This window comes from uncultured Bifidobacterium sp. (assembly GCF_959020155.1).
In the GTDB taxonomy this organism is placed as follows: Bacteria; Actinomycetota; Actinomycetes; order Actinomycetales; family Bifidobacteriaceae; genus Bifidobacterium.
Genome location: NZ_CAUERC010000002.1, coordinates 1 through 115,343 on the forward strand (window position 1 = coordinate 1; position 115,343 = coordinate 115,343).

A 115,343-nucleotide genomic window follows, 5' to 3' on the forward strand; every position below is an offset into this window, starting at 1 on the left:
CGCCCTTGGCCACGTACAGCTTGCCGCCGTTGTTGTCGGACGACTTGCCGTCCAGCGCGAACGCGAGACCGGTCTGCGCGCCCTTCGTGTCGGGCACGGTCACCTTCCACCAGCCGTCGCACGCCTGGACCATCTTCGCGTTGCCGGTCGAGTTCGGGCTCGTGTACACGCGCCAGTACGCCGTGACCTGCTTGACCGTCTTCGATGGCTTGTACCACACCGTCATCGGCTGCTTCGACGCGTTGCAGTCCGGAGCCTTGGACGACATCTTGCCGTCCGTCACGGCGAGTGTGCCGCCCTTGGCCACGTACAGCTTGCCGCCGTTGTTGTCGGACGACTTGCCGTCCAGCGCGAACGCGAGACCGGTCTGCGCGCCCTTCGTGTCGGGCACGGTCACCTTCCACCAGCCGTCGCACGCCTGGACCATCTTCGCGTTGCCGGTCGAGTTCGGGCTCGTGTACACGCGCCAGTACGCCGTGACCTGCTTGACCGTCTTCGATGGCTTGTACCACACCGTCATCGGCTGCTTCGGCACGTCCGTGACCGTCACCGTGACGCTCGCGCTCTTGCCGCCCGCGGTCGCCTTGATCGTGGCCCTGCCGGCCTTCGAGCCGGCGGTGACCACGCCCGTGCCCATCACGTTCGCGACGCTCGAGTCCGAGCTCGTCCATGTGACCTTGCGGTCCGTCGCGTTGTCGGGCTTGACCGTGGCGGTCAGCTGCGCGGACGCGCCGGCCTTCAGGCTCAGCTTGCCATTGGACACGCCATCACCCGAAATCGAGACGGAGGAGACCGGAACGGTCGTGTCGCAGGTGATCGCGGTCAGAGCGGTGGACGAGCCGTCCCAGCTGACGGTACCGCCAGCGTAGTCGAGGCCAGGCTGGCGGGAACCCGGGAACTGCTGGGTGCCGCCGTCGTTGAAGATCACCTTCGCGCCCTTGGCGAGGTTGTCCGGAACAACGTACTTGTAACCGGTCTGATCGCAGTTGTCGGCCACTTCCATCTTCTCGCCCGGCCATGCGGCGTTGTTCACCGCGGTCGCGCCGTCGCCGGTGTACACGTAGGCGTACATCTGGCTCCAACCCGCAGGCTTGGTGGCGTAGATGGTGTTCGCAGCAACCGGCGGCTGCTTCTTGATGCCGGTCACCGTAACGGTGATCGAAGCGGTGGCCTTACCGGACTTCGCGGTGATCGTGGCCTTGCCGGCCTTCACCGGGGTAACCACACCCTTTGAGTTGACGGTCGCGACCGCCGTGTTGGAGGAGCTCCACGAAACGGAGTTGCCTGCCGGGTCGGTGGTGGCGGTCAGCTGCTTGGTGGTGGCGCCGTCGGTGATGTCGGTGGTGTAATCACCCTGGTTGATCTTCACGGACTTGGTTTCGACCGGAGGCTCTTCGCCGCCGATGTTGGCCATCTTCACGCTGAACATGTCGTCATCGGACTTCTCGAAGGAGTTATTCACCTGAGAACCGGTGTCCGGCAGGTCGGCATTGTCGTTCATTGCCAGATCGTACGGCAGGGAATCCATGGCGGACAGACCGAAGGTGGCTGCCAGCTCGATGCCGATACCGTTCGAGGCAATGCGATCAGCGGTGGTGCCGATCTCTTCCAGCGGGATGGCGATCTCGTAGTGATCATCCATCTGAGCGGAATTGTGGCCCTTCTCGTTGAAGTTGACCCACTTGGCCTTGCTCTGGTTCTCGGCCTTCATATCGCCGATGAAACGACCGTTGTTTTCACCCCAGCCACCGTCGATGCCGATGACATCCTTGCTTAGAATGCCATTGCCATAGCCGAACTTGATGTTCGACTTCTTGGTGTTGGTGGCAGCGTTAGCAGCCGGACCATACGCAGCCTTGGAGTTCAGACCAGTCTCGTCGCCCTTGTAAATCCACGGACCGTTAGAACCGTTGGTGGAAATGGTCACCACGTTATTGAGCTTCTGCTCGCCACCCCAAGTGATGTTGGACGCCCACAGGGAACCGCCGGTCTGCAGACCGCCGTTGTTGCCGATGCGGGTGCTGTCATCCTTGGTGTCGATGGCGATGTGGAACGGTAGGTTCTGGGTCTGCCACAGGTGGCCTTGGCTCAGGGGGTAGTCGTCGCCAGTGTCGACGACATCCTGCACGTTAGTCATTTCCCACATGAGGTAGAGGTTGTCGTCATCGTAGGCGCCATACAACGCATACAGATCGATCGGAACCTCATACATGGAATTCGGGCGGTACACGCGCGGGTCGTCGTTGGCGGCGCCCTGCGCGATCAGCATGGAGCTGTCCCAGTCAGCGATGCTCGCGTCCTTTCCGGCGTTGAAGTTGATGGTCTTCTTGACGCCCATGCCCACCTTGTTGGTACTGTACTGCGCGGCAAGGTTCTGCTTCGGGACCTCCACCTTCTTCACGGTCACGGAAGCGCTCAGCGCCTGACCCTTCTTAACCTTCTTGCCATCCTTGGCGGCGGTGCCGGTCACCTTGACGGTAGCGGTCTCGCCGACGGAAAGAGTTTTACCAACGGAAATGACCTTTCCGTCAGTGAAGGAGCCGCTCTCGCCCTCGGTGGTGGTGTACTTCAGATTGTCGGCATCCTGCGCGCGCAACGTGACCTTGACATTGTCGGAGGAGAATTCCTTGGAAGCCGCTTCCACGGACACGTTCGGATCGGATTCGCCCTTCACGTAGAAGACGCTGACCGCGCCGCCCTTGGCGGTACCGGAAACGATCTTATGGTTGGAGACCACAAGCTGGCCGCCATTGACCTCATCCGGGTAGGTGCCATCGTCAAGTGTGGTTTCCATGCCGGAAAGGCTCTTGTCGCCACCCATGTTGGCAATGACCACACCATCGTTCTGAATGCCATCAGACGTGGAGCGCTCAATCATCAGGCAGGACTTGTCGCCGCAGTTCTGCAGGTTCTCGCCCTTGCCATCCATGGCGTTACGGAAGTGGTTGACTGCCGCGACGGACTTGTTCTTCCACATGTCGTCACCGGCGTCACCCAGCTGGGACTGCTCGGCGAACTGCGGGTTGGTGCCGCCAGAGCCCTTCGGACGGTTGAAGTACAGCGGAGCGCCGGCCCTACGGGAACCAACGACCGCCCAGCCCATCATGATCTGATAGTCGGTGAGGCCGGTGGATTCCTTGTCGCCGTTGGCGTAGTTATCGTGGGACTCAACCCAGGTGACCAGCTGGTCTTCGCTTGCGCCGCCGGTATCGATGTTCTTCACCATCTTGACGTCAAGGTTGTTCGAGCCGACAGCGGCGCGAATGGTCTTGCCGTAGTTGGAAGCGGTGTTGCCGCCGCCATCGGAGGAATTGTCGCGGAACATGTTGGCGTATGCCTTGTAGTCAAGGCCGGAATCGCCCTGCAGCACCTCGCCGTACTGGAACTGGGAGCCGTTCTTCAGAATGGTGTTCCAGTAGTTCGACTGCTTATTGTCGAAGACTTCGGTCGGCAGCTCGACGTGCTTTGCCGCATCGTAGCGGAAGCCGTCAACGCCGTCCGCCACAGCGGTCTTCAGGAACTTCTGCATACGATCGGCAACAGCCTGGTTCTGCGTATTCAGATCCCACAGGCCAAGCAGGTGGCACTGCGTCACCTTGTAACGGTTGGAATAATCGTTGATTTCACCGTTGGGGCCGTCGCAGCCGGTACGCTTGTGGAAGTACTCCTTGTTCTGCCAATCGGGGTCGATGGCGTTCCAATCGGAGGTGAAGTGGTTGGCGACCACATCCACGATCACACGCACACCATACTTATGGGCGGTGGCGGTCATTTCCTTCAGGTCAGCCTCGGTGCCGACCACGAAGTTGCCGATGGAGGTGTTCGCCGGCTGGTACACGTAGTACCAGTTCTCGGTGAACTTCTTGCCGTTGGCGGCGACTTCCTTGATCTTGCTCATAGGCTCGGTCTGCACGGAAGTGTAGCCCGCCGCGGCGATCTCAGGCATGTGCTGCGTGATGGTCTTGAACGACCACATCCATGCGTGCAGGATGGCGCCGTTCTTCATGTGCTTGGTCAGACCGTACTGGTTACGGACCGCTTCGAAAGAAGAATTTCCGATGGTGTCCTGGTAGCTGTCACGATCGGCGGCAAGTGCGGTGGATGCCACACCCATACCGCCGAACAGCGTGGCGACCGCCACCGTTCCCGCCGCTACTTTCTTCCAGGTTTTGGCCGCACGAGCCTTGCGGGCCGCGCGCCTACGCTCTGCACGGGTCATCAACTCCGGTTGATCGTCGTGCGGAGGCTCTTTTCTGGTGAGTGCGTTCGCCATACCCGCGAACGTATGAGTGCTGAGTCGCACCTTACCCTCCCTGCTTCCTTGCATCTAACTTTGACAACGTTTGCCACTAGCAGACGTTGCGTCAAAAATACCACATTTTTCCTTTGAAAAATGAGTGATTTTTATTGAAAAATGGCGGTTAAAACGCAATTGTTTTCTGCTCTGTTGCAAACGCTGTCAGCAACAGATACACTCATACCAGCACCCCGTAGCACCCACTATCGTTGCAAATTCACATATGCAAACGTTTCAGAAAATTTTCCAACCAATACCACCTTGCGACGCAAAGCACCCTCGCCCCATCCCACGCCACCGACAGCCCACCCCCAACAATCCTGAAATTAATCTTTCAAGAGATGCTCAAAAAGGGCTTCTTTACCTCTTATGGCATGCAACATGCCAATCAAATCAAAATATCAATAATAAAAAATGGGTGAATATCACAAACACGCTCGGACTCAAAAAAATAGAGTAGGGCCAAGCTATGGTGAATCAATCCATGGACCTAAAAGAATTATCAGGCAACGATTTGGGAGCGGATGGGGGCGGGGGTTACCGTACGGTGCTTGCGCATGCTTTTCAGGATTTTACGGATCGCACCGTTCGTCTGTTCGGCGGCGACGCAGAACATGCTGAATTCGCGGCCATGCGGGTCGGCGATGTCCTTCGGCTGGGGAATCATCGGACGAATCATCGAGGACTTCTTGATTACCGACTGAAGACGTTCCTGGATGGTCAGTCCGGCAATCATATTGTTGCGAGCGCAGTAATCGCACATATTCGCGAAATCGTCAAGCAGGAACGTGTATCGTACGGCGGCTGGCGCCAACGTGACGATTTCCTTGCGCTGCTGCTTTTCGAAGCAGAGGATCAGGTCGGCTTCGTCGGCCATCTGTCGGGTCAGTCGTCGGGAACGGAAGCCGCTCGACTCAATGCCGACGCTTTGCATAAGGCGGCCGCTCGACGGATCGATCGGATGCATCGGCAAACCACGCGTGCCGGCGCTTGACACCTGCACGGTGGTGCCGTTCAGATAGTGGGTCATCAGAAGCTCGCCCATAGGGGAACGGCAAATGTTGCCCGTGCAGACGAACATGATGTGCATGCCTAAACCCCTTAACCGTTCTTCCAACGTTTCGTGTTGCGGTTTTGCGAAATCCACCATGGCTTCCGCAACCCGCCAAACGGAAATTTTAGCGCGAGGCGTTCCCCGCATGCGGCAAATCGTCCAATACGCGCAGAATCATTGCAGAAATTCGGCGCGGGCGGTGGCGGTCAGCGAATAGCGGATCGGGCGGGAGCCGTGGAACTCGAGCAGGTTCCTGTTCACCAGTTCCGCGAGCGCGGTGTTGGTCTTCCGCTCCCCCACGCCAAGCCATTCGCGCATTAGGCGGCGCGATATGGGTTTCGGAGCATCGTCGAAAAGCTCCTCCTGCAGCAGGAAGTACAGCATGTTCCGCTGCAGTTCCGTAATGCCCTGCGTTCGCGCATAATGTTCAAGCCTCTTCCGCGCGGTGTCAAGCAGGGTTTTCTTCTCGCCGAGCACAGAGATGATGTTCTTCTGGGCGGTGGCGATAAAACGGATCATCCGATATGAGAACAGCGAGACGTCAGAACAGTTCAGCGGATGCTGCGCATCATCAAACGCCTTGTAATACCGGCCTTTTGCGTCAGCGATAACCGGACTCAGGCTGATCGCCGTCGGTATGGACAGGTGCTTGCTCAGCTGCAGAGCAAGCAGGAACCGGCCCGTCCTGCCATTGCCGTCATAGAACGGGTGAATGCATTCGAAGACGTAATGGCACATCACAGCCCGCAGCAGCGGAGGAATCGCCTCATCCGAAAGCAACGCCAGCCATTTGGTCAATTGCACTTGGATTTCCGATTCCGGCCATGCGCCTTGATGAATCTCCCGGTCAAAGCCGTCACACACAGAGACTTGCTTGGCTCTGAATACCATTCCGTCAGGCTTGTCTTCCTCCCGTAGTTCCCCAGCCATCACCTGATCGTAAATATTACGTATGTCATGCAACGTTTTCGGTAGTTCCAACGTTGCGGAATTTTCGCCGGAGAGTCCGAGAAAGAGTTTGGCAAGCTCACTCAACCGCTTGTGCGGCCCGTCCGCGACCGCCGCATCCAACGCGTCTGAGATTTCCTTGCGCGTGGTGTGCACGGCTTCTATGGAGTTCGTGCTCTGCATTTCCGCGCCGATGAGTTCCATCAGATACGCCCTGCGGGCAATCGGCGGCAATGCGGCCCACAGCGATTCGACCTGCACTTCCATGCCACGGACCGAATCCATGACGTTCAACAGTTCCCTGAACGCCACGGCGAACATCTCATGACCTTCGAATTCAATACCTGACCGGTATGTTGAATAGCCGTTGAGTCTTTTTTGGTATTCCTCCTCAGCCGCATCCTTCGGCTTGGCCGTGGATGATGACATTGCCAATGCCTGCCGTATGCTTTTGTACTCCATAACCATCATCCTTATAACCGTCATTTGTGCAGAATATGCAGGTTCGGGGTGAATATAGACTATTCCTATACCTACATAATGTCAAAAATGTCGATATAGCAGCAGGCGTGTTTGCGGCTATTGGTACGTTGAGGGGCATATGTGGGGATACGTGCGGATATGTTTGCTATGCGCAGATATGTTCAAGCGCAGATTAGGTGCGGGTCAGGCGACTTCGAGCGTGGCGAGGAGAGCGCGGTGGTCGGAGCCGGCGATGTACTTGGTTTCCAGATCGCCCACGTTCACGCCCTTGTCGTGCACGATATGGTCGATTTCGGCGATCGGCATCATGGCCGGGTACGTCATGTGCAGGCCTTCGCCCGCCTGCTGGCCGGAATCCAGGAAGCGGCTGCCGAGCAGGTATCGGAAGCTGGCGTGGTCCCATGTGGAGTTGAAATCGCCCATCAGCACGTACAGATTGTCGTAATGCTGCAGTTGGGCGAGCGAGTCGAGACTACGGTTCCACAGACCTTGGTTGCGGGGGCGCGGCGAGAACGGGTGGACGGAGCCGAAGCGCACCTTGCTGCCGCCGAAATCGATCGTCGCGGCGGAAACGCTGCTTGATTCCACGGGAATGAGGTTCTGTTTGGCGTTTTCCATCGGCGCGGCGCTGTACAGCACGTTCACACCGCCGTTGTCATGCCACGTTTGCTGCGCGGCCACGGAATACGGCAGATAATTGGCGATTCCGGCGCCGTTGAGCCGGTTGAGCAGGTCCCATGACACTTCCTGCAGCGCGAGCACTTCCACATGCTCGTTTTTGACGATTTCGACGATCCGATTGGCGTCGGCATGCCCTTCCCTGGTGTTGAAGGTCATGATGCGGGCGTACCGGTCGGACGTGTTGGGCAAGCCGTTGGACGAGACTTGCGTGACTGCGGTGCTGGCCGCGTCGGAAATCGTTTGCTGCGGCCTGATATAACCCCAATGCCAGCCGATTTGCACGACCACGCACACCACGCTGACGGTGGCGAGTAGGACGCGTCCGCCTATTGCACGGACGGCTATCGCGGTGATCGCAATAATCAAAGACAGTATGCCCAGCCACGGCATCAGCGCGACGATAAGCGGCACGTACCGTTTGCCGTCGAGGTTGTTGGGCAGCATGCGCAGCAGCATGGCCAGCAGGATGACGGCGGTGGCCAGCCAGAGCACCGCGGTCAGAAGGTGTGTTGCTGCGGTACGGCGGGTCATGCCATGTTGAGCACGGTCGAGGGGGCGGCTGGCGCATGCTTTGTCGAGCTGCGCGCCCAGATCCTCGATTTCGCTTTCGCTTGTGCGTTCGCGTTCGGCATCGTTATTGCCGCCGTTCTCACGCTCGCTTTCGCAGGTTTGCCGCATGGTTGCCTTTCATTACGTTCCCGTTCACCATACGTAACACGGCACGGGTGCGCCACCTCCTTCCCGCGAGGTTCACAGTGCTTTTACGTGCACCCGTACCGCATGCCACTATGCGGACATTTCTCTCTCATTTCCTGCTGCGGGGAATGGCGGCACTTGAGCAAACCACGCTCATGACATGCCTACGGAACGGCGAAAATGCGGTAAGAGCGGACAGGTCAGGCTAGGCGGCGTGGGGGTGGACGCGATTGAGGGCGCGCTGGACGGTGTCGCGGGTGGAGCCGGCGCCGTTGCCGCGGACGCCGAAGAAGACCATGACCACCATGATGAAGCAGATGGTGGCGCTCACGCGCAGCGCCCACTGGATGCCGAACACGTTCGCCACGGCATACATGTTCTTCGCGCCGCCGATCGCAGCCCAGCGCAGGGCGGTAAACGTTTCCATCAGAATCACCAGCACGGGAGCGCCGATGGCACCGGCGATCTGGCGAACCGTGTTCGTAACGGCCGAGCCGGCGCTCACCTCCTCGGGCTCCAGGCAGTTCAGCGACCACGTGGTAATCGGCATGAGCACGAATCCCATGCCGATTTGGCGCACGAACTGCCAAATCGACACCCACCAAATCCATGAGGTCATGGAAATCAGGCTCATCATGATGGTGCCGAACAGCAGGGTGATCGAGCCGATCAGCGCCACCGGACGCGCGCCGAGACGGTCGAGCGCCTTGCCGCCGAAGAACTGCGCGATGCACTGGCCGAACGCGCCGGGCAGCATCACCAGGCCGCTGATCGTGGCGGAATAGCCTCGGCAATCCTGAATGTAGAGCGGCATGATCACCATGATCGAACTGAACGCGAAGAACGACAGCGCGGCGGTGACGGTGCCGACGGTGAAGCTCTTGTTTTTCAGCACGCTCAGGTTGAGCAGCGGAGGTTGCTTGGACGGGTCGGCCGACTGCCGGCGAGCGCCGTGGATCTGCCGCAGCACGAACCAGACGATGCCGACCACACCGATAAGCATGGCGAGCCACACCATCGGATGCGTGAACGGATACGATTCGATGTTCGTGAAGCCGAACATGAGTCCGCCGAAACCGAAAATCGACAGGCCGACGGAGAAGAAGTCGGCTTTGGCGGACGCGTCGCGCGTGCCGAAATTACGCAAGCCGAAAATCGCCAAAAACAGTGAAATCACGCCGATAACCGTCAGCGTGAGGAAAATCGATCGCCAGCCGTTCAAATCGGTTTGCACACCACCCAAGGTGGGGCCAATCGCGGGCGCGACGCTCATGGCCATGCCGACGGTGCCCATCGCCATACCGCGGCGGGACAGAGGATAAATGGAGAATACCGTGATTTGCAGGACCGGCCACATCACGCCGGTGCCGACGGCTTCCAGCAGACGGCCGATCAAAACCAGTACGAACGATGAGCCGAGCCAGGCGAACACCGAGCCGAGCGTGAACACCGCCATCGACGCGATCACGATCTGGCGGGTGGAGAATCGGCGGGTCAGGTAGGCGGTGAGCGGCACCATAACGCCCATGACGAGCTGGAAAATCGACGTCAGCCATTGGCCGGTCGTCACGGAAATGCCGAAATCGGACACGATGGTGGGCAGTGCGGCGCTCAACTGCAGCTGAGTGAAGTTGCCGACGAACGTGATAAAGGTGAGAATGGCGATCGATACGAACGCGGCATGCGTCAGATGGTCGTTTTTATACGATTCCTCGCCGGTAAGTGGCTGGGACAGGCCGTGGGTGCGGCCCTGTTTCGCGTTTATTTTCTTTTCCGGCTTCACTTCCGACCTCTTCTCCGGTTTCGACGGCAAACCGACCGCCCTCCATCACTCATCCGCGCATACTCGCAGCGTATTGCGCAACTCCTGCAAAAACAGACTCAAAAAGTCTAGTACTGCGGGTGGTCGAACGCGAGATGAAACTATTCGAACACGTTCAATTCCAATTCAACCGAGAAAAATTGGCAAAACTTCGTATTTGTTCATCTCGGGGTGGTATACATATGCGTTGGCAGTAACGGCACGATACAGGGAAGGAATACGCCGCGCAGGGGGTTAGGAAGTATGACCGTAGTCACGTTATTCAACATAGCGATGGAGCTATGGGGCGTTCTCATCTGCATCGTTTGCGCAGGTGGCGTCTACGTGGGCGCGATACGTAGGACGCGGCGTACCTATACGAAAGTTTCCATGCAGCTTCTATGTGCGCTGATGCTGCTGGCCGACGTGTCCGCCTGGTATCACAACGGCGGCTGCGACAAGCTTGACTTCTACATGACGCGCATCGGCAATCTTGGTGAATACCTGATCAATTTCATCTTCATCGCACTGTTCGCCAACTATATCTGGCAAACCGTCAGCGGCGACGACATGCTTGAAAACGTCAGCCCGCACGAGTGGAGGGCCAGAATGAGCGGCGGAGCCAAGCGTAATCGTAAGAACCAACGTTCGGCCAATGCCCGATCCAAGCCGAAAAAGCCGCGTTCGAAGAAGCTTGACGTCATCTACGCAGCGTCCGCGCTCGGCATCGTACTGACGATTGCCACGCAGTTCAACCATATGGTCTACTACATCGACAGCCAGAACTACTACCGCCGCGGACCACTGTTCGCTATCCCGCAGATACTGGGTCTGGTAGAGCTCGCGCTGATTGTGATGCTGATCATCGAAAACCGCAAAAACCTCAGCCGACCGCTGTTCGTCACGTCGCTGTCGTTCTTCGTGCTGCCGATTGTGACAACCATCGTTCAGATTCTCCATTACGGACTGGCGTTGCAGGCCATCGCGATCACGATTTCAATCCAGTTCACGTTCGTGGTCGACACCATCGAAATGAACAAGAAAATCCGTTCGCAGGATGACGCCTATCAGAAGGCCAGCTACGAGGCGCAGCACGATGGTCTGACCGATTTGTGGAGCAAGAGCGCCGGCCGCGAGCAGATTGAGAATTATTTCGCGCACATGCAGGAAGGCGACCAAGCCGTTCTGATTTTCGTTGACATCGACGATTTCAAGCAGATCAACGATACGTACGGCCATAAAGTGGGCGATTTCTGGATTCGTGAAGTGGCGCAGACGTTGAAGCGGCTGTACCGGCATGATGACATCATCGTCCGTTTCGGTGGCGATGAGTATGTGGCGCTGATAAAGAACACCGCGAACGAGCGCGTGATCGAAAGCACGCTGGACCTGTTCCGCCGCCAGTTGGCGCAGGCGTCCGCGCAATACGGGCAGGACGTGCATTGCAGTATCGGCGCATGCCGCGTGCTGTCCGGCAAGAACGTCGATCTGAACCTCTGCTTGGGATTCGCCGACCATGCGTTGTATCAGTCCAAGCGTGAGGGGAAGGGCATGTACACCGTGGTCGATTATGACAGCGGGAAGGTGCAGGCGGCGTAGGCAGTCTGCGGGATTGCTCCGCGAAAGCCTGCGGAGATCGACGTAAAAATCACGGAAAATCAGGCTTTGCCGAGCATTGTCAGCACAATCAGCACCACGTTCAGAGCGACGATCAGCGCGGCGACCGCGATATTGACGATGTGCTTGACCGGACCGTCCACGTACTCCCCCATCAGCGTGCGGTCGTGCGTGTAACGCATCAGCGGAATAATCGCAAATGGAATGCCGACCGACAACACGACCTGGCCGACGATCAGCGCTTCCGTCGGATTGTTGGCGAACCATAGCACCACCAGCGCGGGTACCAGCGTCACCACTCGGCACGCCCACATCGGCGCTTTGATACGCAGCAGGCCGTGCATGATTTCGCTGCCGGCGTAAGTGCCGACCGACGTGGAGCTCAGGCTCGACGCAAGCAGACCAATCGAGAAAATCGTGCCGATCACCGGGCCGAGCACATGCTGGATGGCCCGCTGCGCGCCTTCGATGGTGTCGGTGCCGGTCATGCCGTACAGCGAGTTCGCGGCGAGGATGAGCAGCGCGAGGTTCACCGAGCCGGCAAGTATCAGCGCCCAGGCAACGTCGATTTTGCTGCCGTGAAGCAGCTTCTTCACGCTCGGCTTCGCTTCGCCGGGGGCGTAATGGTCGTTGACGAGCGTGGAATGCAGGTAGATGGCGTGCGGCATGACCGTGGCGCCCAGCATGGACGTGGCCATAAGCACGGTATCAGTGCCTTTGAAGCGTGGAATCAAGCCGGCGACGACTTCTTTCGGATTTGGCGGGGCGATGAACAGACCGGCGATGAAACCGAACGTGATCACCAGCAGCAGGCCGATGATCAGTTTTTCGAAAATGCGATGCGTGACGCCTTTTTCGAAAAACAGCAGCACCGTCGACACCGCGCCGATGATGCAGCCGCCGACGAACAGCGGCAGACCGAACAGCAGTTTCAGCGAGATCGCACCGCCGATCACTTCCGCCAGATCGGTGGCGATGGCGATTACCTCAGCCTGCATGAAAAACATGAAACGGCCCGCGTCGCCAAGCCGTTCGCCCAGGATTTCCGGCAGGCTTTTGCCCGTGACGATGCCGAGTTTCGCGGACTGGTATTGGATAAGCACGCTCATGCAGTTGGCCAGTACCAGCACCCACACCAGCAGGTAGCCGTAGCGCGCGCCCGACGTGATGTTCGCCGCCACGTTGCCCGGATCCACGTATGCGACCGCCGCCACGAACGCGGGGCCGAGGATGCCGGCGAGCGCGTGGCCGTGGTGGTGGGACGGTTGGGAGTGGTGGTGCGTGGGTTGCTGGGCTCCTGCAGGCCGTGCGTCCGTGCTCTCCGCGGGCCGCACGTCCGCGCTCTCCGTACTCATAGTGCCGTCTTCTTCGTTCTCTGTATCCGACTTCATATCCAAATCGTTCTTCATATCCGGGCAACGTTATAGCGCGTCCGCCCGCACGGAATTGTTACGTCTGTTACGGGAGGTTGAATAATCGTTGGATATGCGTCTGGTGCGGGGTAAGCGCAGGGCTCCAGTGCGGGTTGTTGGTGCAGGTTGTTGACGCAGACTGCCGATGCAGGTTGCCGATGTTGCGGACACAGGTTCAGGCGGGCTGCCACGCACAGGTTCAGGCGGGTCGCGGACACAGGCCGGACAACCTACGAGCGCAACAGCCGCTACACTGGTGCGAAGAACATTGCATTTCGACTCAAGGGGTTGTTCCATGGCTGTTTTCCACACTCCGATGATCACGCTTTCCGACGGCAATCTGATTCCGCAGATCGGCTTGGGCGTGCTGCGTATCGACGATGAGGGCGTTACCCCCGTGGTGGAGAGCGCGCTGGAAGCCGGTTATCGTCATATCGACGGTGCCGCGGGGTACAACAACGAGGCGGGCGTGGGGCGCGCGCTGAAAAACGCGGGGTTCACGCAAGGCGAAAATCGCAAAAATCTGTGGGTGACGACGAAGCTGCGCGACTCCGAGCAGGGGTACGATTCCGCGCGCAAGGCGTTCGACCGCCAGCTCGGCCTGCTGCAGCTCGATTATGTGGACATGTATATGCTGCATTGGCCGACGCCGTTCGACTGGCGTTCCGGTGAGACTTGGAAGGCGTTCGACGAATTCCGCGCGGAGGGCCGTGTGCGTACGCTTGGCGTGTGCAATTTCCTGCCGGAGCATCTTGAGCGGCTGCATAAGGAGACGGGCGAGTATCCGGCCGTCGACCAGATCGAGCTGCATCCCACGTGGCAGCAGCGCGAGGTGGTGGCGTACTGCAAGGAGCACGGCATCGCGGTCGAGGCGTATTCGCCGATGGCTCGCGGCGCCGACTTGAACGCCGGCGACGGCGTGATCGCACGCATCGCCGAAGCGCATGGCGTCACGCCCGCGCAGGTGATTCTGCGGTGGCACATCGAAAACGGCACGATCATCATCCCCAAGTCGGTGCATGCGGACAGGCAGAAGCAGAACCTCGACTTGTTCGGATTCGTGCTCAGCCCGGCCGAGCATGCGGCCATCGATGCGCTCGACGGGCCGACGCGCGCCGGGCACGATCCGATGACGTTCACGTACGCGTGAGACTGCTTAGGGTGCGATGACAAGGCACGGATCGCGTGACGGCACGCATTTTCGTAAGAAGCTGCTCAATGCCGACGGGCCGGTGGAACGCATACTGATTCTGCTGGTGATCGCCGTGGTGGCGGGCGTCACCATCGGCCTGCTCATGCCGAAAGCAAACCCGACCGTCGGCGAAATAACAGGCGAATACACCGCGTCCGGCAGCGCCGCACAGACGCTGCAGCAGCTGACGGTCGACGATAATCAGCGGCACGCCGGCTACGATCGCGACCTGTTCGGCTTCCGCCAAACCGACGACGACGGCAACGGATGCGACGTGCGCGAAGACGTACTGGCGCGCGACCTGACCGACGTGCGCTACCGGCAGCATGGATGCAAAGTGGAATCGGGCACGCTGGCCGACCCGTACACCGGCAAAACAATCCACTTCGTACGCGGCGCGCGCACCTCGTCGGCGGTGCAGATCGACCATGTGGTGGCGTTGGAGAATGCCTGGCGGTCGGGTGCGAACCAGTGGGACCGTACGAAGCGGTACCGGTTCGGCAACGACATGTACAACCTGCTGGCGGTGGACGGGCCGGCCAATCAGGAGAAGGGCTCCGCGTCGGCCGCGTACTGGCTGCCGACGAACGGCGCATACCGTTGCGATTACGTGGCCCGTCAGATCGGCGTGAAAGCCAAGTACGGGCTGACCGTCACGACGAAGGAGAAGCGGGCGATGCTGTCCGTACTGCGTGCCTGCCCGGCGCAGGCCGTGCCGGAAAAGTAAGGGACGATCGCAAGTACGGTCTGTTCGCCGACGTAACAGGGTACGCTAACGAAACATGGAGCGCAGGCGGAACGCACCTCAATCGCCCATATATAGCAACGTTTGCACGCTTACGCGTCTACGCGCACGTGGTGGCGCGGGCGATCACGCGGGTCTGCGTGGTGATCAGTTCCGGCTGAAGCACGCGGCTGCCGCTGATGCGGTCGATGATGCGACTGACCGCGGTCGGCGCTATCCAGTCGAGGCAGGAATCCATGGTGGTCAGCGGCGGCTGGAAATACGCGGATTCCTCGTTGTTGTCGAAGCCGATCACCTGCACTTGGTCGGGCACGGAAATGCCGTTGGCGGCCAGCGTCGACAGCGCGCCCATCGCAAGCTGGTCGTTCAATGCGATCACTCCGTCGAACGGCACCCCGGAATCGATGATGCGTTGCATATTGCGCGCGCCAGAGCCGATCGACCAATCGTGGCCGACGTTGGGCATCAGCTCAGTGGCAAGCGCGATATTGCGGTCACAGCACGCTTCGAACACGCCGCGCATACGAAGCTGCGCGTTGCCTTCCGTAACATCACGCAAAGTCGAAAGCTGCGCGAAATCAGTGCGCGAGCCGACCACCGCCGGCTTGCTGACGCCACGGTCAAGCAGATATTCCGTGGCAAGACGCGCGCTTTGCACGTCATCCGGTGTAACGTGGTCGGCCTTATAGTGCGTGAAACGCGCGCCCACGCATACCAGCGGATAATCCACCGACAAGTCTTCGGGGGTAAGGTCCTCCATTTCGGACAGTGACAGGATCATGCCGTCCGAAATGGTGGAATTGAAGTTGCGCAGCAGCGAAGTGACCCCATGCGACGTGCCTTCGGCGTACGTGGTGACGTACACGGAGTAGCCGTAGATGCGCGCCGCGTCGATCACCCGGTTGGCGAGCTCCGCAAGATAGGGGGCGGTCAGGCATGGCACGGCGAGTGTGATGAAGCCGGTCCGGCCACGGTTGAGGTTGCGCGCGGACACGTTGACGCGGTAGCCGAGCCGATCCACGACTTTCTGCACTTTTTCGCGTGTGGCGTCGGTCATACGGCCGGTGTGGTTGATGACGTTCGACGCGGTTTTGAGGGACACTCCGGCCTCTTCGGCCACGTCACGCAAAGTGACGCGCTTCTTTTCTGATGGCGATTTGCCGGTTTGAGACGCGAAAGGTCTCGCTTCGCTCATGGTTCCCCCGATACGCTTCGAAATACTGCCCAGTATCCCTGCTACAGGGGCGATTCTAGCGCCTCACCACGAGAACCCCGTTGCGGCGCACGGTATACGAGCCGTTTTCCTCACCCCGTTCCGTCTGGAACAGGACGACCGGCTCGCCCTCGACGCCCTGCAATTCGACTTCCTTCTTGCCGCGCGGCAGATAGAAATCGAACGCGGCGTCGGCAGACTTGCGCACGGTGTGCAGAACGTCGGTATTGGCTTGCGATTGCTGCGATTGTGCCGGTGCCGCAAGATATGTCCGAATCAGCTTCGTCAAATCGGCCACGTCCAGGTCACAACCGACGAAATACGCTTCGCCCGCGCCGTACGGATTGCGGGTGACCGCGGCCATGCCGTCGAGCTCCCATTCGTCGGCCTCCTCGCCTGCGTACATGGCGAGGACTTGCGTGCGATCGCCGGTAACGGTCACGTCGTTCTGCCACAGGCGGGTCGTGGCGCCGTTCAGCGCGGCTGCATCTTCCAGCGCAACCTCACCGCCGGCACCCAGCCGAATCGCCTCCGGCTCGCCTTCCACGCCACTGCCGAGGATGTTGAATTCCTCGCCGCGGATGCCCAGCATATCGCGCAGCAGGCCGTTGCCGGCACCCGGGTAGCCACCGAGCCACGTGTGGAAATTCTCGTCGATCAGGCCGGTCGCGTAACCGACCACCACCCTGCCGCCGGCCGCCGCGAAATCGGCCAATCGCCGCGTATCGACGGCGCTCAGCATCAGGACGGTCGGCAAAACGACGGTCTTGTAATCGCTCCAATCGTATTTCAGCGGCACAATGTCAGCACGCGAACCCGCGTTCAGGAACGCGCGATACCAGTCGCGCACGTCGTGCCAATGGTTGAGTTTCATGCTCGGCAGGGTTTGGGAACGGGTAGCCCATTCCGATTCGGCGCTGAACAGGATCGCCGTGTCAGAGCGTTCCAGCTCACTACCCTGCACACCCGCATCGGCCAATGTTCGCAACGTTTCGCCCAGCTCGCACACTTGACGGAATAGCTTCGTGTCTTCTCCCGCGTGCGGAACCATGGCGGAGTGGAAGGATTCGGCGCCAAATGCGGACGCGCGCCACTGGAAGAAGTTGATCGCGTCGGCACCCATGGCAACGTGTGCAAGGGAATCGCGCACCGTCTCCCCCTTGCGCTTGCGCATGTTGAGCGGCTTCCACTGCACGGCGGAAGTGGAGTGTTCCATGACATACCAGGGCTTGCCGAGTGCGAACGAGTCCATCAGCGCGTCGGAACATGCCAGTTCGTCAAGGTGCATCTCACCCCCTTCGTGGAAGTAGTGGTCGTTCGAGACGAAGTTCACTTCGTTGGCCCAATCAGCGTAATCCATGCAGCACTGGTCGGTGGAGACCATGAAATTCGTGGTGAACGGCTTGTCGGGGCAGATTTCGGCGATCGCGTCACGTTCGGCCTTGTAGAAATCGAGGAGCATGTCGTTGCCGAAGCGCTCGAAATCAAGCTTCTGACCGGGGTTGACCATGGAATCGGCACCCATGAACCGCGGAATGAGCACCTCGTCGAAGCTGTTCATTTCCTGACCCCAGAAAGTGGTGCCCCACGCCTGGTTGAGCGCGCCGATGGTGCCGTACTTGCGTTCGCACCACAGGCGGAAGGCGTTGAGCGCGTTGTCGGAGTAGTCATTGCGATTGTTCCACCCGTACTCGTTGCCCATGTGCCAGGCGGTCACGTACGGGTTGGCGCCGTAGCGTTCGGCGAGCTTGCGGCACAGGGTGAGCGCGTATTCCTTGAATACCGGGCTGGTCGGGCTCCACGATTGGCGCGAGCCGGCGTTGACGGGGTGGCCGAATTTGTCGCACGGCAGCACTTCGGGATGCTTTTCGTACAGCCACAGCGGCGCGGTGGCCGTGGCGGAGGCGAGGTCTGTTGCAATGCCGGCTTTGCCGAGCTTGTCGATGATGCGATCGAGCCAGCCGAAGTCCCAGCGATTTTCCTGCGGTTGGATGCGGTCCCAGCTGAAGATGGCGAGGGCAACCGTGTTGACGCCGGCTTTCTTCATGAGGCGCACGTCGTCGTCCCACGTTTCTTCAGACCATTGGTCGGGATTGTAGTCGCCGCCGAATGCGATTCCACGGCCGTTTTCCGTCAGCAGTTTCGGCCACGCAAAAGGCTGGCGATTGGGGGTTGCGGTGGGTGTAGCGGTTGCGGTGGGTACGGCGGGTTTGCTGGTATGGATCTGCACGTCATTGCCTTTCCGAACGTATTTGGTACAACCGTGTACCATTTGATATTTTTAATCTTAGATACTTTTGCGATTCTGTCAAATCCAGACATACGCACGTATTTGCGATCGACTGGCGCTCGACTGGCAGAATCGCCCTCATTCGATATCGCTTTTCGCACGCATCCGGACGAAAGTCAATTTTCCGCAAGACGTGAGCGAAAGAGGGTGGTGCAGGACGGGAGAACACCCCCATCCGCTCACGGAACGACGAAACGGGACGAAATCGCAGGACGTGAGCGAAAAGCCTCTCCTTCAAAAATCGGAATCGTTGGAAAATAAAGGAAACAGCAACGGACAAACCGAAGCGGAATGCACCCTTCCGTTCACAAACGAATGAAACAGACAAAAATCGCAAGACGTGAAAGAAAGAGGGGGCCACAACACAGAGGAACATACCCCCATCCGCTCACGGAACGACGAAACGGGACGAAATCGCAGGACGTGAGCGAAAAGCCACGAATCTCATAAAAACAGAACCAGCAATACCCTCATCAAATGCAGAGGAAACAGTACCCCGCCACACAGGACCACGAGCCAGCATAGGATGCGCTAAATCACCAATGCGGCAGCCTCGACATAATCAGCCTTTCAAGCCGCGAAGAGAGCATTTCTACCAGGAAACCGGCGTATGCAACGCAACCGGATGACCCGATTTACGCGCACGAATCATGGCGACGTTCATGGCGAGCGCGGCACGATGCGGTTCATCCGACAAATCCAGTTGGGTGACCGCGACAATCGTCCATCCCATACTTTCCAGTTGACGGCGCTTCCAAACATCGCGACGCCACTGCATCTTATCCGTACGGTGGTGGTCGCCATCATATTCAATGCCGATCTTCAATTCCGGATCAGCGAGATCGAGCGTGACCGCAGCCCCATTCTCAAACGAAATTCCCGAAACCACGTATCCAACAGCGAAACCAGACAGACCATACGACAGTAAGCACAATCGCAATTCGGTCTCTTTGGGCGAATCACTGCCCGATTCCACCAGCAACAATGCCAATTGGCACTTGCGACGGCCACGAAAGGAATTTCCCTCGAGGAAAACGGCAAGTTTTTCCTTCGTCGTCCGTCCATGACGCATCTGCGATTCAGCCAATTCGACCAGCATATCAACGCTCAACGTTTCCGCCATTGAAGCCCATGTCGGCTCTGGAGCAAGCACGTCGATGCCGTCTTGCGTATGACAGATATGTTCTTCGGACAGCCCTTTCCATACATGCGCGACCACTCCCGGAATACCTTTTCGGCGGTTTCGCGCGGTCTGTACCACGACATGAACCACGGGAACACCATCTGCCGTCCGCGCCGAATCCATCGACGGATCTGGCACACCCCACATTGCGATCGCGGAGTTCCGCGTCAGCACGCCATACAACTCGTTACGATCTTTCAACGCGCGGCATACGTTCCACACCTCCTGCTGCCGTTGCGCGATCGACTGCGCCTCCAACGGCTTATAGTGCTGCTGGCCGTTCGGACCATTCACATCGTTGATACCATTCATGGTCCGAAGGTATTGCTTCCGCCGATTCGATGTCCAGCTGCACCGGGGTTGTGGTCGGAGAACGCAGAAAATACACATGTTCGGCGTGTCTTCGGCGTGTCAGGCGGGGATAACTTGCGATTATGGTAGATGCTTTGTGCCGGCACGGCACGCTGCGGCATGGAGTGTGTATAAATCAGTGGACAAGCGGGGATAGGATTTCTGTGCGATTCCCCGCATCTCTGCTTGTGTATTTCGATTGGACGTTCCGTTTATGAACGGGCGGAATGGGCCCGGAACGCAAGACGTGAGCAAAAGAGGGCGTAAGGCCGTACGGGACGATACCCCCATTCGCTCACGAACAGACGGAACGTGCGAAAATCGCAGGACGTGCGCAAAATCACATCAAACGCAAAATCAAAATCGTTGGAAAATCAAGGAAACACAAACGAAAGGACCGGCGCGCCACACCCCTTTTCGCTCACGAACGGCTGAAACGCATGAAAATCGCAAGACATGAGCGAAAAAGGGTAGGAAACCATACGGAACGAATCCCCCTTTCGCTCACGAACGAACGAAACGGGCGAAAATCGCAAGACGTGCGCGACGAGCCGGAATCTAGAGACTCAGGAAGAGCTCGTGAATGCGGGTGTCGTCGGTGAGTTCGGGATGGAACGCCGTGGCGAGAATCTTGCCTTGGCGCAGACCGACCACATTGCCGCTCACCGAGGTCTCAACGGTCGCGGCCGACCCGACCTCGGCCACAAACGGTCCACGAATGAACACTAGCGGGAAATCCTTCAGCACGATGGAATCGGAGGAAATCTCAGTAGTCGAACCCGCGCCCGACGCGGAATCAGCGAACCCCGGCACACGTTCGCCCGGCTCAACCAAAACGGCGGAATCGCCAGTAGCAGAGCCGAAATCGGCGGTGGCGGCGAACGAACCAAGCTGACGGCCGTACGCATTGCGTCGCACGACGGCGTCAAGCGCGCCAAAGTAAATGTTCGAATCATTATCCAGCTTGCGGGCTAGCAGAATCATGCCGGCGCAAGTGCCGAATACCGGCTTTCCGGCGGCGATGTGCGCTGCGATGGGTTCGAACAGGCCGGTCGATCGCAGCAGCTTGCCCTGCGTGGTGCTTTCGCCACCTGGCAGGATCACGCGATCGATCGAATCGTCGAAATCCTCGGCGGCACGCAACAGTTTCCACGGCGCGCCAAGACGATCCAGCATGGCCGCATGCTCGGCGAACGCGCCCTGCACCGCCAGAATGCCGGTCACGCCGTGCTTCGCGGATGCCGAGCCTGCGGCGACGTCGGCCGACTCTTCCTTTGAAATGTATTCAACTGCTACAACCAACGGATGCTCCTCATTCAGGTTGTTCAACAAATCGTTCGGTGAATCGCCGAACATCACAACAAAAAGCGGCAGGCACGTGCAGCACCGAAAATCACACGCACCCACCGAGTCCTTCAAAGTCGATCACACGACCGGCTTATGCAATCCTCGCGGAATTGCAAGCAATCAAGCAATCGACGAATCAACAGATCATTCGCCGCGCGCCGCCATGATGGTTTCGATCTCGTCCTCGTTGATGCCGACCATGGCCTCACCGAGGTTCTCGGACAGGCGCGCGAGCAGATCGGCGTCCTGCCAGTTGGCGGTGGCCTGCACGATGGCGGCGGCGCGCTTGGCCGGGTCGCCCGACTTGAAGATGCCGGAGCCGACGAACACGCCTTCCGCACCAAGCTCCATCATCAGGGCCGCGTCGGCCGGGGTGGCCACACCGCCGGCGGCGAAGTTGACGACCGGCAGACGGCCGTTGTCGTGCACGTACTTGGCGAGATCGTACGGCACGGCCAGCTGCTTGGCGGCCTCGTACACCTCGTCGTCGCGCAGGGAGACGAGCTCGCGGATCTGCTTGTTCATGGTGCGCATGTGACGCACGGCCTGGATGACATCGCCCGTGCCCGGCTCGCCCTTGGTACGAATCATGGACGCACCCTCCGCAATGCGGCGCAGCGCCTCGCCCAGGTTCTTCGCGCCGCACACGAACGGCACGTCGAACTGGTTCTTGTCGATGTGGTACACGTCATCGGCGGGGCTGAGCACTTCGGATTCGTCGATGTAGTCGATTTCGATGGCCTGCAGGATGCGGGCTTCGGCAACATGGCCGATGCGCACCTTCGCCATGACCGGGATGGACACGGCCTCCTGAATGCCCTTAATCATGGCCGGGTCGCTCATGCGGGAGACGCCACCGGCCGCGCGAATATCGGCCGGAATGCGCTCGAGCGCCATCACCGCGCATGCGCCCGCGTCCTGCGCGATCCTCGCCTGCTCGGGGGTGGTGACGTCCATGATCACGCCACCCTTGAGCATCTGCGCCAGATTCTTGTTCAGTTCGTTCCTGTTGTTGGCCATCGCCAGCCTTTCGTCGAAGGATTTGCCTTTGACACAGATACTAACGATTTCCCATTTCGATTTCACGCGAACTGAATCTTATAACCTACCAAAAAGTCGGTTTTGCTAAATTTGCAACCTTATTTTCACGATTGTTTCATTGGCTTATGATTTCGATTCCGTCGACATTTCGTCGGTTTCGTCCGTTTTTCTTGCTTTACCTGCGACTATGGCTTTCGATTCGTCCGCTTCCGTACGCCGTCGCGCGCGCTATAGGAAACACGAATGACATGCGATTTTCATACGACCACATTGCGGACGTGCGGCGCGTCCGTATGCGGCCGCATGGGCATGGGCACCTCACCAGGCCCCGCATTACGCCGATTCACACGCTAGTTCGCACGCATCGGCTCGCCGCATCAGTTCGCAATCCGCACGCGCCAGCTCACATGCGCACGATGCGGTCCGCGATGCGCATGGTGGAATCGCGGTGCGAGACGAGCAGCACCGCGCTCCCCTGCTGCGCCAACGCGTCAATCGATTGCAGAATCACGGATTCGTTGTAGGCGTCGAGGCGACTCGTCGGCTCGTCGAACAACACCAGCGACGCGTTGCGCAGGAAGACGCGAGCCAGGCCGATGCGTTGCCGTTCACCCTCTGAAAGCCGCCCGCCCAACTCGCCGACGGGGGTATCAAGGCCCTGCGGGAGCGAGTCGACCAGTTCAAGCGCGGAAGCCTTGGCAAGCGCGGCGCGCAGCACGTCATCACCGACAGAAGGGGTCGACCGGGTGGAAAGCGCGGAATCAGCGGCATTCCACGAAACGGGAGGAGCGGGCGGGGTAAGGAGCGCTCTGCCGGAAGTCGCGGAATCGTCCGGATCGCCAGCATTACCAGCCCTATCCGCATCGCCCCTGTCGCAGGCCATAAGCAGGTTTTCACGGATAGTGCCGTCGAACAGGTAGGTTTCCTGCCCCATCATCGTTTGCACGCGACGGCGATGATGCGCGTCGATCTGCGGCAGTGGCACCTCGGACAGGGCGACTAAGCCGGATTGCGGGTCCCAGTAACGCATGAGCAGCTTCAGCAGGGTCGATTTGCCGCGGCCGGACGGGCCTTGGACGTCGAGGATGCCGTGTTGTGGTATGTCGAACGAGACGTGGCTGAGGATTGGCTCGGCGGACGACTCGGGGGCATCCGCATCGCTTCCGGAAGTTGGAGCCTCGCCCGAATTGCCGTAGCCGAACGTGACGTCGTGCATGGACATGCCGTGGTAGCGCGGCAGGAAATCGCCCCGCTCCTCCACTGCGGGGGTTTCGTCCATCAGCGCGAACAGGCGGCGGGCGGCGGCAAACGTTTGCGTGAGATTGGCCGGCAGCGCGCTCAACGCGAGCGTCGGACCGAACGAGCTGGCCAGCAGCACGAAAGCGGCGGTCAGGCGGGCGGCGGGCGCGGAAAGGACGGTCTGGATGGTCGCAGCGGCGGCGGAAGCGGCGGAAGCGATGGGCATCGTCGTACCGGACGTGACCATCGCCAGCAATGCCGCGATGGCAGTGAACAGTACGACCAGCACCGCGCCGAAGCCTGCGAAATCGCCATTCTTGGCACTCAGCCGGGCGCGGCGGCTCCAGAGCGAGCGCGTGCGTGACGCGATGCCGGCAAGCCGCGCATGGCCTTGGCCGAATCGGATGATTTCGTCGAGACCGCGCATATCGTCGAGCATTTCGTCATCAAGTTGGGCGGATTCGCGGCGAATATCCCCACCGAGACCGCCTACCGCCGTGGCGAAGAGTTTCGGCAGCACGATGCCGACGGTCAGGTGCGCGATGACCAGCGTGATAGCGATTGCAGGGCTCAACGTAAGCAATGCGACCGTGTAAAGCACGGTGGTCGCGATGGCGATGACAACCGGCGAAATGGTGTGCGCGAAGAAGATTTCCAGCAGTTCGACGTCGGTGGTGACCAGCGCGATCAGGTCGCCTTTGCCTTTGCCGGACAGTTTGGCGGGCGCGAGGCGACGCAGCGCGGCAAACGTTTTCGACCGGAACAGCGCGAGCAGGCGGAAGGCGACATTGTGGTTCATGTACTGTTCGGCGTAGCGCATGCCGCCGCGGATCAGTGCGCAGATAATCATGGCTGCGATTGCCGCGGGAAGGCTGAGATTCCAGACTTTTGCGCCAGCTGCGGCAAACAGCGCGGCGACGCCGAAAACCGGCAGGAACGTGGCGGCGAGGTGGCCGAGGATGCCGCACGCGCAGGCGATGGCCATGGGTTTGCGCAGTGGGCCGACTTCACGCAGCAAGCGGGCGACGACTTGGGTTGTTGGCATGTCCGATTTGGCGCCACTGGCGTTCGATTCGGCGGAACCAGACATCCGAGACACGGCAAACGCACCAGACGCATGAGTCATACGCGATACGCGCGGCGCGACGCGACCAGACAATCCCACCCGTTCCACGCTTTCCTGCGCCCGGAACAGCTTGGCATACGTGCCGTCCGCGGCCATGAGATCGTCATGCGCGCCCTGCTCGACGACGACACCCCCATCAAACACTACGACATGGTCCGCGTCGGCCGCGTTCGCCATGCGGTGCGTGACCATCAGCACGGTTGCGCCGGCGTCGGCGAGCGCGCGAATCGTTTGCAAAATCAACGTTTCGCTGTCCGCGTCGACGCTGCTGGTCGCCTCGTCGAAAATATAGACGGCCGACCTGCGCAACAGTACACGGGCGATCGCAATGCGCTGTTTCTGCCCGCCGGACAGATTCGCGCCGTCCTGCGTGATCGGCATATCGAGTCCTCGCGATTGCGCGCGCACGAAATCGTCGATATGCGCGGCTTCCAGCGTCTGCCACAGCTCGTTGTCGGTGGCGTCGGCGCGGGCCATGAGCAGGTTGTCGCGCAGGGTGCCGGCGAACAGGTGGCTGTGCGCGGAGACGATGGAGATTTCGCGGGTGAGCGATGCTGCGGTGAGGTCGCGGATTTGGTGCGATTTCAGGGTTTCACTGTCATCCGGCGCCGCACTGCTTAACATAGCGCCCAGCACTTCGTCCCGCATTCCGGATGGCATTTCGGACAGCAGCACATCGCCTTCATATCCGACAAGCGTGCCGGCAAGCAGCTGGACGGCTGTGGATTTCCCGGAACCGGATGGCCCGACGATCGCAGTGACTTCGCCGGGCAGCGCACGGAGGGCCACGTTGCGCAAGGCGTAGCGCGTTTCGCGCGCGTCACCCGCGCCGCCGCCCTCATCAACGCTGTCCGCATCCGCGTTCCGCATATCGGAATGCGATGTGGACGATATACGACGGGGACTCGCAACACCGGCACCCGCAGACCCGGCAGCGTCAGGCCCCGCACCAGCAGTACCCCCAGCATCCACATCCGCGTCCGCATACCGGTACGAAACACCACGAAACTCCACGCCGACACCACGCCCGGAAGCCCCGAATTCCGGCAGTTCCTTGCTGCCATGCTCCGGTTCGGGCGCGTCGAGCAGCGCGAAAATACGTTTCGTGGACGTCATGCCGTTCATCGCAACGTGGAAATACGAGCCGAGCTGTCGCAGCGGAATGAAGAAATCGGCGGCTAGCAGAATCGTCAGCAATACCGCGGCGATCGGCGTCAAACCAAGCGGCAGCACGCCGGACAGCGCGAAAACGCCAGACGGCGAGAGCGAGCCGGATACAAATCGCCATATCGCAACGCCGATGCCGGCGGCCGCGCCACCGTACGCCACGGCATCCATCGCCGTGAGCGAACGCAGTTGGATCTGCAGCACGTTCATGGTCATCACGCGGAACTGTTCGGCCTTCTCGTCCATGACTCGTGCGGCGCGCTCGTCCGCGTCGAAGGTTTTCAGCGTCTCAAGTCCCTGCAGATTGTCGAGGAACGCGGCGCCCATATCCGTGTATTTGCCCCAGTATTTCTTGAATACGCGGGCAGCACGCATCGCCACCATGCCGACGATGAGCACGATGAGCGGCGCGCAGGCGAGCAGCGTCGCGGCGGTGGGCAGGTCGATCGGCGCAAGCACGGCGAACAGCGTGATGGGGGCGAGCACGGCGTAGCACAGTTGCGGCAGGAACAGTTCGAAGAAGCTTTGGATTTGTTCGATGCCTTCGCCCGCGGACTGCACCACGCCGGCGGTGCGCACGCGCTGCGCGTAGGACGGGCCGAGCGCGAGCATCTTATTGAACAGTTTCTCACGCAGCGCGAGTTTGACGCGTTCGGCGGCCTCGCTACCGAAACGTGCGGCGGCGCGAATGGTGACGAATCGCACGACCGCGGCAATAAGAATAATGACGATGCAGGGCGCGGTGGCGGACGGTACGGGCGCGAACAGCGGTTGCAGCATACGCACCACAGCCACGGCGAAGGCGATGTTGGCCACGAGGCCCAGCCATTGGCAGGCGACTTTCGCCGCGATCAATCGACCGACGCCGTCAGCCAAGGAAAACAGCCGCTTGTCGAACATCATGCCCCTTTTCCAATCGTTTGCAATCCCGCCATCCGCTCCAAGCGTATCGGGCATACCGACGAAAGGCAATGACGGAACGGCAATCGCAGAAAATCGTCGGAAAAATATAGAAAACCATCAGAACTCGCAAGCAAATGCACAACAGCAAAACCACAGAAAACCAAGGGAACGGCGAAAAGTGAGGCGGCTGAATGTTCGCCGTTGAGCAAACAGCCTAGGCGCAAGGGGTAGTTGCGCCAAACTTGAGTGTACACGGAACATGTTGTGGTTCGCAACGTCACTCCGCCCAGTTTTGCCGCATTTTCCACCGTTTTCGCCCGTAAGGGCCACCCCTCTCGAACCCGTCGCGCAACCCGTTGGACACCCTGCGATCGAACGCGTCAAACCTTTTTTCGAGATGATGCATCCGTGTACCAATCCCCCGTTCCGTTGACGTTTCGTGCCACTTTGTCAGTTCAAACAAACCCGTCGCCGTATTTCTTGTTGTTTCTTACAATGCGGACTTACGTCACCGTAACTTACGATATGCGAGGCGCGACACAGGACGCGAAAAGCACGTCACCGATCACCGCAATCGCAGCGATCGCATATATCGCAAAACCCACGAAAACCGCGGAAACGCAAGAAAAGAGAACACTTCATGCTCACCGAGTACACGACCCCGGGCGCATCCGTCGAAGTACGCGACGACGAATCCATCTACTCCCTGCTTACCGAACGCATCAAGCGCACCGGCGAAGACACCGTGATCGCGGAACGCAAAACCGCTCCGGGCCAGTGGACCAAGGTGACGACCGGCGAATTCCACAAGAATGTGCTCTCCGCGGCCAAAGGCCTGATCGCGTTCGGCATCGGCAAGGGGGATGCCGTCACCCTCTTCTCCACCACCCGTTACGAGTGGGGCGTGCTTGATTTCGCACTGGCCGCAATCGGCGCGGTCAATGTGCCGATCTATGACACCGATTCCGCGGCGCAGGCCGAACGCATTCTCAACGATTCCAACGTGAAGCTCGCCATCGCCGACGATCGCGAACGCTTCGACCGTCTTGATTCCGTGATTGGCCGCTGCCCGTCTCTGAAGCATATTCTGATGCTCGACGCCAATGCCATGGGCGCGCTGGAGGGATTGGGCGTCACCGTGTCCGACGAAGAGCTGGACGAGCGTATCGCGTCGGTGCGTGCCGACGATCTGGCCACCATCGTGTACACGTCCGGTTCCACGGGGGCACCGAAGGGTGCCGAGCTGTCGCATCGCAATTTCGTGTCGATCACGCGTGCCGGCAGCCTTGCGCTGCACGAGATGATTCTTGAAGACCATCCGCGTCTGCTGCTGTTCCTGCCGCTCGCCCACTGCTTCGCGCGCTTCATCCAGTACGCGTCGATCGCTTCCGATGACGGCGTGGTCGGCTATCTGCCGGACACCAAGACGCTGCTGCCGGATGTGCGTTCGTTCGAGCCGACGTACCTGCTGGGCGTGCCGCGCGTGTTCGAGAAGGTGTACAACGCGGCTTCCCGCAAGGCCGGCATGGGTTGGAAGGGCCGCCTGTTCCTCAAGGCCGCCGAATCCGCGCGCGACTGGTCGCGCATGCAGCAGGCTGGCGAGAAACCGACCATGAAGCAGACCGCCGAACACCTGTCGTATGAGGCGTCCGTATACCACACCGTGCGTGGCGCGTTGGGCCCGCGTATCCGTTATGTGGCGTGCGGTGGCGCTCCACTGGATGTGTCGCTCGCGCATTTCTTCAATGGCATCGGCCTGCCGATGATCCAGGGTTACGGCATGACGGAAACCGCGGCGCCGTTCGCCGCGACCCGCGTCACGGACAATGTGATCGGCACCGTCGGCCAGCCTGCGCCGGGATCGTCCGTGCGTATTTCCGACGATGGCGAGCTGCAGGTCAAGGGACCGAACGTGTTCATGGGTTACCACAATCTGCCGGAGAAAACGGCCGAGGTGTTCACCGAGGACGGTTGGCTCAGGACCGGCGATCTTGCGTCGATCGACGATGAGGGTCGTATTACGATTACGGGCCGCAAGAAGGACATCATCATCACCGCCGGCGGCAAGAACGTGTCGCCGATTCCGATGGAGCAGGAGATTGCGAAGTGTCCGATTGTGGAGCATGCCGTGGTGGTGGGCGATAATCGTCCGTTCATCGGCGCGCTGGTCACGCTCGATCCGGAAGGATTGGCGGCCTGGCTGCCGTCCGTGGGCCTGTCCGCGGATACGCCGCTTGACCGCGTGGCGGCTACCGCCGCCGTTCATGACGAGATTCAGAAGTATGTGGACAAGGCGAACGCGACGGTTTCGCGCGCCGAATCCGTGCGTAAGTTCGTGGTGCTGGATGCGCAGTTCACGCAGGAGAACAAGTGCCTGACGCCGTCGCTGAAGGTGGTGCGTCCGGCAGTGAACCGCGTGTTCGCCGACGTGATCGACCAGCAGCTGTACGCCGGCAAGCGCTGAGCCGCACATAGGTAAACAAAAACAGCACGGCGGGGAACGCTGCGTACAAAAGTACGTCAACTTCCCCGCCGTGCTGTTTTTTTAAGCGCACCCCGTATCGCTGAGATAACGCGTGCTGTAACAGTGCGGCAGGAAACGCCGGCGTACGAAGGTACGTCAAGTTTCCTGCCGTGCTGTTAACGCTCCGTTATTTCAGTGACGGTTGTTGAGGCGGTGGTACATTTCGCTCAGCTCCAGCTCCTTCTCGAACTGGCGGGCGTTGGTGTTCTCGTCGATGACGGCGAGTTCGACGCCGGCGATGCGGGCGAAGTCCTCCCAAGCCTCACGACCGACGGACGTGGTCATGCAAGTGTGGTGGGAGCCACCGGCGGTGATCCAGCACTGCACGGCGGTCTTCAGGTCCGGCTTCGGCTTCCACACGGCGCGGGCGCACGGCAGGTTCTTCAGGGAGCCCTGCGGTTCGACGATGGTGACCTCGTCCATGAGCAGGCGGAAGCGTTCGCGCTCGTCGGCCATGGAGACCACGACGGCGTCGGCCGGCTTGCCGGAGAACACCAGACGGACCGGGTCGGACTTGCCGCCGATGCCCAGCGGGTAGATGGCCAGCTTCGGCTTGGCGATGGTGCCGATGGACGGGGAGACTTCCAGCATGTGGGAGCCCATGTCGAACTCGTTGCCCGGCACGAAGTTGTAGGAGTAGTCCTCCATCAGGGAGGCGCCACCCTCAAGGCCGTAGCCCATCACGGCGCCGATGCGCACCAGCACGGAGGTCTTCCAATCGCCTTCGGCGGAGAAGCCCCAGCCGTACTCGGACGGGAAGCGCTGCGGGCCGACGCCCGGCAGCTGCGGCAGGGTGCCGAGGTCTTCGAAGTTGTCGACGCCGGCGGTGCAACCGTTCTCACGCATCATGTTGACCATGGCGGCCTCTTCCTTGGCTGCGATGAACAGCTCATCGTAGCGGGAATCAAGCAGCTCGGGGGCCACGTCGTACTTGGCCTTGTAGTCTTCGATGAGGTCCTTGACCTGGCTGTCCTTGACCTTCTCGTAGGCGGCGACGAGGTCGTTGACGGCCCAGGTGTTGATCGAAGCGCCGAACACGCGTTCGGCTTCGGTCTTGTCGCCTTCGGTGACGGCCACGTTGCGCATGTTGTCGCCCCAACGCATGACCTTCATGTTCTGGGAGGCATCCCAGCCGGCGCAGGCGCGAGCCCAGGTGCCGACCTTTTCGGCGACTTCCGGATCGGTGTAGTGGCCGACGACGATCTTGCGCGGAATGCCCAGACGGGAGACGATGTAGCCGAACTCACGGTCGCCGTGGGCGGCCTGGTTCAGGTTCATGAAGTCCATGTCGATGGTCTCCCACGGGATTTCCTTGTGGTGCTGGGTGGCCAGCTGCAGCAGCGGCTTGGTGAGCACTTCGAGACCACGGATCCACATCTTGGCCGGGGAGAAGGTGTGGCACCAGGTGATCACGCCGATGACGTTCGGGTTGGCGGAGGCTTCGGTCATGAAGGCCTTGACGCCGTCGGAGGACTTCAGGGTCGGCTTGAGCACGATCTTGGCCGGGATCTTGCCGGTCGCGTTGAGGAAGTCGACCATCTCGCCGGTCTGCTGGGCCACCTGGCGCAGCGCCTCCTCGCCGTAGAGGTCCTGCGATCCGACGCCAAACCAGATTTCCTTGCCTTCAAATGGGTTTTCCATTGCCATGTTGGATTATTCCTTACTTCGTTGTTGGGTTTGTCGTTTCAGTTTCCGTCGCGTCAGTGCTGGCCGTAGACGTTGGTGTAGCGGTCGTTAAGGCTATCGATGTCTTCCTGGGAGATCGGGATGATGTCTCCGAGCTGCTTGGCGGCCCACATGGTGTGCGCCACCTCTTCGGTCATGGCGGCGGCCTTGACGGCGGCTTCCGCGTCCTTGCCGATGGTGAACGGACCATGGTTCTGCATGAGCACGGCCGGGGACTTCGGATACTTCTTCAGGGTTTCGACCACGCCTTCGCCGATGGCTTCGGAGCCGATGAGGCGGAACGGGCCGACCGGCACCGGGCCGCCGAACTCGTCGCCCATCATGGTCAGGCCGCACGGAATGTTCTGGCCGGTGGCCGCCCATGCGGTGGCGTAGGTGGAGTGGGTATGCACCACGCCGTACACGTCGGGCATGTGGCGGTAGATGTACGCGTGGGACGCGGTGTCGGAGCTCGGCGCTTCGGCGCCGTCGACCACGTTGCCGTCGAGGTCGCACACGACCATCGAGCTTGGGGTGAGGTACTCGTAGCGCAGTCCGGACGGCTTGATGACCATCAGGTCGGCGGTGTGCAGGCGCTGCGAGACGTTGCCTGCGGTCCACACCACCAGATTCCACTTGATGAGCTGCTCGTGCAGGGTGGCGACCACTTCGCGCACCTGCTTGACTTCAGCTCGTACTTCCGGGCCGTAATCAGCCAACGTTGCCATATTGTGTTCCTTTCGTCAGGCTTGCTGTTGTTGCGATGGACGGTTATTTGGTTTCCAGCGGGATGCTTTCGATGGCGGCATGCTCGATCGGCAGCCCCTTGCGGAAGCGGTCGAAGAAGGCTTCGAAGCCGGCCACGTCGTTGGCGTCCGGCGCTTCCGTGGTGGAGGCCGCGTCGGCGAAGACGCGGGTGTCGAGGTAGTCGGCGAGCGGCTGGTCGGCGTGCCACAGATAGTCGGCGAGCACGGCCATGCCCCACGCTCCGCCTTCGGCGGCGGTGGCCATGACCTTGATCGGGGTGTCGAATGCGGCGGCGAGGATCTTCTGCGCGACCTTCGGCGTGGTGAAGATGCCACCGTGGCCGACGAGCGAGTCGACGGCGACGCCTTCGTCCTTGGTCATCACATCCATGCCGATCTTGACCGGCGAGAAGGCGCTAAACAGCTGGGTTCTCATGAAGTTGCCGAGGCTCATGCGCGCCTCCGGGCTGCGGGCGAACAGCGGTCGGCCTTCCGGCAGGCCAGCCAGGAATTCGCCGGAGCGGAACGGATAGTTGAGCAGACCACCGCAGTCGGCGTCGACATCGTCCGCGATCGCGGCGCGGAACAGCGTGCCGTACAGCGTGCCGGCATCGACCGGCTGGCCGATCGCGGCGGCGAACTGTCCGAACAGGCCGACCCAGGCGTTGAGATCGGAAGTGAAGTTGTTGGCGTGGCTCATGCCGGCCAGGTCGCCGGCTGGGGTGGTGACGAGGTCGACTTCCGGATGCAGGCGCGCCAGCTTGTGCTCAAGCACGACCATGGCGAAGATCGAAGTGCCGGCGGAGACGTTGCCGGTGCGCACGCGCACGGAGTTGGTGGCGACCATGCCGGTGCCCGCGTCGCCTTCCGGCGGGGCGAGGACGACGCCCGGCTGAAGGGTGCCGGTCGGGTCGAGCAGTTTGGCGCCTTCGGCGGTGAGCGTGCCGGCCGGGGTGCCCGCCACGAGCGGACGGGGCAGCAGGTTCTCAAGCTTCCACGGCTGCGCGGCGACTTCCTCGATCGCGTCGAATCGCTTGATGAACTCGGTTTCGTAGGTATGGGTGGCCGGGTCGATGGGGAACATGCCGGAGGCGTCGCCCACGCCGAGCACCTTCTCGCCGGTGAGCTTCCAGTGCACGTAGCCGGCGAGTGTGGTGATGTAGTCCACCTTGGAGACGTGCTCCTCGTGGTTGAGCACTGCCTGGTAGAGGTGTGCCACGGACCAGCGTTCCGGAATGTTGTACTGGAACAGCTCGGAAAGCTTCTCGTGGGCTTCGTGGGTGTTGGTGTTCTGCCAGGTGCGGAACGGCACGAGCAGTTCGCCGGACTTGTCGAAGGCGAGGTAGCCGTGCATCATGGCGGAGAAGCCGATGTGCCCCACGTGGGTCAACCGTTCGCCATAGGCGGTTTCGACGTCGCCGGCCATCCGGGCGTATGCGGTCTGCAAACCCTTCCAGATTTCCTCCTGGGTGTAGCTCCACAGCCCGTCCTCGAGATGGCTGGCCCACTCATAGTCGCCCGCCGCGATGGTGTGGTAGGCGTCATCGATGAGCACCGCCTTGATGCGGGTGGAGCCGAACTCGATGCCCAGGCTCGTCTTGCCTGCGCGGATCTTCTCGGCGGTCACTGCGACCTGCTCTTGCGTCATAGTTCACGAACTCCTTGCGTCCGAGCGCCTCGCAACCACTCTGTCAACTGAATGTTAGCGCTCACTGTTAACGCTCACTATTGTAGGCACAAACCCGTGACGCACCAAATCCGACGTGTCATCGGAGCAATGAATATATAAACAAATCGAGAAGAAGCAGCGCCTTAGCGACGGCGGACAGGACCTAGGGAGCTGCGGTTGACCATCTGCGCCGACACCAGTCCGACGCCATGCTGCAATGATCCGAAGGAGTTCTCCTCCCCCGCGCCCAGCAAGTACAGCGTCTCACGCATGGCGGCGACACCCAGCTGCTCGAAGCCGGGACGGACCGTGGTCAGCGGCGGGAACATATTGTCCATGGCAGGCATGTCGTCGAAACCCACCAGGCTCACATCCTGCGGAACGCGCACGCCATGCTCATGCAGCGCGCGGGCCACACCCACGGCCTGGCTGTCGTTGGCGCAGACCATGCATGTCGGCAGATTGCCGCCGGTGCGGCCGATGTTGTCGAGGATGTGGTTCATCTTGCCGTACGCTTCGGAGGATTCCCAGGTCTCGCACTGCACCGTCACGGAATTGACCGCATTGGCCGCGCATAGCTTGTTCCATGCCAGCAGGCGCGTCGCCGCGTCGCGCCACTCCTTGGGACCGGCGAAATACAGCACCGAACGGTGCCCGTATTCCACGACGAGATGCATCACGTCGGCCATCGCGGACCATTGGTCCATGCCGACGACGGATACGCGGCGGCGGTCGGCGGACTTCATCAGCCGCAGGCCGTCCTGCACGCCGATGCCACCGTGCGTGGATGTGACGATCACACGAGGCTGCGCGATCCGCGTCCGGCATGCCGCGGAGAACATGACATCGGTGGGCGTGAGGAAGATGAACGCATCGACGTTCATCTCGTCGAAGGTGCGGCACAGGTCGTCGAATTCCTCCTGCGAGCACAGCGCCTCATGCACCATGCTCACCGTCACGAACAGGCCATGCTGGCGGGCCATCGTCTCAATCGCGGAAATCGTGGAGATCGGGCCATAGAAATGCTGGCCGCCGGCGATCAGGCCGATGGTGCGGGACCGGTGCGAGGCGAGCGCGCGGGCGGAGTTGCTGGGACGGTATCCGAGCTGGTCGATGGCCCTCTGCACCTTCTCACGGGTGGCGTCGGAAACGTCCGGCGAATGGTTGATGACGCGCGAGACCGTCTGGTGGCTCACACCAGCCAGCTTCGCCACTTCGAACATCGAAGGACGCCTATTGCCCGCATTGCGTTTGTCTGCCATGCCCCATCGCCTTTCGCACACAACTGTTGGTACGTTCGCCTATTGTACACGCAACTTCAGTTAGCGCTAACAGCCGTCATGTTCCAAGGATGCGGCACACTGCGCGCAGGCTACCGCACGGCCGCCAAAGCACGCAGACGTGCCGCGAAGTTAGGCCAATCGGTGCGCATGGCAGTCAACAGCTTGCGGTTGGGCACGTCATCGATCGGCACCCATTCGATCTCCATGCTTTCGTCGTCGTTGGCCTTGGGGTCGACGCGGTGCCCCGGCCTTTCGAAGGCGAACACCGTGGTGTACGACCATGGGCCGTGGTCCTCACAGTACGAGCCGACCACGTCGATGTCCTCCGGCGTGATGTTGGCTTCCTCGTACGATTCGCGCAGTGCGCCCTCGATCGGGCTTTCGCCATCGGCGGTGGCGCCGCCGGGAATGCCCCACGTGCCGCCTTCCGCGCTCCATACCGCGCGGTGCTGCATGACGATGTGCGTCACCTCACCGGTCGTCTCGCTGCGGCGGGCCAAGAGCACGCCGGACGCGCCGTTCGTGCCCCAATGCTTGCGGCCGCAGGCGCAATCGACCCAGCCGTCTCCCGGCTGGTGCACGTTCTCCTTGGGCGGCAGCGGCTTCGCGGCACCCGTTTTCGCATCATATTCGGCGTCCGGCGCAAGGTCGGAGCGGGTGACGTTCCACAGGTCGGTCCATTCGACGCCCAATTGCGCCGCCAGACGGCGCGCCAACGGCAGGCTCAGGCCGATGATGCCGTGCGGATCGCCTTCGATCGAGTCGATGAACGCGCCGCCGAAACCTTCCAAAGTGAACGATCCGGCCACTTCCAGCGGCTCGCCGGTGGCGATGTAGCGTTCGATATCCAGGTCGGAATATTCGCAGAAGTGCAGGGTCGCTTTGCTGGCGCCGCGCACCATGCGGCCCGACGCGAAGTCGATGAGGCAATGGCCGGTCCACAGCTCGCCGGTGGCACCGCGCATGGCACGCAGCCGTTCGCGCGCTACCTCTTCGCTATGCGGCTTGCCGTAGCATTCGCCGTCCAGCAGGAACATGGAATCGCAGCCGAGAATCAGCGGGCCGGCCTTCGAACGGGTCAGGCCTGGACGGCCATCCACGAAATCGGCGATCGGCTCGGCGACGGTGGGAATGGCGATGCCGGAGAAATCGCGGGTCTTCGTCTCGTCGGCGGACTGCGCGCTGTCCGTGCGTGCGGCTGTGCCCGCCGAGGATGCGTCGCGATCGTCTGCTGCCCGGAGCGGGAAGCCGACCACGCGCTCCCCGCGCGCGTGCGCCGCGGTATCGGCGATGTTGCGATACGCCTGGTGCACGGCCTCGGCCTTCGCCGTGGCGAGAATCATCACACGCTGTTCGACGCTCAGGTCGTTCACGGTGACGCCAAGCGCGGCCGCCTCGCGTTCAAGCGCGGCAGGCTCGTCGACGTGCGAGACACGGATGGTCGGGCAGATGCCGGCGGAGAACAGCACGTCACGGCGTGGACGGGACTGGGAGGCGAGAATCAGCGGGATGCTCATGCGCGTTCCACCTGCACACCCTTGGTGTCGACCGCGAGATGCAGCACACGCCAATGGCCGGATGCCAGCTCTTCGGCGGCGATCTGTTCAAGCTCCTCGTGGGCGTCGCCATGGTGCAGCACCAGCACGCATGGGCCGGCGCCGGACACGGTGGAGGCGAAGCCGTGGGAGCGCATCTTCTCGATCAGCGCCCAAGACGGCTCCATCAGCGAGGCGCGGTACGGCTGATGCAGGCGGTCCTGCGTGGCCGCGAACAGCAGTGCGTTGGCGTTCTGACGCGAGCCGGAGGCCAGCATCGCAGGGTTCATGGCGGCCGGCAGCAGGCTCACACGGGAGACGTTGTGCACGGCGTCCTTGAACGGAATCTCAGTCGGCAACGCCTGACGGGCCTTTTCGGTGGACAGCTCGTAGTCCGGCACGAACACGGCCGCGGTCAGATCGTCCGCCACGCGGTAATTGATGGTGTGGAAGCCGTTGCGCATCGGCTCGCCGCCTGGAATCGGCACGGATCCGACACCTTCCGCGGTCTCCATGTCCCAGGACATGGTCAGGCCGCCGTACACGGCCGGGGCCACGTTGTCCGGATGGCCTTCGATGGCAGCGGCCAGCTCGAACACGGCGTCGCGATTGAGGTCGTCATCCTGCGCGAAGGCGGCCGCGGCGGCGATGCCGGCGACGATGGCCTCGGCGGAGGAACCCATGCCTCTCGCCTGCGGGATGTTGTTGTGCGCCTGCAGAATGAATCCGACGCGTCCCAGACCGAAGGTCTGGCATGCGCGGCGGAACGTGGAGACCACCAGGTGCGTCTCGTCACGAGGCAGGGTGTCCTCGCCCTCGCCTTCGATCATCACCTGCGCCGCGGTGTTCACCGGGTCGGCGCTCAGCGTGAATTCAAGCTCGTCATGGTAGTCCAAGGCCAAACCGACCGTATCGAAGCCGGAGCCAAGATTGGCGCTGGTGGCCGGAACCTTCACACGCACCTTGCGGGTAACTGGAGTCATCTCTCGTCGTCCTTCGTCACATCTTCATTACAAATCAAGCACCGTATACCGTGGCAGTGCCAGAGTCAAATTTCAGGGGGAACCGCACCCATGTATCGTATTCGGGCCCATGATGGCGGCTTGGCATGGCTTGCATGCCAATCTCATCATGGGCCCGAATCGCATCCGATATCAGTTCAGCACGCGCAGGATCGACGGCTCTCCGCACACGCAATCCAGCTCGCACACGTCCTTGACGGTTTCGCGCAGGGTGAGCTCGTCGGTCATGTGGGTGACCAGACGCAGCTGCTGCAGTTCGCCATCGTAGCCCGGATCCTTCAGCGTCGGCTTCAAATCCTGGTTCACGCCGTTGATGGACACGCCATGGTCGGCGAACTTGGCTGCGATCGCGGCGAGCACGCCCGGATTGTCGTGAATCACGAAGCGGACAGCGAACTCGGCCTTGGAAGCCTCGATCGGAGCCTTCTTCAGATCCTTGTACAGCGGGATGGACGGGCCGGTGCAGCCCTGCGCGATATGGCGGGCTTCGGTCACGACGTCTCCGACAACCGCGGAGGCGGTCGGAGCGCCGCCTGCGCCGCGGCCGTAGAACATGAGGTCGTCCGCGGCTTCGGCCTTGACGAACACGGCGTTGAAGGAACCGTGCACGGAGGCCAGCGGATGGGTATTGGAGATCAGTGCCGGGTAGACGCGCGCGGACACGCCGGCATCGGTGTTCTCCACGACGGCGAGCAGCTTGATCACCTTGTTTTCCGCGGTGGCGGCGGCGATGTCGTCGGCGGTGATCTTGGTGATGCCTTCGACGGAGACGTCGTCGATGGTGACGGAGGTATGGAAGCCGAGGGTGGCCATGATGGCGGCCTTGTTGGCCGCGTCGTAACCCTCGATGTCGCCGGTCGGATCGGCTTCGGCGTAACCCTTGGCCTGTGCGTCCTTGAGCACGTCATCGAAATCGAGACCCTTGGTGGTCATCTCGTCGAGGATGTAGTTGGTGGTGCCGTTGACGATGCCGAGCATGCTCGTCACCTTGTCTCCGACGAGGGATTCGCGCAGCGGCTTGAGGAACGGGATGGCGCCGCCCACGGAGGCTTCGAAGTAGATGTCGACGCCCTTGGCTTCGGCGGCCGCGTAGATTTCCGGACCGTACTTGGCCAGCAGCGCCTTGTTGGCGGTGACCACGGAGGCGCCGGATTCGATGGCGGCGAGCACGAACTTGCGTGCCACGCCGGTGCCGCCGATCAGCTCGATGACGATGTCGGAATTGGTGGCCACGCTCATGGTGTCGGTGGTCACGATGGCCTTGTCGATCCACGGGAACGGATCGGTTTCCGCCGGGTCAAGGCAGGCGACGCCGGTCAGTTCGATCGGGCGGCCGATACGTGCGGCAAGCTCGTCCTTCTGCTCGACCAGCAGGCGTGCGGTCTGGGAACCAACGGTACCTGCGCCCAGCAATCCAACGCGAATCGGCGCAATATCTTCCTGTGCCAAGGCATCCTCCCTTGAATGTGAAGTATTGGTGTGACCTTGCTTATTGTACGGTCTCAATATGACGTAAGGCCGCGGAATATCAAGAAAATGGACGGTTTCCGAAGCTTTCCTCGCAAGGAAGCCCGAAAACCGTCCATACCGTGAGACGCAATCGTGGACTATTCGCTGACGTCCCAGCCCAGCAGATCGTCGATCGTCTGCCGGCGGATCATGACGTGCGCACCGGCCTCGCCGACGCCGACCACGGCGGGAATCAGCGCCTGGTTGTAGTTGCTGGCCATCGTGCGGCCGTATGCGCCGGTGACCGGCACCGCGAGGATGTCGCCACGCTTGATGTCGGCGGGCAGCCGCACCTCGTTGACGACGATATCCCCCGATTCGCAGTGCATGCCGACCACGCGGCACAGCTTGGTCTCGTCGGATCCCTTGCGATTCGCGATTCTCGCGGTGTAGTCGGAGCCGTACAGCGCCGGGCGGATGTTGTCGGACATGCCGCCGTCCACGGACACGTACACGCGTTCCGTCACCGGATTGCCGCCCTTGTCTTTGGCTTCACCGTTCAGCTGCACCGGCTTGACGGTGCCCACGCGGTACAGCGTGACGCCGGTGGGGGCCACCGTCCAGCGGCCTGGCTCGAAGGAGATGACCGGGGCCGGCATGCCGAGCGCGCGGTTCACGGTGCTGACCGCGTCGGCGAGCCTGCCGAGCTCCACGTCGATGTCCATGGAATCCTCACCGTCGGTGTAGGCCACGGAATAGCCACCGCCCAGATCAACCTCCGGCAGGGTGTACGCATCGGTGGCGTAGAAGGTCTTGCGCAGCAGCATCATGCGCTTGGCCGCCTGGATGAAAGCGTCCGCGTCATGGATGTTGGAGCCGATATGCGAGTGCACGCCGACCAGTTCGAGCACGTCCTGGCGGCGGTAGATGTCCTTGAGCACGGCGAGCGCCGGGCCGTCGGCCACCATGGTCATGGCTTCGGCGAGCCTGCGGTCGCCTTCGGAGACTTTCTCGTGGCTCAGGTCGTACGGGTATTTGACGTCGTACTGGAGCTTGCGTTCCGCGTGGCCGGCATGGGCGGCTTGATCGGCGGCATCCGCAGCGTTCTCGCCCAAGCGCGCGTTCGATCCGGCCGGCGTCACGTCGGTCAGGTCGTCGAGCACGCCGAGTTTGGCGGTATCGGCGCCGGCGGGGAGCAGGGCCACGCCGAACTTCTGGTCCTCGTGCGCGGTGGACACGAATTCGTGGCCGCCGGCGTGGATGCCGGAGGTGACGCGCAGCATGACGCGGGCGCGCTTGCCGAGCCGCTTGGCGATCGCGGCGATGCGTGCCGGCTCATCCGGCTCGTCGATCACGATTTTGTTGAAGCCCTGTTCGATGGCGAGTTCGATTTCCGCGTCGGACTTGTTGTTGCCGTGCAGCACGAGCCGGCGGCCGGGGACACCCGCGGCGAGCGCGATGCGCATCTCGCCCATGGTGCAGGTGTCGATGAGCATGCCGGATTCGGTGACGATTCGGCAGATTTCCTTGCTTAGCAGCGCTTTGCCGGCGAAGCTGACGTGGGTGACGGTGTTGTTGAACGCGTGGGACGCGGCGTGCACGAATTTCGTGGCGCGGGCGCGCACGTCGTCGGTGTCGATGACGTAGAGCGGCGAGCCGAATTCGTCGAGCAGGCTTGCGGCGGTGCGGCCGTGGAAGGTGATCTCACCTTCGGCGTTCACGGCCGATCCGGCCGGCCAGATTGGACTCACAGACATGGTTTGCGTTATCTCCTGCCGGTCACATCTTGTCGGGGGCGGTGACGCCGAGCAGGTCGAGGCCTTCGGCGATGACCGTCTGCACGGCGTCGTTGAGCTTGAGTCGGGCGGCGGCGCGCGCCGGTTCCGGAGCCTTGGCGATGCGGATGGCGTCGGCCTGTTCCCCGCGGGCCTCCGGGTCGGTGAGCTCCATCGGCACGACGCGCTCCACGTTGTACCACTTGTGGTAGGTGGCGGCGAGGTCCTCCAGGTAGTGGGCCACGCGGTGCGGGGCGCGCAGGTCGCCCGCTTCGCGCAGCAGGGCGGGCCACTGGGCGAGCGCGGCGAGCACTTCGCCGTCGGCGGTGGTGTCGAGCAGGCTCACGTCGGCGCCTTCGTAGGTGATGCCGGCGGCGGCCGCGTTGCGGTCCACGTTGCAGGAGCGGGCGTGCGCGTACTGCACGTAGTACACCGGATTCTCGTTGGAATGCGAGGACAGCAGGTTCAGGTCGATATCCACCGGGGAGTTGTAGTCGGTGCGGGCCAGCGAATAGCGGGAGGCGTCCACGCCGATGGCGTCGGTCAAATCGTCGATGGTGACGACGTTGCCGGCGCGCTTCGACATGCGCACGGCCTTGCCGTCCTTCATGACGTTGACGAGCTGGCCGATCAGGATCTGCATGTTCTCGCCCGGCTTGTCGCCGAAGGCTGCGCACATGGCCATCATGCGGCCGATGTAGCCGTGGTGGTCGGCGCCGAGCATGTAGATGGCGATGTCGGCCGGGTTCACGTCGCGGTGGCGCTTGTTGCGATAGTAAGCGATGTCGGCCGCGAAATATGCATAATTGCCGTCGGACTTGATGATCACTCGGTCCTTGTCGTCACCGTGCTTGGTGGATTCGAACCAGGTGGCACCGTCCTTCTCGTAGATGTCGCCGCGGGCGCGCAGATCGGCGATGGCCTTGTCCACTTCGCCATCGGAATACAGGCTGTTTTCGTGGAACCACACGTCGAAGTTGACGCGGAAGTTCTTCATGGACTTCTGAATCTCGTCGAACATCATCGGTACGGCGCGCTTGCGGAATTCCTCGCGCTGCTCGGAATCGCCTTCGCCGAGCGGTTCGCCGTCCTTGTCCACGCCACCGTCGACGCGCGGCAGGCTCAGGATGTCGACGCCGTCGGCCTGGGCTTCGTCGATGACGCGCTTGGCGATCTCGTCGATGTAGGCGCCCTTGTAGCCGTCGATCGGGGTTTCCTCGCCGTGGGCCGCGGCGACGAGCGACTTGGCGAAGCGGTTGATCTGCTCGCCGTGGTCGTTGAAGTAATATTCGCGCACGACTTTGGCGCCGTTGGCTTCGAGCACGCGGGCCATGGAGTCGCCGACGGCCGCCCAGCGGGTGCCGCCGATGTGGATCGGGCCGGTCGGGTTGGCGGATACGAATTCGAGGTTCAGGGTCTTGCCGGACAGGTGGTCGTTCTTGCCGTAGTCGCTGCCGGCTTCGAGCACGGTGTCCACCACTGCGGCCGCGGATGCGGAGTCGAGCGTGATGTTGATGAAGCCGGGGCCGGCCACTTCCACGGACTTGATGCCGTCGGCATTGGTCAGTTCGGCGGCGAACAGTTCGGCGAAATCACGCGGCTTCATGCCGGCCTTCTTGGCCAGCTGCATGGCCGCGTTGGACGCCCAATCGCCATGTGCGCGGTCCTTCGGGCGCATCACGGCGAACTTGGCCTGCGGCGGAATCAGATCGGCGGTCAGGGTGCCTGCCTTGCCTTCGGAGACAAGGGTGTTGGCAATGTTGAAAATCAGTTCACTAAGGGCTTCTGGACTCATTCTTCCAAGAATACCGGGCACGCTGACAGAATCAGTCTTCCTGTCCATCCTCACGATGGGGTTGCGATACGTCCTGCGGAACGCTTTGCAAGGCGTTCTGAGCATCGTCCTGCCCGCCATGCCGTTTCGCACGCCACGCCACGGACGCGTAGTAGCCCGTGTAGCACAGCGCCACGAACGGAATCATGTACAGCAGCGTGGAGCGCTGCGACGGATCGCAAATCACCAGAACCATCGCGCCGACGCACATCACGATCGCGGCGATCGGCACGAACGGGTAGCCAGGCGCGCGGTACTTGAGCTCGCCAACCGTATGTCCCTGCGCGAGCCATTGGTGGCGGAATCGCAAGTGGCAGACGGAAACCGACGCCCACACCACCAGTGTGGCCAGGCCGGAAACCGCGACCAGCGCGAGGTAGACGGTCGAAGCGGCCACCACGGAGGACAGCAGCGCCAGCAGCGAGCCGGCCATGCTGAACATCACCGCGAAAACGGGCACGCCGTGGAAGTTCGTTTTGGCGAGCTTGCGCGGAATCATACCCTCCTGCGCAAGCGACCACACCATGCGCGAGCACACGTAGAGGCCGGAATTCGCGGCGGACAGCACGGCCGTCAGCACCACGAAGTTCATGATGTCGCCGGCGAACGGCATGCCGATCGACTGGAACACGAGCACGAACGGGCTGGTGTCGACGCCCGACTTGTGCCACGGAATCAGCGCCGCCATGACGGCGATCGAGCCGATGAAGAAGATCGCCAGACGCAGCACGGTGGTGTGCACGGCCTTCGGAATCGCCTTGGACGGGTCCTTCGTCTCGCCCGCCGCGACGCCGACCACTTCGGTGCCGGAGAAGGCGAACACGACCGTCAGCAGCGTGGAGAAAATCGGCAGCACGCCGTTGGGCAGCCAGCCGTCGCTGTAGAAGTTCTCGAACATGGGCGCGTGGTCATAGCCGGCGATCGGAATCGCGCCGAACATGGCCAGCAGGCCAATGATGATGAACGTGATGATGGCGAACACCTTGATGGACGCGAACCAGAATTCCGATTCGCCGTACAGGCGCACCGACAGGATGTTGAGCAGGAACACGACCACGATGAACGCGGCCGACCAGACCCATGTGGGCGAATGCGGGAACCAGCGTTGCATCAGCAGGCCCGCGGCGGTGAATTCGGAGGCGAGCGCCACCGCCCAATTCAGCCAGTAGAGCACGGCGATGGTGAACGCGGTGCCGGGGCCGATGAAACGCTTCGCATACAGGTGGAAGCTGCCGGCGTACGGCATGGCCACAGACAGCTCGCCGAGGCTCAGCATGATGAAGTAGACGAGCAGCGAACCGATGGCGTACGCGATGATCGCGCCGAGCGGGCCCGCCTGATGGATGGTGTAGCCGGAGCTTAAAAACAGGCCTGTGCCGATCACGCCGCCGAGCGAGATCATGGTCAGGTGGCGCGTTTCCATCTTGCGTTCCAGGCCGCCCTGTTCGACGTCGGGCTTTTCTTGCGATTGCGCCATGCTTGCTTCCGGCTCCTCTTACGTTTGGTTGGGTACGGCACATAGTTTGGCTGGCCGCACAATCGCAAATACTATACGTCAGATTCACGGCAACGTGCGATGGTCGTCCATAGTTCGCGGAAGTGTGCAGAAGCCCGCGGAAGTCCGTAAAAAAGCGTCAGCCCGCATGCTGGAAAAGCGTGCGGGCCGTTTGATCGCAGGTAGCGGTAGGCAATCGCAGTAATCGCAATGCTTGCGATACCTACGAAACGTGCGAAATGCTCAGAGCGCGGCGATGGCGTCGATCTCGACGAGCGCGCCCTTCGGAATGTCGTTGCCGCCAAAGGCCACGCGGGCCGGCTTGACGGAGCCGATGAAGGTCTGCGCGTACACGTCATCGACCTCATGGAAGTCCTCGACGTTCTTCATGTAGATGGTGGCACGAACCACATGCTCGATGCCGGAGCCGGCGGTGTCGAGGATGTGCTTGATGTTCTTCAGTGCCTGTGCGGCCTGCTCGCCAGCGGTTTCGCCGGACAGTTCGCCGGTGGCCGGGTCGATGCCCAGCTGGCCGGAGACGAACACGAATCCGTTGGCCTTCACGGCCTGGCTGTAGGCGCCGAGTGCTGCCGGGGCTTCGGAGGTGGCCACTGCTTCCAGCTTTTCGCTCATACTGTTCTCCTTTGTCGTAAGGTATGTTGCCGCAAGGTATGTAAACGCGCGCCAAGTATGTGCCAATATGCCCATACATGCGCTATTTGCGTCGCACCTGAAATCATACTTTTCCGATGGGTGGAAGCGGGAAAAACCGTTCACAGAACGATATGGCCGGAGTTGGCACCACACGACGCAGCAGGCACGAAAACGGCGGAATCGCAAGGAAAACCGCGGAAAAATACAACAAACGAGCAACAAAAAAGCTCCAGCCGTTCGACTGGAGCCTTGCCCGGTGGGCTTGATGGGGATCGAACCCACGACCTTCTGTTCCGGAGACAGACGCTCTATCCGCTGAGCTACAAACCCATGCAACGCACTACTGTACACGGTCTGCGCCCGTTTGCGACACGATTCGGCGAAAAACGTGACGCAGACCTTGCAATCGTTGGGAAAGTCAGTACGCGCGCTCAATGCATCAGAGTGCTCGGCGCAACCAGCACGCGCTGCACGCTCAGTACATGAGGGTGGCGAGGCGACGACGTGCGCGCTTCAGACGCTCGTCGGTCGGCTCGGGGATCGTGAAGTATTCGAGCAGACGCTGGCGCACCGGCTCGATGTCGGCCTTGTGGCCCGCCGCCACGAAATCAAGCAGACGGTCGAACGCGTCCTGGATCTGCCCGCCGATCATGTCGATGTCGGCGACGGCAAGCTGCGCGTCCACATCGTCCGGCTTGTCGGCGGCAGCGGCACGCACCACGCGCACGTCCGCATTGGCGGAACGGGCCAGCAGCAGCGCCTTCGCACGTTCGCGGGCGGCGCGCGTATCGTTCGGATCGGCTTCCAAAACCTTCTCGTACGCGGCGGCGGCACCGGCGTAATCGCCCTGCTGTGCCAGCATGTACGCTTCCTGATGTTCCGGCGGCACCTGATCCTGCACACTGCCGGCGGATGCGGAATTGGCCGCGTCGGAGTCCGGATCGCCCGAATACGGAGCGGTGCCGGTCACGCCGGCCTGCTGTGCGGCGGCGATAAGCTTCGGCACGACCACGTCTGTGATCTGCTGCAGTTCCTCGTCGGACGGAAGGCCCTGCAGAATCGGCATCGGACGGCCGCCGATCAACGCGAACAGCGCCGGCGCGCCCTGAATCTGGAACGCCTGTGCGATGGAGGGATTGGATGCGATGTCGATGCGGGACAGCTGGATCTGGCCGTTGAGCTTGTTCACCGCGTCACCCAATGCGCGTGCCATGGCGAACAGACGGTCGTCGGTCGGCACCCACAGGAACAGCAGAATCGGGAACGTGGCGGAGGTCTGCACCATGGCCTGGAACGTGTTCTCCGTGGTGTCGATGACATATCCGCCAGCCGCCGGAGCGCCGCCCGCCTGCCCCGGCTCGGCCTTCACCTGATGCTTGAGCGCTTCCAGATCAACGGCTCCCGCCAATGAAACACCCGGATGGAACGCTTGCTGCTCTGCCATACTTGCCTCCAAAAACACGAAATCGTTGCTGGCACCAACTATAGGTGCCAACAACGATTTCCCGGTTTTCATTCCCACGGATGCGCGATAGGCGGAAAACCGCCGACGATGCGCGTCCAAGGACCCGTCGTTTTACAGCGCTTCGACCTTCACCGGCTGGCGTTCGGAACCGACCGCGGTGATTTTCTGCCCGGAATTCGCCGGCGGAACATACAGCGCGATGACGTTCACATAGCTCGTCTTCATGGTGCTGGTGGCCTTGCCATTGCCGAACAGCGCCTTTTCCGCGTCAGAGGCCGGCTGCGATTCACGGCCAGCGCCGGCGGAACGCGTCCATTCGGAGTTGATCTGCGCCACCACCAGATCGCCGCCGTCCGCGGAACGCATGACGCTGATGGCTCCATTGACCGGTTCGAAGGTCTGCTGCTGCGTGCCTTCGTTAAGCTCCATGGCCTTCTGCACCTGGGCAGTCAGATCGGCAAGCTTCGATCGCAGATCATCATCCGCGAATTTGCTGGCGTACTTGCTGTTCGCCCCGTTCTGCAGCAGGTCCGCATACGCGTCCACCGCCGCTTTCGGCGTCATGACCAGACCGGTGTCCGTAGGCGTTCCCTGCGCGCTGCCGGTTTTGGAGATTTCGAAACTCGGCATCTTCACGCCGGAGAACAGTCGCGCCACACCCCACAGCTTGTAGTTCTGGCGTGCGGAATCCTGCCTGAACACCAGCAGACGCTTGGACTGCTGGTCCTTGGTTGTGGACGTGATGGAGAACACGGACCGTGGCCAGCCGGCATCCGTGGAGATCACGGCCTGGGCCAGATCCGTGGGGATGGTGGTCTTACGGTCAAGATTGCCCGTGGCTTTCGCTACGTTCAGCTCGCTGGTGCGGATGTCCAGTTCCGGACCTTCGAGAATCGTCGGCAACGTATCAGTGTCACGGTTCTGATTGCACTGGTCGAGCGTTTTGAGAATCCTCGTGCGGACCTTTTGCTCCTGCTTGGCGCTCAAGTTCGGCGCATCCTGCCGGGTGGTGGCTTTCGGGGTCGGCAGCTGGCCTTCGCAACCGCACATGCCGACGGCCATTCCCAGCGCGAGCATGGCCGCGATAATCGCCTGACTACGCTTCCTCATCACTGGTCCTCCTCTTGGCCGTCTTCCTGCGTTTCCGTCTGAACCTCCTCTTGGGCAAGACGAGCGAAATACGCGGCAAGCTCATCCTGCGAGATCACGGAAGTCGCCTCGTCGTCAACAGACGATTCGCCTGCCGTCGATTCAAATACGGTCGATTCGGACACAGTCGGCTGGCTTTCCGCAATCGTGTTCTGCTGGTCGGCGACCAGGTTACGTGCCACAGGATCGACGATGACGGGCTGTTGCGTTTCCTCGAACGACGACGTACGACCGCCGGTGCGATGTTCCGCATGGCGACGCCTGCCGTGACGCGACCTGCTCCGTGCCCTGTTGCTGGCGGCGGTTTCGGCGTTCTTCACCCAAGCCGAAACCTCGTTCTCATCGCCTTCGTTGACGCCAACGCCTTCGACCATGGCGAAAGCGCGCTTGTTGCGGCGCTTATGCGGCGGCATGGCGAATACGGAAGCGGAAAGCACGGCGAGAATCGCCAGCAGTCCGCCGGCAAGATACAACGGCATGGCGAAATTCGGCAGGTTACGACGGTCCCAATTCAGAGTGACCGTGTCTCCCTTGCGGTTGCCGAAATCAATCAACGCCACAACATCCTCGGCGTTATTGCTGTTCGATCCTTTGACCTGCATATCAACGGCACCGTCATTGCACTTGATGGTGCGCCACATGTCGGAGTCCTTGAAAGCCACCTGGTTCTGGGAATTGTCCGCGGTTCCCTGCGCGGAGACCTTCATGGTGGAAAGCGTCGTCCAATCGGACAGACCGGAGACGCGCATGTACTTGCTTCCCGCAATCCATCCGGCAACATCGCGCGCGGAACCTATGGCGATGCACACATTGGATTTCTTGTCACGGGATTTGGCCGAAATATTGACGCGGCTGTCTACCAGCTGCAGCACGTTCGGATCGGTGACCACGTATTCCGAACCGTTCACCGGAGCGGCGGCGGTGATCTCATTGTCCGGTTTCCAGACGGTTGAATTCAACACGCCAAACACGACGCATGCGATGGCAAGCAAGCCGAAAATAGGCGTGACGATGCCACGCATGATCTTCGCATGCCGGGTAGGGCCCGTCTCGATCTGCGGCTTCTCTTGTTCTTCCTGCAATACAGTCATAGCTTTTCCATTCTACAGTGTCCGTTTGCACAAGCCTGAAAAAAACATGAAAATCATGCTTTGCCGCTATGGTTGGCCCTATGCGTAAATCACTTCTTTCCAAGGCCGTCACGGCAGTCTGCGCAACGGTCATGTGCCTGGGCGTCACTGCGTGCGGCGGTAATTCCAGCGCGAAATCCGACAAGTCGAACTCGGATTCCTCCTCATCTTCCGAAAAAATCGGCATGCACCAGATCGCCGGCGTGACCGCCAAGGGCGAGCTCGGCAAGAAGCCGACCGTCTCGTTCAAGACGCCGATGACGGTTGAGGACAACAGCTACGTGGTGCTGCAGAAGGGCGACGGAGCCCAGATCGAGGACGGCGACCGCGTCTGCTCGCAGGGCATCGCCATCAGCGTCAAGGATGGTTCCGAACTGGCCAGCACGTGGGAGAAGAACACCCCCGACTGCTCCACCGTAGTCACCTCGGATACCAGCCAGATGACCGAGAACTACTACAAGATCTTCAAGAGCCTCAAGCTCAATTCCACCGTGGCGTTCGGCGTGAACGACTCGAATTCCTCCGGCACCTCGTACCTGATGGTACTCACGCTGGTGTCCAAGTCGAAGGCCCTGAAGAAGGCCACCGGCGAGAAGGTCGCGGGCGTTCCGGCCGACCTGCCGAAAGTGACGCTCGCCAAGGATGGCAAGCCGTCGATCGACATGAATGGCTATAAGGGCTCCGATTCCCTGGTTTCCCAGGACCTCATCAAGGGCAAGGGCGCTGTGGTCAAGGATACGCAGTCCGTGGTGGCGCACTACACCGGCTGGCTGCTTGACGGCACGCAGTTCGATTCCTCGTGGGACCGCGGACAGTCCTCCGCCTTCTCGCTTGACAGCGTGATCAAGGGCTGGAAGCAGGGTCTGGCAGGTCACACGGTCGGTTCCCAGGTGCTGCTGGTGGTGCCGCCGAGCCTCGGCTACGGAAACAAGGATCAGGAGAAGATTCCGGCGAATTCCACGCTGGTCTTCGTGGTCGACATTCTCGCCGCCTACTGATCCAGCCGGTCTAACCGCAAAAAGCCTCCCACCCGGGAGGCTTTTTCATTAGAAGAGTCGTAGAGAGTCGTCTTCGGTGCCCTTCATCTCCTCATAATCGAGAATCAGGCATTTGAAACCGCGGTCCTGCGCGAGCACGCGGGCCTGAGGGGTGATGGTCTGCGCGGCGAAGATGCCGTGCACGGGGGCCAGCAGCGGGTCGCGGTTGAGCAGATCGCAGTAGCGGGTGAGCTGTTCGACGCCGTCGATGCCGCCGTTGCGCTTGATTTCGATGGCCACGTGCTCGCCGTTGCCGTCAATCGCCATGATGTCGACCGGTCCGATGGCTGTCGGGTATTCGCGGCGCACGAGCTTCGCGCCTTTGCCGATGCGTTCGATCTGTTCGGCCAGGTACTTCTGCAGATGGTCTTCGACGCCGTCCTTGATGAGGCCCGGATCCTCGCCGAGGTCGTACGATTCGTCCGAATAGATGTGCTGCAACGTCACTTCCAGCACGTCGTTCGATTTGTCGGCCGACGCGCGGATCACCTTTTGCGGCACTTCAGTATCAACGTCGTCATCGGCGTGGTCGGGGGTGATGTCCCTGATGCTGCATGGCGCGGACATCCAGTTGAGCGGCTTGTATGAGCCGAGTTCGGAGAAGATCAGCAGGCTGTTGTCCGCCTTGATGAGCAGCACGCGCTTGGCGAGCGGCAGGGAGGCGTTCAATCGTCCGGAATATTCGGCAGAGCAGTCAGCAACAATAATTCGCACGAGGCACTACCCTACCATGCGCGTCGCCGTACGTACGGCATACGTATTCGCGGCGGCGGAAAGCCACGTAAAAGACAAAAGCGGCCCGGTAATCGCAATACAAAAACATATTGCGATTACCGGGCCGCCTTACGTCAAGCGGAAACGGCTTATTCGGCGCGCTTCACGTTGGTTCCACGCTCGACCGCGACGGTGAGCTTGTTCGAATCGAAGGAGATGAAGCCGTCAGTCACCTCGAAGGAGAGGCGATTGCCTTCAGGATCCACCACAACGATGGTTCCTTCCTTGATCACGGTCAGCACAGGCTCGTGGTCGGGCAGGATGCCCATTCCGCCTTCGGAGGCAGGAATGGTAACGGACTTCGCCGTGCCGTGCCACACAGGGTGGTCAGCGGCGACGATGTTCACCTGCATAGTCGATCCGGCCATCACGCACCGTATTCCTTCTGCATGTCGTGCCACTTCTTCTCGAGGTCGTCGATGCCGCCGATACCGGAGAATGCCTGCTCCGGAACGTCGTCATACACGCCGTCGCAGATGCGGGTGAATGCTTCGATAGTCTCGTCCGCCGGAACGTAGGAGCCCGGACGGCCGGTGAACTTCTCGGCGACGTAGAAGTTCTGGCCAAGGAACTGCTCGATCTTACGAGCACGGTTCACAGTGGTCTTATCTTCTTCGCCGAGCTCATCGATACCGATCAGGGCGATGATGTCCTGCAGCTCCTTGTTACGCTGCAGAATCGCCTTGACGCGGTTTGCACAGTCGTAGTGCGCCTGACCCACGTAACGCGGATCAAGGATTCGCGAGGTGGAGCTCAGCGGGTCGACTGCCGGGTAGATACCCTTCGAAGCGATGTCACGAGACAGCTCGGTGGTTGCATCCAGGTGGGCGAAGGTCGTCGCAGGAGCCGGGTCGGTGTAATCATCGGCCGGCACGTAGATGGCCTGCAGCGAGGTGATGGAGTGTCCACGGGTCGACGTGATGCGCTCCTGCAGCGCGCCCATCTCATCGGCCAGGTTCGGCTGGTAGCCCACTGCGGACGGCATACGGCCGAGCAGGGTGGACACCTCGGAACCAGCCTGGGTGAAGCGGAAGATGTTGTCGATGAACAGCAGCACGTCCTGGTTCTGCACGTCACGGAAGTACTCTGCCATGGTCAGTGCGGTCAGCGGGACACGCAGACGGGTACCCGGCTGCTCATCCATCTGGCCGAAGACCAGTGCGGTCTTCTCAAGTACGCCAGCTTCGTCCATTTCGCCGATCAGATCGTTACCCTCACGGGTACGTTCGCCGACGCCTGCGAACACGGACACACCGCCGTGGTTCTGAGCCACACGCTGAATCATTTCCTGAATCAGCACGGTCTTGCCGACGCCTGCGCCACCGAACAGACCAATCTTGCCACCCTGCACATACGGGGTCAGCAAATCGATGACCTTGATACCGGTTTCGAACATCTGGGTCTTGGACTCCAGCTGGTCGAATGCCGGCGGGTTACGGTGGATAGGCCAACGTTCGGTAACCTTAACGGTCTCGTCGGCCTTCTTGTTGAGGATGTTGCCGGACACGTCGAATACGTGGCCCTTGGTGACATCGCCAACCGGCACGGAGATCGGGCCGCCGGTGTCATACACGGTGGCGCCACGCACGAGGCCATCGGTCGGCTTCAGAGCGACGGTACGCACGGTGGAATCGCCAAGATGCTGTTCAACCTCAAGGGTGATCTTCTTGGTGGTCTCGCCCTCTTCGTGGACACCGGTGTTGGCCAGTTCAACGGTAAGTGCATTGTAAATGTCGGGCAGGTGGCCCACCGGGAATTCGACGTCGATAACCGATCCCTGGATACGCGTAACGCGTCCAGCGGTCGGCTCTGCAGCCGTCTCGGGAGCCGCTGTGGTCTGATTGTCAGCCATATGCGTTCCTACTCTTCCTTCTTGTTCAGCGCATCAGCGCTGCCGATGATTTCGGTAAGTTCCTGGGTAATCGATGCCTGTCGCGAAGCGTTGAGCTTGCGAGTCAGTTCATCGATCAGGCTGCGAGCGTTGTCTGTAGCCGTGTGCATGGCGTTCTGTCGGCTTGCAGTCTCGGATGCCGCTGCGGTGAGCAGGCATTCATGGATACGGGACTGGATGTACTTCGGCAGAATCGCATCGAGTACTTCGTCAACGCTTGGCTCGAACGCATACAGAGGAGTCGCGGCATCGGCATCGGATTCCGGCACAGGACCGGATTCCGGCTGTTCCGGAAGCACGAGCTCAACGGGTAGCATGCGCAGCACACGCACCTTCTGAACCACCATATTCACGAACTCGGTGAACACAATGTAGAGTTCGGAGACTCCACCTTGGTCCGCCGGCTTCATATAAGCGTCCAACAGTGCCTTCGAGATGGACTCTGCGACTTCCACGCCGGGCTGGTCGGTATCGCCTTCCCAAGTGCCGGCAACCGGACGGTTGCGGTACTTGTAATACGTCACACCGCGACGACCATACACATACAGTTCCGGCTGCTTGCCCTTCTCGTCGAGTCGGGCCAACAGCGATTCCGTTTCGCGGATGATCGAGGAGGTGTACGGACCTGCCATACCACGATCCGAGGTGAGAGCGAGGACAGCCACGCGAGGGTTGTCCTCGTTCTTTTTCACGATCGGATGGTCGATATGGGTATGGGCCACCAGCGCTTGCACGGCGTCGAAAATCGCATCGGTATACGGCTTCGCGTTCAAGGCGACGTCACGTGCCTTGGCGATATGCGAAGACGCGATCATCTCCTGCGCGTTGAAGATTTTCTCCAACGACGCGGTGGAGGCGATCCTAGATTTCAATGCGAGTTGCGAGCCCATGGATCACTTCTCTCCTGCGACGATCTTTTCCTGCTCGACCGGAGTGGTGTGCTTCTCGTCAGGCTTCTTCTCGACCAGCGGCTTGCCCGCGCTGGTCACGAAGGTCTCACGGAACGCTTCCACGGCCTTGTCGAGGGCAGCCTCGGTGTCGGCGGTGAAGTCTTCGGTCTCGCGAATGGTCTTGAGGATATCGGTGTTGTGATCCAGATAATCCAGCATGCCCTTTTCGAACGGCAACACGTCGCTGATTGGCAGGTCATCCATCTTGCCATGGGTGCCGGCCCACACGGACACAACTTCCTGTTCCATCGAATACGGGGAGAACTGCGGCTGCTTCAGGAGCTCGGTCAGGTGGGCACCACGGTTCAGCTGAGCCTTCGAAGCCGCATCCAGATCGGAAGCGAACATGGCGAAGGATTCCAGCGAACGGTACTGCGCCAGCGAGATCTTCAGCGTGCCGGAGACCTTCTTCAAGGCCTTCGTCTGGGCAGCGCCACCGACTCGGGACACGGAGATGCCGACGTCCACAGCAGGACGCTGGTTCGCGTTGAACAGGTCGGACTGCAGGAAGATCTGGCCATCGGTGATGGAAATCACGTTGGTCGGAATGTAGGCGGACACATCGTTCGCCTTGGTCTCGACGATCGGCAGGCCGGTCATCGAGCCGCCGCCGAGGTCATCGGAAACCTTGGCGCAACGTTCGAGCAGACGGGAGTGCAGGTAGAACACATCGCCCGGGTAAGCCTCACGCCCCGGCGGACGACGCAGCAGCAGGGAAATCGAGCGGTAAGCCTCAGCCTGCTTCGACAGATCGTCGAAGACGATGAGCACGTGCTTGCCGTTGTACATCCAGTGCTGTCCGATGGCGGAACCGGTGTACGGTGCGATGTACTTGAAGCCTGCGGAATCGGAAGCCGGGGAGGCCACGATGGTCGTGTACTCCATGGCGCCGGCCTCTTCCAGGGACTGCTTCACCGATGCGATGGTGGAGCCCTTCTGGCCGACGGCCACGTAGATGCAGCGGACCTGCTTCTTCGGGTCTCCGGATTCCCAGTTGCGCTTCTGGTTGATGATCGTATCGATTGCGATAGCGGTCTTACCGGTCTGACGGTCGCCGATGATGAGCTGACGCTGGCCACGGCCGATCGGCGTCATCGCGTCGATGGCCTTCAGGCCGGTGGACAGAGGCTCGTCAACCGGATGACGATGCATAACGTCAGGTGCCTGGGCCTCGAGAATACGACGGCCTTCGGTCTTGATCTCGCCAAGACCGTCAATCGGGTTGCCTAGCGGGTCCACGACGCGGCCAAGGTAGCCGTCGCCGACGGGCACGGAGAGCACTTCGCCGGTACGACGCACTTCCTGGCCTTCCTCGATACCGGTGAAATCGCCGAGGATAACCACGCCGATCTCGCGGGCGTCAAGGTTGAACGCCAGGCCAAGCGTGCCGTCTTCGAAGGTCAGCAGCTCATTGGCCATGCAACCAGGCAGTCCCGTCACGTGCGCAATGCCGTCGCCAGCGGTCGCGACATAACCGACTTCCTGGGTCGGCGTGTCCGACGGCTTGTACGACTCGACGAACTCATCGAGCGCCTTGCGTATCGTGGTGGGATCAATGGTAAGTTCTGCCATGATCACTCCTTATTGTTGTTTTTAAATTCAGTCAAGTCTTGTTTCAGGCTTGTTCACCGTGTGGCGTGCCGTCAGGCGGTCGCCTTCACCGTGCGCTGAAGATGTTGCAGCTGTGCGACCACCGTGTTGTCGGTGACCTCGTCGCCCACCTGGATGCGCATACCACCCAGGACGGTCGGATCGACCACCGAGTTAATGTGCACCGGATGGCCGGTCTTCGCCGAATAGATGGCGACGAGCTTCTTGACCTGCTCCTTGCTCAGTGGCGTTGCCGTGGTGACGGTGACCATCGATTCGCCCATATGACGGGAGAACTTGTTGATCAACCACTGGATGGTCTGCAGATAGCGGCGGTTGCGCAGATTGCAGGTCGCATGCTCGGCCAGACGCTTGGTCACCTTGTCGAAATCCGCGTTGCCGATCAGGCTGTACAGCAGCTTGATACGGGCTTCGGCGGGGACGGTTGCGTCATACAGCTTGCTGCGTACGACCGGAAGGTTGAGCAGTGCGGAATGCAGCTGGGCAAGCTCGATGGAGACCTGCAGAGTAGCATTCGTGTGGTCCGCGTAGTACATCATGCCATCCACACCGAAATCCTCGGTGGCGTTGGCGATGTCGGACACGCGGCTCCAACGGCGGGCCACCAGATCGGACATGATTTCCATCGTCAACGGATGGGCCTCATCTCCAATGAGGGTCTTGACTACCGCAACCTTGTCTTCGACTGGGCGCGACGGGTCGGTGAGGGCACGTTCAAGCTGGATGTTGTGGTCGAGCACGTTGGTGATCGTGAACAGTTCGTTCCCGATACGCCATGTGTCCTCGCCGCTGTCACGCAGCTTGGGGGCCAGCGAGTCACGCGAAACGCGGTCTGCGATACGCGATGCTTCTCCTCGCATTGGTCACCTCCCTTTCTTGAAGGTTTCGATCACTTCTTGTCGCTGTCCAGATCGGCGATCATCTGGTCGATCATCGTCGACTGCACGTCGTCGCTTTCCAGCTTGCTGCCCAGGATCTTGCCGGCCAGTGCCGTTGCCAGCACGCCGACCTCACCCTTCAGGCTCACCAGAGCCTGCTGCTGCTGGGATTCGATGGAACGCTGGGCGGTGGCGGTGATCTGCGCCGCATCAGCCTCGGCACGGGTACGTGCGTCGGCGATGATGTGCGATGCTTCCGCGCGAGCGTCGTCGCGGATCTTGGAAGCCTCGACGCGTGCGTTGCTCAGCTGGGCATCGTACTTCGCCTTGGCTTCGTCGGCATCCTTCTGGGCCTGTTCGGCCTTGGCGATGCCACCTTCGATCTTGGCTGCGCGCTCATCGAACACGGCCTGGAACTTCGGCAGGAAGAACTTGTAGAAGAACACGGCGACGATGATCAGAATGACCAACGACCAGAAAATGTCGTAGCTTTTCGGAAGGAACAGTTCCATCTCGCTAGCTGCGGTCACCATAGTGTCTTCCTCCTTTCACGTTCGTTTGCGTCTTCGGTGTTTACCTTGGGGATCAAGTCTTACTTGATGAAGGCGAGCACGAAGCCGAGCAGTGCCAGCACCTCGACGAATGCCAGGCCCAGGAACATGAGGGTCTGCAGACGGCTGCCGAGCTCAGGCTGGCGAGCGGTGCCTTCGATGGTCTTGCCGATCAGGATGCCCAGACCGATGCCAGGGCCGATGGCGGCGAGGCCGTAGCCAACGACGTTCAGGTTGCCGGCAACCTCAGCGAGGGTAACGATATCCATGATTGTTTCCTTTCTGGTTATTGCTTGACAAGAAGCAACACTTAAAAAGCCGGCGGTCAGTCGATCTCCGGATAGCTCATATTGATGTACGCGGTGGTCAGGATGGCGAAGATGTAAGCCTGCAGGCAGGCGACCAGCGCCTCGAACAGGAACATGAACATGCCAGCCGCGAAGGTGATGATGCCGAACGGCATCATCAGCTTGTTCACCACATCAACGAGGAAGAACTGCGTGGCCGAGAGGCACAACGCAAGGATCAGGTGGCCCGAAACCATGTTGGCGAACAGTCGGATCGTCAACGAGAACGGGCGGATAATCAGCAGCTCAAGCAGCTGAATCGGGGACAGCAGAATATAGATCGGGGCCGGAACGCCCTTCGGGAAGATCTCGTCCCTCAGGAAGTGGCCAAGGCCCTTTTCACGGATGCCGGCAATCCAGTACTGGCAGAAGCACCACATGGCGAACACCAGAGGCAGCGTGATGGACGCGCTTGCCGCGATGTTGAAGCCCGGGATGATGCCGCACAGATTGAAGACCAGCAACGTGCAGAACACGGTGGTGATCATCGGCACATAACGCTTGCCACGCAGCTCGCCCATCACCTGATAGACGATGTTGTCGCGGACAAACTCGATCAGCCATTCGACTGCGCCCTGCCAACGGCCAGGGATGAGCTTTGCACGGCTTGCCGTAATTCCGAGAACCAGCAGCATGATGACGGTCGCAAGAATACGAACGAGGATGATGCGGTTGATGGCGAACGGCGTGCCTTGAAAAACAAACGGATCGGGAAGGAAGTCATTGATGCTCGGCATCTCTGGACCATCGGCGATGGTCATGATGCCCTCTCCCAATGCACTAATCATTCACGCCTCCTGCTCTTGTGTCAGCTGTTAGTCTAGCCCAACAGCTGAGTCGAATGTGACGTTCCGGTTACCAAACCAGAACATCCTTCGGGTTCTATGTTAACGCGCCCATAAACGCGTTCGCATACCAGCCCCGAATGGCTGCAAAGGATTATCAGCCCGCGGCTAGACAACATGCCGCACCGGGAGCTTTCCCCTACTACCGTATAGCGAAAACCGGCGTTTCGCACGTTGCGGGGACTATTAGACACAACCACGGCCGTTGTCGATTCGGCCTATTTCACCCCCATTCACACCAAAATAAACATCGTTTGCAACACTGCTTGATAAAACGTTTTACTTAACATATCGCACCATAATATATGACGGCGAAAATGAAACGATGTCGCAGCAGGCAACAAAAACCGCGCAAAAAGCCCACGACACCGCGTAAAAGCGGCAATCGTGGGACAATCGCCAATACTTGTCAGTACTCGCCGATCTTCGTGAAATCAGCCGCGAATGACACCATATCCATCGTGCGAGAATGGCGTGAATGCGTCGACACGCGGAGAACCGGGCTCGTGCCGGATCGAACGGTCGGTGCCGAGGCGCTTCTCCTCGCGCAGCTGCGGTACTTCGCTCAAATCGTATGGCGTGGTCTGATAGACCCAGTTGAGCCAGTTGCGCCACAGCAGGTTGGCGTGGGCGCGCCAGGCGAACAGCGGTTCGAGCTTCGGATCGTCGTGCGGGAAATAGTTTTCGGGGAACGGCACGTTGGTCATGCCCTTCTTCATATCCCTCTCGTATTCCTCGGCGAGCGTGTACTTGCCGTATTCCCAATGGCCGAGCGCGAACACTTCGGAGAAGTCACGCGTGGCGATGAGCCCCGGGCCGGACTTCGGACCCCACGTGAGCACCTGCAGCTCGGGATTATGGGCGATATCACCCTCGTTGACCCCCGCCAGGCGGGAATGCGGTTGCAGGCAGATCTCGTCGAAACCGTTGGTGAGGAAGCAGTATTCGTCCTGCAGATACTGGGGGAACACTCCGAAGAGCTTCTCCGGCAGCAGCTCCTTGCGCACGCCGTACCGATAGTTGAGCGCGCCCATCGCGCCCCAGCACAGGTACATGGTGGAGAAGACGTGGGTGGATGCCCAGTCGAGAATCTGCTTGAACTCGTCCCAGTAGTCGACCTGCTCGAAATCGAGGTGTTCGACGGGCGCTCCCGTCACCACAAGACCGTCGTAATAGTTGTCTTTGAACGCGTCGAGCGTCTCGTAGAACTTCACCAGATGGTCGGCGCTCACGTGCGTGGCCTCGTGGGTGGAGGTCTTCATGAAGTCGACCTCGACCTGCAGCGGGCTCTTGGAGATCAGACGCAGCAGTTGCGTTTCGGTCTCGATCTTCTTCGGCATGAGGTTCAGGATCACCAGCTTGAGCGGACGCACACGCTGGCGCTCCGCTTCGGGCTTTTCAAGCGCGAAGATGCGCTCGGAGTCGAGAATGTCTCTGGCCGGAAGGCCGCTGGGAATCTTGATAGGCATGTTTCCTATTATGGTGCGGACCCGGATATGGCGTATTCGGCGGTTTTCATCGACGGTCCGCAGCGTTATACGAAAAACGGATAACGCGTTATCGGATATGCGATTTCACTAGCAGCGCAATATGCGACACGCCGATTTGACTTATTAGCCAACATCCGTAAAGTAGTTAGAGCTGCCTCAATGAAGGCAAGCCGACGCGGGGTGGAGCAGCTCGGTAGCTCGCTGGGCTCATAACCCAGAGGTCCATGGTTCAAATCCATGCCCCGCTACCAATTGAAACCGGAAACCTTTTGGTTTCCGGTTTTTTGTTTTCCCCAGGACGTTTCGCTCCTTTTATATAAAGTCCCCATACATATCGAACGCAACCGGCACACACAACGTATGATCATGCCGCCGCAGCCTTCATAATCGAACATAATCGCAAACCATGTATTAAAACGCTTTACCAAAAGTATTTGAAGAAAGTACTTGTAGCCGCATCGCCGTAATCGTTACGAAAAAGGGAAATCACAAAAAGAACACAACTACCTCTATAATCGGCTATATGAATGAAGCAACATCATCAAGCGCGACACCGCGCACAAAGGCAACAGCAAAGACAACAGCCAAGGCAGCGGCCACAAAGACAACGAGGACAGCCGCGAAATCAACCGCAAAGACGACAACTAAAAAACCAACCACCAAGCGCACTTCCAAGCCGAAAACCGCAACGAAGCGAACCGTCGGCGAAACTCCAGCACCTATCATCAACCGCACCAGCCCGGAACAGTTCGGCCGCGTAAACGTTCTTGGCATCACTCCGTCCGCCGAAAACGGCCTGTACCCGGCTCGCGTGGAGCTTGGCGAGGCATTCAAGGTCACCGCGCAGGTGTTCATCGAAGGCCGCACCAAGGCCGGTGCCACCGTGTCCGTGCGCAACACGCGCGGCACCGAGAAGGCCCGCTTCCCCATGACCTGCACCAACCCCGGCCTGGACCGCTGGGAAGCGATGGTCAAGATCGGCGACCACAGCGACCTGAAGCCGTGGGAAGATGGCTATGCCGACGTCAAGAAGCAGCTCGGCGAATGGCACATCGTGGTCGAAGGCTGGGAAGATACGTACGCTTCCTGGCTGCACGACGCGCAAATCAAGGTCGAGGTCGGCGACGATGTGGAGAACGCGCTGGAATCCGGCGCGCAGCTGCTGGAACGTTGGGCTGGCGCACGCGATTCCAAGCTGACCGCCGATGACAAGAAGACGCTGCGCGAAGCCGCGAAGACCGTTGCCGACAAGTCGCTCGACGCGACCGCGCGTCTTGCCGCAGCGACCACCGACGCAATCGCAAGCCTGCATGAAACCAATCCGCTGCGCGACGGCCTGAGCGCGTCGAATCCGCAGCGCTTCCGCGTGGAGCGTCCGAAGTCGAGCTTCGCCGCATGGTACCAGTTCTTCCCGCGTTCCGAAGGCGCGTATTTCGACGCCGACGGCAAGATCGTGCAGGGCACGCTGAAGACGGCGCTGTCCGGCCTCGACCGCGCGAAGGCCGAAGGCTTCGACATCGTGTACCTGCCGCCGATCTTCCCGATTGGCGTGACCAACCGCAAGGGCCGCAACAACACGCTGATTGCCGGACCGCACGATCCGGGCTCCCCGTTCGGCATCGGCTCCGAGCTGGGCGGCCACGACACCGTCGACCCGCTGCTCGGCACCATGGACGATTTCAAGGCGTTCTGCGCGCACGCGCACAAGCTGGGTATCGAAGTGGCGCTCGACTTCGCGCTGCAGTGCTCGCCTGACCACCCGTGGGTCAAACAGCATCCGAACTGGTTCCGCACCAAGCCGGACGGAACGATCGCATTCGCCGAGAATCCGCCGAAGAAGTACCAGGACATCTATCCGATCGATTTCAACGCCGACATGGAAGGCATCGAAGCGGAAACCGAACGCATCATGGACCTGTGGATCAAGGCCGGCGTGACGATCTTCCGCGTGGACAACCCGCATACCAAGCCGGTGCGTTTCTGGCAGGACGTGATCGCCGCCGTGACGAAGAAGCATCCGGAGACGCTGTTCCTGGCCGAGGCGTTCACCCGTCCGGGCATGATGCGCGCGCTGAGCTATGCCGGCTTCACGCAGTCGCACTGCTACTTCCCGTGGCGCAACACCAAGGAGGAGCTTGAGGAGTATTTGGAGGAGACCAACGGCGACGGTGGTTTCTACCAGCACAACACCTTCTGGCCGTCCACGCCGGACATCATGACCGCCTACCTGCGCGACAACGGTATCGCCGGTCACGCGGTGCGCGCGGTGCTCGCCGCGATGGGCTCTCCGAGCTGGGGCATCTACAACGGCTATGAGCTCATCGAGAACAAGCAGCGTCCGGGATTCGAAGAGCAGATCGACAACGAGAAGTACGAAGTCAAGGTGCGCGATTGGGACGAGGCCGACAAGTACGGCATCTCCGAGCTGCTCACCTCGCTCAACAAAATCCGTTCCGAGCATCCGGCATGCCGCAGCTACCACAACCTGCACGTCCTGCCGAGCGACGATGCGGGCGTGGTGGCGTTCCTGCGCCAGACCCCGGCCGAGCTTACCGGTACCGGCAAGCCGGATACGGTGATCGTGGTGGTGAACCTCGACGGCCACAACACGCACCAGTCCATCGTGCACATCGAACTGCCCGACTTCGGTTTCGCCACCGACAAGCCGCTCAAGGTGCGCGACGAGCTGACCGGACGCGAGTTCGATTGGGGCTGGGACAACTACGTCTCACTGGCACCGTGGGCCGACGTGGCGCACGTGCTGACGGTGGTCGAGGACTGAGTGAGTTTGGGTGCTAGGCACTCTGCCTAGCACCCAGCCAGCACAAAACACATAGATCAAGGGCGGGTTGAAGACGTTTCTCACGTTTTCAACCCGGCTTTGTGCACTCCGTAGGTGGTTTTTTTGATTCCGTAGGTGCTCTCCGGTCAATCCACGCAAACAGAATGGCTGAAATCAAGCCTTTTTGCCGCAGGGATACCAGAGCCAACCACCTACGGAAGAGCAAAACCACCTACGGAATTGTTCTTCCAACGTTCCAAGGCAGGATAGTCAATCACAATCGGCCAAAAAGATGTTGACCAGCGAGCGCATCACGCCTTATCTCCCCAGCACTGAGCACCATTCATATAGGTATCCGGAAAATGGTGCCGACATGGCGTGAAAGCGGGTATCCTAAGTAACGAACTACTGCTGATCATATCGATCAAGGAGAAAACAATGGCAGAAACCTTCAACGTCGTGGTGGAGATCCCGCGCGGTTCCAAGAACAAGTACGAAGTGGACCACGAGACCGGTCGCGTGTTCCTGGACCGCACCCTGTTCACCTCCATGGGCTACCCGGATGACTACGGCTACATCGACGGCACCCTGGGCGAGGACGGCGATCCGCTCGACGCTCTCGTCATGATCCCGAACTCCGTGTTCCCGGGCTGCGTGGTGGAATGCCGCGCCGTCGGCCTGTACCACATGGTCGACGAGGCTGGCGGAGATGACAAGGTGCTGTGCGTGCCGGCTGATGTACGTTTCGACGACATCAAGGATGTCGAAGACGTTTCCGAGTACCACAAGGCTGAAATCAAGCACTTCTTCGAGCAGTACAAGGCTCTGGAGCCGGGCAAGGAAGTCCTGCCGGGCGATTACTGGACTGGCGCCGCCAAGGCCGAGGAGGAAATCGTCGCAGCCCGCAAGCGCCTCGCTGATAGCGAGAAGTGATCGCTTCTCCCCTTTTTATGTCAAAGCCCACTGCCCCCGACAGTGGGCTTTTTCTCTTTTCCAGCCAGTGGAGGCCAGGTGCCGTTGCGGGGAGTCCAACGGACCAAAGCGTCCGATTTCTTCGTACCGCGGTATAGTGGTCTCTTGTAATTTTCGGCATGCGAACAGTATTCGCTGAATTCAAAGCCCGCTGGACGTCACATATCACATCCGCGTGCGGCAGTTCTGTGTCGGTACTCCTAGGCGTAGGCGGAACGCAATCCGTCGAGGCCCATCCCGTGGGGAGACCGGCGGGATGAACCTTTTCACCAGCTATGCTCATTCAGATTCTGCTTATTGGCGTGTCCGTGTCCATGGACGCGTTCGCTGTCTCCATTGGCAAAGGCCTGACCGTCAAGAAGCTTCGCGGCGTCGATGCGTTCAAAACCGCCCTGTGGTTCGGCGGATTCCAGGCGCTTTTCCCTCTGTTCGGCTATTTCGCGGCCAGCACGTTCAGCAAATACGTGACCGCCGTGGACCATTGGATCATTTTCGGCCTACTCGCTCTGATCGGCGGCAATATGGTACGCGAGGCGTTCGAAGAGGACGAGGAGAACGCCAAGGAAACCCCTGAATTCGATTGGAAGCACATGCTGCCGCTCGCCGTGGCCTGCAGCATCGACGCATTCGCGGTCGGCGTGAGCTTCGCGTTCATGACGCTCAACATCTGGCTGTCGGTGGTCATCATCGGCATCACCACCGGCCTGTTCTCCGCCGCCGGCCTGTATATCGGCCGCGCGTTCGGCTCGCGGTGGCAGAAGCCCGCGCAGATCGCCGGCGGCATCGTGCTGATTCTTATCGGCGTGAAGGTGCTGTTCGAGCATCTCGGATTCCTCGGTTGACTGCCAATCCAACATAATAAAAGCCCGTAATCATTGCGATTACGGGCTTTGTCATTAGAACAGCCGTTTACAGCACGACGATGGCGAGCGCCGCCAGACCGACTGCGAGACCGGTCAGCATGACCGGCAGCAGTGCGAGGCCGATCCACGGCGAACGCGCATCCGGCTCGGGGGCGGCGTCGCGGTGCCAGAAGTACGAGCACACGGTGAGCGCCACGGCCACCAATACCGTCACGATCGCGGCGACGACCCATGTCGTGGTCACGTTGCTGAACATGTCCACCGTGGCTCCGGAGGCAGCGGACATGGCGGCGGCCCTGGAATGCGTTGTCGGCAGGAGCACCGGCAGGAAGCACCAACCCGCGCTGGCGATCATGGCGACGCCTTCGACCACGCTGTGCGACAGCGAGCGGATCAGGTGCGTGCGGTTTTCGCGGGCCATCTGCCGGCCGAAGGATACGATGATCAGCACGATCAGCAGTCCGCCCACGCCGGCGATCCACGCTTCCTCCATGGAGAAGCTTTTGCCGCCATCCAGGCCGGCGGGGAAGATCACATTGCCCAGCATCACGGTCGTGGCGCAGATCGCCGACAGCAGGCCTGCGATCGCGGCGATCACATGGCCGGCGACGCCGTCGCGGAACGGACTGAACACCACCAGCAGCACGACCATCGCCAGCGAGGCGATGATCGTGAACGGAACCGCGGCCGGTTTGGCGGCGTCGCCGTACATCATGCCGGGAACCAATGCGAGCGCCACCAGCACCACGTATGCGATGATCTGAATCGCCAGGACCTTGGCAAAAGCGACTTTCCGCGTGGCTTCCTGGGCGGTGGCCTTCTCAGCGGTCATCTCGGACCCCCTTTTCATATTGTGGTCATTCCGTATGCAATATGAATAAATGTAGCCGTAAGTGTCCACATACTTCGGTTACAATCGAGGAAACGCCGATAACACATACCGAGTGTACAATCGCGGCATCAGTTATAGGGAACATGAGGGAGCTGACGTGACGGATCTTACGCTTATGACGTTCGCTAGCGACCCGGCCACCGTTCTTCCCTCGCTGGCGTTGCTGTCCCACCGCGTGCGCGTTCTGCCGATGGATGCGGCGAGCTTGGTGAAGATGCCGGAGAACACCATTCTTTTCCTTGATGCGCGTGACGATTTGGCCACCGCGAAAACGCTGTGCCGGCTGATTCACGCGTCGGGACTGTCCACGCCGATCGTGCTCATTCTCACCGAGGGCGGCTTCACCGTGGTCAATTCGCAGTGGGGCATCGCCGATGTGGTGGTGGCCTCCGCTTCCCCCGCCGAAGTGGAGGGGCGTCTGCGTCTGGTGTCCGAACGGGGCAATGCGCCGGCCAGCACGGCCGCTAGCACCGGCGAGCAGGGCGTGCAGAACGAGGATGGCCTGATCCGTTCCGGCGATCTGGTGGTGGATACCAACGGTTATACGGCCAGCCTGCATGGCCATCCGATCGACTTGGCGTACAAGGAGTTCGAGCTGCTCAAGTATCTGGTGCAGCATCCGGGCCGCGTGTTCACGCGTGCGCAGCTGCTGCAGGAGGTGTGGGGCTACGACTATTACGGCGGCACCCGCACTGTGGACGTGCATATCCGTCGTCTGCGCGCCAAGCTGGGCGGCGAGTACGAGCATCTCATCGGCACCGTGCGCAACGTCGGCTATCGTTTCGATCCGCCGGAAGAGGATGAGCATGAGGCCGCGGCCAAGGATGCGGCTCACGGCGAGTCCGGCGAAAGCTGACTTTTTTCTTGCGATCATTCCGTTGATGTTCGACGGGTTTCGTTTGTTTTCGTTGGCCTTTCGCTGATTTCCCGTTGTTTTTTCGATGGATTTTCGCTGTTTTTGCCGATTGCGACGTTTCCATAGGTTTTCCGCGTTCGTCCGCATGCGAGGGGTAGGCTGGAGGCATGCCTCGGGAATCGAAGAAGGCGCGGATCGCGCGCATGCATCAGGAATACGAGCAGTTGTGCGTGGAGATTCCCGATCCGAAATGCGCGTTGAACTTCAATTCTCCTTTCGAACTGCTGGTGGCTACGGTGTTGAGCGCGCAGACCACCGACAAGCGCGTGAACATGGTCACGCCGGAACTGTTCGGCGAATATCCCGGTCCGGCGGAGCTTGCCGCCGCGAATCCCGAGCACGTCGAGGACATCATCCGCACCATCGGCTTCTTCCGTACGAAAGCGCGCAACATCATCGGGCTGTCGCATGAGTTGTGCGTGCGATTCGGGGGCGAGGTGCCAGCCGATATGGCTTCGCTGGTCAGCCTGCCGGGCGTGGGCCGCAAAACCGCGAACGTGGTGTTGGGCAACGCGTTCGGCGTGCCCGGTTTTCCTGTGGACACGCATGTGATTCGTGTGACTGGGCGATTGCGGTGGCGGTCCGACTGGGCGAGCCCCTCCCCTGACCCGGTGGCCATCGAACGTGAGGTCACCGCCTGCTTCCCTCCCGAAGAATGGACCGATCTGTCTCACCGTTTGATATTGCATGGCCGCGCCATCTGCCATGCGCGAAAACCGGATTGCGCCGACTGCCCCCTCAACGACACGTGTCCGAGCGCGTTCGCCGCGTGATTCCGACGCATGCCAGCCGCCGCGCCGGCACTCCGTCGAATCGCACCCGGCCATCGGGCGTGTAGCACGCGTCAACTAGACTCGGGTGCATGGATGAAAACGGGCGGAAACGTAATCTGAAAGCCGAGGCGACGCGCTGGCTGATCTTCTTCGGCGTCGCGATCGTGCTCAGTGTGCTGCTGTGGCTGGGACTGTCGCTGACAGGCCGCAAGAATCCCATCACATCCTTCGGCACGCTCGTCTCCGACTCGTCCGTGACGATCGGCATCGAAGGCAAGGCGCCGGAATCGCTTGACATCCGCACCGAACAGGGCACCGCCGTGGAGCAGGCGCTGCTCGGCAACGTGTACGAGACGCTGGTGTCCCGCAGCGACACCAACAAGCTGCAGCCGGGGATCGCCAGCTCCTGGCAGGCTTCCGACGACGGTCTCACATACACGTTCACGTTGAACGGCGGCATGACGTTCGCCAATGGGCACAAACTCGACTCGTCCGACGTGGTCTGGTCACTGCAGAACGCCGTCAACAACCATTACGTGGGAGCCGACCAGCTTGGTGATCTGAAGGAAATCACCAATCCCAATGCGAATACGGTGGTCATCACGCTCGCCAAGCCGAATCCGCGGCTGTTGCGCGCGCTGGCCGGCCGTGCAGGCGTCGTGTACGACGCGGAAAGCAAAACCAACTATGCGAAATCGGCGGTCGGATCGGGACCATTCACCGTGTCAACCGCGGACCAATCGCAAATCGTGCTGCAACGCAACGACTCGTATTGGGGCAAAAAAGCCGCATCATCGCAAGTGACGCTCTACTACTACACCAACGAGGAATCCATGGCCGATGCCATGAAAGCCGGCAAAATCAGCATGGCGCTGCCGCTGAGCGCTTCAACCGCCTCGGAACTGGGCAAGACCAACGGTATTACCGCGGACAGCGGCATCAGCTTCGACAAGGTGATGCTCGCGTTCAACAACGACAACAACAGCCCCTTCTCCGACGAGCAGATCCGCAAGATGACGCGATACGCCATCGATGCGAAGACCATCGCCAAGAACGCGCCCGACGCGTACGCGCCGCTGGGAGGGCCAATCAGCCCGCTGGAAGACGGGTATGAGGACCTGAGCGGACTGTACCCCTACAACCTCGAACAGGGGCAACGGATGCGCACGTATTTCGGAGTGAACTACATCGCGCCAATCGACATTCTGGTGCCGAAGGAATACGAAAGCATCGGCAACGACGTGAAAACCGCCATCGAAAACCTCAACATCAACACCAATCTGGAAGTGCTCGATTCCGCCGCGGACGTGACGGAACGCATGAACGCCGGCACCTATAACATCGCGCTGACCACCATGAGCGACGAAGGTGACGCAAGCGTCTTCGACAACGGCCAGTCCGTGTTCCATTTCGAGAACGGCGACGCGCAGCAGGCTTACGCCAATGCCATGGCCGCGACCAACGACAACGATTATCAGGCCCGCATGCGCGATTACGCGCGCGCCGTCAGCGAAAACGCGGCCAGCGACTGGCTGTACACACGTAAGAACTTCCTTGCCGTTTCCGATGGGCTGCAGGGGTATCCGAAGAATCTGACCGACCGTCTGCTGCCGTTGAACAGATTGACGCTGCACTGATTTTTCCACGGTTTTTTATGTGGATTTTCCGCGATTTGCCTGCGATTCCGGCATTCGGTTCGATAGGCGCTGATACGACGGCAGTTGTCACATTCGCTTTCTAGACTAGCGACTATGACTGAAAGCCAAGATAACACCATCAACGCGAACCTCACGCCGCTGCCCGACAGGGTCGGCGTGGACGGTCTCGAAGACAAGTGGCGTGGCGTCTGGGACGAGAGCGGAGTCTACAAGTTCCAGGGCACCCGCGACCGCAAGGCCGTCTATTCCATCGATACCCCGCCGCCCACCGTTTCGGGCCACCTGCATGTGGGCCACGTGTTCTCCTACACGCATACCGATGTGATCGCGCGTTTCAAGCGCATGAACGGCTACGACGTGTTCTACCCGATGGGCTGGGACGACAACGGCCTGCCGACCGAACGCCGTGTGCAGAACTATTACGGCGTGCGCGTGGACACTTCCCTGAAGTACGATCCGAATTTCGTGCCGCCGTTCGAAGGCACCGATGGCAAGAAGATCGACGCCAAGGACCAGGTGCCGATCTCCCGTAAGAACTTCATCGAACTGTGTGAAAAGCTCACCGCCCAGGACGAGAAGCAGTTCGAGGCGCTGTGGCGCTCCCTCGGCCTGTCCATCGACTGGTCGCAGACCTACCACACCATCGGCGAGCATCCGCAGCGCGTGGCCCAGAAAGCGTTCCTGCGCAACCTGGCTCGCGGAGAGGCGTATCAGAAGGACGCCCCGGGCCTGTGGGACGTGACGTTCCAGACCGCAGTGGCGCAGGCCGAACTGGAATCGCGCGAATACCCGGGCTTCTACCACAAGTTGGCCTTCCGTTTCGAAGACGGCACCCCGATCTACATCGAGACCACCCGTCCGGAACTGCTGGCCGCCTGCGGCGCGCTGATCGCGCATCCGGACGACGAGCGTTACAAGCAGTATTTCGGCCAGTACGTCTACTCCCCGCTGTTCCATGTGAAGGTGCCGATTCTGGCGCATAAGGCGGCGGAAATGGACAAGGGCGCCGGCATCGCCATGTGCTGTACGTTCGGCGACGTGACCGACGTCGAATGGTGGCGCGATCTGAACCTGCCGCTGCGTTCCATCATCCAGCGCAACGGGCGCATCGTCATGGACACCCCGGATTGGATCGAAGACGAGGAAGGCAAGCGTATCTTCCAGGAGACCGCGGGCAAGACCACGTTCTCCGCACGTAAGGTCATCGTCGACGAGCTGCGCGCTGCCGGCGATCTGGACGGCGAGCCGACCCCGACCAAGCGTATGACGAACTTCTACGAGAAGGGCGACAAGCCGCTCGAAATCGTCACCTCCCGCCAGTGGTACCTGAAGAACGGCGGCACCGACGAGAAGCTGAACGCCGAGCTCATCGCGCGCGGCAAGGAGCTGAACTTCCACCCCGATTTCATGCGCGTGCGCTACGAGAACTGGGTGCACGGCCTCAACGGCGACTGGCTGATCTCCCGCCAGCGCTTCTTCGGCGTTCCGTTCCCGCTGTGGTACCCGGTGAAGGAGGATGGCACCCCGGATTACGATCATCCGATCACCCCGAGCGAGGACCGTCTGCCGATCGATCCGACCGACGATGTGCCGGAAGGCTACACCGAGGACCAGCGTGACGTGCCGGGCGGCTTCACCGCCGAGCCGGACATCATGGATACTTGGGCCACCTCGTCGCTCACCCCGCAGATCGTGACCCGCTGGGAGGAACCGGGCGAGGAGAACCAGGCGATCTTCAATGCCACCTTCCCGATGGATCTGCGTCCGCAGGGCCAGGACATCATCCGCACTTGGCTGTTCTCCACCATGGATCGCGCGCATCTCGAGAACAAGTGCCTGCCGTGGGCCAACACCACGCTGTCGGGCTGGATCCTCGATCCGGACCACAAGAAGATGTCGAAGTCCAAGGGCAACGTGGTCGTGCCGGACAAGCCGATCAAACAGTTCGGCGCCGACGCGGTGCGTTACTGGGCCGCCGCCGCACGTCTGGGCCTGGACGCCACGTACGACGAAGGCCAGATGAAGATCGGCCGTCGTCTTGCCATCAAGCTGCTCAACGCCACCAAGTTCGCGCTAGCCATCGGCCGTGAGGACGAGAACCATCACGTGGGCGCTCCGGCAGTCGCCGCATGGAACCCGGCCGACGTGACCGAGCCGATCGACCGTTCCGCGATGTCCAAGATGGCCGCCGTGGTCCGCGAAGCCACCGACGATCTCAACAACTACGAGCATTCCAAGGCTCTGGAAGTCATCGAGAACTACTTCTGGCAGTTCTGCGACGACTACATCGAGCTGGTCAAGAACCGCGCCTACGGCACCGCCGATTCCACCGGCAACGTGCCGAGCGAGGCCGCGGTGAAGTCCGCACGCACCACGCTGGGCCTGGGTCTTGATGCGTTCGCGCGCCTGCTGGCCCCGTACCTGCCGTATGCCACCGAAGAGGTGTGGAGCTGGATGCATGAGGGCGAGGGCTCCGTGCACCGCGCCGCATGGCCTGTGGCCGACGTGTACGCGGCCGCCGCCGGCGACGCATCCGCCGATCTGCTTGCTCATGCCGGTGAGGCTCTGGCCGCGCTGCGTGGCATCAAGTCGAAGGCCAAGGTTTCGATGAAGACCCCGATCTTGTCTGTGACGCTTGCCGTTGCCGACGATGTGCGCGGGTCCATCGAGGCCGCGCTGGGCGATATCGCCGAAGCTGGTCGCGTGACCGGACCGATCGCCTTCACCGCACCGGCTGCCGCCGAGGGTGAGAACGAGGCCGCCGATGTGACGGTCGCCGAAAGCGAGCTAGGCGAACCGCCGGCCAAGAAACCGAAGAAGTGAGTCTCTGAGGTGAGCCGCCAGCGGCTTTTGTAGCGCAGCCGCTCACTTCACCCACATACGAGGGGCCTTTCCTTTGCATGAAGGAGAGGCCCCTCGTATATCCCGTCACTGTCTGCAACTAACCGTGCCCCCTTTTGCTCATATTCAGTCAAAATCGCGGGAAAAATGCTTTCGTGAGCGAAAAGGGGTATAAATCGCAGGCAAAACGGTCGAAATCATATCCCCTTTTGCCCACGTCCGTGCAGAATCGCCCTAAATCGCAAGACGTGCGCGCATAGAACCGTCCTTATCCCGTTCTCGGCTGTTCTCAGCGTACATTCCTGCCCCTGCGCACAAACCCGTACGCGAAAAAATGGTTTTTATGGGCGTAATCTCAACGAATGCACAAGCGGAGGCGGAAATCGCAATCAAAACCCCGAAACGTACCACGTAAGCGACGGAGCACTATCGGATTTAGTGCATCGCACCAACCGCGTGCTCTACAGCACCGGAACGGACAGGAGGTACTGCGGGCCAGCGGACGAATTTCCGGAACCGTTCCCACCCAATCCGGCCTGCAGCGCATCGTCGAAAACTTCCGCAGCGGCGGCCAATTCGACCGTCTCGTCAATCAAATCGCCATTATCCGGCGTGAAACCGGTTTTCGCCAAGCCATAGCCGGTAATTGGTAGCGAGCTGGCGGACGAATCCGCCGAACCGTCGGACGAATCGCCACCGCTGTTCTTCGAAGAGCCGTCCACTCCCCCGACTTTCGCCACATTCTTCGACGTGGTGTCCGCTGCGGCGCCGAACGACGGGCGTAGTCCGCCCGCGTAGCTCATCACATCATCCATGCTGATGGCGTTCTTGTCATCGACCAAGCTGGTCGAATCGGCGGTGTTGTTCTTCGCCTGCGCGCGTTCGGCCTTGCGTTGCGCACGGGACCGCCGTTTCTCGGCTTTCGCGCACAACGATTGGCTGGCGGAGGCGGAACGCAACGTGTCCGGCACAGAAGCGTCATCGGCAGCGCCCGATTCGGACGTGTCGTCATCCGAATCCAGCTGGTCGGCGAATCGCAGCACGATCTGGTGGAATGCGCTGGCCTGTCCGGTGTGCTCGCTGGCGTCCGCCAACGCGGTCATCGCCGCGGACACCTTGTCGGACGCGGTTTTGAGCTTCTCATTGTCTTTGATGCCGGCACGCACGTCGGCGATCGCCTGGGTTTCGTAGCTGCCAGCCGTGCCTGCGGTGGCGCCCAGTTCCTTAAGCCGAGCCGTGTATGCGTCGGTGAAATCCATCGAATACGGGATCATGGCCGCGGACAGCTGCGATTGGCCGGCACTGTAGTCTTTGGAGCCGCGCTGTTGTTCCTCGCCGGCGCGCTTGGTGAGCTCGTTCACCAAGCCGGATGTGCCGCGCTGTTCGATGGTGCGAATCACTTCGTCGACGGCGTCGGCCGCGCCGATATGCCGGTATGCGGCGCTCACGTCGTTGACGGCGTTGGCCAGGTCTGCCACGGATTTAGCTACGGAGGTATCGCCGTTCAGTTCGGACGCGGTGCCGAGAATGGCGGGAAGCTGTGTGGCGTTGCCGATCGAACCGGACAGATGCGTGGTGTATGAGCCCACGTACGCGTCGATGTAGCCGTCGAACGCCTGATCGTGCGCTTTGGAACGTACGGCGATGGTCTGTTTGGCAAGCGCTTTCTCGTTGTCTCTGAGCTGTTCCAGTTGGGCGATGAGCTTGCGGTTGCGTTGCGAGCCGACGTTGGTCAGACCGTCCACCAAGGTGGTTGCGCGCTTGGTCAGGTCAGGCAGTGATTGCTGAACGTTGCCTTCCACCGCGGCGATGGACAGTGAGCTCATGGTGAAGTGCTTCGCCGTCACGTAGGCGTTGAAGGTCAGGTCCTCGCCCGGTTTGCCGACCGCAGCCACCAGGGTCGAGGTGTTGTCGGATGAGACGAGCACGCCGTCATCGGCGGTCACGTCACTGCCGACGCGTCCGGGAATGGTGAAGGCGACGATTGGCGTCAGATTGGCGGTCACGTCGGGTTTCGTGGCATGCAGGGCGATGCGTATGCCGATCATGCCGGAAGCGCCGGAAACGTCGGAAACGCTTACGTCGGGCCCGTTGAGGGTGAAGGAGGCGGATATTTTCCACGGCAATGCGACAACGCCTTTGGGAACGCGTTTCGACGTGGAGGATCCGCTGTTGGTCAGGAAAAGGCGGCCTGGTTTGTCGATGGAGGTGTAGGCGCTCATCACGTCATCATGCGATGCATCGGCCGCGTACTGCCCATTCTGTTGCAAGGCCGATATCGCGTCGTTCACGCCGACTGCCGCGACGGGAGCGGCGGTGATGACGGCGACCGCGATCGCCGCGGCAAGCGGGCGTCGGGCACCGGATGGACGGTTCGCGGTGGCGTGGCGCATGCCGGACCTCTCAATCGCAATCGAAACAACTTTCCAAGGCATTTAATGTAGTGCCCGGCATGCCCGTCGGCAATGGACGTTCGCGCGGGGCGCGCGGAAAACGGACGGCTCAGGCGAAAACGTCGAGTACGCCCGGGTCTCCCCCGTTTTCGGCGATGCGCTTGTGGCGGCGCTTGGCCTCGGTCACCACGAATTCGCGGTACATTTCGGCGATTTCCGGATCCAGTCCGGCTTCGTCGGCAATGCGATGCAGACGCTCGATCTGGGCATGTTCACGCTGGTAATCGGCCGGCGCGAAGCCCGCACGCGCCTTGAGCACACCCACCTGCGACGTGTATTTGAACCGTTCCGCCAGCAGCGAGACGATGGCGGTGTCGACGTTGTCTATCGATTGGCGCAGCGAGGCGATTTTAGCCACCACATCGGCCACTTCGGGGTTGTTCTGCGCGGTGCGCGCGTCGATGATGGTTTCGGATTCGGTTTCTTCTTCTGGCCGAAGCCAGTCATGTTCGCTGTCGCTCATGGGTATAAGCCTACCGCGCACCCTACCGCGGCATCTGCCGAACAGCGGTCACTTCGCGAAGTAACGCTGCAGCACGATGGTGGTTTCGGTGCTGACCGACACCGTGCGATGGATGAGGTTCAACAGCTCTTCGAGCTTGCTGGGCGATTCGACGCGAACGGTGAGCATGAAGCTGGGCGAACCGGCGACGGAATCGCAGGACATGATGCCGTCGATGTTTTTGAGCTTGTCTGGAATCTCGGCTTCCTGGGAGTAATCGATGGGCGTGACCGCGATGTAGGCGTTCACCGCAAGGCCGCGGCGCTCGTCGTCGATAACCGCCTTGTAGCCGCGGATCACGCCGCGACGCTCAAGCTTCTGCACGCGCGACTGCACGGCGGACACGGACAGGCCTGTCGCCTCGGAAAGGTGGGACAGCGTGGCTCGGCCATCCTTTTCAAGCATGTCGAGGATTACGCCATCGGTCGCGTCGAGCTGGCTCGCAACCGTACGTGCGTCTACCGGACCATTGTCACTGTTGGTCATCCATACCCCTTTTCCAACAATCCACTGCACCGGCCGCAATCGACCGTCCCCACTGCAGTTCCATGTTCTTTTTCTTCCTTACCATACCCACTACCGCGCACATACCGTCGCGGAATCGCCGCAGTTTATCCGGACGGCGCAACGCTGTCATGAAATATCTTTGTTTTATTTAGCTCATACCCCCATATCGACCATATATATTTTTCCCATTTATCTTTTCTCGTCGTATTTTTACCTATTTTTTAATTGACAACGTTGTCCAAAAAGTGGCCAATTTCACGAAATTCATCGAAACGTACACATAGGAAAGGGGCTACACGGCGATTGCCATGCAGCCCCTCAAACCTTCAGATTCGCTTGCAGCCGACGACTCAGTTGCCGTTGGTGGCGTTGCCGCTCTGCTGGATGAGCGACGCCATGAAATCGCGGTTGGTCGCTGTCTTCTTCAGGCGTGGCACGAGCGTCTGGTAGGCCTGTTCCGGCTCGAGGCCGCCCAGCAGGCGACGCAGACGGTAGATGATCGGCAGTTCCTGCGGATCGGTGATGAGCTCCTCGCGGCGGGTGCCGGAGGCGTTCACGTCGATGGCCGGGAACAGGCGCTTGTCGGCGAGCTCACGGCTCAGGCGCAGTTCCATGTTGCCGGTGCCCTTGAATTCCTCGAAGATCACCTCGTCCATCTTGGAACCGGTTTCCACCAGCGCGGAGGAGATGATGGTCAGGGAGCCGCCGTTTTCGATGTTGCGGGCGGCGCCGAAGAACTTCTTCGGCGGGTACAGCGCCTGCGCGTCCACACCACCGGACAGGATGCGGCCGGAGGCCGGCGCGGCGATGTTGTAGGCGCGGGCCAGACGGGTCATGGAGTCGAGCAGCACCACCACGTCCTGGCCGAGCTCCACGAGACGCTTGGCGCGTTCGATGGCCAGTTCGGCGACGGTGGTGTGGTCGGAGGCCGGACGGTCGAAGGTGGAGGAGATGACCTCGCCCTGCACCGTGCGTTCCATGTCGGTGACTTCCTCCGGACGTTCGTCCACGAGGACGACCATCAGGTGGACTTCCGGATTGTTGGTGGCGATCGCGTTGGCGATGTTCTGCAGGGTGATGGTCTTGCCGGCCTTCGGCGGAGACACGATCAGGCCACGCTGGCCCTTGCCGATCGGCGCCACGATGTCGATGAGGCGGCCGGTGAGCTTGTTCGGCGTGGTCTCCTGCTTCAGGCGTTCCTGCGGATACAGCGGGGTGAGCTTGCTGAACTGCGGACGATGCTGCGCTTCCTCGACGCTCATGCCGTTGATGGAGTCGATGGACTGCAGCGGCACGAACTTCTGACGCTGGTTGCGACGTTCGCCTTCACGCGGGGCGCGGATGGAGCCGTGCACGGCGTCGCCTTTGCGCAGGCCGTACTTCTTGACCTGGCCCATGGAGACATACACGTCGTTCGGTCCCGGCAGGTAGCCGGACGTACGCACGAACGCGTAGGAGTCGAGCACGTCGACGATGCCGGCGACCGGCACGAGGTCTTCCTTCGGCTCGTCGCGATGCTGGTCGCGGTCGGCGCGATCCATACGATCGTTGCGCTGGTCGCGGTCGGCGTTGCGGTCCATGCGGTCGGCGCGATCGTTACGGTCGTTGCGATCATTGCGATCGCCCCTGCCGCGACGCTCGTCACGCTCGTCGTAATCGCGGTCACGGCCACGCATACGGCGGCCACGGCGATCGTTGCGTCCACGGCTGTGACGGTATTCGTTGTCTTCGGTCTCGTCGCGACGCTTATCATCGTCGGCGTCTTCCTGCGACGGCAGCGTGGCGAGGATGTCATCAAGGTCGCGCACGACGTCTTCGCTCTTCGGCCCGTCCGCCACGCGACGGCGGCGACGCGGCTCGAAATCGTCCCTACGGTCGTCATCACGACGGCGACGGCGGTCATCCTGCTTCGGAGCGGCATCGTCAAGGCCCAGTTCGGCGAGCAGGTCGGCGCCGGCTTCGGCGTCACGATGGCGACGACGCTTCGGCGCTTCATCGTTCGGCTTCAACGCGTCCACCGCTGCCACGGCATCCGCGACTTCGGAGGATTCCGCGGACTTGGCCTGCTTGGCACGGACGGGGCGTTCCTCCTGCTTGGCTTCATCGGCCTTCTTGTCCTTTGCCGATTTGACCTCAGCGTCTGCGGCGGGAGCGGACTTTGGCGCGCGCACGGTGACGCCGGCCGGAGCCTGGCCGCCGGAACGGGCGGCTTGAAGTGTTGCGATCAGTTCGGTCTTGCGCATGGTGGAGACACCACGAAGTCCCATCTGCTTGGCGAGCTCCTTGAGCTCGGGCAGTTTCATATCATCGAGATTAGGGCTTGTTGCCACTGGTAGTTGCCTTTCCTTGGCTTCCACAGGCATGCGCCCGCGACAGCTGCAAAAAAGAATTGCGGAAAATTTCCGTCGAATGAAAAGTCCGCCGCGAAACATCGCGGTTTTCGAACTGTCCTAACCATACAACGCAACCCAGACCAACGCAAAGCGGGCACGCGCGGTCCGCCCGTGCGGTTCGCGCACCGCGCAATCGCAATAAAAATCGCAATGAAAAAGCCCATGCCAAAAAGCATGGGCTTGATCAAAGTTACGCTGCGAAAAATAAATAACGCGTGCGAAGACGCCCGTCTGAGGCCGAAGGCGTACAAAGGTACGTCGAGCGCCGGAGAAAGGGCGTATGCGCACGCGTTATTTATTTTTCTACTTTTCTTCGTGGTAGGACTTGTCAGTGTTGACCGACCACACGTTGTCTTTCGACGTTTCGCCGCTCTTGATGTCCTTGACGGCTTCGATGGCGGTGGCCATGGAGTGGTCCATGTTGTTGTAACGGTGCTGTCCGTTACGGCCAACGCAGTACAGGTTGCCGAAGGAGTCGAGGTAGTCGACGAGTTCGGGCATGCGGTCGTAGGTGTCGAAGTAGGCCGGGTAAGCCTTCTTGACGCGTTCGCGGTGGGAGTCGAGCACGTCCTGCGGGCCGTTGATGACCTGCATGCGGGTGAGCTCCTGGATGGCGAACTTGGTGGCTTCCTCGTCGGTCATGTTCCAGAAGGAGTCGCCTTCCTCGCAGAAGTATTCGAGACCGATCCACACGGTGTCGTCCACGTCCTTGACCAGGTACGGGCTCCAGTTGTTGAAGATCTGCAGACGGCCGACCTTGTAGCCCGGATCCTGCACGTAAATCCAACAATCCGGCACGATCGGCGGGTTGCCGAGGGTCGGAATGTCGGTGGTGTTGGTCAGGCGCAGGTGCTTGACGAGCAGGCCGACGGTGACGAAATCGCGGTACGGCAGGCCGTTGGCGATTTCGGTCATATCCTTCGGAGCCGGCTGGTCGGAGGCGTCCACGGCGTTGACAAGGTCCTTGACCGGCATGGAAGAAATGAAGTCGTCCGCGGCCATTTCGGTGCGGTTGCCTTCGGAATCCTCGTACACGACGGATGCGATCTTGCCGTCCTTCTGGCGAATTTCCACCACATTGGCGTCGGTGATGACCTTCACGCCGGCGGCTTCGCAGTTGGATTCGACGGTTTCCCACAGCTGGCCCGGGCCGAGCTTCGGATACCAGAATTCCTCGATGAGGGAGGTTTCGACTTCGGAGTTGTCGCGCTTCTTCGGCAGGAGCTTCTGGAAGGCGTTCTTCAGCACGCCCATGATGCTCAGGCCCTTGACGCGCTGTGCGCCCCAGTCGGCGGAGATTTCGGACGGGTGACGGCCCCACAGCTTCTCGGTGTAGCCCTCGAAGAACATGGAGTAGAGCTTACGGCCGAAACGGTTGATGTAGAAGTTCTCCAGGTTGGTTTCCGGCAGCTTGTGCACCATGGACTTCAGGTAGCTGAAGCCGGCGACCATGGTGAGCTTGAAGCCCATGGCCTTCAGGGTGTTGGCGCTCAGGGAAATCGGGTAGTCGAGGAAGTGGCGGTTCCAGTAGATGCGGGACACGCGGTGGCGCTTGAGCATCACCTTGTCTTCGATTTCCGGATCCGGGCCGCCCGGCTCCATATCATGCTCGCGGTGGAGCTTCTTGTCATCATAGCTGGGTGCGCCCTGCAGCGGCAGAACGTCCTTCCACCAGTCCATGATGCGGTCGTCCTTCGAGAAGAAGCGGTGGCCGCCGATATCCATACGATTGCCGTCATGCTTGACGGTGCGGGAGATGCCGCCGAATTCGCGGGTGGCTTCCAGCACGGTCACGTCGTACTGTTCGGAGCCACCGTCCTTGACGAGCTCCCAAGCGGCAGTCAGGCCGGCAGGGCCGCCACCGATGATGACCACGGATTGCTTTTGCGTCACTTTGAAGTCTCCTTACAAACAAAATCGAAGATATTCTACCCGAAGGTAGGGAAACGCACAGCGCACCTGTGCGCATGCACACAAAATCACCGCCAAGTCCGACAGCAATCGCCCTGATAGAAGGAAAACCAGCCGTACGGCTTCCGCCGAAGACTGGTTTTCCGTAGGTCCGCTACATGCTGTCGGGAATGTCGATATCGGTTTTCTGCACTTCCTCGACGTTCACGTCCTTGAACGTGACGATGCGCACGTTCTTGACGAAACGGCTGGAACGGTAGACGTCCCACACCCACGCGTCGGTCAGCCGCACGTCGAAGTAGACGTCCTGGCCGGCGGAACGCACGTTGAAATCGACCTTGTTGGCCAGATAGAAGCGGCGCTCGGTCTCCACAACGTAGGTGAACAGTTTGATGACGTCGCGGTATTCCTTGTATAGGGACAGCTCGGCGTCGGTTTCGTAGTTGTCGAGGTCCTCGGCGCTCATCGTCTGCCTTCCGTGTCGCGCTTGCGGCCACGTCCAAGCGTGCGCCACCAAGCATCCTTCGAGGTTTTGCGCTCATCCGAGCTGTACGGCCAGTTGTTGTCGGCATCGCCGGCCTTCCGGTCCGTCTTCGCCGTTCCGGATGCTTCGTTCGGCTGCGATTCCTGCGATGGCGCGGCAGACGTCTCGTCGGCGGAGGTCTGCGCCGTGTCTCCACTCTGGCCTGCCGCTGCGGCATCGTCCGCATCGCCCTTATGTACGGAGTTGAGTTGGATGGCGATCGAGTGTTCGCGGGCGCTCAACGCCTCCTTGACGCCCGGATTGTCTTCGATCACGTGCATGCCGAACGCGTCGAGCGAGCGGATCGGGTCGAATTCGTCGACGAGCGTGTCCATGACGATGAGGTCCTGGTAACGGTTCTCCGACGCGTTCCACAGTGCATCGCGCGAACGGCCGGACGGCACGAAGCCGAGCGACTGGTAGACGGATACGGAACGCGTGTTCTGTTCCGGCACGGCCACCCAAATGCGGTGCATGCCGAGGCCCGCCGGTTCCGGCGCGAAGCCGTACGTCATCACGCGGGGCATGATGTCTCGCGAGTAGCCGCGGCCGCGGTAGTCCTTGCCGAGCACCACTTGGATGCGGGCGGAACGTGCCCAGCCGTCGATGTCGATGAGGAAGATCATGCCGATCACGTTGTCGGAAGAGGCCGCGTCAAGCTCGCCGTCGCCGTCATGGTCGGCTTCGGTGACGATGGACCATGCGATGGTACGACGAGATTCCGGATCCCCCACGCCGGATTCGTTCGATTTTTCGCCATTGGACCATGCCACGGAACGACGCACCCACGCGTTCACAGCGCCACGTTCGGCCACGCGGTCCTTGCCGGTGATGCCGGATGCGCCGACGTACGCCTCAATGACCTCCATGCGTGCGATGTCGTCGATGGTGGCGGGGCGCAAGTGCACCATCTCGCCCTTGATGGGCGGAATGACGATGCGTTCCGGCAGCTCCCTCGCCCGCTGGTCCGTCGTCTGTTCCTTCGCTGTGGTTTCAGCGTACTCTGACATGATTATCGTTCCCTATGTTTCTCGGCGCGGTCCCTCGCCGCACCCATACCGACGGTATTGTACCCGACTGAACGCCAGCTGGGAGTTTTGTTAGGCAAAATCCCTGTGAAACCTCCCCAGCCGACGCGTGAATCGTACGAAAAGGCATGTAAAAGCAGATAAAAAGCAACAAAATGCAGAAAGGCGTGCGTTTTTACGATTCCTCTCATCGCAAAAACGCACGCCTTTCGATGCCATCAATCAGGCAACGTTCGGCAATCGCCGGAATGTCACTTGATCTTGCCCATCACGATCTTGGTGACGGCCTTCGCGTCGGCCTGGCCGCGGGTGGCGCGCATGACGGCGCCGATGATCGCGCCCATCGGCTTCATGTTGCCGCTCTTGAGCTTCTCGACGATGTCCGGGTTGGCCGCGAGTGCCTCGTCGACGGCCTTTTCGAGCGCGCCGTCGTCGGAAACGACCTGGAAGCCGTGCTTCTTGACGACCTCGTCCGGAGTGCCTTCGCCGGCGAGCACGCCTGCGACGGTCTGCTTGGCGAGCTTGTCGTTGAGCTTGCCGTCGGCGATGAGCTTCTCGACCTCGGCGACGTCGGCCGGGGTGATCGGCAGCTCTTCAAGGCTCACGCCCTTGTTGTTGGCTTCGCGGGACAGCTCGCCCAGCCACCACTTCTTGGCGCCCGAGGCGGAAGCGCCGGCCTTGACGGTGTCCTCGAGCAGGTCCAGAGCGTCGGCGTTGAGCACGTCGCGCATCTCCAGATCGTTGAAGCCCCACTCGCCCTTCAGGCGGTTGCGGCGCTCACGAGGCATTTCCGGCATCTGGGCCTTCATCTCCTCGATGTGCTCCTTGGTGATGTGCAGCATCACCAGATCCGGATCCGGGAAGTAGCGGTAGTCGTCGGCGTCGGACTTCACGCGGCCGCCGGCGGTGGTCTGCGAGGCCTCGTCCCAGTGGCGGGTCTCCTGCAGAATCTCGCCGCCTTCGGAAAGGATGGCGGCCTGGCGGCGGATCTCGTACTGGATAGTCTTCTCGATGCCACGGAACGAGTTCACGTTCTTGGTTTCGGAACGGGTGCCGAACGGATCGGACGGGCTGTTGCGCAGCGACACGTTCACGTCGGCGCGCATGTTGCCCTGCTCCATGCGGGCATGGGAGATGTTCAGCGCACGCACGATGTCGCGGATGGCGCGCATGTAGGCGCCTGCGATTTCGGGGGCGCGGTCTCCTGCGCCTTCGATCGGCTTGGTCACGATTTCGATCAGCGGCACGCCGGCGCGGTTGTAGTCGACCAGCGAGTGGTCGGCGCCTTCGATACGGCCGTCAGCGCCACCGACGTGGGTGTTCTTGCCGGCGTCGTCTTCGATGTGGGCGCGCTCGATCGGCACACGGAAGATGGTGCCGTCCTCAAGCTCCACGTCGAGGTAGCCGTTGCCGTTGGTCGGCTTGTCATACTGCGAGATCTGGTAATCGCGCGGCATGTCCGGGTAGAAGTAGTTCTTACGGGCGAACTGGCTCCATTCGGCGATTTCGCAGTGCAGGGCGAGACCCAGCTTGATCGCGTAATCGACGGCGGTCTTGTTGACCACCGGCAGGGAGCCCGGCAGGCCGAGGCTCACCGGGGTGAGCTGGGTGTTCGGCTCGCCGCCGAAGTGGACTTCGGCCGGGCAGAACAGCTTCGTGGTGGTGGACAGCTCCACGTGGGTTTCCAGACCGATGACCGGGTCGAACTTCTTGACGGCATCGGCGTACTTCATCAACTTTTCAGCCATTTTGTTTTCTTTCCTCCGATGCTTCCTACTTGTCCAGTCCGTCGAGCCACGGGGTCTTCAGGGACTGCCAGATCGGGCCGTTCCAGCTTTCCTCGAGGGCCGCTTCGAGAGCGGCGGCGGGCTTGTACATGACCTCGTCGCGCTGCTGCGGGGCGAGGAACTGGAAGCCGACCGGCAGGCCGTCGTCGCTCAGGCCGGCCGGGATGCTCATTGCCGGCACGCCGGCGAGGTTGGCCGGAATGGTGGTGATGTCGATGGCGTACATGGCCATCGGGTCCTCGGTCTTCTCGCCGAACTTGAACGCGGTGACCGGGCTGGTCGGGCCGACGAGCACGTCGACCTTTTCGAAGGCCTTCTTGAAGTCGTCGATGATCAGGGTGCGGACTTTCTGCGCGGAGCCGTACCAGGCATCGTAGTAGCCGGCGGACAGGGCGTAGGTGCCGAGGACGATACGACGCTTGACTTCGTCGCCGAAGCCGGCCTCACGGGTGTAGGCCATCATGTTGGCGGCGGTCTGCGGAACGCCTGCCGGCGGCATGACGCGCAGGCCGTAGCGCATGCCATCGTAACGGGCCAGGTTGGAGCTGACCTCGGACGGCATGATGATGTAGTAGGCGCCGAGGGAGTACGGCAGGTGCGGCAGGGACACTTCGATGACCTCCGCGCCCATTTCCTCAAGCTTCTTGACGCCTTCGTTGAAGCGGGCCATGACGCCCGGCTGGAAGCCTTCGCCGCCGAGCTCCTTGATCAGGCCGACCTTGAGGCCCTTCAGATCGCGCTTCATGCCTTCGCGGGCTGCGGCGACCATCGGACGCGGGCCTTCCGGAATGGAGGTGGAATCGCGCTTGTCGTGTCCGCCGATCACTTCCTGCAGCAGGGCCGAGTCGAGCACCGTACGGGAGCACGGGCCGATCTGGTCGAGCGAGGAGGCCATGGCGATCGCGCCGAAACGGGAGACGCCGCCGTAGGTCGGCTTGACGCCGACGGTACCGGTCAGCGAGCCCGGCTGGCGGATGGAGCCGCCGGTGTCGGTACCCAGGGCGAGCGGAGCTTCGAATGCGGCCACTGCGGCTGCGGAACCGCCGCCGGAACCGCCCGGCACGCGCTCGGTATCCCACGGATTGTGGGTGGTCTGGTAGGCGGAGTGCTCGGTGGAGGAGCCTTGCGCGAATTCATCGAGGTTGGTCTTGCCCAACAGCGGCATGCCCGCGGCCTTGAGCTTCTCGATGACGGTGGCGTCGTACGGCGGCACCCAGCCTTCGAGGATCTTGGAGGCTGCGGTGGTTTCGATGCCCTTGGTGACGATCATGTCCTTGATGGCGATTGGCACGCCGGCGAGTTCCGGCATCTGCGCCTTGTCCTCATCGGACTTGGCGTCGAAGGCGTCGGCCTGTTCGAGGGCCTGGTCGGCGGAGACCTTTAGGAAGGCCTTGACGCTCGGTTCGGCGGATTCGATGACCGCAAGGTGGGCTTCGACCAGCTCACGGCTGGAAACTTCCTTGGCCTTGATCTTGGCCGCCATCTCGGCGGCGGAAAGCTTGACGAGTTCGGTGGTGCTCATATCACTCCTGTCCCAGAATGCGCGGTGCGACGAACATGCCGGCCTCGGAGACCGGGGCGCCTGCGGTGGCTTCGGCCTGGGTCAGCGGGGTCTCGGGGACGTCCGGACGCAGGTAGGCTTCCAGCGGGACCGGGTTCGCGGTCGGTTCCACGTCGTCGGTGGCGACTTCCTGGACCTTGTTGATGGATTCGGCGATGACGTTCAGATCGCCCTGCAGACGGGTGATTTCCTCGTCCGTGAGTGCGATTCGGGCCAGATCGCCCAAATGCACGATTTCTTCTTTGGTGAAAGTAGGCATGACCCTAACAGTAACGCGTCTGTGTGACGAGCGTGTGCCCTATTTCGTGCCCCGTTCGCAACCCAGCCGCGGACGTTGCCTTCCATTTCGCAACCCAATTGTTGGACACCTGGTCATCTTTCCGGTACAGCAACGTTCGACGGCTTTTCTTGCCGCGTGCCGATGGCGCGATCAGGCTTGCGGCGCGGCGTGCTGGGCGATCCAGGCGTGCATGGAGACCGCGGCGGCGGCGCCGGCGTTGATGGAACGGACCGAGCCGAATTGGGAGATGTAGACCACGTCATCGGCCAGTTCGAGCGCTTTTTCGGACAGGCCCGGGCCTTCCGCGCCGAAAAGCATGAGGCAGCGTTTGGGGAAATGGTAGGTTTCCATGGGCACCGCGCCGGGAATGATGTCGAGCGCGATGACGCGGGCGGCTTGCAGTTCTGCTATTTTCGCGTCCAAGGCTTCCAGTTGGGCCATGGTTTCGCTTGTGTTCGGGGCAGTGCCGGAAGCGCCGTCCGTCGCGGCTGCGGAGCCACGCATATGGAAGGCGATGGCGGCGGCTTGCGATTGGGCGGCGGCGATTTCGCCGGCGATGCGCAGTTTCCAGCATTCGACGAGTTCCGTTATGGATGGATGGTTTTCGACGTGCTGGTACAGCTCCGTCATGAGCGCGCCCTTGCGATTCCATTTGTGCGGGCCGACGATGTGCACGCGGCGCGCTTGGAACGCGTTGGCGGTGCGCACCATGGAGCCGATGTTGAAATCGTGGGTCCAGTTCTCCGCGGCGACTTCGAAATCGTGGCGCCCGCGGGAGTCCAGGTCGGCTTTGATGGCCGCGACCGTCCAGTAGCGGTAGCGGTCGAGCACGTTGCGGCGGTCGCCTTCGTCGAGCAGGGTGGAGTCGAAGCGGATGTCGTAATTGGGGGATGACGCATCGTCCGGGCGTGGTTCGCCTGGATGGGTTTGCGACCACGGTCCTACGCCGACCTCGCGGAACGTCGGTTCGCCGGATGCCTGTGCGGCAACATCGATGGGATTGGGATCGTGCACGTTCTCCCCTTCATAGGAACAGCAATACAAATATGTCAAAGGCCCGCGCATCCGCATGCATCATCATGCTTGTCATCGCACATTCGACGACGTCAACGGCAGATATGTTTGCGGTCGGTCGGCGGGAAACTCGGTGTTCAGTGGAGTTCGGATTCCTTGAACACTTCGACGAACGGCAGTTCGGATTCCTCCGAAGTGACCGGGTTGATGACCTTGATGGTCGGGTCGACCATGTCGACACCGCCGATCAGCGAGGCAACGGCCAGCACTTTGGCGCCTTCGTTCTCCACCACGGAGAAGTCGAGGCTCAGCTCGTTGCCGTTGCGCAGGGTGACCAGCGATGAGGTCTGCACATACGATTTTTCAGACAGCCAGGAGTCGATCAGCACCACGCGTTTGCCGGCAATCGACGGACCCTTGATGGACGGATAGACGAAGTCCATGACGAAACCGTCCAAATCCTCACCACGGGAGGCGGCGGCCTGGATCATGGCGGAGACCAGCGGCACGGCCGCGGCGGTCAATGCGCCGACCGTGTCGAAATCGTCGACGGAATAGCCGGCTTCCTCCAACGTGTCGAGCAGGATATGGCCGACGATGGAGGCTCCACGATGGTCGAACAGCACGGAGGAGAGTTCCGAGAAAGGCTTGTCCTTCATTTCGGCCTGCAGCAGCGTCTTGAGCTGGTCGCGAGGTTCGAGCATGGCGAAATCGACGGTGGATTCCGTCGAAGCGGAAACAGACTGGCCCGCAGCGGAATCATGCGTCGGAACCGGTGTCGTCTTGCGGAAAGTGTTCTCTTCGGTCATGGTTCCAGCCTATCCTTTCGGCTCGTCATTCACCGTGCGGTATGGGTGATTTATGAGCGATAAACATGGTCATTCGGCGTTGGTCTCGGGAGCGGACAACTCGCGGATATCCCCTTTTTCGGGCGCGATCATGTCGACGGTGCCGATGACCTTGCTCTGGTCGACGCGTTGCAGTTTGCGCGCGGTGACCAGCACGCGCGATTCGAGCGACGCGGCGAACGAGTTGTATGCGCCGACCGTTTTGGTGATGGCGGAACCCAGTTTGGTGGCCCGCTCCCCCAATACTGCAAACCGTTCGTACAGCTCTCGGGACAGGTCGAACAGCATTTTCGCGTCATCGGTCAGGCTTTGCTGCTGCCATGCGTATGCCACGGATTTGAGCACCGCCCATAGGGTGATCGGCGAGGTCAGCGCGACTTTCTGCGCGAATGCGTCGTCCATCAGTGTCGGGTCGGTTTCCAATGCGGCCTGCAGCAACGATTCGTTGGGGATGAACGCGATCACGAAATCCGGAGCATCGCTGAACGCGTTCCAGTAGGCTTTGTCTCCCAGGGTCTTCACATGGTCTCGTACCGCTTTGGCATGGGAATGCAGCAGCTCGTTCTTGCGGGCCAGTTCCTCCGGTGAGGCGGTGTCTGGAATCTCGCATGCGCGCTGGTAGTCGGCGTATGGCGCTTTCGCGTCGATCGGAATGGTTTTGCCGCCCGGCATGTGGATGATCATATCCGGCCGTTGCGTATGTCCATCGGCGTCGGTGACCACAACTTGGGTGTCGAAATCGACATGTTCCAACAGACCCGCCGATTCCACGATGTTGCGCAGCTGCGCCTCGCCCCACGCGCCACGCACCTTGTTGTTGCGCAATGCCGATGATAGGGCGCTCGTCTCGCGATCCAATCGCGCCTGCTGTTCGCCAAGACCTTTGAGCTGTTCGCCGAGCACGCCCATCTCATGCTTGCGGCCCTCTTCGATTTGCGCGACCTTCGTCTGCAGGGCGTCGAGGTTCTTCTGCACCGGAGCCAGTGCGGAGAGCACCTTGCTTTGCTCCTGCAGTTTCCGTTCGCTTTCGGCTTGACGACGGTTCGCTTCTTCGGCGGCACGCTGCCGTTCACGTTCCACGCGCATTTCCTCGGCACGCTGGGCCTGTGCCAATTGCGATTTGAGATACGTCAGCTGCTGGCTGAATCCTTCCGCCTGCGTACGGTATTGCACAACAGCCGCGTTGAGATTGCTGATGTCCTGTTTGTCCGCCTCGATCTGCGCCTTCGCCTCGTTCAGGTCGGATTCCTTCGCGCCACGGGCCATATCCTGCCCTTTGGCACGGCCCGCGAAGAAGCCCGCAGCCGCTCCGAGCGCGGCCACGATCACCAGCAATATCACTACAAACACAGGATTATCGAACATACGTTCGATGGTATCACGTCATCAGGAACACATCAATCCACGCATCCACATTCATTCGCAAGACCGACCGCATGCCACACAACCGTGCACTATGCTGAAATCAGCCGAACGCGAAATGCATCAGCCCAACACGAAGGGACATTATGGGATTCGATCTGTTTTTGGCGGCCGTGTCGATTGTGGCCGCATCCATCGCCACCTGGGCGTTGTTGCGGCTGTTTCCAAGCTCGGACGCACGCCAGGCGATTCCGCTGCGGACGGACGGCGGATTTGCCGACCCATCCCACACAACCGACGGTGGAGTGACGATAGACGGCAAAGTGACGGCAGACGGCGAATCGGCATCCGACATCGACGGACAACCCACCGACCACCTCGGCAAGCGCCTCGTCATCGCGCTTATCCTGACCATTCCAACGTTCGTCATCACATTACTGGCGCTGGCCAAAATCGCCATGCCGGGATGGCTGACGAATCCGTGGCCGCACGCCATCGTCATCACGCCGGTCATGTTCTATTGCGCGGCGCCGATTCACCACCGCGGCCTGCCCGCATTGCAGCGGCGGCGTCCGAACGGCGATTCGCTGGTTTCGCTTGGCATGGCGATTGTTTACGCGTACAGCCTGCTGCTGTGCGTGGTGTCGTGGATTTTCCCGGCCGGCTCGCGCGATCCGTATTTCGCGTTCGTCGGCGTGGTCGCGACGCTTTCGCTGGCTGGCACGCTTGTCCGGCAACACGCGATGACCGCGCAGCAGACGGCAGAAACAGAAAAGGCGCAATCGGCACAGTCAACAGAATCAACAGAATCGGCGCGATCTCAAGCGAAATCCCCTGAGCCAACGCAAGAAAAAAGCGCGGAAGAATTGCTCTTCCGCGCTGTGGTAGGTCATGCGATCCGCGCACGCGTGCTGCAGATCACCACGTCGGTGACGATGGTGGTCGCGGTGTGGACGTGCGCGTTGTGGCTGGCGTTCGGCATGCAACCGAAGCTGGCGATCGCCATACTGCTCGGTTCGACCGTGCTGTCGGTCGCAGGCCTGGTATTGCAGGCTTACGACCGACAGGTAACCAATCGATAATCGTCACTCAGCCGGGTTCGGGACGTCGGCGGAATCGTCCGTCTTCTCCTCGCCCATATCCTCCAGCTGGTCCGCGGCCCACGCGGACAGCTCCAGGTGGTCGCCGCCGGTCTGGTCCACCAGCACGGTGTCGCCGTCGTGCACTTCGCCGGCCAGCAGCATGCGGGCAAGCTGGTCGCCGACTTCGGTCTGCACCAGGCGACGCAGCGGACGTGCGCCGTACGCCGGATCGTAACCGGTGTTGGCAAGCCATTCGCGCGCCGAATCGGTCACGTCGAGCGTGATGCGGCGGTCGGTCAGACGTGCGGACACCTGCGCGACCTGAATGTCCACGATGCCGCCGAGCTCCTCGCGGGTCAGCGGGTGGAACATGACCAGTTCGTCCAGACGGTTGATGAATTCCGGCTTGAACTGCATGTGCACGGCGTCCATCACGGCCTTCTTCTTGGCGTCCGCGTCCATGTCGGGATTGACGAGGAACTGCGAGCCCAGGTTGGAGGTCATGATCAGAATCGTGTTCTTGAAGTCCACGGTCCTGCCCTGGCCGTCGGTCAGGCGACCGTCGTCAAGCACCTGCAGCAGCACGTCGAAGACTTCCGGATTGGCCTTCTCCACCTCGTCGAACAGCACCACCGAATACGGACGGCGACGCACGGCTTCGGTAAGCTGGCCACCCTCTTCGTAGCCGATGTAGCCCGGCGCGGCTCCGATCAGGCGGGACACGGAGGCCTTCTCCATGTATTCGCTCATGTCGATGCGCACCATGGCCTTCTCGTCATCGAATAGGAAGTCGGCGAGCGCCTTGGCCAGTTCGGTCTTGCCCACGCCGGTGGGGCCGAGGAACAGGAACGATCCGGTCGGACGGTTCGGGTCGGAGATGCCGGCACGCGAGCGACGCACGGCGTCGGAAACCGCTTGGATGGCTTCCTTCTGGCCGATCACGCGCTTGCCGAGGTACTCCTCCATGTGCAGGAGCTTCTCGTTTTCGCCCTGCATAAGACGGCCCACGGGGATGCCGGTCCAGTCGGAGACGATTTCGGCGATGGAGTCGGCGTCGACGCGGTCGGGGACCATCGGCACGTCGGCGTTGGCATTGTCGGCTCCGCCCGATTCCGCCTCGTTCTTCTCGGCTTGGGCGATTTCCTTCTGGATGGCCGGGATTTCGCCGTAGTTGATGGCTGACGATTTCGCCAGGTCGCCTTCGCGCTCGTACTTTTCGGCTTGCGTACGCAGCTCGTCGAGCTTCTTGCGCAGGTCGCCGATACGGTTGTGGCCGTTCTTTTCGGCGTCCCAACGCGCTTTCAGCCCGTTGAGCTTTTCGCTTTTGTCGGCGATTTCCTGGTTCAAATCGGCGAGACGGTCCTTGGCGCTGTCGTCCAGTTCCGCTTCGGCCTTTTCCGCGGCCTTGTCGTTCTTCGGATTGCCCAGCAGGTACGACTTCTCCATCTTGAGACGGTCCACCTGGCGGCGCAGTTCGTCGATTTCCTCAGGCGAGGAGTCGAGTTCCATGCGCAGGTGCGCTGCGGCCTCGTCCACCAGATCGATGGCCTTGTCCGGCAGCTGGCGTCCGGAAATGTAGCGGTTCGACAGGGTTGCCGCCGCGACCAGCGCGTCGTCGCCGATGGTCACCTTGTGGTGGGCCTCATACTTCGGCGCGATGCCGCGCAGGATGGCGACGGTGTCCTCCACGCTCGGCTCGCCGACGAACACCTGCTGGAAACGACGTTCGAGCGCCGGATCCTTTTCGATGTTCTCACGGTATTCGTCCAGTGTGGTGGCGCCGATCAGGCGCAGTTCGCCACGGGCCAGCATGGGCTTGAGCATATTGCCCGCGTCCATGGAGCCTTCGGCCGCGCCCGCGCCGACGATGGTGTGGATCTCGTCGATGAAGGTGATGATCTGCCCGTCGGCCTTCTTGATCTCCTCAAGCACGCTCTTCAGACGTTCCTCGAATTCGCCACGGTACTTGGAACCAGCCACCATGGAGCCCAGGTCAAGCGAGATAAGCTTCTTGTTCTGCAGGGTGGTCGGCACGTCGCCGGCGACGATGCGCTGCGCCAGGCCTTCGACGACGGCGGTTTTGCCGACGCCAGGCTCGCCGATCAGCACAGGATTGTTCTTGGTACGGCGGGACAGGATCTGGATGACGCGGCGGATTTCCTGGTCGCGGCCGATCACCGGGTCGAGCTTGCCTTCCTTCGCGGCGGCCGTCAAATCGGTGGAGTACTTCTCCAAAGCCTTGTACGAGCCTTCCGCGTCGGCGCTGGTCACCTTGCGGTCGCTGCCGCGCGCGGCGGTCAGGGCGTTACGCAGCTTATCCGCGGTAAGACCGTTCTTTTCCAAGATGTCCGCGCTTTGATTAGGTTTCGCGGCCGCGATTGCGACCAGCATGAGGTCGACGGTGACGTACTCGTCTCCCCTCCGTTGCATTTCTTTTTCGGCTTGCGATAGCACCGCCGACAGCTGCCTGCTGACGTCCGGCTGCGTTGTGGTCGATCCGCTGGCGCTCGGCAGCGATTGCATCGCCTGATGCACTTCGGCGCTCACGTTTTGCGCGTTGCCGCCTGCCGCTTCGATGAGCGCGCGGGCCATGCTGTTTTCCTGACGCAGCATCGCGTCCAGCAGGTGCAGGGTGTCTACCTGCGGATTGCCCAGCGCCGCCGCGTTCTGAACGGCGTCCGAAAGCGCTTCCTGCGCCATCTGCGTGAACTTCTGTTCCATATCATCCTCCATGGTTCGCGCCCGGCCGCCCGGCCTTCGCTACCGGGCCGGCGTTCGGACGCATATGTCGTTGTCTGATATGCTCAACCGACTTCATCGCCATTATATTCCCAAAACTTGAGTCCCACACACTCAACTTTTTGTGTTTCTCAAAACCGTCTTTCGACACAGGACGGCAGTCACCGACAATCACCAGCGCTCACCGGCAATCGCAATACATACGAAAAAGGCGGGCAGTAACGTAACGAAATCACGAAACGTTGCAAACCCGCCTAATCCAAAATCCGCCAGCAAGCCGAAAATCAGCCGCGCACCACCACGTTGCGCAGATCGCCGATGCCCTCGACGTGCACGATCGCCTCGTCACCCGGATCCAGATGACCCGACGCGTTCGGCGTACCCGTCATAATCACATCGCCCGGCAGCAGCGTGGTGAAACTCGTAATCGCCGCGATCTGCTCAGGAATGCCGTGAATCAGATTCGCCGTGGTACCCGACGCCATCGGCACATCCTCACCGTTGAGCGTGAAGGAAATCTTCGCATCCTTCCAATCCACATCGTCACGCGTCACAATCCACGGACCCAACGGGCACGCCGTATCAAAACCCTTCGCACGCGTCCACGTCGGATCAAGACCCTGCAGATCACGCAACGTCACATCATTCACGCACGTGAAACCCAGCACATAATCCATGGCCTGCTCCACCGGCACATTCTTGGCGATACGACCCATCACCACAGCCAACTCCGGCTCGAAATTCATATCATTCGAACACAGCGGAATCACAATCGGATCATCCGGACCAATCACCGACGTGCTCGGCTTGGTAAAAATCACCATATCCTCCGGCGCATGCTTGATATCGGAATGACCGGCCTCATGCATGAACTGCGCATGCGCCTCATAATTCTTCGCCAAACCGTACACCTTCGACGGAATCACCGGAGCCAGCAAACGAATGCCGTCACCATCCACCGGATAGCGCTCGCCGGTCGGCTCGACGGCCTGGCCGGACAGCGGATAGCCGTTCAAGGCCACGAGATAGTCCTTGCCGTCGTTCTTGTCGGTCTGAACGAAGGCGTACTGCGGTACATCATTATGCGTAAAACGTGCGATTCTCATACCCGCAAGTCTACCCGCTCGCCACGCCCGCCGTTCTCGACATGCGTCGCTTTGCGGACGATGCCGATTGCTCGCATTTTTTACGATTTTTGCGATTATTTGCGATGCAGTTCCGCCCGCAACGCCGCCACCTCGCGTTCCAGCTCGTCGATGCGGCGCACCTGCTGGGCGATGAGCAGGTCGCGCACGTCACCTCCCGACAGAATCGGGACTTCGGCTGCGTTGCGCGGCGCGGGCAGCGTCGCATTGTTTTGCGTTTCCGCTGGTTGCGTTGGCTGCACCGGCTGCGATACCGCAGATCGAGCAACCTCCGCAGATTCCGCCGACGGCGCCACATCCGCCGACGCCGATGGCACCACTCCACCATTCCCATCAACCGATACCAGCCGGTCCGTGCCCATACGGCAGGCAATCTTGCGCCAGCGCGCGAAACAACGTTCGATGCGCTTATAGCCGATCAGCGATGGGTCGAGTCCGGCTTCGCGGAACAGTTCGACCGGCGATTCGCCCGCATGGTACCGGCGCATGCAGTTGTGTTTGAACGATTCCGTGTAGGTGATGCGTCGCGACGTCGCTTCGGCCACCACCGGCAGCGAGCGCAGATATTCGACTTCTTCCGGACTGAACGCTCCCCCACCGTTGCACATGATGTTCCCTTTCGGCTTGGCGTGCGGCGGCTCCCTTCCACCGCACGGCAGTCGAATGGCCTCCGTCATGCCATTCCCCTGTTCGGCTTGCGATACGTGTTTGCGATGCAAGGCCGCAATCCGATTCGTTGTTCGCTTTGTGTTCCATCATACCGGTACGAATGGCGTTTTTCCAACCATTTCAGGCGGTACGAAACCCTAAATCGCCCGTATTCGTCACAACAAAAGCGGGTGAACCGTTGATCGCTCAACGACTCACCCGCCCGAACAAGCCCCGTTGCCTGTCTGCTGGCCCGCTCAGACCGCCATCGGCGTATCCGATTCGCGGAAGCGCAGCACGAGCGCCAGTCCGGCTCCGGCCATTACCAGGGCCGCGATGGTGAACAGCACGGTGCCCATTGCGCCGGTGAGCGGCAGCTGCGTGACGTTCTTCACGTTCTTGACCTGGATTGCCTTGTCGGACATGCCCTCGTCAAGCCTGCTTGCCAGACCGAGGTTGTTGGCGCCGACCAGCTTGAAGGTCGACTTGCCGGTTTCCTGGTTCACAGCTAGTTCGACGGTGAAGACCGGCACAAAGTTCTTCGCATAGCCGCTCGCGAATCCGATTTCCTTCAGCGTGTACTTGCCGGACTTCAAGCCCATGATTTTCACGTCGCCGGTGGTGGTTTCCACATCCGCGACAGCGCCGTTCTCGTTCGCTTCGGCAAGGCGGTATTCGCCATCCACAATCTTGATGAACTTGAGCGGGGTCTGCGAAACCTCGGTTCCCTCGAACACGTGGAACTTCGCTCCTGCGAGACCATTGGCATCGCTTCCGACACCGTACTTGTGGAAGGAGAAGCCCCCGGTATAGGAGTCGAATTCGACCGGCGTATTCCACACCTCGGTGTCACGGGACACGGCCGCCTTGTTGGTAACCTTGTTGCCCATGTCGATGATGTCCTTGTTGACCACGGCGGTGTAGGTGATGACCAGCTGGCCGCTCTTGTTGGCCAAGTCGAATTCCAGCACGGTGGTGGTCTTGCCGTCGGCTCCAACGGTCGGAACGGTCACGTAGGCGAACGGCATATTCGTTTCCGTGCCATCCGCGGCTCGAACAACGGCCTTGAAGTCCTTGTTGACCGTCAGGCCCTTGGATGCCACGTCCTTCACGAAGTACGGATACTTGTCGTAGCCTTCGGCCGCGTTCGGAATATCCAGCGTGATGGTGTAGGCGACGGTCTGCCCAATGCTCACGCCTTCAGTGGTGGTAATCGTATCGGCCGTCTTGCCCGGCTGGTCGGGCTCATTCTCGTTCTTGGCCACAAACATGCCGACAGCGTTGATCTTGCCCTGGCCGGTTGCCGGATCGCCCTTCACTTTGAATGTGGCGGCCACGCCGTTCAGCGTGGTGGCGACGATGGCATTGGTTCCCCGACCGCCGTCCTTGTCCACATCGGTGATGAGATACCAGCCTTCTTCAAGCGAACCGATGGCAGCCGTACCGCCGTTGCCTGCAACGGTTTTGTCGGCAACGACGCCATCGCCAACCGCCAACGAGGCCGCGAATGTGCGGAACCAGGCGGCGTCGTTATCGCCGGTCTTGGTTGCGGCGAACGCGGCCGGATTGCTGTCATATTCGGAGGGCATGCTGACAACGGGGTCCATGTTGTTGTTGGCGGCGGCCACCGCGTCGGTCACAGCAGTCACCCAATCGGCGTCGGTGTCGACCTGCACGGCGTCGCCGTCCACCGTCAGCGAGGCGAACTTGTACGCGGAGTAGGTGTGCCCCTTCTGCGAATGCCGCACTTCGATCGATGCGCTGCCGGCCGCGTACGCTCCGGCCGTGCCGAACGCCATACCGCCCAGCAACGTTGCTGCCGCGGCGATTACTGCACAAAGCCTTCTCGTCTTCATGATGAGAGACCTCTCTTCCTTGGTTTGGTCGGCCTTGTTACCGCAGCCGATTGGTTGGTTTTATGGGAAGTTTCGTAAGTTGTGTTGCTCTTTAGTTGTGATTGAAAAATTGCGATTGCCGGATTGCGATCAGAGAATTGCGATTGCCGTCCGGCAGTTCCGTCACGGCCGTCCGCGCCCGATCAAAGCCAGTCCGACGATGCCCGCAAGCAGCAGCACCAGTGCCGTGACGCCGGCCACGACCAGCCAGGTCCGTCCTTCCGATGCGCCGGACAGCGGCAGCACGGCCACCGTCTCTTTCACGTTGGTGAACGAGGCTTCGTAGGTGGCGGTCTGTCCCTTGTCGAACGCGCTCCACATGTCGGCTCTGGTGATGCTGATCGGCACTGAGGTGACGTTGCCTTTCGCGTGATAGCCGGCGATGTTGCCTTCCGTGACGGTGTAGTCGCCTGCCATCACGCCACGGAATGTGTACTGCCATTCGCCGGTAGGCAGCTCGTCATCTTCGGAAAGGTCTTTGCCCAGCTTCGATGCGCCGCCCTGCATGAAATCGATGCGCAATGTGGCTCCGCTCGCCGGCATTCCGCCTTCCCAATGTTTCGTCACGACCACGTTGGCGGACGGCACCTGCAATACGGGATGCTGGTAGGCCGCGCAGGCGGACTGCTTGTCGAAGGTGTAACAGACCTGCGCCGACGCGTTCGATCGGAAGCCCGGCTTTCCTGCGGAGGTCGTGCCGGTGCCCGCGTCGCCGGTCGCGTCGTAGTTGATGCCGCCGTCGACCATATTGACCCGCGCGTAGGCGCTGTCGGTTGGCACTATGCCGTACGAGAGCGTGTAGGTCGCGTTGTGCAGCAGCTCGTAATCGCCGGCGAATTCGACGCAGATCTTGCCGTTGCCGGCGTCGCTGTACCACAATGTGTAATCACGTTCCAGCACTGGAGGCGTAGCCCCCGAAGGCAGATTCGTCACGTTGAGCGTCACGCCGCCGGTCACCCGGTAGTAGGTCGTTCCGCCGAAGTTCCGCATGCTGGCCATGTTCCAGACAACGCCATCGACCTGCGCGTATTCGGACAGCTCGTCGACGATCGAGACGCCGCTGTAGGCGCTTCCCGTGGTGATCTCCTTCTGGATGTCGTCGAAGATCTTCGTCAGGTCGTCAGCGCTGTTGGTGGCCTTGTAGTAGCCGAGGTTGCCGCCCGTACCCCAATTGGCTTTGTCGTACGCGGTGGCGTTCGGATAGTTGCTGGACACGGCGTGCATGAACTGGTTGGCTTGGTCGTTCTCCCTGTTACCGAACGATTGCTGCTCCGGATTAGCGCCTTCGAAGATGCCGATGCTGTAGATGAGCGTGCCGGCCGATTTCATGGCGAGCGCGGTTGTCACGGCGTCATTGGCGACTCTCGTGCTAAAAGTGTTTTGCGTGGTCGGCACACCGTCCGCGAAGAAAATGACGATTTTCTTCGCGCCTGGCCTTGCCTGCAGCAATGCCGTCTGCGCGGCGGCCATGCCTTTGTCCGCAGGGGTCGCGCCATTGGCGGACAGCCTGCTCACCGATGATTTCAGAGCGGCGGTATCGCTGGTCAGGGAACTCACCACGCCGGATGTCTGCCCGAATTGAGCGATGGCGATTCGCACTTTGCTGTTTTCGTCCTGGATGGTGTCGTTGGTGGTCTCGGTGGCGTCGATGAAGCTGGTCGCCGCTTCTTTCAGCGCCGTCAACCGCTTCGGATTCGATTTGTTGCATCTTCTTTGGCTTCCGTCCATGCAGTAGTTCATCGATCCGGACGTGTCCAGTACGAGCACCACTTCGATTTTCTCCGTGGTCTCATGGCTTTCGCGGGTATCCTTGCCCACCACGTTGAGGTTCAGCGTGTATTTGCCGCCGTTGTTGTATGTGATGCTTTTCGTGTGGTCCGGCTGCGGCACGGCGACGTTACGCGCGGCACGCATCACGGTTTTGCGATTGAAGGTGAAGCGATCGCGCATGATGTGTTCGTCGGCGTCGGCATCGTCTTTGGCAGCATCATTCTTGTCGTTATCGTTGCCGTTTTGAGCCGACGCGGCATCCTTGTCGGCGTCATTCTTACCGTTCTTGTCGACATCGTCGGCATCTTCAGCAGTGTTGCCATCGTTGTCAGCATCGTCCGCATCGCCGGTTTTGCCGTCATCGGCTGTCGCGCCCGCATCGCCATTCGCCACAGCATCCGTGCGATTTTCGCCGGCATGGTCGTTTCGATCGCCGTCTTGAGCCGGTGCAGCACCATTTGCAGGTACGTCAGCGTTCTCAGCCGTCGGCTGCCTAACCGCCTGCCGTTCCTGCTCCTTCTGCTCATTCGGCTGTTCCGTCTTATCGCACGGCTGCCGCTGTTCCGGCATCGTCTCCGACGGTTGTTCCGGTTGCGATTGCGACTGCAGTTGCGATTGCGCTTGTTCGTTCGATGGCTGCTGCGATTCGCCGTCGTCCGTAAGGCATTGTGCGTCGTCATCGTCCGTTGCGGACTGTCCGGCAACATCTTGCCCGGCAATGTCGGCAACGTCCGATCCGACTGCGTTTTCAGCATCGGATTGTTGTGTCGATTCCGGCTGGCTCGCTACGGATTCGGCGGCCACGTTGCCGCCATCCGTCACCGTTTCGTCGGCGAACGCGGTCGCGCCGGCTCCCGTGGTGCCGGCCAGCATCGCAATCGTGACAAGCAATGCGGTGAATTTTCCCATCCGCGCGCCACACCGGCTTATGAAGCCGGCAAGCGGGTCCTTCATCCACTTCATGACATGTCCATCTCTCATGGCGCTGCGGCGAATTGCCTATGCGCCTCCATGCCTTGAACCTTATGGATGAACGTTTTGAAACCCGTCCCCTCCATTGATGGGTTCGGGGAACGTGCGGACCAGCGAAAATCGCGGCCTTCCCCCTTATCCTTTACGCGGCCAGGCGGAAGCGTGCCGCATGATTCGGTGTCGGGGCCGCATCGACCGCACGACCATGCAGCACAACAGCATGCCGCCCATCGTGCAAACGATGGTCATGGCGAGCACGCCCAGTTCGGTCGCACGTTCGTCGCGCACGTCGGCCGGATCTGGCGCGGGCAGCGGTATTGCGACGCGATGCCCGGAGACTAGCAGCCGATGCGTGTTGATGCCGTATGGCGTGCAGGTCATCAACGTCAGCCGGTCTTCGCCGGGCACGATTTTCAACCGTGAGACGTCGTCCGGTTCGATCACGCTGATTCGGTCCACTTCGTATCCCAGCGTCTCGTCCATCACTTTGATGTACATGAAATCGCCGTCGTGCAGTTCGTCGAGCCGTGTGAACATCAACGATTTGACCAGGCCGCGATGCCCGGTGACCACCGTATGCGAGCCAGTGCCGCCGACCGGCAGGCTGGTGCCGTACAGATGCCCGGCACCGACGACGAGCACCGGTTCGGACGTGCCATGCCGAATCGGCAGTTCCACGCCGATTTTGGGCACCAATACCGTGCCCATGATGCCTGCGCCGGAATCCAGCAGGCCCTGATAGTTCGCGTCCGTGTCCGCAGCGGAAAGCCCGGCACCGCCGGAAGGCGCCGAATCGTCGGCGGTATCAGCATCTCCGGCAGTGCCAGCCGGTCTGGTAGTGAACGGATCGGCCGCCTCGCCCAATACCGGCTGTCCTTCCACGGCAAGCCGCCGATTGTATGCGCGCGCCCGTTCCAACTCCTCCATCGCCATCGGATACGGCCATCCGGCAACCGTGCGAGCCGCCGAATCGGATGTCTCGGCCAAGCGCCGCGCGGAATGCGCCTGCATGGCGAACGGCAACGACGCGACCACCACCGCGCCCACGATCAGCAGCACGGACACGCACCGCACCAATATGAAACGAATCCGCCGCAGCCTGCGCGCGCGAACCACATCGGCAATGTCAATCGCCTCGTAAAACGACGGCGTTCCAGCGAACGTTCCAGCAGACGTTCCAGCGAACGCAACAGTTCCGGCATGACCACTGTCGGCAGCTGCACCGGCATCAGATCCGACTCCGGCGCCATTGCCGATGCCATCGTTATCATCACCGGCATCATAGGAATCAGCCGAGGCGCCCGCCACGGCACCGAACAGCCGCATGGGCGAACGCAGCACCGCATGCGCATGCACGTAGGAATCCGTCCTGCGGGCGAGCAGACGGACGGGTTTACTCATCAATCGAGAGGCAGACCAAAACATGGGTTTCTCCTTCGAACACACCCATGTTCACACCCGCCATACGAAAGCCCTTGCCCCCTATAGGAGGGCTTACCCCTAGAAAGACAACGGTTTCAGGCACGAAACCGGCAATTATGGCACCAAACCGCGCAGCACCCCACCTACCGGCGGAACGCAGCTCAGACAAGCCGTTTTTCAGAGGAATGCAAGTCAGACGAATGTAAGCCAGACGAATGCAATCCAGGCGGACGAGCCCCGCAAATCCTTAAAAAAACAGAAAAAGTCAAAGAAAGCGCTCAGATGAACGCACGCTCACCGAAAATCGCAGTGCCGACGCGCACGATGGTGGAACCTTCGGCGATGGCCAGTTCCATGTCGCCGGTCATGCCCATCGACAGTTCCCGGCAACGGTCCGTGCCCGGTTCGCCGGATGCGAGGATGAGGTCGCGGGTCTTGCGCAGGTGCGAGAAACCGCGGCGAATCACCGTTTCGTCGTGCACATGCGCGCCGATCGTCATCAGTCCCTGCAATTCGATGCCGTCCAACGTGCCGATTTTCTGCGCGATGCGGATGGCGTGCGCCGGATCGCAACCGGATTTCGATTCCTCGCCGGATTCGTTGACTTCCAGCAGCACGCCGACAGTAATACCGCGAGCCACGGCTCTACGTGAAATTTTTTCTGCCAAATCGATTGAATCGACCGATTCGATAGTGTCGACCACCGGCAGCACTTTGCCGATTTTATTGCTTTGCAGCTGGCCGATCAGGTGGAATGGAATATGCTCCGCCGCAGCATCCGGCGCGGCGCCTGCGACGCCCAGCGAAAACCCGCGTTCCGCGCATCGCCGTGCCAGCCCTTCGGCCTTCGCCGTCACTTCCTGCGGACGGTTCTCGCCGATCATGCGCACGCCGGCATCAATCGCAACCATGATTTCGCCGATGTCGCGCGTCTTCGTGGCGGCCAGCAGGCGCACGGAGCCGGCTTCGCGTCCGGCTTGTTCCTCAGCTGCCGCGATGCGGTCGAGCACACGATGCACGCCGTCCGTGATCTCACGTGCGCGCGCATCGTCGATCACCTCGTTGGCGAGGTTCTTGTGATCCATGTATGCAGTCATCGTCCACCTCTCGCAAGTTCATTCGACCGCCGGTCCGCGGCCGGCACCACCGTTTCCGGCATGTCGGCTGATATTTCGATACCAGTGTTACCAGAAAACCGCCGACAACGTATAAAGAAGCCCGCGCGATGACCTGAAGTGAAGCGATAAAGCGGTCATAAATTCGCGCGGGCTATAAAACCAGACGGCAGTAGAAGGGGGACTTCAAAGACTCCGTCTACGCATTTAATGTATCAGATAAATGCGCGCGAACCGCCGGAAAAAACCAATAAATCTGAAAACTTTTTTTCAGATTTTATCCCCCTTGCGCAGCCCCTCCACCAAACGCTCCAATTTATCGACGCGATCGCTCAACACCATCACCTGGCATACCAGCGATTGAATCTTGCCCAACGGCACTTCCGACATCGCATTGTGGCTGTCCACAGCCGTATCATGCGGTTCCGGCTCTTCGGCCGCCTTGCGCATGATGTCCTCGTCGCGCTTCCAGCGTGCGATATTGCGTTCGATGCGCTTGTGCCCGATGACCGATGGGCTCAATCCCGCGGAAATGAAGATCGCAGTTGGCTTCTCCCCCTGCAGATACCGCCTCATGCAGTCGATTTGGAATTCCCTCGCATACGTGATTCTGCTGTCCGTCACCGCGTCGATCGACGGCAATGTACGCAGGTATTCGATTTCCGCTCTGCTGAACTGTCGCTTCGTCATATTCGCCCCTTGTAAATCCCCTTTTGACCGGCCATACCGATAACGCATAGACCGAATTGCCGAAATCACCACCCAGAATACCGGATGACGCACACCACCTTACGCACACCCCAAACGAAACGCGCGGCCCGTATCACCATGCGCTAAATATCCTTCTCACACTGTGAGATATCTCACAGCGACGGCACGTTTTCGGAGCACGCTGCAACCTCGGCATGGCACGTCACGGCACGTCCAGCAACGCATTCCACAATCGCGTCCCACGAAACCCGCCGTTCCGGCCGCCGATGCAGGTACAGTTGCAAGCATCGGCGCAACCGGTCTCCGCATCGGCAACACCGAACCGCCCGCCAACGACAGGAAGGAACCCCGTGCCAGGTCGTTTCGCCCCCACCCCATCAGGCCGCATGCACATCGGCAACATCTATGCGATGCTCGGAGCATGGCTGTCCGCGCGCAGCCGCGGCGACGGCATGCTGCTGCGCATCGAAGACATCGACGAACCGCGCGTGGTGCCCGGCGCGGCCGAACTGATGATGGACGATCTGCATTGGCTTAGCTTGGATTGGGACGGCGATCCGGTGTTCCAATCCGCTCGGCACGACCTGTACCGTGAGGCGCTGCATTGCTTGGAAAACCTGACGATTGACGACGCATACGATTCGCCGTTTGACGAGCGCAACAACCACACCCCCGCAGTCGGCAGCGCAGCCAACAACGCAATCGCTGGCACAACCCCGCTGATTTACCCTTGCTTCTGCTCGCGCGCCGACATCCGCGCAGCCTCCGCACCGCAGGAAGGCGACCGTTTCATGGTGTATCCCGGCACGTGCCGCCGGCTTATCGCCAGCAATCCGGATACCGTCCGGCAGCGGCTGGCCAACGGCGACCGCCATTCGCTGCGCATCGCCATGCCCGCCGACACAAACCCGCACGCAACCGTCCAATTCGATGACGCAGTGTTCGGCCATCAGGAATTCAATCTGGCGCACGACGTCGGCGACACCATCGTGCGCCGCGCCGACGGCCTGTTCTCCTACCAGCTGGTGGTGGTCGTGGACGATCTTGACATGGGCGTCGACGACATCGTGCGCGGCCGCGACCTGCTCCGGTCGAACGCCCTGCAAATCGCCATTCGCCGAGCGCTTATCAAGGCGGGATTCCGCAAGGCGAAAACGCAGGCTTCTGCACCATCGCAGCACGCACCACAATCGCAATACACCCCATATAACCCCGAAAACCCACGGTATGCGCATCTGCCGCTTATCGACAACGCGGCCGGCCGCAGGCTCGCCAAACGCGAGCGCTCTTTGGATATGGGGGCGCTGCGCGCGCATGGCGTCACCGCGGAACAGGTTGTCGGCTATTGTGCGTGGCTGCTTGGTTTGCAGGGCGATTCCGCGCATACCAGTCCGCAGCCGATGAGCGCCGTCGAGGCGTTGCAGGAGTTCGATTGGGGTAAGGTACGGGCCGATACGGCCGACCGCAGTATCAGCCAAGACGATTTCGACGCGTATTTCGGCCTGTGACAACGGCTGGCCGGGTCTCGCCGAATTGCCGAGACGACCCGGTCAGTCCGGAAAACAGCAGAAAACAGCAGAAAATAACGGGAAGCAGTCGACGTTCAGCCGATCCACAGCTCCGAGTCAAGCGGATATTCGTTGACCTTGCAGCCGTCCAAATGCATGGATTGCTCCTGCATCAGCGGCGCCAACTGGCCTTCGCCGGCGCAGGTCGTTTCGTTGTCGATGTGCCCCAGCCGGTGTCCGACCTCATGGTTGATCACCATCGTGCGGTATCGCGCCAGGTTGCCGCCGGCGGCGAGCCATTGTTGCGTGCCGCCGTTCCAACGGTCGTCGTTGACGATCACGTTGTTGTCGACCCTGCAGCTGTATTCCACCGAGCATGATGGCGAGAACGACGTCATTCCCGACGCTTGGGACAGCACGAGATTGAAATCGCAGTTGCCGTCCGTGGATTGGTCGAATATGGCTCCGGCGCGTGGCCATCCGTGTTCGTCGTTGAGGATGCGGAACGCCGCGTTGCCGAATTCGTCGGCCGAACCGACGTTTCCTTTGGCTGCGATGCAGTAATGGTATTGCGTCACCGGTTTGCCGCTGTTTTGCGCGGTTTCCTGCGCTTTGTTCAGAATCGCGGTTTTCTCGTCGTCGCCCAGTGCCGCCGATTGCGCGCTCACCGCTTTGGCGACGGCCTGCTCTTCCTGCGATTGTTTGGTTTCCGGTTTGGTTTTTTTGGCCGTCTTATGCTGATTGGTTTTGGCTGTTTTCTTGGCTGGCTTCTTGGCCGACGTCGAATGCGTGGCTTGTGCCGTCGTCTGCGTGTTCGGCGTCATGCGGACCAGTAGTGCGTGCACGCTGCAGGACGTCATCGATGCGATCAGCAGGAACAGCACGAGCACCAGCACGGCGGCCCTGCGGATGCGAAACGCCTCAAGCCGTTCCCGTTGGCCCATTGTGGCGTCGGCTTTCGGATCGAGCGCACGTATGATACGACGAATCCGCTTCAATCCAGCCTCCCGATATGGTGATGTTTCTCTCTTCGGCAACAGTACCAGTCTCAGTCAACATGCCGAAGCCGCCGACCGCCATGCATACCACCTATGCGTAAGGCCCGCGATTCCGGAGGGAATCACGGGCCTTACCAGCATGCCAGACGAATGCCGGCAATCGTCAAAGTAATGCTCAGGCGAACAGCACCTTGAACAGGAACGCGCCGACGATAGCGCCTGCGATCGGGGCCACGACCGGAATCCAGGCCTCGCCCCAGCGGGAATCGCCCTTGTTCGGAATCGGCAGGATGGCGTGCAGGAGGCGCGGCATGAGGTCGCGGGCAGGGTTCAGACCAGGGCCGGTCGGGCCGCCCATGGAGGTCACGAGGCCCCACACGATGAAGCCGACGACGATGGATGCGGCGGCCGGGTTCGCCTTGCCCCACGGCAGGGACAGGCAGCACAGGGCGCCGAGCACCAGCATGAAGGTGCCGAAGAACTCGTTGAGGAAGTAGTTCACGCGGTCGTTGTGCGCGTCGGTGGTGCAGAAGGTGCCGAGGATGGCTTCGGCATCGTCGGTGTCCTTGTAGTGCGGCAGGTAGGTGACGTACACGATGAGCTGGCCCGCCACTGCGCCGAGCAGCTGGGCGATGATGTACGGCAGGACCTCGTTCCACGGGAACATGCCGTTGACGGCCTGCGCGAGGGTCATGGCCGGGTTGATGTGGGCGCCGGAGACGCCGCCGAACATCAGGACCGGGAACATGACGCCGAAGCCGTAGCCCATGGCGATGTTCAGCCAGCCGGCATGGTAGCCCTTGGTGTTTTTCAGTTCCGCGTTGGCGACAGCGCCGTTGCCGAAGACCATCAGCACGGCGGTGCCGACGAATTCCGCGGCAAGCTTGGTGAAGAGTGTGTATTCCACTGCAGTTTCCTCTATTGCTTCTTCTCTAACGATTCTTACGATTCGTGCGATTCGAGATGAATTGCGATTCCGCTCTGGGCGGACAACAGCGCACTACCTTACTCCGTACGGAGGAAGTAACGCGGCTTTGGGTGGACACATGTCCGAAATACGAAAAAGACCCAAGCCATTGGCTTGGGTCTTGTCTGTGCCCCCTCAGGGATTCGAACCCTGGACACGCTGATTAAGAGTCAGCTGCTCTAACCAACTGAGCTAAAGGGGCGTTGGTCTTGGCGAGGTTTTTGTTCTCGCTGAGCACATGGAGTAAATATACTCAGAATCGGAAAGAACGCAACCCTCGGCGTGTCGCAATCATAAAACCGCTATTTTCCAACGTTTTCAGCAAATCGCCATCTATGGTGCACATCGCGCCATACGACGAAAAATGCGGCGTGATGGCGCCATAAAATCCAAGTAATCACATTTTCTTCACATTCTGCCTCAATGCAACCACTCCGACAGTCAACGGCACGAACTTTTCCATCACACATTTCCACCGCGGCGAGCCGAATAGCACGCATCATCGTCGAGCCCGTCGGCGCGCCAGAGGCCCTTTATAATAAGGCCCATGGCGCGTCACAGGAGTATATGACGCGCATCAAGAAGGAGAAAGGCTTACCTATGGCATGCCCAAATTGCGGTCAGCCGACCATCGAAGGCGCTAAATTCTGCGCCTCGTGCGGCTCACCGCTCACCCAAACGACCGCGGCGGCACCGCAAGCGCCGGCCGCGCCGGAATCCGATGACGGCACCATGCTGTCTTCCGCGCCGCACATGGCACCGGCCCCGCAGATGCCGACCGCTGCCGTTCCGCTGCCCAATAGCGCCGCACCGGCAGCTCCGCAAACCACCGTCCCGCAGCCCACCACACCGCAACCGGCGGCGCAAGCACAGCCGACCGCTCAGGCGCAGGCAACGCAAACGGTGGCACCACAGGCCGCGCCGACGCAGCAGTTCCAGTATGCGCCATCCCCGGCCCCGCAGCCGGCAGCAGCGCCGCAGCCAAGCCAGCTGACCCAGCAAATCGCCCGTCCGGCGGCCGATCCCACCATCACCGCGCTGACCACACCGCAGTCCATGAAGACCATGGGCGCCAGCCTCGGCATCGGTCTCGGCGCGAGCGTGGTGTTCGCGCTGCTCGCATCGATCGTCTTCTTCATGGGCAATGCCGCGGCCAGCAACGGGCTTGCCGGCATTCCGGGCTTTTCCGACACCGCCTCCTTCCTGGGCAACAACGGTGTGTCCGGCTCCGGCCCGAATTTCTTCCAGATTCTCTTCACCGTGATGACGCTCGGCGTTGGCGGTTCGCTGAATCTCAAAACCAGCTCCCAGGGCTTCTCGCTGAGCAATCTCGGCATTGACGCCTCGCACGTCAGCGTGACGCTGCCGGTCGGACTGCCCGGCGTGGCATTGGCGATCGGCGCCGCGTTCGGCGCATACATGCTGGCACGCAGGTTCGCGCTTCGTTTCAAGTGGACGGGCGTCATCAGCTCGCTGATCGTCGGCGTGCTGTCCGGCCTGGTGCTGCTGGTCTTCGCCGCCATCTTCCCGGTGACGGTGGGTGGTTCCTACAGCGACTATTCCGCTTCCGCGTCGCTTTCCGGCGTGTCCTTCCGCACGTTCTGCATGGCGTTCCTGCTGTCGGCGGCCGGTGCGCTGGCCGGCTACGCGTTGGCACAGTATGCGGGCGATTCGGGTAACGTCTTCTCCGCCGCTTGGCGTTGGGCGCACCGCGCTCGTGGCTTCGTGCGCACGCTGGTCGAATCGTTTGCGATCTACGGAGTGCTGTTCCTGGTGCTTGGCCTGGTGGCGACGATCGCCATGTCCGCCGCGAACCATCTCGGCGCAGGCGGTCTGCTGCTGGTTCCGCTGCTGTTCCCGGCTCTGCCGCTTATGCTGATTTCGCTGTCCTCGTTCGGCGGCATCGCCTTCTCGACGTCCAGCTACAGCGTCCATACGATCACGTTGTTCAACGTGTCCTCCCTCAGCCAGTATGGCTGGATTCTGTGGATCTGCTTCGTGCTGTTCCTGCTTGCCACGTTCTATATCGCGCTGCGTGAGATCGCGCGCAATATGTACGACCCGTATTACGCGGGCTGGCAGCATACGTGGAAGGCTCCGGTGGCCGCGATGACGTTCTGGCTGGCCGCGGAGTTCCTGTTCACTTATTTCGCGGCGGGATACGCCTCGTCCAGCATGTCGATGACGGCTCCGATGTGGTATTTCCTTGTCGCCGGTATCTGGGCGTTCCTGATCGAGGTGGCCGCGATGACGTTCGGTCCGACGCTGGTGGCGTCCCTGCCGGGCATGTGGCGGATCGTCGTCGGCGGCACCGTGCAGCAGACCCCGCAGAACGTGGTCGATTACGTCAAGTCCTGCGATCCGTCCTACGGCATGAAGAAGACCTCTGCCACGGCCGTCGGCACGACCGCAACAGCGACCATGCCGACGGCTTCGGCTGCCGCACAGCCGGCCAATCCAACTACTCCGGCAGCTCCGGCCGCATCGGTCCCCCAGCCCGCGACGCCGGCTGCGCCGATGCCCGCGCCTACCGCTCCTACCGCTCCTACCGCAACGCCTGTTTCACAGGCCGTTCCACAACCGGTCGCCCCGACGTCCATGCCCAATACGACAACGGGCAACACGGCAACGGGTGCGGTGCCGCTGCCGCAATCGCCAGCAGGCGCGGCTTCTATGCCGGTCGCAGCTCCGGGGGCAGGTCAACCGCTCGACCCAAAAACTAAGAAGACGATCCTTATCAGCGGCATCGTAATCGGTGCCCTGATTGTGTTGGGCATTGTCTACGGTGTGCTCAACTCGACCGTCTTCAGCGCGAAATCCGTGGCGCAAAGCTATCTGACGGCGATTGCCGACGGCAAGTATGACAAGGCCAATGACATCGCCGATCCGCAGGTGGACAAGGACCAGCTCAAGCTGCTGTCCGACACCGTAGCGAAGGCCGACAACGCCACGATCGCCAACCCGCATATCGATAGTGTCAAAACCGTCGAAGGCGTGGCCAAGGTCAACGTGACGTATTCGCTGAACGGCAAGAACGTCAACGATTCGCTCACCATCAACAAGGACGGGTCGAAGTTCCTGCTGTTCCCGAATTGGAAGATCTCGAGCCCACTGCTCAAGACCATCACCGTGTCGGTGCCCAATGCCGTGGAATCGTTGTCCGTCAACGGTGTTGACGTGACCGCGAAGAATGCGGAGAAGTCGGACAGCGGCACGTGGACGCTGCGCGTCTACCCGGGTTCGTACAAGGTGTCGATCGGCAAGTCGGGGTATGTCACCAGCGGCATCACCATGGTGCGCACGAACGCGGACTCCGATGCCGCCGATCTCAAGATCATGCCTACGGCCAAGCTTAAGGAGGACTTGAGCAAGGCCGTGAACGCCAAGCTGGACGAATGCGCGAAGTCCACCGACTACGCGCCGGAAGGCTGCCCGTTCGGCTTCGACCTGTACGACGAGGACTACTACCGCAACTTCGCGTGGTCCATCAGCGTCTATCCGAAGCTGTCCGACATCGATCTCGATTACGGCACGTTCTCCACCCGGCAGGGCAAGGCGAAGTGCACGTATGAAGAGAAGAATTTCGACGATTCGTGGGAGTCTCAGGACGACAGCACCCACTTCACCGTCAACGGCAGCTTCAGCATCAGGGATGGCAAGCTCAGCGTCACGATTGACGATGAGGACTGATGCCGGCTAAAGAGCGGATATAGGAAAATCCCCCGCACCAATCGGTACGGGGGATTTTCGATGCTTAAGCTCAGACGTGTTTCAGCCTGAAGTCATTCACCGCCGGTCCGTAAGGACGTCGAGCGGTGAATGGGGCGAAATCACTCAGCGACGACCTTCACGAAGAAGTTGGCGGTGATTTCCGGGTGCAGGGCGACGGTTGCCGGGAAGTCACCGGTGGTCTTGATCGGCTCAACGGTGATGTTCTTCGGGTTGACCTCAACCTTGGAGGAGAGCGCGATGGCGATCTTCTCTGCGGAGATGCCGCCGAACAGCTTGCCGGACTCGGAGACCTTGGCAGCGATTTCGACGGTGGAACCCTCGATGATTTCCTTGGCGGCAACAGCCTCTTCGCGGGTGGCGACGGCCTTGGCCAGACGAGCGCGCTTCATGGCCTCGATCTGGGCGGCGGCACCCTTGGACCAAGCGAAAGCCAGGCCCTGCGGGAACAGGTAGTTGCGGGCGTAGCCGGACTTGACGGCCACGACGTCACCCGGGTGACCCAGGTGGTTGACGGACTTGGTGAGAATAACCTTAGTTTCAGCCATTGTTCAAACCTCTCTAAGATCAGCGGCCGGACGTGGCGTACGGCAGCAGGGCCATCTCGCGGGCGTTCTTGATAGCCTTGGAGATCTCGCGCTGCTCCTGCACGGTGACACCGGTGATACGACGGGAACGAATCTTGCCGCGATCGGAGATGAACTTACGCAGCAGGGCGACGTCCTTGTAATCGATCTCGGTGACCTTGGCGGCCTTCAGTGGATTCGGCTTCTTCTTAAACGGCTTGACCGGCGGCTGCGGCCTCTTGCGTGACATCTTGATGTTCTCCTTAAAATCTGGAAATACTGCGATTAAGCTGCTTGTTTCGCTGTTCGCCTATGTTGCGGACGGTTTCGGTCCGTCAGAATTCCGGTTCGTCGCTGTCGCCGCCGAATTCGGAGGAACCTCCGAAGGACTGGGACGCGCCGAAGGAACCGAAGGACGAGCCGGAGTTATCCGAGCTTGACCACGGGTCCGAGGCCGGAGCGGACTGTGCGGGAGCGGCGTTGACCGGAGCGGAGGCTCCACCCTGATATCCGGCGCCGCCAGCATAGCTGGAGCCGCCCTGATATCCGCCGTTGTTGCCGCCGAAACCGCCGTTGTTGTTGGCGTTGTTGTAGCCGCCGCGATTGCCGCTGAAGCCTCCGTTGCCGGACGAGCTTTGACGGGTCACCTGGGCGGTCGCGTAGCGCAGGGACGGGCCGATTTCGTCGACCTGCATCTCGATGACGGTTCGCTGGGAACCGTCCTGCGCCTGGTAGGAACGCTGCTGCAGACGGCCTTGCGCGATGACGCGCATGCCCTTGGACAGACTCTGCGCGCAATGTTCGGCCATGTCGCGCCACGCGGAGCAGCGCAGGAACAGGGCCTGACCGTCTTCGAACTGGTTCGAGTTACGGTTCCAGGTGCGCGGAGTGGAGGCGATCGTAAAGCTGGCGACGGCGGCGCCGCTGCCAATGGTACGAATTTCCGGATCGGCCGTGAGGTTGCCCACCACGGTGATTACAGTTTCACCTGCCATGTCGTTACCTACTTACTTTGCAGCTTAGAAAGCTTGGTTTACTTACTTGCGAAGAATCTTCGTACGGATGACGGATTCGTTCAGGTTCAGCAGACGATCGAGTTCGTCGCTGGTGGCCGGCTCAGCGGAGTAGTTGACCACGACGTAGTTACCTTCGGTCTTGCCGGCGATTTCGTAGGCAAGCTTGCGACGGCCCCAGATGTCGATGTTCTCGACGGCACCGCCTTCCTTGGTGACAGTTTCCAGATACTGCTCGGTCAGCTTCTTCAGACCGCGCTCATCCAGCTCAGGATCAGCAATGAACATCAGTTCGTACTTATGCGCAGACATCACCCACCTCCTTCGGACTATCGGCCATGGACCTTCCATGGCAGGAGTGTGTATGCGTGCTGCCTTCAGGCATCGATAAGTCGCAATGAACATATGGATACGATTGATGGCAACTTGTACAGGCTACCCCGACGCCGCGACGTATCGAAACGGCGTCTGCCGGGCGCGAAATCACGTGCGGAGGCAAGCAAAAAGCCCCGCTCGCAAGCGGGGCTTAATCGCAAAGAATCGTAATAAATCCTGAAATATCGCGAGAGCCGTATGGCAATCGCGCGAAATATCAGGCGTAGATGTTGCGCGGGCGCATGTCTTCGGGCAGGCCGTTGAGCAGCGTCGAAACGGAGCCGGATTCGAACACGGAGCGGATGCCGGCGGCCAGCAGCGGGGCCACGGACAGGACGGTCATGTTCGGCAGGCGCTTCTCTTCGGGCACCGGAACGGTGTCGGTGAGCACGATTTCGCGTGCGCCGCAGTTCTTCAGGCGTTCCACGGCCGGGCCGGACAGCAGGCCATGGGTGGCGACAAGCGTCACGGACTTCGCGCCGGCGTTGTTCAGCGTGCGCACGGCCTCGCAGATGGTGCCGGCGGTGTCGATCATGTCGTCGACGACCACGCAGTCGCGTCCCTTCACGTCACCGATGATGCCGTGTGCCTCGGCATGGTTCGGGCGCGTGGTGTCACGGGTCTTGTGGATGAAGGCGAGCGGCAGTCCGCCGAGCTTGGCGGCCCACTGTTCGGAAACCTTGATGCGGCCGGCGTCCGGGGACACGATGGTGGTGTTCTCCAGCGGCATGCTGTTGCGCACGTAGTCAAGCAGGATCGGCATGGCGGTCAGATGGTCGACCGGGCCGTCGAAGAAGCCCTGCTCCTGGGCTGCGTGCAGGTCGACCGTCATGATGCGGTCAGCGCCGGCGGAACGGAACAGGTCGAACATGAGGCGTGCGGTGATGGGCTCGCGGCCCTGATGCTTCTTGTCCTGGCGGGAGTAGCCGAGGAACGGCGCGACCACGGTGATGGAACGTGCGGAGGCGCGCTTCATGGCGTCCACCATGATGAGCTGCTCCATGATCCACTTGTTGATCGGCTCGGTGTGGGCCTGCATCACGAAGGCGTCGGCGCCACGGACGGGCTCGGTGTAGCGCACGTACATCTCGCCGTTGGCGAAATCGTATGCGGTGGTCTCAAGTACGTCGGTTCCCAGGTATTTTGCGGTTTCCTGAGCCTGCTCGGGGTACGCGCGACCCGTCACCAGAGCCAGTTTCTTATCCGGAGTGCCTTCGAGAATCGCCGACATGCTTGCCTTCCCAATTGTTCGGTGCGTGAAATTAAGCCAAACTCCAATATAACAACGTGGGTGCCCACGCCACGCGGCTTCTGTGGAAGCGCCTCCCCGTTCCGTCTACTCGGCGTCGGCGAAGGCCTCACGAATCTGCGCCGCGGTGCCGTAGGATGCCTGCGCGCCATATCCAGTGGCCGCGTAGGCCGACACATACGAGGCGAGTTCCGCGGACTGCGACAACGTCATGCCGGAGGCCAGGCCGGCCAGCACGGTACCCATGAACGAATCGCCGCAACCGGTGGTGTCTACTGCCTTGACCCGCACCGGAGCGATGCGCTGGATGCGATGCTCCGGATCGTCCGCCGTGCCATCAAGCACTACGGAGCCGTCGCCGCCGAGCGTCACAATCGCCTGTTCAAACCCGAATCCGCGCAACTTATCGAACGCGTGACGCCAGTCGAACGCGTCCCAATCATCATCCTCCGGTTCCGCGATGCCGAGCAGCTGCGCCATCTCATGCTCGTTGACGAGCAGGATGTCGGAGGCCTCGACCAGCTCCACCGGCAGGGACGGGGTGAACGGCGAGTCGTTGAGCAGCACCTTCACGCCCGCCTCGTGGCACATGCGTGCGGCCGCGGTGACGGTTTCGATGGGGCTTTCCAGGCACAGGCCGAGCACTGTGGAGTGGGTCAGCGCGTCACGCACGGATTCGACGTAGTCGACGGTCACCTGCGCGTTGGAGCCGGGCGAGTACACGATGGTGTTCTCGCCGTGCGCGTCCACGGTGATGACGGTGGTGCCGGACGGGCCGAGCACGCGGCGCACGTGCGTGGTGTTGACGCCCGCTTCGCCGAGCGCTCCGAGCAGGAAGTCGGCGTTGTTGTCGGAGCCGACCGCGCCGAACATCTGCACGGTGGCGCCGATGCGTGCGGCCGCCGCGGCCTGGTTGCCGGATTTGCCGCCTGGCAGCAGCTGCAGCGGGCCGCCGGCGATGGTCTCGCCCGGCCCGGGCAGACGCTGTGCGGTGACGGTGTAATCCGCATTCATCGAGCCGATTACGGACACTGTGCCGTGGATGCGGTCCAATGCAGAGAGAACTTCAGTCGCACTCATCTTTGACTTCCTTACATTAATTAAATAAAAAGGAGATTTGCGGAATATTGTTTTTCAGTATTCGCAATTATCGCAAATCTCCATTGTTTATATTGAGGATGTTATGTGCGATTATTTAGCCGATTCCTCGGTTTCCAACGCATGGTTGCCTTCGTAGATCTTTTTCTTGAAGACGAAGAACACGATCAGACCAAGCAGTGCGGTACCGGCGGCGATCAGCAGCAGGTTGGAATAGTTGGCGGCGTCACCGGTAGCACCGGTGACGGAACTGCCTGCGAGGGCGTTGGAGCCGAGCAGGCTGCCGATGATGGCAATGCCGATGGACGGAGATACGTTCATAGCCAGATCGTTCATGCCGACGCCACGACCAGATTCGTCCTTCTCAATGGTGCCGAGCACGGTGGAAACGACTGGAGAGTACATAAGGCCACAGCCCGCGTAGAACACGCATGCGCACAGGGTCAGCACCACAAAACCGGAGTTCACGCAGAATGCCGCGCCGGTCCATCCCAGGAACATGAGGGTGCCTGCGGTCACGATGCCGGCCTTGATGCCGATCTTGCGGATGATCATGCCGGAGCAGGTGCCCACCACAGCGGCGACCACGAAGGCCCACACGATGTGCAGGGAAACCTGGGTGGTGGTCATGCCGTAGATGTTGGTACCAATGGCATTGAAGATCGGGCTCAGTGCGTAGTTCACGAAGTAGAACACGAGGATCAGACAGATGGCGCGCAGCCAACGGGTGTTCTTGAAGAACGCCGGGGTGATGAACGGGTTGGAGGCCTTGTTGATGTAGAAGGCGAATGCCACGAACAGCAGCAGGGAGACCACGAGCATCCACCAGGACATGTAGGAGAAGAACAGGGTCAGGAACGCGGTGGCGAAGCCGAAGATCACGAAGCCGAACGCGTCGACCTTCTGGCCGTTGCCGCTCTTGGACGGGAGGGTCTTGAGCAGGATCGGCAGGAACAGGATGGTGACGGACGGGATCAGGAACAGGAACTGCCATGCGATGGAGCTGAGCATGCCGGCCGCGAACACGCCGATGGAAGCGGACAGCTGGTATGCGGCGGTGAACAGGCCGAAGAAGATGACCTTCAGGTCGTTGCGCAGGTATTTGGTGGCCACCACCAGGAAGGCGGAGCCTGCCACCTGCTCGCCTGCGGTCTGCAGCACTCGAGCGATGATCACGGTCCACAGGTTCGCGGCGAAGAAATAGTTGGCCACGAAACCGAAGATGGAGCCGATGAACAGGGTCACGAGGCCGAAGGTGACGAGCTTCTTCAGGGAGACGAAGTCACCGAGGGATCCATAGATGAAGCACACGATGCCGAGCACGATGCTGGGGAACGCGGTGATGAGGGACGCCTGCGCCGGCGCGCCGACGTCGGCGCCGACCTGCTGGAACACGAGGTTGAATCCCTGCAGGCACAGGGTGCCGAGCACGAAGGTGATCAGCAGCGGAATAAGGGCGCGGACGGCCATCTTGTTGCTGGTCACCGGATCGTCGAACGGGTCGACGGGGGCTTGCGATGGTGCGGTGTTGACTGCCGTTGCGGCTGCGTTGCTGGTAGACATGTCAGTTCTTCTTTCGCTTCTTCGCTTGGTTTTTGTGATGTTGTGTTGCGATTATTTCGATGGTGATTCCGTGGTGAGGGTTGCGCGGGAAACGCTCCGTGGAACGTTTTCCGCGCGAGCCGTCGTTCACTGCGCTTTTGCGGCGAGGCCGGAGATGCGGGTCATGAATTCGTTGAGGAACCTCGGCACGTCCACGCCGACGGCGACCTTCATGGTCTTGACCGGGTCGTTGAGGCGGGTTTCGTCGCCGATGGTGCGTCCGCGGGTCGGGCCGTCCACATCGACCTTCATGTTGATGTCAAGGGTGGTGACGAGGGTCGGGTCCACCGCCACGCCGACGGCGAGCGGATCATGCAGACCGCAGCCGCCCAAGTGCGGGGACGTAGTCTCGTAGGCCTTGATGTAGAAGTCGGTCATGTCGGCCAGGAACTTGCCGGCCTTGGTGCCGAGATCGCGCCACTGCTGAGTTTCCTTGTAGGTGAGCAGGGTCTGCAGGGTCACGTCGAGGCCGATCATAGTGGTCGGAGCGCCGGAACGGAACAGGTAGTCGGCGGCTTCCGGATCCTGCGAAATGTTGGCTTCCATGCAGGCGTTGCAGTTACCGGGCACGGTCAGTGCGCCACCCATGAGCACGATCTGGCCGATTTCGTCTTTGATTTCCGGAGCCTTCTTCAGTGCGGCTTCGATGTTGGTCATCGGGCCGGTCGGCACGTAGACGAGATCCTTGCCATAGGTCTTCACTGCGTCGATGATGAAGTCTACCGCGGATTCGGTTTCGACGGAGCGGTTGGAATCAGGGATTTCCACGTCGCCGATGCCGTTGTCGCCGTGGATGAACGCGGAGATTGGCAGTACTTCGAAATGGTCGGTGGTGCTGGAGTGCGGCAAACCCTGATACACCTTGACTTCCGGGTGGCCGAGCAGGTCGGTCACGGCCAGTGCGTTGCGCACACCCTGCTCGACGAGCACGTTGCCGTAGGTGCCGGTGATGCCGATCAGCTCGACTTCCGGGCTTCCCAGAGCATACGAAATGGCAAGCGCGTCATCAACGCCGGTATCAAGATCAAGAATCATCTTTTTCATGTGTGTGCCTTTCCTCTTTGACGGGCCTGACGACGGTCCGCCACCATACGGGTGCGTCGTCAGTTATGTATCGAACACTTTCTCATTTATGTTGTGTGTTGACAAGATTTATGATAAAGCGTTTTATCAGGAACGCAAATTCGGCACTACCATACGGCGTGTTGCTTTTATTTCCAGCAATTTAACCGTATAAGAAACTCCGACGACACTTTAATCAAGATTTATCAGCGCCACCCGTCTCATCATGATCCGCAGGTATCTAAAAATCCTCAATCCTACGCGCAGGCGGCCTGCACCAGTTTCGGCGTAAGCACTTCAACCTGCGGATCGGAAAGCCACGGACGGACATCCCCTGATTCCGTACCGGACTTGGCACGAACCGCAACATCAATCCGCTTACGCAACATACCCCAACAGGCGGCGGCCAAATCAGCCACGCTCTGCTCAACGGTGGTCATACGCCAACCAAGACCGAATCGTTTGAGAATATTGTCGTAACCAATCACCTGCATATCCTCAGTAACGCGCAACCCACGTTCCGCCATACGCTGACGGAAACCAAGCGCCATCACATCGTTGCAGCAGAACACGGCCGTCGCACCGCCATCAATAATCTGATCCGCAGCATGATAGCCACTACCGAAACGGTAATCCCCCTCAACGCATAGCGACGAATCGAAACACTCCCCCGCCTGCTCGACGGCATCCACAAACCCACGACGACGCTCCGCAGCACTCGACTCCGCAGTATCGCCAGTCACAATGCCAATACGAGTATGACCACCCTCCAACAGATAACGGGCAGCCAAACGACCGCCAAGATAATTGTCAAAACCAACGGCATCGCACCAACCGCACTGCGTCAAACGATCAATCAACACCACAGGGCACGACACAAGCGCCACATCCTCACGCAACCGCTCAGCAGCATCGCCAGCGCAGGACTCGCGCGCCGGAATCAGCATCACACCGTCCACCCCACGAGCCGGAAGGCGCTGCAACAACTCATGCTCCGCAGCACGCGAATCATCGGAATTGGCCACAATCAGCGAATACCCCTGCGCGGCGCACTCATCCTCCACGCACTTGGCAAGCGCCGCGAAAAACAAGTTCTCAATATCAGGCACGATCAGCGCAACCAGCTGGGACTGCTTGGTCACCAAGCTTCGCGCGCTCTGATTCGGCACGTAATTCAGTTTCTTTGCCGCGTCGGCAATGGCCTTGCGCTTCTCCTCGGACACGCGAGCCGGTCGATTATTCAACACCAGCGAAAC

The 115,343-nt window shown here is 60.9% G+C and carries 84 protein-coding genes and 3 tRNA genes (1 of these 87 running past the window's edge); 16 read left to right on the plus strand and 71 right to left on the minus strand.

The window, feature by feature from the left end:
* From Q5H31_RS00750 to Q5H31_RS00770, 5 genes are all read right to left on the minus strand, one after another.
* Window positions 1-4,219, minus strand: a 4,219-nt coding sequence (locus Q5H31_RS00750; protein ID WP_302457379.1) for an Ig-like domain-containing protein, incomplete at its 3' end; no start/stop codon positions are given.
* A gap of 580 nt (window positions 4,220-4,799) precedes the next feature.
* Window positions 4,800-5,387 carry a protein-tyrosine-phosphatase gene (locus Q5H31_RS00755; RefSeq protein ID WP_034984477.1) on the minus strand — a complete coding sequence of 196 codons (588 nt, stop codon included), beginning with the start codon at window positions 5,385-5,387 and terminating at the stop codon, window positions 4,800-4,802.
* 138 nt (window positions 5,388-5,525) lie between these two features.
* Window positions 5,526-6,566 carry a Fic family protein gene (locus Q5H31_RS00760; protein WP_302457380.1) on the minus strand — a complete coding sequence of 347 codons (1,041 nt, stop codon included), beginning with the start codon at window positions 6,564-6,566 and terminating at the stop codon, window positions 5,526-5,528.
* Window positions 6,567-6,965: 399 nt separating this feature from the next.
* Complete coding sequence (locus Q5H31_RS00765; protein ID WP_042990807.1) at window positions 6,966-8,141, minus strand: endonuclease/exonuclease/phosphatase family protein; 1,176 nt, start codon at window positions 8,139-8,141, stop codon at window positions 6,966-6,968.
* 223 nt (window positions 8,142-8,364) lie between these two features.
* Window positions 8,365-9,924 (minus strand): MDR family MFS transporter, encoded by a 1,560-nt coding sequence (locus Q5H31_RS00770; protein WP_143239195.1) that lies wholly within the window; start codon window positions 9,922-9,924, stop codon window positions 8,365-8,367.
* Between the two features lie 426 nt (window positions 9,925-10,350).
* On the opposite strand from Q5H31_RS00770, the gene Q5H31_RS00775 reads away from it, so the two are divergent.
* On the plus strand, window positions 10,351-11,559 hold the full coding sequence (locus Q5H31_RS00775; RefSeq protein WP_051923577.1) for a GGDEF domain-containing protein: 1,209 nt from the start codon (window positions 10,351-10,353) through the stop codon (window positions 11,557-11,559).
* Window positions 11,560-11,618: 59 nt separating this feature from the next.
* Here the strand turns inward: Q5H31_RS00775 and Q5H31_RS00780 are convergent, their stop codons facing one another.
* Window positions 11,619-12,932 (minus strand): Nramp family divalent metal transporter, encoded by a 1,314-nt coding sequence (locus Q5H31_RS00780; RefSeq protein ID WP_302457381.1) that lies wholly within the window; start codon window positions 12,930-12,932, stop codon window positions 11,619-11,621.
* Between the two features lie 352 nt (window positions 12,933-13,284).
* On the opposite strand from Q5H31_RS00780, the gene Q5H31_RS00785 reads away from it, so the two are divergent.
* Both Q5H31_RS00785 and Q5H31_RS00790 read left to right on the plus strand, forming a co-directional pair.
* The gene (locus Q5H31_RS00785; RefSeq protein ID WP_042990804.1) at window positions 13,285-14,139 is read left to right on the plus strand and encodes an aldo/keto reductase; all 855 of its coding nucleotides are present in this window, start codon (window positions 13,285-13,287) and stop codon (window positions 14,137-14,139) included.
* A gap of 16 nt (window positions 14,140-14,155) precedes the next feature.
* A complete protein-coding gene (locus Q5H31_RS00790; protein WP_039775718.1) occupies window positions 14,156-14,908 on the plus strand; it encodes an HNH endonuclease family protein in 753 nt (250 codons plus the stop codon).
* A gap of 118 nt (window positions 14,909-15,026) precedes the next feature.
* On the opposite strand, the gene Q5H31_RS00795 is transcribed toward Q5H31_RS00790, so the two are convergent.
* From Q5H31_RS00795 to Q5H31_RS00820, 6 genes are all read right to left on the minus strand, one after another.
* Complete coding sequence (locus Q5H31_RS00795) at window positions 15,027-16,121, minus strand: LacI family DNA-binding transcriptional regulator (protein WP_033499984.1); 1,095 nt, start codon at window positions 16,119-16,121, stop codon at window positions 15,027-15,029.
* Window positions 16,122-16,176: 55 nt separating this feature from the next.
* Window positions 16,177-18,363 (minus strand): beta-galactosidase, encoded by a 2,187-nt coding sequence (locus tag Q5H31_RS00800; RefSeq protein ID WP_302457397.1) that lies wholly within the window; start codon window positions 18,361-18,363, stop codon window positions 16,177-16,179.
* Window positions 18,364-19,021: 658 nt separating this feature from the next.
* A complete protein-coding gene (locus Q5H31_RS00805) occupies window positions 19,022-19,924 on the minus strand; it encodes an endonuclease domain-containing protein (protein ID WP_229026225.1) in 903 nt (300 codons plus the stop codon).
* A 597-nt stretch (window positions 19,925-20,521) separates the two neighbouring features.
* Window positions 20,522-21,265, minus strand: coding sequence for a pyridoxal 5'-phosphate synthase glutaminase subunit PdxT (pdxT, locus tag Q5H31_RS00810; protein ID WP_035011358.1), 744 nt, complete (start codon window positions 21,263-21,265; stop codon window positions 20,522-20,524).
* A 189-nt stretch (window positions 21,266-21,454) separates the two neighbouring features.
* Window positions 21,455-22,330, minus strand: coding sequence for a pyridoxal 5'-phosphate synthase lyase subunit PdxS (gene pdxS / locus Q5H31_RS00815; protein WP_118092615.1), 876 nt, complete (start codon window positions 22,328-22,330; stop codon window positions 21,455-21,457).
* A 424-nt stretch (window positions 22,331-22,754) separates the two neighbouring features.
* Window positions 22,755-26,783 carry an ATP-binding cassette domain-containing protein gene (locus Q5H31_RS00820; RefSeq protein WP_302457398.1) on the minus strand — a complete coding sequence of 1,343 codons (4,029 nt, stop codon included), beginning with the start codon at window positions 26,781-26,783 and terminating at the stop codon, window positions 22,755-22,757.
* Between the two features lie 643 nt (window positions 26,784-27,426).
* Between Q5H31_RS00820 and Q5H31_RS00825 the strand changes: the two genes are divergently transcribed.
* Window positions 27,427-29,250, plus strand: coding sequence for a long-chain fatty acid--CoA ligase (locus tag Q5H31_RS00825; RefSeq protein WP_042990912.1), 1,824 nt, complete (start codon window positions 27,427-27,429; stop codon window positions 29,248-29,250).
* 192 nt (window positions 29,251-29,442) lie between these two features.
* Here the strand turns inward: Q5H31_RS00825 and araA are convergent, their stop codons facing one another.
* The 15 genes from araA to Q5H31_RS00900 form a co-directional block, all read right to left on the minus strand.
* The gene (gene araA, locus Q5H31_RS00830; protein ID WP_003809815.1) at window positions 29,443-30,957 is read right to left on the minus strand and encodes an L-arabinose isomerase; all 1,515 of its coding nucleotides are present in this window, start codon (window positions 30,955-30,957) and stop codon (window positions 29,443-29,445) included.
* Between the two features lie 53 nt (window positions 30,958-31,010).
* Window positions 31,011-31,703 carry an L-ribulose-5-phosphate 4-epimerase gene (locus Q5H31_RS00835; RefSeq protein ID WP_003809816.1) on the minus strand — a complete coding sequence of 231 codons (693 nt, stop codon included), beginning with the start codon at window positions 31,701-31,703 and terminating at the stop codon, window positions 31,011-31,013.
* A 43-nt stretch (window positions 31,704-31,746) separates the two neighbouring features.
* The gene (locus Q5H31_RS00840; RefSeq protein WP_011743705.1) at window positions 31,747-33,369 is read right to left on the minus strand and encodes a xylulokinase; all 1,623 of its coding nucleotides are present in this window, start codon (window positions 33,367-33,369) and stop codon (window positions 31,747-31,749) included.
* A 164-nt stretch (window positions 33,370-33,533) separates the two neighbouring features.
* Entirely contained in the window at window positions 33,534-34,652 is a 1,119-nt protein-coding gene (locus Q5H31_RS00845) for a LacI family DNA-binding transcriptional regulator (RefSeq protein WP_302457382.1), read from the minus strand.
* 110 nt (window positions 34,653-34,762) lie between these two features.
* Window positions 34,763-36,190, minus strand: coding sequence for a Maf family protein (locus tag Q5H31_RS00850; protein ID WP_270318091.1), 1,428 nt, complete (start codon window positions 36,188-36,190; stop codon window positions 34,763-34,765).
* Window positions 36,187-37,191: a homoserine kinase gene (thrB, locus tag Q5H31_RS00855; protein ID WP_302457383.1), complete on the minus strand. Its 1,005-nt coding sequence runs from the start codon at window positions 37,189-37,191 to the stop codon at window positions 36,187-36,189. Before thrB ends, Q5H31_RS00850 begins: the two co-directional genes overlap by 4 nt.
* Before the next feature lie 171 nt (window positions 37,192-37,362).
* Window positions 37,363-38,679: a homoserine dehydrogenase gene (locus Q5H31_RS00860; RefSeq protein ID WP_039775738.1), complete on the minus strand. Its 1,317-nt coding sequence runs from the start codon at window positions 38,677-38,679 to the stop codon at window positions 37,363-37,365.
* Window positions 38,680-38,837: 158 nt separating this feature from the next.
* The gene (locus tag Q5H31_RS00865) at window positions 38,838-40,436 is read right to left on the minus strand and encodes a diaminopimelate decarboxylase (RefSeq protein ID WP_039775740.1); all 1,599 of its coding nucleotides are present in this window, start codon (window positions 40,434-40,436) and stop codon (window positions 38,838-38,840) included.
* A 22-nt stretch (window positions 40,437-40,458) separates the two neighbouring features.
* On the minus strand, window positions 40,459-42,249 hold the full coding sequence (argS, locus tag Q5H31_RS00870; protein ID WP_195347593.1) for an arginine--tRNA ligase: 1,791 nt from the start codon (window positions 42,247-42,249) through the stop codon (window positions 40,459-40,461).
* 31 nt (window positions 42,250-42,280) lie between these two features.
* Window positions 42,281-43,765 carry an amino acid permease gene (locus tag Q5H31_RS00875; RefSeq protein WP_039775744.1) on the minus strand — a complete coding sequence of 495 codons (1,485 nt, stop codon included), beginning with the start codon at window positions 43,763-43,765 and terminating at the stop codon, window positions 42,281-42,283.
* Window positions 43,766-44,026: 261 nt separating this feature from the next.
* Window positions 44,027-44,416, minus strand: coding sequence for a Rid family detoxifying hydrolase (locus Q5H31_RS00880; protein ID WP_151908339.1), 390 nt, complete (start codon window positions 44,414-44,416; stop codon window positions 44,027-44,029).
* A 278-nt stretch (window positions 44,417-44,694) separates the two neighbouring features.
* Window positions 44,695-44,767 (minus strand) — tRNA-Arg (locus tag Q5H31_RS00885).
* Window positions 44,768-44,912: 145 nt separating this feature from the next.
* Window positions 44,913-45,881, minus strand: coding sequence for a tetratricopeptide repeat protein (locus tag Q5H31_RS00890; protein WP_021913582.1), 969 nt, complete (start codon window positions 45,879-45,881; stop codon window positions 44,913-44,915).
* Window positions 45,882-46,013: 132 nt separating this feature from the next.
* Window positions 46,014-47,012 carry a hypothetical protein gene (locus tag Q5H31_RS00895; protein ID WP_003809846.1) on the minus strand — a complete coding sequence of 333 codons (999 nt, stop codon included), beginning with the start codon at window positions 47,010-47,012 and terminating at the stop codon, window positions 46,014-46,016.
* A complete protein-coding gene (locus tag Q5H31_RS00900) occupies window positions 47,012-48,142 on the minus strand; it encodes a hypothetical protein (protein ID WP_003809847.1) in 1,131 nt (376 codons plus the stop codon). Before Q5H31_RS00900 ends, Q5H31_RS00895 begins: the two co-directional genes overlap by 1 nt.
* A gap of 80 nt (window positions 48,143-48,222) precedes the next feature.
* Here Q5H31_RS00900 and Q5H31_RS00905 point away from each other — a divergent pair, with 80 nt between their 5' ends.
* Window positions 48,223-49,179 carry an FKBP-type peptidyl-prolyl cis-trans isomerase gene (locus Q5H31_RS00905; protein WP_172677576.1) on the plus strand — a complete coding sequence of 319 codons (957 nt, stop codon included), beginning with the start codon at window positions 48,223-48,225 and terminating at the stop codon, window positions 49,177-49,179.
* Window positions 49,180-49,227: 48 nt separating this feature from the next.
* Here the strand turns inward: Q5H31_RS00905 and nucS are convergent, their stop codons facing one another.
* The 10 genes from nucS to metA all read right to left on the minus strand — a co-directional run bounded on the left by nucS (window position 49,228) and on the right by metA (window position 58,534).
* Window positions 49,228-49,932, minus strand: a complete 705-nt coding sequence (gene nucS, locus Q5H31_RS00910) for an endonuclease NucS (protein WP_034984488.1) — start codon at window positions 49,930-49,932, stop codon at window positions 49,228-49,230.
* Window positions 49,933-50,081: 149 nt separating this feature from the next.
* Window positions 50,082-50,360 carry a F0F1 ATP synthase subunit epsilon gene (locus Q5H31_RS00915; RefSeq protein ID WP_011743717.1) on the minus strand — a complete coding sequence of 93 codons (279 nt, stop codon included), beginning with the start codon at window positions 50,358-50,360 and terminating at the stop codon, window positions 50,082-50,084.
* A complete protein-coding gene (gene atpD, locus Q5H31_RS00920) occupies window positions 50,360-51,844 on the minus strand; it encodes a F0F1 ATP synthase subunit beta (RefSeq protein ID WP_042990591.1) in 1,485 nt (494 codons plus the stop codon). Before atpD ends, Q5H31_RS00915 begins: the two co-directional genes overlap by 1 nt.
* Window positions 51,845-51,852: 8 nt before the next feature.
* The gene (locus Q5H31_RS00925) at window positions 51,853-52,773 is read right to left on the minus strand and encodes a F0F1 ATP synthase subunit gamma (protein ID WP_070122622.1); all 921 of its coding nucleotides are present in this window, start codon (window positions 52,771-52,773) and stop codon (window positions 51,853-51,855) included.
* A gap of 3 nt (window positions 52,774-52,776) precedes the next feature.
* Window positions 52,777-54,405 (minus strand): F0F1 ATP synthase subunit alpha, encoded by a 1,629-nt coding sequence (gene atpA, locus Q5H31_RS00930; RefSeq protein WP_003809860.1) that lies wholly within the window; start codon window positions 54,403-54,405, stop codon window positions 52,777-52,779.
* A 71-nt stretch (window positions 54,406-54,476) separates the two neighbouring features.
* Window positions 54,477-55,304 carry a F0F1 ATP synthase subunit delta gene (locus Q5H31_RS00935; RefSeq protein WP_302457384.1) on the minus strand — a complete coding sequence of 276 codons (828 nt, stop codon included), beginning with the start codon at window positions 55,302-55,304 and terminating at the stop codon, window positions 54,477-54,479.
* A 29-nt stretch (window positions 55,305-55,333) separates the two neighbouring features.
* A complete protein-coding gene (locus Q5H31_RS00940; protein WP_026646857.1) occupies window positions 55,334-55,855 on the minus strand; it encodes a F0F1 ATP synthase subunit B in 522 nt (173 codons plus the stop codon).
* Window positions 55,856-55,914: 59 nt separating this feature from the next.
* Entirely contained in the window at window positions 55,915-56,142 is a 228-nt protein-coding gene (gene atpE / locus Q5H31_RS00945) for an ATP synthase F0 subunit C (protein WP_003809874.1), read from the minus strand.
* 56 nt (window positions 56,143-56,198) lie between these two features.
* Window positions 56,199-57,008: a F0F1 ATP synthase subunit A gene (atpB, locus tag Q5H31_RS00950; RefSeq protein ID WP_011743722.1), complete on the minus strand. Its 810-nt coding sequence runs from the start codon at window positions 57,006-57,008 to the stop codon at window positions 56,199-56,201.
* A 491-nt stretch (window positions 57,009-57,499) separates the two neighbouring features.
* Complete coding sequence (gene metA, locus Q5H31_RS00955) at window positions 57,500-58,534, minus strand: homoserine O-succinyltransferase (protein ID WP_011743723.1); 1,035 nt, start codon at window positions 58,532-58,534, stop codon at window positions 57,500-57,502.
* A 195-nt stretch (window positions 58,535-58,729) separates the two neighbouring features.
* Between metA and Q5H31_RS00960 the strand changes: the two genes are divergently transcribed.
* The 4 genes from Q5H31_RS00960 to Q5H31_RS00975 all read left to right on the plus strand — a co-directional run bounded on the left by Q5H31_RS00960 (window position 58,730) and on the right by Q5H31_RS00975 (window position 63,151).
* Window positions 58,730-58,806: transfer RNA gene (locus Q5H31_RS00960), tRNA-Met, on the plus strand.
* A 272-nt stretch (window positions 58,807-59,078) separates the two neighbouring features.
* A complete protein-coding gene (locus tag Q5H31_RS00965) occupies window positions 59,079-61,337 on the plus strand; it encodes a maltotransferase domain-containing protein (RefSeq protein WP_085382138.1) in 2,259 nt (752 codons plus the stop codon).
* A 438-nt stretch (window positions 61,338-61,775) separates the two neighbouring features.
* A complete protein-coding gene (locus tag Q5H31_RS00970; protein ID WP_021913572.1) occupies window positions 61,776-62,270 on the plus strand; it encodes an inorganic diphosphatase in 495 nt (164 codons plus the stop codon).
* A 314-nt stretch (window positions 62,271-62,584) separates the two neighbouring features.
* The gene (locus Q5H31_RS00975) at window positions 62,585-63,151 is read left to right on the plus strand and encodes a manganese efflux pump MntP family protein (RefSeq protein ID WP_003810015.1); all 567 of its coding nucleotides are present in this window, start codon (window positions 62,585-62,587) and stop codon (window positions 63,149-63,151) included.
* Window positions 63,152-63,218: 67 nt separating this feature from the next.
* Here Q5H31_RS00975 and Q5H31_RS00980 read toward each other — a convergent pair whose 3' ends face one another.
* Window positions 63,219-64,004, minus strand: a complete 786-nt coding sequence (locus tag Q5H31_RS00980) for a hypothetical protein (RefSeq protein ID WP_270434483.1) — start codon at window positions 64,002-64,004, stop codon at window positions 63,219-63,221.
* Between the two features lie 157 nt (window positions 64,005-64,161).
* On the opposite strand from Q5H31_RS00980, the gene Q5H31_RS00985 reads away from it, so the two are divergent.
* From Q5H31_RS00985 to valS, 4 genes are all read left to right on the plus strand, one after another.
* Window positions 64,162-64,920, plus strand: a complete 759-nt coding sequence (locus Q5H31_RS00985) for a response regulator transcription factor (protein ID WP_080548131.1) — start codon at window positions 64,162-64,164, stop codon at window positions 64,918-64,920.
* Window positions 64,921-65,087: 167 nt separating this feature from the next.
* A complete protein-coding gene (nth, locus tag Q5H31_RS00990; RefSeq protein ID WP_003810026.1) occupies window positions 65,088-65,753 on the plus strand; it encodes an endonuclease III in 666 nt (221 codons plus the stop codon).
* An 89-nt stretch (window positions 65,754-65,842) separates the two neighbouring features.
* Window positions 65,843-67,390 (plus strand): ABC transporter substrate-binding protein, encoded by a 1,548-nt coding sequence (locus tag Q5H31_RS00995; RefSeq protein WP_302457385.1) that lies wholly within the window; start codon window positions 65,843-65,845, stop codon window positions 67,388-67,390.
* 114 nt (window positions 67,391-67,504) lie between these two features.
* The gene (gene valS, locus Q5H31_RS01000) at window positions 67,505-70,234 is read left to right on the plus strand and encodes a valine--tRNA ligase (protein WP_117801186.1); all 2,730 of its coding nucleotides are present in this window, start codon (window positions 67,505-67,507) and stop codon (window positions 70,232-70,234) included.
* Window positions 70,235-70,713: 479 nt separating this feature from the next.
* On the opposite strand, the gene Q5H31_RS01005 is transcribed toward valS, so the two are convergent.
* The 13 genes from Q5H31_RS01005 to rmuC form a co-directional block, all read right to left on the minus strand.
* The gene (locus tag Q5H31_RS01005) at window positions 70,714-72,687 is read right to left on the minus strand and encodes a hypothetical protein (protein WP_270319046.1); all 1,974 of its coding nucleotides are present in this window, start codon (window positions 72,685-72,687) and stop codon (window positions 70,714-70,716) included.
* A 67-nt stretch (window positions 72,688-72,754) separates the two neighbouring features.
* The gene (locus Q5H31_RS01010) at window positions 72,755-73,168 is read right to left on the minus strand and encodes a chorismate mutase (RefSeq protein ID WP_011743741.1); all 414 of its coding nucleotides are present in this window, start codon (window positions 73,166-73,168) and stop codon (window positions 72,755-72,757) included.
* A gap of 48 nt (window positions 73,169-73,216) precedes the next feature.
* Entirely contained in the window at window positions 73,217-73,693 is a 477-nt protein-coding gene (locus Q5H31_RS01015) for an Lrp/AsnC family transcriptional regulator (RefSeq protein ID WP_003810036.1), read from the minus strand.
* A gap of 371 nt (window positions 73,694-74,064) precedes the next feature.
* Entirely contained in the window at window positions 74,065-76,044 is a 1,980-nt protein-coding gene (gene rho / locus Q5H31_RS01020) for a transcription termination factor Rho (RefSeq protein ID WP_033499968.1), read from the minus strand.
* Window positions 76,045-76,410: 366 nt separating this feature from the next.
* Window positions 76,411-78,000, minus strand: coding sequence for an NAD(P)/FAD-dependent oxidoreductase (locus Q5H31_RS01025; RefSeq protein WP_302457386.1), 1,590 nt, complete (start codon window positions 77,998-78,000; stop codon window positions 76,411-76,413).
* A 172-nt stretch (window positions 78,001-78,172) separates the two neighbouring features.
* Window positions 78,173-78,484, minus strand: a complete 312-nt coding sequence (locus tag Q5H31_RS01030; protein WP_021913485.1) for a DUF2469 domain-containing protein — start codon at window positions 78,482-78,484, stop codon at window positions 78,173-78,175.
* Window positions 78,481-79,551: a GNAT family N-acetyltransferase gene (locus Q5H31_RS01035; protein WP_302457387.1), complete on the minus strand. Its 1,071-nt coding sequence runs from the start codon at window positions 79,549-79,551 to the stop codon at window positions 78,481-78,483. Before Q5H31_RS01035 ends, Q5H31_RS01030 begins: the two co-directional genes overlap by 4 nt.
* Window positions 79,552-79,820: 269 nt before the next feature.
* Window positions 79,821-81,317, minus strand: coding sequence for an Asp-tRNA(Asn)/Glu-tRNA(Gln) amidotransferase subunit GatB (gene gatB / locus Q5H31_RS01040; RefSeq protein ID WP_011743745.1), 1,497 nt, complete (start codon window positions 81,315-81,317; stop codon window positions 79,821-79,823).
* Between the two features lie 25 nt (window positions 81,318-81,342).
* Entirely contained in the window at window positions 81,343-82,878 is a 1,536-nt protein-coding gene (gene gatA / locus Q5H31_RS01045) for an Asp-tRNA(Asn)/Glu-tRNA(Gln) amidotransferase subunit GatA (RefSeq protein ID WP_039775849.1), read from the minus strand.
* Window position 82,879: 1 nt separating this feature from the next.
* Complete coding sequence (gene gatC / locus Q5H31_RS01050; RefSeq protein ID WP_011743747.1) at window positions 82,880-83,176, minus strand: Asp-tRNA(Asn)/Glu-tRNA(Gln) amidotransferase subunit GatC; 297 nt, start codon at window positions 83,174-83,176, stop codon at window positions 82,880-82,882.
* 171 nt (window positions 83,177-83,347) lie between these two features.
* A complete protein-coding gene (locus Q5H31_RS01055; RefSeq protein ID WP_038445115.1) occupies window positions 83,348-84,211 on the minus strand; it encodes a TrmH family RNA methyltransferase in 864 nt (287 codons plus the stop codon).
* 137 nt (window positions 84,212-84,348) lie between these two features.
* The gene (locus tag Q5H31_RS01060; protein ID WP_117836994.1) at window positions 84,349-85,020 is read right to left on the minus strand and encodes an orotate phosphoribosyltransferase; all 672 of its coding nucleotides are present in this window, start codon (window positions 85,018-85,020) and stop codon (window positions 84,349-84,351) included.
* 69 nt (window positions 85,021-85,089) lie between these two features.
* Window positions 85,090-86,424 (minus strand): DNA recombination protein RmuC, encoded by a 1,335-nt coding sequence (gene rmuC, locus Q5H31_RS01065; RefSeq protein ID WP_302457388.1) that lies wholly within the window; start codon window positions 86,422-86,424, stop codon window positions 85,090-85,092.
* A gap of 179 nt (window positions 86,425-86,603) precedes the next feature.
* Here rmuC and Q5H31_RS01070 point away from each other — a divergent pair, with 179 nt between their 5' ends.
* A complete protein-coding gene (locus Q5H31_RS01070) occupies window positions 86,604-87,503 on the plus strand; it encodes an ATPase P (RefSeq protein ID WP_253275366.1) in 900 nt (299 codons plus the stop codon).
* Between the two features lie 3 nt (window positions 87,504-87,506).
* Here the strand turns inward: Q5H31_RS01070 and clpB are convergent, their stop codons facing one another.
* From clpB to Q5H31_RS01110, 8 genes are all read right to left on the minus strand, one after another.
* On the minus strand, window positions 87,507-90,224 hold the full coding sequence (gene clpB / locus Q5H31_RS01075) for an ATP-dependent chaperone ClpB (protein ID WP_034984503.1): 2,718 nt from the start codon (window positions 90,222-90,224) through the stop codon (window positions 87,507-87,509).
* Window positions 90,225-90,526: 302 nt separating this feature from the next.
* A complete protein-coding gene (locus tag Q5H31_RS01080; protein WP_003810077.1) occupies window positions 90,527-91,348 on the minus strand; it encodes a fumarylacetoacetate hydrolase family protein in 822 nt (273 codons plus the stop codon).
* Between the two features lie 95 nt (window positions 91,349-91,443).
* On the minus strand, window positions 91,444-91,995 hold the full coding sequence (locus Q5H31_RS01085) for a hypothetical protein (RefSeq protein ID WP_034984576.1): 552 nt from the start codon (window positions 91,993-91,995) through the stop codon (window positions 91,444-91,446).
* A 297-nt stretch (window positions 91,996-92,292) separates the two neighbouring features.
* Window positions 92,293-93,891 carry an isopeptide-forming domain-containing fimbrial protein gene (locus Q5H31_RS01090; RefSeq protein ID WP_055309061.1) on the minus strand — a complete coding sequence of 533 codons (1,599 nt, stop codon included), beginning with the start codon at window positions 93,889-93,891 and terminating at the stop codon, window positions 92,293-92,295.
* A gap of 162 nt (window positions 93,892-94,053) precedes the next feature.
* Window positions 94,054-96,663, minus strand: coding sequence for a vWA domain-containing protein (locus Q5H31_RS01095; protein WP_302457389.1), 2,610 nt, complete (start codon window positions 96,661-96,663; stop codon window positions 94,054-94,056).
* Between the two features lie 144 nt (window positions 96,664-96,807).
* Entirely contained in the window at window positions 96,808-98,097 is a 1,290-nt protein-coding gene (locus Q5H31_RS01100) for a class C sortase (protein ID WP_085381164.1), read from the minus strand.
* A gap of 275 nt (window positions 98,098-98,372) precedes the next feature.
* A complete protein-coding gene (locus tag Q5H31_RS01105) occupies window positions 98,373-99,191 on the minus strand; it encodes a YggS family pyridoxal phosphate-dependent enzyme (protein ID WP_042990520.1) in 819 nt (272 codons plus the stop codon).
* 288 nt (window positions 99,192-99,479) lie between these two features.
* The gene (locus tag Q5H31_RS01110; RefSeq protein WP_011743759.1) at window positions 99,480-99,899 is read right to left on the minus strand and encodes a hypothetical protein; all 420 of its coding nucleotides are present in this window, start codon (window positions 99,897-99,899) and stop codon (window positions 99,480-99,482) included.
* A 371-nt stretch (window positions 99,900-100,270) separates the two neighbouring features.
* Between Q5H31_RS01110 and Q5H31_RS01115 the strand changes: the two genes are divergently transcribed.
* Window positions 100,271-101,428 carry a glutamyl-Q tRNA(Asp) synthetase gene (locus tag Q5H31_RS01115; protein WP_085382710.1) on the plus strand — a complete coding sequence of 386 codons (1,158 nt, stop codon included), beginning with the start codon at window positions 100,271-100,273 and terminating at the stop codon, window positions 101,426-101,428.
* A gap of 95 nt (window positions 101,429-101,523) precedes the next feature.
* Here the strand turns inward: Q5H31_RS01115 and Q5H31_RS01120 are convergent, their stop codons facing one another.
* The 3 genes from Q5H31_RS01120 to Q5H31_RS01130 form a co-directional block, all read right to left on the minus strand.
* Entirely contained in the window at window positions 101,524-102,426 is a 903-nt protein-coding gene (locus tag Q5H31_RS01120; RefSeq protein WP_236837174.1) for a DUF3152 domain-containing protein, read from the minus strand.
* A gap of 175 nt (window positions 102,427-102,601) precedes the next feature.
* Window positions 102,602-103,333: an MIP/aquaporin family protein gene (locus Q5H31_RS01125; protein ID WP_003810106.1), complete on the minus strand. Its 732-nt coding sequence runs from the start codon at window positions 103,331-103,333 to the stop codon at window positions 102,602-102,604.
* 188 nt (window positions 103,334-103,521) lie between these two features.
* Window positions 103,522-103,595 (minus strand) — tRNA-Lys (locus tag Q5H31_RS01130).
* Between the two features lie 398 nt (window positions 103,596-103,993).
* Here Q5H31_RS01130 and Q5H31_RS01135 point away from each other — a divergent pair.
* Complete coding sequence (locus Q5H31_RS01135; protein ID WP_302457390.1) at window positions 103,994-107,083, plus strand: zinc-ribbon domain-containing protein; 3,090 nt, start codon at window positions 103,994-103,996, stop codon at window positions 107,081-107,083.
* Between the two features lie 140 nt (window positions 107,084-107,223).
* Here Q5H31_RS01135 and rplI read toward each other — a convergent pair whose 3' ends face one another.
* From rplI to Q5H31_RS01180, 9 genes are all read right to left on the minus strand, one after another.
* Window positions 107,224-107,670: a 50S ribosomal protein L9 gene (gene rplI, locus Q5H31_RS01140; protein ID WP_003810110.1), complete on the minus strand. Its 447-nt coding sequence runs from the start codon at window positions 107,668-107,670 to the stop codon at window positions 107,224-107,226.
* Window positions 107,671-107,689: 19 nt separating this feature from the next.
* Entirely contained in the window at window positions 107,690-107,938 is a 249-nt protein-coding gene (gene rpsR, locus Q5H31_RS01145) for a 30S ribosomal protein S18 (protein WP_003810112.1), read from the minus strand.
* 85 nt (window positions 107,939-108,023) lie between these two features.
* Window positions 108,024-108,683: a single-stranded DNA-binding protein gene (locus Q5H31_RS01150; protein WP_003810116.1), complete on the minus strand. Its 660-nt coding sequence runs from the start codon at window positions 108,681-108,683 to the stop codon at window positions 108,024-108,026.
* Between the two features lie 42 nt (window positions 108,684-108,725).
* A complete protein-coding gene (gene rpsF / locus Q5H31_RS01155) occupies window positions 108,726-109,013 on the minus strand; it encodes a 30S ribosomal protein S6 (protein WP_003810120.1) in 288 nt (95 codons plus the stop codon).
* Between the two features lie 280 nt (window positions 109,014-109,293).
* Window positions 109,294-110,307, minus strand: a complete 1,014-nt coding sequence (locus Q5H31_RS01160) for a ribose-phosphate diphosphokinase (protein WP_011743767.1) — start codon at window positions 110,305-110,307, stop codon at window positions 109,294-109,296.
* 105 nt (window positions 110,308-110,412) lie between these two features.
* Window positions 110,413-111,405 (minus strand): ribokinase, encoded by a 993-nt coding sequence (locus Q5H31_RS01165; protein ID WP_302457391.1) that lies wholly within the window; start codon window positions 111,403-111,405, stop codon window positions 110,413-110,415.
* A gap of 111 nt (window positions 111,406-111,516) precedes the next feature.
* Entirely contained in the window at window positions 111,517-112,893 is a 1,377-nt protein-coding gene (locus Q5H31_RS01170; protein ID WP_223895510.1) for an MFS transporter, read from the minus strand.
* Window positions 112,894-113,112: 219 nt separating this feature from the next.
* Window positions 113,113-114,069 carry a nucleoside hydrolase gene (locus Q5H31_RS01175; protein ID WP_302457392.1) on the minus strand — a complete coding sequence of 319 codons (957 nt, stop codon included), beginning with the start codon at window positions 114,067-114,069 and terminating at the stop codon, window positions 113,113-113,115.
* A gap of 275 nt (window positions 114,070-114,344) precedes the next feature.
* On the minus strand, window positions 114,345-115,343 hold the 3' portion of the coding sequence (locus tag Q5H31_RS01180) for a LacI family DNA-binding transcriptional regulator (protein ID WP_302457393.1). Its footprint extends 60 nt past the window's final position; the window shows 999 of its 1,059 coding nt (coding positions 61-1,059); its start codon lies beyond the right edge, outside the window; its stop codon occupies window positions 114,345-114,347.

What these genes read in the sequence shown, in the direction of transcription:
- Q5H31_RS00755 (WP_034984477.1), bottom strand. Translation starts at nt 5,387, where the DNA reads ATGCACATCATGTTCGTCTGCACGGGCAACATTTGCCGTTCCCCTATG.
- Q5H31_RS00760 (WP_302457380.1), bottom strand. Translation starts at nt 6,566, where the DNA reads ATGGAAGTGCAGGTCGAATCGCTGTGGGCCGCATTGCCGCCGATTGCC.
- Q5H31_RS00765 (WP_042990807.1), bottom strand. Translation starts at nt 8,141, where the DNA reads ATGCGGCAAACCTGCGAAAGCGAGCGTGAGAACGGCGGCAATAACGAT.
- Q5H31_RS00775 (WP_051923577.1), top strand. Translation starts at nt 10,351, where the DNA reads ATGCAGCTTCTATGTGCGCTGATGCTGCTGGCCGACGTGTCCGCCTGG.
- Q5H31_RS00780 (WP_302457381.1), bottom strand. Translation starts at nt 12,932, where the DNA reads ATGAGTACGGAGAGCGCGGACGTGCGGCCCGCGGAGAGCACGGACGCA.
- Q5H31_RS00785 (WP_042990804.1), top strand. Translation starts at nt 13,285, where the DNA reads ATGGCTGTTTTCCACACTCCGATGATCACGCTTTCCGACGGCAATCTG.
- Q5H31_RS00790 (WP_039775718.1), top strand. Translation starts at nt 14,156, where the DNA reads ATGACAAGGCACGGATCGCGTGACGGCACGCATTTTCGTAAGAAGCTG.
- Q5H31_RS00795 (WP_033499984.1), bottom strand. Translation starts at nt 16,121, where the DNA reads ATGAGCGAAGCGAGACCTTTCGCGTCTCAAACCGGCAAATCGCCATCA.
- Q5H31_RS00805 (WP_229026225.1), bottom strand. Translation starts at nt 19,924, where the DNA reads ATGAATGGTATCAACGATGTGAATGGTCCGAACGGCCAGCAGCACTAT.
- pdxS (WP_118092615.1), bottom strand. Translation starts at nt 22,330, where the DNA reads ATGGCCAACAACAGGAACGAACTGAACAAGAATCTGGCGCAGATGCTC.
- Q5H31_RS00820 (WP_302457398.1), bottom strand. Translation starts at nt 26,783, where the DNA reads ATGTTCGACAAGCGGCTGTTTTCCTTGGCTGACGGCGTCGGTCGATTG.
- Q5H31_RS00825 (WP_042990912.1), top strand. Translation starts at nt 27,427, where the DNA reads ATGCTCACCGAGTACACGACCCCGGGCGCATCCGTCGAAGTACGCGAC.
- araA (WP_003809815.1), bottom strand. Translation starts at nt 30,957, where the DNA reads ATGGCAATGGAAAACCCATTTGAAGGCAAGGAAATCTGGTTTGGCGTC.
- Q5H31_RS00835 (WP_003809816.1), bottom strand. Translation starts at nt 31,703, where the DNA reads ATGGCAACGTTGGCTGATTACGGCCCGGAAGTACGAGCTGAAGTCAAG.
- Q5H31_RS00840 (WP_011743705.1), bottom strand. Translation starts at nt 33,369, where the DNA reads ATGACGCAAGAGCAGGTCGCAGTGACCGCCGAGAAGATCCGCGCAGGC.
- Q5H31_RS00845 (WP_302457382.1), bottom strand. Translation starts at nt 34,652, where the DNA reads ATGGCAGACAAACGCAATGCGGGCAATAGGCGTCCTTCGATGTTCGAA.
- Q5H31_RS00850 (WP_270318091.1), bottom strand. Translation starts at nt 36,190, where the DNA reads ATGAGCATCCCGCTGATTCTCGCCTCCCAGTCCCGTCCACGCCGTGAC.
- thrB (WP_302457383.1), bottom strand. Translation starts at nt 37,191, where the DNA reads ATGACTCCAGTTACCCGCAAGGTGCGTGTGAAGGTTCCGGCCACCAGC.
- Q5H31_RS00865 (WP_039775740.1), bottom strand. Translation starts at nt 40,436, where the DNA reads ATGTCTGTGAGTCCAATCTGGCCGGCCGGATCGGCCGTGAACGCCGAA.
- argS (WP_195347593.1), bottom strand. Translation starts at nt 42,249, where the DNA reads ATGAGTCCAGAAGCCCTTAGTGAACTGATTTTCAACATTGCCAACACC.
- Q5H31_RS00875 (WP_039775744.1), bottom strand. Translation starts at nt 43,765, where the DNA reads ATGGCGCAATCGCAAGAAAAGCCCGACGTCGAACAGGGCGGCCTGGAA.
- Q5H31_RS00880 (WP_151908339.1), bottom strand. Translation starts at nt 44,416, where the DNA reads ATGAGCGAAAAGCTGGAAGCAGTGGCCACCTCCGAAGCCCCGGCAGCA.
- Q5H31_RS00890 (WP_021913582.1), bottom strand. Translation starts at nt 45,881, where the DNA reads ATGGCAGAGCAGCAAGCGTTCCATCCGGGTGTTTCATTGGCGGGAGCC.
- Q5H31_RS00895 (WP_003809846.1), bottom strand. Translation starts at nt 47,012, where the DNA reads ATGAGGAAGCGTAGTCAGGCGATTATCGCGGCCATGCTCGCGCTGGGA.
- Q5H31_RS00900 (WP_003809847.1), bottom strand. Translation starts at nt 48,142, where the DNA reads ATGACTGTATTGCAGGAAGAACAAGAGAAGCCGCAGATCGAGACGGGC.
- Q5H31_RS00905 (WP_172677576.1), top strand. Translation starts at nt 48,223, where the DNA reads ATGCGTAAATCACTTCTTTCCAAGGCCGTCACGGCAGTCTGCGCAACG.
- Q5H31_RS00915 (WP_011743717.1), bottom strand. Translation starts at nt 50,360, where the DNA reads ATGGCCGGATCGACTATGCAGGTGAACATCGTCGCCGCTGACCACCCT.
- atpD (WP_042990591.1), bottom strand. Translation starts at nt 51,844, where the DNA reads ATGGCTGACAATCAGACCACAGCGGCTCCCGAGACGGCTGCAGAGCCG.
- Q5H31_RS00925 (WP_070122622.1), bottom strand. Translation starts at nt 52,773, where the DNA reads ATGGGCTCGCAACTCGCATTGAAATCTAGGATCGCCTCCACCGCGTCG.
- atpA (WP_003809860.1), bottom strand. Translation starts at nt 54,405, where the DNA reads ATGGCAGAACTTACCATTGATCCCACCACGATACGCAAGGCGCTCGAT.
- Q5H31_RS00935 (WP_302457384.1), bottom strand. Translation starts at nt 55,304, where the DNA reads ATGCGAGGAGAAGCATCGCGTATCGCAGACCGCGTTTCGCGTGACTCG.
- Q5H31_RS00940 (WP_026646857.1), bottom strand. Translation starts at nt 55,855, where the DNA reads ATGGTGACCGCAGCTAGCGAGATGGAACTGTTCCTTCCGAAAAGCTAC.
- atpE (WP_003809874.1), bottom strand. Translation starts at nt 56,142, where the DNA reads ATGGATATCGTTACCCTCGCTGAGGTTGCCGGCAACCTGAACGTCGTT.
- atpB (WP_011743722.1), bottom strand. Translation starts at nt 57,008, where the DNA reads ATGATTAGTGCATTGGGAGAGGGCATCATGACCATCGCCGATGGTCCA.
- metA (WP_011743723.1), bottom strand. Translation starts at nt 58,534, where the DNA reads ATGCCTATCAAGATTCCCAGCGGCCTTCCGGCCAGAGACATTCTCGAC.
- Q5H31_RS00965 (WP_085382138.1), top strand. Translation starts at nt 59,079, where the DNA reads ATGAATGAAGCAACATCATCAAGCGCGACACCGCGCACAAAGGCAACA.
- Q5H31_RS00970 (WP_021913572.1), top strand. Translation starts at nt 61,776, where the DNA reads ATGGCAGAAACCTTCAACGTCGTGGTGGAGATCCCGCGCGGTTCCAAG.
- Q5H31_RS00975 (WP_003810015.1), top strand. Translation starts at nt 62,585, where the DNA reads ATGCTCATTCAGATTCTGCTTATTGGCGTGTCCGTGTCCATGGACGCG.
- Q5H31_RS00980 (WP_270434483.1), bottom strand. Translation starts at nt 64,004, where the DNA reads ATGACCGCTGAGAAGGCCACCGCCCAGGAAGCCACGCGGAAAGTCGCT.
- nth (WP_003810026.1), top strand. Translation starts at nt 65,088, where the DNA reads ATGCCTCGGGAATCGAAGAAGGCGCGGATCGCGCGCATGCATCAGGAA.
- Q5H31_RS00995 (WP_302457385.1), top strand. Translation starts at nt 65,843, where the DNA reads ATGGATGAAAACGGGCGGAAACGTAATCTGAAAGCCGAGGCGACGCGC.
- valS (WP_117801186.1), top strand. Translation starts at nt 67,505, where the DNA reads ATGACTGAAAGCCAAGATAACACCATCAACGCGAACCTCACGCCGCTG.
- Q5H31_RS01005 (WP_270319046.1), bottom strand. Translation starts at nt 72,687, where the DNA reads ATGCCTTGGAAAGTTGTTTCGATTGCGATTGAGAGGTCCGGCATGCGC.
- Q5H31_RS01010 (WP_011743741.1), bottom strand. Translation starts at nt 73,168, where the DNA reads ATGAGCGACAGCGAACATGACTGGCTTCGGCCAGAAGAAGAAACCGAA.
- Q5H31_RS01015 (WP_003810036.1), bottom strand. Translation starts at nt 73,693, where the DNA reads ATGACCAACAGTGACAATGGTCCGGTAGACGCACGTACGGTTGCGAGC.
- Q5H31_RS01030 (WP_021913485.1), bottom strand. Translation starts at nt 78,484, where the DNA reads ATGAGCGCCGAGGACCTCGACAACTACGAAACCGACGCCGAGCTGTCC.
- Q5H31_RS01035 (WP_302457387.1), bottom strand. Translation starts at nt 79,551, where the DNA reads ATGTCAGAGTACGCTGAAACCACAGCGAAGGAACAGACGACGGACCAG.
- gatB (WP_011743745.1), bottom strand. Translation starts at nt 81,317, where the DNA reads ATGGCTGAAAAGTTGATGAAGTACGCCGATGCCGTCAAGAAGTTCGAC.
- gatA (WP_039775849.1), bottom strand. Translation starts at nt 82,878, where the DNA reads ATGAGCACCACCGAACTCGTCAAGCTTTCCGCCGCCGAGATGGCGGCC.
- gatC (WP_011743747.1), bottom strand. Translation starts at nt 83,176, where the DNA reads ATGCCTACTTTCACCAAAGAAGAAATCGTGCATTTGGGCGATCTGGCC.
- Q5H31_RS01060 (WP_117836994.1), bottom strand. Translation starts at nt 85,020, where the DNA reads ATGACCGAAGAGAACACTTTCCGCAAGACGACACCGGTTCCGACGCAT.
- rmuC (WP_302457388.1), bottom strand. Translation starts at nt 86,424, where the DNA reads ATGTTCGATAATCCTGTGTTTGTAGTGATATTGCTGGTGATCGTGGCC.
- clpB (WP_034984503.1), bottom strand. Translation starts at nt 90,224, where the DNA reads ATGGAACAGAAGTTCACGCAGATGGCGCAGGAAGCGCTTTCGGACGCC.
- Q5H31_RS01080 (WP_003810077.1), bottom strand. Translation starts at nt 91,348, where the DNA reads ATGAGAATCGCACGTTTTACGCATAATGATGTACCGCAGTACGCCTTC.
- Q5H31_RS01085 (WP_034984576.1), bottom strand. Translation starts at nt 91,995, where the DNA reads ATGTGCAACGGTGGGGGAGCGTTCAGTCCGGAAGAAGTCGAATATCTG.
- Q5H31_RS01090 (WP_055309061.1), bottom strand. Translation starts at nt 93,891, where the DNA reads ATGAAGACGAGAAGGCTTTGTGCAGTAATCGCCGCGGCAGCAACGTTG.
- Q5H31_RS01095 (WP_302457389.1), bottom strand. Translation starts at nt 96,663, where the DNA reads ATGAAGTGGATGAAGGACCCGCTTGCCGGCTTCATAAGCCGGTGTGGC.
- Q5H31_RS01100 (WP_085381164.1), bottom strand. Translation starts at nt 98,097, where the DNA reads ATGTTTTGGTCTGCCTCTCGATTGATGAGTAAACCCGTCCGTCTGCTC.
- Q5H31_RS01105 (WP_042990520.1), bottom strand. Translation starts at nt 99,191, where the DNA reads ATGACTGCATACATGGATCACAAGAACCTCGCCAACGAGGTGATCGAC.
- Q5H31_RS01110 (WP_011743759.1), bottom strand. Translation starts at nt 99,899, where the DNA reads ATGACGAAGCGACAGTTCAGCAGAGCGGAAATCGAATACCTGCGTACA.
- Q5H31_RS01135 (WP_302457390.1), top strand. Translation starts at nt 103,994, where the DNA reads ATGGCATGCCCAAATTGCGGTCAGCCGACCATCGAAGGCGCTAAATTC.
- rplI (WP_003810110.1), bottom strand. Translation starts at nt 107,670, where the DNA reads ATGGCTGAAACTAAGGTTATTCTCACCAAGTCCGTCAACCACCTGGGT.
- rpsR (WP_003810112.1), bottom strand. Translation starts at nt 107,938, where the DNA reads ATGTCACGCAAGAGGCCGCAGCCGCCGGTCAAGCCGTTTAAGAAGAAG.
- Q5H31_RS01150 (WP_003810116.1), bottom strand. Translation starts at nt 108,683, where the DNA reads ATGGCAGGTGAAACTGTAATCACCGTGGTGGGCAACCTCACGGCCGAT.
- rpsF (WP_003810120.1), bottom strand. Translation starts at nt 109,013, where the DNA reads ATGTCTGCGCATAAGTACGAACTGATGTTCATTGCTGATCCTGAGCTG.
- Q5H31_RS01160 (WP_011743767.1), bottom strand. Translation starts at nt 110,307, where the DNA reads ATGTCGGCGATTCTCGAAGGCACTCCGGATAAGAAACTGGCTCTGGTG.
- Q5H31_RS01165 (WP_302457391.1), bottom strand. Translation starts at nt 111,405, where the DNA reads ATGAGTGCGACTGAAGTTCTCTCTGCATTGGACCGCATCCACGGCACA.
- Q5H31_RS01170 (WP_223895510.1), bottom strand. Translation starts at nt 112,893, where the DNA reads ATGGCCGTCCGCGCCCTTATTCCGCTGCTGATCACCTTCGTGCTCGGC.
- Q5H31_RS01175 (WP_302457392.1), bottom strand. Translation starts at nt 114,069, where the DNA reads ATGAAAAAGATGATTCTTGATCTTGATACCGGCGTTGATGACGCGCTT.